This is a genomic window from Nocardioides sp. WS12 (assembly GCF_014108865.1).
Lineage (GTDB): Bacteria > Actinomycetota > Actinomycetes > Propionibacteriales > Nocardioidaceae > Nocardioides.
The window spans coordinates 57,672-173,014 of record NZ_CP053928.1 but is presented as its reverse complement, the minus strand read 5'-3'; the positions used below and the strand labels follow the sequence as shown (position 1 = coordinate 173,014).

The window sequence follows — 115,343 nt, the reverse complement described above, 5'->3', positions numbered from 1 at the left end:
GAGCGGTTCTCCTCGCCCCGAGTGGGGGTGGTCGTGATCACCCTGCTGATGGTGCTCGGCGTGACGCTGTTCCAGAAGACGCAGATCCAGACCTTCCTCAGCCCTGGTGACGACATCAAGGTGACCTTCGCCCGGGACTACCAGCTCCGCAGCCACGTCACCCGCGTCAAGGTCGCCGGCGTGCCGGTCGGCATCGTCACTGAGGTCGAGCACCAGGAGGACGGCACCGCCGTCGCCACCCTGCATCTGGAGAAGGGCGTCACCAAGAAGCTCCGCAAGGATCCGTCGGCTGCCCTGCGACCGACCACTCTCCTGGGTGGCAACTACTACGTGGAGCTCGCGCCCGGCGGCGATCCCGGTGAGGTCGACGCGATCGGCGTCGACCGTACGACGACGCCCGTCGAGCTCGACCGCGTGCTGGAGACCCTGAAGCCCGAGGCACGTGCGAGCACCCAGCGCACGATCCGGCGTCTCGACGAGACGCTGGACAAGGACGGCCAGAGGGCGGTGCACGGCCTCATCGAGGACGCACCCGACACGCTGCGTCCGCTCGGCGTCACCCTCTCCGCCCTGCGTGGGGAGAAGCCGGCGGACCTGCGCGAGCTGGTGGCCTCTCTCGACGACACCGCCCGCACCCTGAACCAGAACCAGGGTCGCCTGGACTCAGCCCTGACCGGTCTGGCCGAGGTCAGCGACACGCTGGCCGCGTCCTCGCCCGACGTCGCCGAAACGGTCGAGGACCTGCCACAGACGCTGCGGTCGACGCGTGCGGGGCTCGGCGCGCTGGACCACAGCCTCGAGGAACTGCGTGACGTGTCCGATGACGCCCTGCCGACGGCGCGGCGCCTCAGCGCCACCCTCCGGGCGCTCCACCCGGCGCTCCGGGAGCTGAAGCCGGTCATGGCGGACCTCCGCCCGGCACTGGCCGACCTTCGCCCGCTCGTCGACGACCTGGTGCCTTCCGCCATCGACGGGACAGCGATTCTCGACGACGTCGACGGCAAGCCCATCGACCGGATCAAGGGCCCGATCGTCGAGGCCCTCAACAGCGACTTCACCGGCACGGGCATGTACAAGGACGGTGGCAACGACACCGTCTTCTACAAGGAGTTCGGCGATCTCATCGCCGGCATGAACAACGCCGGCAAGATGACCGACCGCAACGGCTCGACCATCCACTTCCAGCCCGGGTTCGGGGTCGGCTCCGTGTCGAACCTGCCCATCAGCTTCGAGCAGTTGCTCATGCAGCTCGCCTACCCGCAGGGGGCACCGTGACCACCAGGAACCGCTTCGTCCGTGGATGGGAGCGTGCGCGCACGGTCCCGGGACTCGGGCGCGACCTGACTGCCATCGTCGCGCTGGTCCTCGCCGGCCTGCTCGTCGCTGGGGTGATCCTCGCCAAGCAGCGGGTGCACTGGCCCTGGCAGGACGAGGTCATCCTCAAGGCTGACTTCCGCAGCGTCCCCGCGATCAGCCCCGGCAACGGTCAGGAGGTCCGGATCGCGGGCGTCACGGTGGGCCGGATCACCGAGGCCGAGGTCACTGATGACGGTCGGGCACGACTGACCCTGTCGCTCGACCCGGGCCACCCGGTCTACAAGGACACCCACCTCGTCCTGCGACCGAAGACGCCGCTCAACGACATGTACGTCGAGATGAGCCAGGGCACCGAGCAGGCGGGTGAGCTGAAGGACGGAGCCGTCATCCCGGTCGACCAGACCTCCAACCCGGTGCAGATCGACGAGGTGCTCGGTCACCTCGACGAGAGCACCCGGGCGGCCCTCACCTCGTTGTTGGGCGAGTCCGACGTGGCTCTGGCGAATGCACCGACGGACCTGCCGAACGGCCTCGATGCTGCTGACCAGACGCTCGGCACCTTCCGGCCCGTCGTGAAGGCGATGGCGCAGCGCCGCGAGTCGATCGCGTCCTTGGTCACCGCCCTGCAGCAGATCGCGACGGCGGCTGGCAAGGACGACAAGAGGTTGCAGCGGCTGGTCGCCTCGCTCGCCACCACCGTGACCACGCTCGCCGCGCACGACGACGACGTGCGCGCCGCGCTCAAGGCACTTCCGGGGGCCACCGATGAGCTGCGGGAGGCGACGTCGGCCGTGACCGGTCTCAGCGCTGAGCTGGACCCTGCCCTGGTCAACCTGCGCAAGGCGTCCGGCGAACTGCCGTCCGCACTGGAGTCCCTGGGCGACGTGGCCAAGGAGGTCGAGGACACCGCCGTCCGCGCCCGTCCGGTGGTCGAGCAGTTGCGTCCGGTGATCGCTGACCTGCGGCCCTTCGTCAACGCGTTGCAACCCACGCTCGACGACGTCGTACCGATCGCAGCGCGGCTGGACCGCGGGACCCAGGTGCTGGTGTCACGGATGGTCGACCTCCAGGCCTTCGTCTACAACACCGCGTCCTTCGTCAGCCTGCAGGACGCCAATGGCGGCATCCTGCGTGGCCAAGCGGTGCTCAACACGTCGTCGCTGCCCATCCCGAACGGAAGTGACCGCTGATGCGCATCCCCTATACCGTGATCCCGCGGCTCCGCGCAGTGACCGTCATCGCCTTCATCTCGGCCTGCACCTTGTTGTTCGGCTACCTCTGGATCAACATGGGCGGCCGCCTGCCGCTGGTCTCCAGCGACGGCTACCGCGTGTCGTTCGAGTCGAAGGACGTCGACAACCTGGTCTACGACTCCGACGTCATGGTCGCCGGCGTCCGGGTCGGCAAGGTGCGCCAGCTCGACGCCGCTGGGGGGACGGCCAAGGTCGTCCTCCAGATCGACGAGGCGGCGGCGATGCCGCTGCACGAGGGCGCGCGCCTGCACCTTCGCTCGAAGTCCCTCATCGAGGAGACCTACGTCGAGATCGTCGACGGTTCCGGTGCAGAGCTTCCCGACGGAGCGACCTTGCCGGCGGATGCGCTGGTCCCGAGTGTCCAGCTCGACGACCTGCTCGCGAGTCTCGACAAGGGCACCCGCGCCGACCTGAGCGCCTCGCTCCAGTCGCTCGGCGCCTCCACCGAGCAGACGGGCGACCAGATCGCACAGACCCTGACCGGCCTGGGGAACCTCGGCCGTGAGGGGTACGACGTCCTCGACGCTCTCGAAGCGCAGTCGCAGGACCTGCAGCAGCTGGTCTCGACCTCGAGCCGGGTCATGACAGCGCTGGACTCCGGACAGGGTCGGATCGTCGACCTCGTCGAGCAGGCCGGTCTGCTGACCTCCAGTACCGCGTCACAGAAGAGTGACATCGAGGCGACGGTCCGCGCGTTGCCGGGTGTGCTGTCCACGGCTCGTGAGGCCACGACCCAGCTCTCGGTCCTGGCGAAGGACCTCCGACCGGTGACGAAGGGGATCAACGGCGCAGCGCCGGCCCTGACCCGGGCCCTGGCGTACCTGCCCGCGACGACGCGCGACCTCCGGGGCCTCCTGCCGTCGCTGGACGCCACGCTCGACAAGGCGCCAGCCACGCTCGAGCGTGTTCCGGACGTGGCGAAGCAGCTCGTGCGGATCATTCCGACCACCCGTGCGGTCCTGGCCGACGTGAACCCGATGCTCGCGTTCATGAAGCCCTACGGCCCCGACCTCGGGGCGTTCATTGGCGGCTGGTCGGCCATGCTGGGCAACTCCGACGTCAACGGTCACTACCTGCGGATCATGCCGGTCCTCAACGAGGGCTCGCTCAAGGGCAACCCGCTGCCCCTCAACACGGGGATCCTCGACAAGTCCAACGGATACCCGAAGCCGGGCGAGTCCCGGAACCCCGGTCCGTTCAAGGGCACGTACCCCCATGTGGAGCGGGACGAAGAGTGAATACCCGCCTGCGCTTCCTCGTCGCCGTGGCCCTCGTGGTCGCGGCGGGGGCGTGGGCTGCCATCGGGCTGAGCAGGCTCGAGGTCGACAGTGATCTGGAGTCGCTGCTCCCGGCCAACGATCCGGCCGTCGAGGCGCTCGCGGGCATGGCGCAGCAGTTCGGCGGGGATCCGGTGGTGGTCCTCGTCGAGGGTGGGGGAGACCCGCTCGATAAGGACCGGCTGCCGCGCCTGCTTCAGCTGGAGGGCGAGCTCTCGGCGCTGGACGACGTCGTCGCGACCTTCGGGCCGGCGACGACACTGAACCAGATCGCGCTGCGGGTCAAGCAGCTGTTGGCGGAGTTGAGCGGACAACGTGACGCGCTCAAGCAGGCGGGCCGGACCAAGGAGCTCGCGCAGTTCGAACGTCGCTACGGCACCCTGCTGGTCCAGGCCATGCCTGCCGGCCTGCCCACGTTGAGCAATGCCGACTTCGTGCAGTCGGTCGTGAAGGACCCGAAGACCGGGAAGGTGCGCCCGCTGTGGCGTCAGTACCTGCCCGCGGACGAAACGGTGGCGATCTACCTCCGACCGCGCGAGAACCTCGACGAGAAGGCGGCCGCTGCAATGGCCGCCAGCGTTCGCGAGGTGCTGCAGGAGGACGGTGCCGTCCCCGACGGCGCCGACACCACGGTCACCGGGGCTCCGGTTGTCAGTGTTGGGCTGGCCGATCGCCTGCGTAGTGAGGTCCCGCGGCTGGCGTTGACCGCCTTCGCGGTCGTGGCGCTTGCGCTGCTCCTGGTGCCCTGGACCCGTCGTCGACGCTGGCGCCTGGCGCCGCTGCTGGTGATGGCCGGTGCGACGGCCGGAACGCTGGGGTCCTTCGGGTGGCGGGACGAACCGCTCTCGCTGGGAGCTGCGACCTTCCTCCCGATCATTCTCGGTCTGGGCAGCTACTACCCCGTCTATCTCTCGCGTACCGGGCACCGGCGTGTGGTCCTGGCCGTCGCGGTCTCCTCCGCCCTCGCCTTCGCGGGCCTGCTGTTGTCGCCGCTGCCCTTCGTGGCCGAGCTCGGGTACGCCGTACCGGTCGGCCTTGGGCTGGTGGTTGCCTTCAGCCTGCTGGCCGCCTGGGTGCGCCCGGGGCTGCTCGACGCTGCCGAAGAGCCCGCGCTGGCGCGGAATCCGAAGCTTTCCTGGTCGATGCCTCGCGGGCTGGCGATCGGCGTGGTCCTCGTCGGCGTGCTCGGCGCGGGCGTGGGCTGGGGCGCACTGGCCGTCACCGACCTGAAGACCGACCCGCAGCAGTTGCTGGCCGGGCTGCCTGCCCTCGAGGAAGCAGTCCACGTCGAAGAGGTGGTCGGCTTCAGCGCCGAGGTCGACATCCGGCTGATCGGTGCCAACGTCCTGACGCCTGAAGCCCTGGCCTGGTCCCGAACGGCCGAGCAGGAGGTCGTCACCCAGTTCGGTGACCGGGTCCAGCCGGTCGTCACCGTCAGCGGACTCCTCTCCTTCCTGGGCGAGAAGCCGAGCGCCGAGCAGGTCGAGGCCGGGGTCAATGCCCTGCCGTCGTACGTCTCGTCGGCGGTCGTGTCACTCGACCGCCGCCAGGCGCTGGCGAGCTACGGCGTGGCATGGACGGACCTGGCCGACGACCGCAACCTGATGCGCTCGCTCGAGGACGCGCTCCCGCCGCCGCCGGCCGGCTACCGCGTGGAGGTGTCCGGACTGCCGGCTGCCGCTGAACGCGGCTATGACCTGGTCGATGGAGAGCGCTACCAGGCGAGTGTCATCGCGCTGCTGGCCTCGGCCATCGCCCTGGTCCTGTTGCTGCCCAACCGCCGCGACGCCCTGCTGGCCCTGCTCGCGGCCGCGATCGCGACCGGACTCTCGATCGCCCTGCTGGTGGCCGTCATCGGAGCGCTGAATCCGTTGACCCTCGCCCTCGGCGCGCTCACTGCCGCTGTCGGTTCGGAGTTCACGGTCCTCCTCCTCGCAGCCCGCCGCGCCGAGGACCCGGCGATGCAACGCTCGGTCATGCTGGCCGTCCTGCTCTCCCTCGGTGGGTACGGCGTCCTGCTGACGTCGTCCTTGCCCGTGCTGCGTGAGCTGGGGCTTGCCCTGTCCGGCTCGGTGGCCCTCTCGGTCCTCATCGCCCTGGCGCTGGCGACCCTCCGGGCGGGGCAACCGACGCCGCCCTCCACCGTCCCCCTCTCCTCGAACTCACCGGAGGCGCACCATGAGCCCGTCCACCATTGACACACCCCCGACGGAGGAGTCGACCGTGACGGTCGTCAAGGTCGAGACGACCACGAGCTGGTCCGAGCGCCTGCGCGGGATGGACCGCCGCGTGCTGGCCGCCGTGGTCGTCGTACTGGTCCTTGCCGGTTCCGGGACCTGGTGGTTCCTCCAGCGGGACAACCTGCCCGAGGGTGCGGCCTTCCAGCTCGGTGACGAGGTCGTGATGGCCGACGACGTCGACCGCCGCATCGATGCCCTCGAAGCGCTCTACGGCGTCCAGGCGCCGGAGAAGAAGTCGGAGAAGTCGGACTTCCTCCGCGACGCGGCGAAGTCGATGGCGGTTCAGCTGATGCTCCAGGACGAGGCGAAGGAGCGCGGCATCGTGATCGCCGCCAAGGAGATCGATGACACGCTCCAGACGCTGATCGAGCAGCGCTATCCGGACGGCGGCCGCACCGCGTTCGTGGCGGCTCTCGGCGAGCTCGGGGCCAGCGAGGACCAGGTGCGCGACGAGATCGGTGACCAGCTCCTCGTCTCGCGGCTCTTCGACGACGTCGCCGGCGACGTGTCGATCGATGAGGCCGAGCTCGAGGCGGCCTTCGAGGACCGCAAGGACGAACTGGCCACTCCGGTTCGCCGGAACCTGCGCAATATCGTCGTGGCGGACCGCCCCTCTGCCGAGAAGGTGCTGCGGAGGCTTCGCGCCGGCGAGTCGTTCACAGCCGTTGCGAAGGCCACGAGTCTCGACTCCTCCACCCGTGACAAGGGGGGCGACCTCGGAGCGCTTCCGGCCGACAACCTGGAGGACGCCTACGCCAAGGCGGCGTTCACCGCACCCGTCGGCGCGCTCTTCGGGCCCGTGCAGACCGAGTCGGGGTGGAACGTCGGCCGGGTCGACAAGGAGCTTCCGGCCGCGCCAGCCAAGTTTGCCGAGCTGCGCGAGGCCCTGCGCCGGACCGTTCTTGCCGAGAAGTCGCTGAAGGAATGGCGCACCTGGCTGAAGGACGTCATTGCCGACCACGACGTGACGTACGCCGACGCGTACCTGCCGGACGACCCGGGCGCGGTCCCGGACATCGACCAGGCAGACGTGACCGAAGGGAAATGACCCATGACCGAGCAGGTTCTGCACGCGGTGGTGCTCATGCTGGTGGGCGGCGGCGTCTGGGCGCTCGGGTACTGGGGACGGTCCAACGCGCTGGTGCTCGTTCCTGACCACTACGACGTCTACGAGCGTGAGCGGAAGATCCGATCGCTGCGGCGGGGGGCCTTCGCGTGCTACCTGGCCGGCGTCGTACTGCTCGGGGCAGCAGTCCTGGCCCTCGTCTGATCCGTTCGGGGGACAGGCATCCGCCCCAGGATCGATGCTTTCGGTCGCCGTCCTGCATAGGTTCCGAGCATGAGCCCCAGAGCCCTCGGATACAGCGACGTGATTCGCGGTGCCTTCCGGGGCTTCGGCGTGCTGTTCGTCGGCGGGATCGTGCATCCTCTCGTTGCCCAGGTGTTCGAGCCGCTGGGCTACGTCTGGCTCCTGGTTGTCGCCCTGGCGGCCTTCGTGGTCGCCGCGGTTGCCGCCACGCCTCGGGGGACGCCGGTGGCCGCGTGGCGGCAGGCGCCGATCGCCGCGGTGGGGAGCTACTTCATGATCCTCCCGCTGGTGCGGGCCGGATCCGGTGAGCTGCCGCTGATGCAGCTGCTGCTCACCACGATCGTCGCCGTGCTCGCCGGCGTCGCGGTGGGGCTTGCGCGCACGGGCTTCGATGCCTCGCGCGCGGCGAGTGCGACTGCCTGAGTGCGGGCACCAGCGGCCCGACACCCGTTGCATTAAAGGACTGACCATTATATTCTGCGACACACATCGTGTGATGTGCATCTCGCACCGGGGAAGAGGGCAAGGGAATGGCTGAGCAACTGAAGACGGTTCGCGATCGGTACTCCGAGGAGGACATCGCGTCGTTCTACGAGCAGGGGTACTGGCAGGAGCGGAGCTTCTACGGCCTCGTGACTGATCAGGCCGCGCGCCGCCCCGATGCGCCCTTCCTCGTCGACGTGTCGACGACGATGACCTACGCAGAGTTCGCTGAGCACGCACTGCGGCTCGCCGCGGGCCTCAAGCGCGCCGGACTGAAGCGCGGCGAGCGGATCGCCGTCCAGCTCCCGAACTGGGTCGAGTTCCCGCTGCTCGCGGTGGCGGCTTCGCGGATCGGCGCGATCCTGGTCCCGATCATGACCATCTATCGCGGCGACGAGGTCGGCTACGTCCTCCAGCACTCTGGGGCGTCGCTTGCGGTGACGTCCGGTGAGTTCAAGGGCTTCGACCACGCTGCGATGTTCGCCGAGCTGCGGACCCAGGCTCCCGGCGTACGCGAACTGTTCGTGGCGCGTTCGGACGACTCGCCCCACGGCAGCCCGCTGTCCGGGCTGTTCGCCGAGGGTGACCTCGCTGACCTGGAAGTCGAGCTCGGCCCCGATTCCTCCCCTGATGACGGCTTCCTGATCGTCTACACCTCGGGCACCACGTCGCGCCCCAAGGGATGCTTCCACTCGTTCAACACGGTGCGGTCCAGCGCCGCTGCGATCGCGAAGAGCCTGGAGTACACCGAGGCGGACGTGCAGTTCGGTCCGTCCCCGATCACGCACAGCACAGGTCTGGTGACGAGCGTGCTGCTGCCGCTGCTGGCTGGCGCGAAGTCGTACCTGATGGAGTCGTGGGACCCCGCCCTGGCGCACGACCTGATCAAGGAGCACGGCTGCACCGCGGCCGTGACCGCCACCCCCTTCCTGCAGATGCTGATGGGTGCCTACGACCCGGCGAAGCACGACGCGTCGAGCCTGCGCCTCTGGGTCTGCGCGGGATCGCCCATTCCGGGCTCCGTCGTCGAGGCGTCCAGCAAGCTCTTTGCTGGCTGCCAGACCCTCTCCCTCTATGGTCGCTCGGAGAACTTCCTCACGACCATGTGCACGGTGAACGACGACGCGTCCAGGTCGGCGAGCTCTGACGGCTCGGCGCTCGACGGCGCGACGATCCAGGTCGTCGACTCGGATGGCCACGAAGTGGCGCGCGGCGAGGAGGGCGACATCTCCTACCGCGGCCCCAGTCACATGATCGAGTACTTCCGCAACGACGAGGAGACCGCGGCGCTGTTCACGCCCGACGGCTTCTCGCGCTCCGGTGACCTCGGCCGGATGGACGCCGATGGCTTCGTCCGGGTGACCGGACGCCTCAAGGACATCGTGATCCGCGGGGGCATGAACATCAGCGCCCGTGAGCTCGAGGAGCACCTGCTCGCCCACGACGACATCGCCAATGTCGCCATCGTCGGCATGCCGGACGAGCGACTCGGCGAGAAGGTGTGCGCGTACGTCATTCCTGCTGCCGCTGGCACGGAGATCACTCTCGAGCAGCTGACCAGTTACCTGCGCGAGCACAACGTGGCGACCCCGAAGCTTCCGGAGCGGATCGAGATCGTCGACGCGCTGCCGATGACGGCAACGGGCAAGGTGCAGAAGCACCTGCTGCGCGCCGACATCGCGTCCAAGCTCGCTTCCGTCGACGCCTGATTCGTTCGACATCGCCATGGCTGTCCTGTCATTGCCTCCGACAGGGCTGCCGCAGCGCTTCGTGCCGGAGATCGGTGACCGTGAGGTCGCCGATCTCCGGGCACGACTGGCGCAGACCCGGTGGCCTGAAGAGGCGACCGAGCCCGGCGGGGTGCAGGGGCCTGCGCTGTCCGATCTCCAGGAGCTGGTCACGTACTGGCGCGAGGAGTACGACTGGGATCGTCTCGGGAAGCGGTTGGCCTCGGTGCCGCAGGTCCGGGTCGAGGTCGACGGCCTGGGCATCCACGCGGTGCATGTCCGCTCGAGTCGGCCCGACGCCGTACCCCTGCTGGTGACGCACGGGTGGCCGAGCACCTGCTTCGAGTTCCTCGACTTGCTGCCACTGTTGACTGAACCTGCGCATGGGCCGGCCTTTCACGTCGTCGCTCCGTCGCTCCCCGGCTACGGCTGGAGCGACAAGCCAGCCAGCAGCGGCTGGGGGATCGAGCGGACGGCCGACGCGTGGGCCGCACTGATGGACGCCCTCGATTACCCGACCTTCGTCGCTCATGGCGGCGACTGGGGTGCTGTGGTCAGCACCGCCCTCGCCCGCCGCCATCCCGATCGCCTGCTGGGACTGCACGTCACACTCCCGCTGTCGAGGACGACGGACGCGGACCGCGAGTGGGCGTCTGCGAGCGAGCGGAAAGGTCTCGAGCGGGAGGACCGCTACCGGAGCGACGGCTACGCCTACGCGCAGGTGCAACGCTCGCGCCCGCAGACCATCGGCTATGCCCTCGTCGACTCGCCTGTCGCCCTGTGCGCCTGGGTTGTGGAGAAGCTCTGGGCCTGGTCGGACACCGGCCCTGACGGCGCCTCGTTGCTGTCGGCTGACGACGTCCTCGACACGGTGTCGATCTACTGGCTGACCGCGACTGGTGCCTCGGCGGCTCGCCTGTACCGCGAGGTCGACTGGCGCAGTCAAGGGGCTCCGGTCGATGTGCCGACCGGGTGCTCGATCTTCCCCGGCGAGATCATCCGGCCGCCGCGGTCCGCCGTCGAGCGTCAGTACCGGGACCTGCGCCACTGGCGCGAGCTCGACCGTGGCGGACATTTCGCCGCCGCCGAGGTGCCGGACCTGCTCGCGAGTGAGATCCGGACCTTCGTCGGAGCCCTCGAGGGGTTGGAGAGTTCTCCAGTTTTTGGTCAGACCAATAGTTGTGAAGGCGGATGACAGTGAGCGAGCATCGACAGATGAACCCTGAGATCGAGGTCGGTATCGCCCTCAATGACGACTTCCTCGTACCGGACCCGGCACGCCGCCGCACCCTGCTCGCCCGGATGGAAGAGGTCGGCCTGAACCACCTCACTGTCGGCGACCACATCAGCTTCCACGGCGGCGCCGGCTTCGACGGCTTCGTCGCCGCGACGGCTGCCCTCGTGGCGAGCGAGCGACTCAACGTCCTGATGGGCGTCTACCTCGCCGGCCTGCGCCACCCGATGGCGACTGCCCGCCAGATCGCGACGCTGAGCCAGCTCGCCCCCGGCCGACTGACCCTCGGCGTCGGCGTCGCCGGTGAGGACCGTCGCGAGGTCACCAACATGGGCGTCGACCCGGCTTCCCGCGGTCGTCGGATGGACGAGACGCTCGGCTTGCTGCGTCGGCTCGCCACCGGCGACGTCATCGATCACGACGGCGAGTTCTTCCAGCTCGACGGCGCGAGCATCCTGCCCGCGCCCGAGACCCGGGTCCCGATCGTCATCGGCGGCGGCGGCGACGTCGCCGTACGGCGGACCGTTGAGTACGGCGACGGCTGGCTCGGCATGTGGTGCTCGGCCCGCCGCTACGCGGCCACCCACCAGCAGATCGTCGAAGGCTTCGAGCAGAGCGATCGCACCGGTCCGAGCTTCGCCGGGCTGAACATCTGGGTCGGCCTGGGCGAGGACGCCGATCGGGCGCGCGCGGCGCTCGGCGACGCGATGTCGTCGCTGTACAACCTGCCTCCCGAGAAGTTCCAGCACATCAGCGCTGCCGGCACACCGGACGACGTGGCCGAGTTCATCGCGCCGTACGTCGAGGGTGGCGCTCGAACGATCACCCTGATTCCGATCTCCGACTCGGCCGACGAAGCCGTCGAACTGTCGGGTCAGGTCCGCGATCGGCTTCGTTCGCTTGCGCCCGTGTCATGAAGGCCGTCATCCAGGAGGCCTACGGTGCGCCCGACGTGCTGCGGTTGGGCGACCGGCCCGACCCAGTTGTCCAGCCGGGCTGGACCGTTGTCGAACTGAAGGCTGCCGCGCTGAACTGGCACGACGTGCTGGTCCGCCAGGGCAAGTACTCCTCGCCGCTGCCGCACACACCGGGCGCCGACGGTGCTGGCATCGACCTCGCCACGGGTGAGGAGGTCGTCGTACTGCCGTCGCTGTGGTGGGGCAACGACGAGTCCGCTCCCGGACCCGGCTGGGAGATTCTCGGCGACCACCGGCCCGGCACCTACGCCGAACGCGTGGCCGTGCCGACGGGCTGTGTCGCGCCGAAGCCGGCCGGCCTCAGCTGGGCCGAGGCGGCTGCGCTGCCGCTGGTCGGCGTCACCGTCTTCCGTGCCCTGTTCTCCCGTGCCCGGCTCCAGAAGGGCGACAGCGTGCTGGTTCTCGGCGCCGGCGGTGGCGTCGCCACCATGGCCGTCATGCTGGGCTCGGCCGTGGGTGCTCGGGTCGTCGTCACGTCCTCCGCAGACGCGAAGATCGCGCAGGCCACCTCGCTCGGCGCCTCCGGCGGTGTCCGGTACGACGGCGCCGGGGCGACCTCCTGGCCCGAGGATGCCCGGCTGTTGAACGGCGGCCAGGGCTTCGACGTCGTACTCGACTCCGTCGGGGCGTGGCCCGAAGCCATTCGTGCGCTGCGACCCGGTGGACGCCTGGTGGTGCTCGGCGCCAACCGGTCCGACCAGGCGACGATCGATGTGCGCCCCTTCTACTTCGGCCAGTACGACCTGCTCGGAACGACCATGGGCAGCCCGCACGATTTCGCGGGCCTGCTCCGGTTGATGGACGAGTACGACGTACCGCCGCCGGTCATCGACCGCGTGTTCCCCCTGGACCGCGCGGCCGACGCCCACGCCCACCTCGAGTCCGGTGCCGGTTTCGGCAAGGTCGTTCTCGAGATCTGATGCCTCGTGATCTGCAAGGAGTGCCCATGAGCCTGGTTCGCTACGAGGTCGACGACCACGGGGTCGCCTTCGTGACCCTCGACTCGCCGGCGACCCGCAACGCGCTCAGCGACGAACTGCTCGACGAACTGCTGGCGGCGGTCGAGCAGGCCGGAGCCGACGACGCCGTTCGGGTCGTCGTCCTGGGCTCCTCGCACGACCGGATCTTCTCGGCGGGCGGCGACCTGAAGGCCTTCGCGAGTGACGCGCCGACCATCACGAAGTACGCCGGTCTCGACCGCTTCCCGCGGCTCTACGCCCTGATCGGAGGGCTGGGAAAGCCCGTCATCTGTGCTGCCGGAGGAGACGTCCTGGCGGGCTCCTTCGGCCTTGCGCTGGCGTGCGACCTGGTGATTGCCAGGGAGGGCGTCCGGTTCGGATGTCCCGAGATCAACGTCGGTGTCTTCCCCTTCATGATCTCGGCGCTGATCTACCGCAACGTCCCGCGGATGCGGGCGAACCAGTTGATGATGCTCGGCGAACCGATCGATGCGGCGGAGGCCGAGCGGCTCGACATCGTGAACGTCGTTGTTCCGGCCGACGAGTTCGACGCGACTGTCCAGGACTGGGCCCACCGCCTCGCGGCCAAGTCGCCCCTGCTGATGCGCCTGGGCAAGGACGCCATCGACGCGACCAGGGACATGGACCTGAACGCGGCCTTGTCGGCGCTCCAGGCCCAACTCGCCCTGGCCTTCACGACCGAAGACATCAAGGAGGGCGTCTCTGCCTTCCGCGAGAAGCGAACGCCCGTGTGGCAGATGAGGTGATCCCGTGACCGTGATTGCAGGAGTTGAGATGGCAGCACCGACCCGCCGCTGGCGCGTCGCTGGCGGTCCCTGGTACGTCACAGCGGCCTTCGTCCAGCATCGCGAGGAGGGCGGCATCCTCCAGACCCGTCCGGTGTCACTGGCGCATGCGAAGGAGATGGGCACCATGTCCACCGCCTGCGGCATCTGGGCCTATTCGTGGCGGCGCATTCTCGATCTCCCGTTCCCGATCCCGCCGGGGTCGGCGCGAGGAGTCGACATGTGCAGCAAGTGCATGACCGTGGTGATTGAGGAGTGGTGATGAACGAGCAGATCCTTCTGGTGGACGGCGCGCGGACCCCCGTGGGCAGCTTCGGTGGCGTGTTCAAGGACGTCCCCGGATTCGAACTCGGCGCGACCGCGACCCGGGCTGCGCTCGAGCGTTCCGGCGTTGCCGCCGAGGACGTGCAGGAAGTCGTGATGGGTTGCATCGGCCAGGTCGGCCCGGACGCCTACAACGCGCGCCGGGTCGCGATGGCCGCGGGACTGCCGAAGAGCGTCCCTGCGTTCACCGTCAATCGACTGTGCGGATCCGGGCTGCAGGCGATCTGGTCGGCGGCGATGGAGATGCGCTGGAACGATCTCGACATCGCTGTGGCCGGTGGGGACGAATCGATGACCCGCATGCCGTTCTATGACTTCGGTGCGCGCGCGGGCTACAAGCTCGGCGACCGCTCCCTCGTCGACGGCACGGTGATGATGCTGACCGATCCGTTCCATGGCGTGCACATGGGCATCACGGCCGAGAACGTCGCGGCGAAGTACGGCGTCACGCGGGTCGAGCAGGACGAGTTCGCCCTCGAGTCGCAGCGCCGGGCCGCGACCGCCGAGGCGAAGGCTGTCTTCGCCGAGGAGATCGTGCCGGTCGAGGTCGGTGGCCGGAAGCCGTTCACGGTGACCGAGGACGAGCACCCGAAGCCCACCACCACGATCGAGACCCTGGCCGGGCTACGTCCCGCGTTCCAGAAGGACGGCACGGTCACGGCCGGCAACGCGTCGGGCATCAACGACGGCGCCGCCGCAGTGGTGCTGGCGACCGAGTCGGCCGCCGCCGAGCGAGGCCTGCGTCCGCTCGTGGCGCTGGAAGCCGTGACCACCGCAGCCATGGAGCCGGAGCTGATGGGCTACGCGCCGGTCCTCGCGCTCCAGTCGCTGTTCGAGAAGACCGGCACCACCCCGTCCGACATCGGGATCATCGAACTGAACGAGGCGTTCGCTTCGCAGGCGGTCGCGGTGGCGCGTGACGCCGGGCTCTCCCCGGAGCAAGTGAACCCCTATGGCGGTGCGATCGCCCTCGGCCACGCCGTCGGCGCGACGGGAGCGATCCTGTCGCTCCGAGTCGCCAAGGACCTCGAGCGGCGCGATCTCGAACTCGGCATCGTGACCATGTGCATCGGTGGCGGACAGGCGCTCGCTGCTCTCTTCCGTCGGGTGTGACCACCGCGATGAAGACCCCTCGGGTTGCTGTCCTCGGCGCAGGCTCGTGGGGAACCACGGTTGCGGCCATTGCCTCGCGAAGCTCCCCGACCGTCCTGTGGGCGCGCGATCCGGAAACGGCGCAGTCGGTGGGCGAGCGTCACGTCAACGAGCGCTACCTCCCCGGTCTCGCCCTGCCCAAGGCGCTCGAGGCGACCACGGACCTGCACCGCGCCGTGGAGAGCGCGGACGTGGTGGTGGCCGCCATCCCGGCACAGTCACTCCGGGCCGTCCTGCGCGAGATCGCTCCCACGATCCGTCCCTGGATCCCTGTTGTCAGCCTGTCCAAGGGCCTGGAACGCGGGACACACAAGACCATGACCGAGGTCATCGCCGAGGAGCTGCCCGGGCACCCGGCGGGCGCTCTGTCAGGGCCGAACATCGCCGCCGAGGTGGCGAGCGGGATGGCGACCGCCGCCACGCTGGCGATGCCGGACGAGGCGCTGGCGAGCCAGCTCGCCGAGCTCTTCCGGACCAATCGTTTCCGGATCTACTCGTCCTCCGACGTCAGGGGAGTGGAGATCGCGGGAGCCTGCAAGAACGTCTACGCCATCGCCGTGGGCATGGCGGACGGAGCCGAGGCCGGCTACAACACCAAGGCCATGGTCATGACGCGCGCGGGACACGAGATGGCTCGCCTCGGCGTGGCGATGGGTGGCCGGATGGAGACCTTTGCCGGCCTGGCCGGGATGGGCGACCTCATCGTCACCTGCACCAGTAGTCGCAGCCGCAATCGCCATGTCGGTGAGGAGCTGGGCCGAGGCAAGACCGTGGAGGAGATCCTGGGCCAGATGAGCCAGGTCGCCGAGGGTGTGGCGACGGCACCGGTGCTCGTCGAGCTGGCTGAACAGCTGGGTGTCCAGGTGCCCATCGCCCGTGAGGTGCTGGGGGTCCTGCGAGACGGTCGCACGGTGCGGGACGCCTACCGGGGCTTGCTGCGTTCCACCCCGGGAAACGAGATGGACGGCGACAGTTGGTGAGCCGCGGTCGGGTCTGACGGACCGGTTCCGGACCCCGGAACTGCCGGTTCTCCGGGGCGGGTCAGGACGGCAGCCTGAGGTAGCCCGTCCGGCTGCACTGGGCGGGCCCCGACCCGAGGAGACCGACGTGACCACGACTTCCTTCCGCGCCGAGCACGACGCGGCCCTCTCCGCCGAAGCCGAGCGCTTCCTGTACGAGGAGGCTGACCTCCTCGACGACTGGCGCCTCCCCGAGTGGCTCGAGCTCTTCCTTCCGGAAGGGCAGTACCTCGTGCCCTCGACCGACCTTCCCGACGGCGATCCCGGACGGGACCTGTTCCTCGTCCAGGACGACCGCTTCCTGCTCGAGCAGCGCATCGGCTCGCTGATGAAGCGCTCGGCCCATGCCGAGTACCCGCACTCGCGCACCCGCCGGATGGTCAGCAACGTCGTCGCCGGCGCGGACGACGGGGGGCGGGTCCACATCCGGGCCAACTTCGCGGTCTTCCGGATGCGCAACGGGGCCTTCGACACGTACGTCGGCTACTACCGCCACGTCCTGGAGCGCAACGAGACCGGCGCCTTGCGTTACCTCGTACGACGCTCGGTGCTGGACCTTTCCGCCCTGCGCCCGCACGGCAAGGTCAGCATCATCCTGTGAACCGACTGCAGGGGAAGGTCGCGATCGTCACCGGCGCGAGCCCCAACATCGGAGGCACCCTCGCCGCCGGTCTCGCTGCGGAGGGCGCCGTGGTGCTGTGCGCCGACCTCTCCGAGGACGTGGCGGCCGCAACGGCTCGCCGGATCACCGACGCCGGGGGCGACGCGATTCACCTCTCTGGCGACGTCACCGACCCGGCGCACGCAGAAGCCGCGGTCGCTCTCGCCGTTGAACGCTGGGGCGGGATCGACATCCTCGTCAACAACGCCGTGTTCTTCCAGCAGCAGGGCGTCCTCGACATGGAGTACGACGCCTTCCGCCGCCAGCTCGACGTGATCCTGGGTGGGTCCTTCCTCTTCACCCGGGCCGTGGGGCGCTCGATGATCGAGCAGCAGCGCGAGGGCAGCATCATCAACGTGCTCTCCACCGCCGCCTGGCAGGGGCAGCCCGGCAACGTGGGCTACTCCACGGGAAAGAGCGGGCTGATCAACTTCACCCGCTCCACCGCGATGGAGTTGGCGCAGTACGGCATCCGCGTCAACGGGTTCACGCCCACGGCAACCGCGCCGACCGACCCGGAGGCACGGCAGGCCCTGGAGGCGTTGCTGGCCCGCCCGTCGGCGTACCGCAATGACTTCGTGGCGCAGCTTCCTCTCGGGCGCCTGCCCACTCCCGACGACTACGTCGGTGCCGTCGTCTACCTCGCATCCGACGAGTCAGCGATGGTCACCGGCACCAACATCACCGTGGATGCGGGGGCGACGGCCAAGTACTGGCCGTGGATCCCGCACCCGACCGACTGACCCACCGATTGACCGACCCGGAGGCCGACATGTCCGACGTGATCCTGATCCAGCCCACCCGCACCCCGCTGGCCGATGGCGTCGAGGCGCTCGAGGTCCGGCTCGGAGGGACGCAGCGGGGGTTGATCATCCTGCTGACCGACGAGACCACCCCCGAGGTCGAGGTCTTCGAGGCGATGAACACCTTCGCCATGGAGGGTTTCGAGTCCCTCGCCGTCGCGGTCTCTCCCGACATCGAGGTGCTCGCCGAGGCGCGGGCCCGGATGTGTGGCTGGTCCGCCGAGCAGACGGGCATCGTCGGTATCGGCGCGGGCGGCACCTTGGCGCTCGACCTGGCCCGGCGCCGTACGTTCGGCGCCGCCGTCAGCATCTCGCCCGTCCCTGACGTGGCTGCAGTGGCGGCCGATCCCGTCCTGTGCACCCCGTGGCTCGGCCTGTTCGGGGCTGACGCGGGCGACGTGACGACGTCGGATCTCGTCCGGCTCCAGAACGTGCTCGACGACGGCTCCGACGTCTTCAGCCGGGTCGTCGTCTATCCCGGGGTCGGGGTGGACTTCCACCGGCGCACCGAGGACGGCATCAGCTTCTCGGCGTCGTACGACGGATGGCAGCGCACGGTCGAGTGGCTGCTCGCGCGCGTGGCGGCCCGGCTCACACCGCTGGCGGTCTCCTGGCGCGAACGCCAGGAGACCGCCAGCTGAGCGATCAGGACGTCGGCGACGCCATGGACGCGCGGTCCTGCCGCGGAGCGGTGAAGGTCGCGTCCAGCGGCGACTTCGGCTCCGAGGGGAGTTGCTCGCCGGTGACCAGTTCGTTCCAGCGGCGCCACCACGTGCGCATCTGCAACTCGTCGGTCGTGTTGCAGACCGACTTGTTCATGCCGCGCGACATGTCGGACCAGACCAGCTCGCGGGACGAGCCGAAGCCCACCTGGCAGGTTTCCAGTGCTTCGACGTCGTCGGGCGAGGCCAGGCCGCCGGGACCCCAGAAGGTGAGGAAGTTGTCGAGCCGCTGCTTGCGGAGCTCGTCGCCCTCCTCGGGCGGGGCCAGCTCCCAGGCGGTGACTTCCATGTAGTCGGGGGTGATCGGATCGATCTTGCGCACGACCACACCCATGACGAGGTCCACGATCACGAGGTTCGGGAAGATGATCAGGTTCCGGTTGCCCTTCATCCGGTCGACCCAGCCGGGACCGTAGATCTCGGCGAAGTGCTCGAACCGGGCCTCGCGCTCGGCAGCGCCTGCTTCGGACAGTGGCCGGCCGAAGAGCCCCTCGGTCGCGGGTGCGCCGGCGACGACAGCGTGGCCGTTGCCCAGGTCGATGCCGCGGGAGTCGCCGAGCGCCTTGGGGTCGAGCTTGCCGCGCGCGGCGAGCACCATCTCGAAGTAGCGCTGGTGGGTGGAGACCGCGTGGTAGCCGTCGATGCTGTTCTCGACGAGCAGCTTCCAGTTGGCCTTGACGGAGTACTCGTGGGTGCCCTCGAGCACCTCCATGCCGACCTCGGACTGGTCGCAGACGAGGTCGAGGTACTCCTTCGCCCCGGCCAGGTACGTCGACAGGTCCACGATGTCGGGGTCGAAGCTGATGAAGACGAACCCCCGGTAGGAGTCGACCATCGCCGGCGCCGCGAGACCGGGCCGCTCGAAGTTCTCGCCATAGGACTCGTCGCCCGGCATCGAGACCATCTCGCCCGCCGTACTGAAGCTCCAGCCGTGGTAGAAGCAGGTGAGGAAGCGGGCGTTGCCCTTGTCCTCGCGGCACAGCATGGCGCCGCGGTGGGGGCAGGAGTTGATCCAGACCTTCACCTCGCCCTTCGCGTCCCGGGCGAAGATGAGCGGGCGACCGGCGACCGAGCGGGTCTTGTAGTCGTTCTTCTTCTTCAGCTCGGTCTCGTGGCCGATGTAGAGCCAGGTGTGGTTGAAGATCTTGTCGCGCTCGAGCGCGAAGACCTCGGGGTCGACCATGGCCGCGCGGTTCACCTGGAAGCGCGGCGTCTCACGGTCGTCGTTCACATAGGTGGACACCGGACGACTCCTTTGTCTCTGAGAGTGGATTGCGTTCACCGTGCAGCAACGACTGCGGCGCGGCATCGCGTGGTTCCGGACGCCGGAACGGCCCGTGGTGACCGCCCTTCGCGCTGACGACAGTGAGACCTCAGAGACCTGGGCAGCGAGGGAAGGAATGCCGATGGAGAGTGCACAGACAGTCGAGCGGCGCTTCGCCTGCGATGACGGTGAACTTGCTCCCGGGGAGTCGATGACGGTCCCGCCGGGAGGCGGAGCGAAGATCGCCGTCGCGGTCTACCGCAACGACGAGGGCACCTACTTCGCGACCGCTGACACGTGCACCCACGAGGACTGGTCCCTGGGGGAGGACAGCGACCTGGAGGGCAACGAGGTCGTCTGTCCGCTCCACATGGCGCGCTTCGACATCCGGACCGGTGTGGCCCTGTGCTTCCCGGCGACGGTCGCGCTCGCCACGTTCGAGGTCGTCGTCGACGACGGCAAGGTCTACGTGCTCGGATGACGAACGTTGTCGTGGTGGTCGGCGGTTCGACCGGCGGTGTGCGGTCCGTGCAGGCCTTGCGTCGGGCCGGCTTCGAGGGCCGCCTGGTGCTGGTCTCCGACGAGGAGCACCTGCCCTACGACCGACCGCCGCTGTCGAAGGACCTGCTGGCGGTCGACAGCGTGGGTACGCCCGTCTCCCTGCTCAGCCAGGCCGAGGTCACCGAACTGGACGTGACCCTGCGGCTCGGTTGCCGGGCCGTCGGGCTGGACCCGGACGCGAAGGTCCTCACGATCGAACGCGGCGGCCAGTCCGACGAGGTCCCGTACGACGCGGTGGTCATCGCGACCGGTGTCGAAGCGCGCCGTCTGTCCGGGACCGACGGCATCGCCGGGGTGCACGTGATCCGTCGCCTCGAGGACGCCAGGGAGCTGCGATCCCTGATGGGGCCTGGCCGCAAGGCCGTCGTCGTCGGTGCCGGATTCATCGGCGCGGAGTTCGCCTCCGCGGCGCGTGCCCACGACATGGACGTGACGATCGTCGAGGCCCAGCCCGTCCCGCTCGCGCACATCCTCGGCGCCGAGGTCGGGGCCGAGGTCGCCTCGGTCCACGTCACTCACGGTGCCGAGCTCCGGACCGGCCGCACGGTCGCGGCCGTCGAGTCGGCGGACGGACGGGTGACCTCGATCCGCCTCGACGACGGCAGTGAGCTGCCGGCGGACGTGGTGGTCGTCGGGATCGGCGCCTCTCCTGCCACCGCCTGGCTCGCAGACTCGGGACTCCCCATCGGTGACGGCATCGACTGCGACGAGGACCTCCAGGTGCTCGGTTTCCCCGGCGTCTACGCCGTGGGCGACGTCGCCCGGTGGCCCCATCCGGCCTACGCCGCCCCGATCCGCATCGAGCACTGGACCAGTGCCGGTGACCAGGCGCAGGTCATGGCGGCACATGTCGTCGGCCGTGACCGGCCGGCCATCGCGCTGCCCTACGTCTGGTCGGACCAGTACGGCCAACGGATCCAGATCGTCGGCCGCCCCTCCGAGGGCACGGCCAGCACCATCCACGGCGCCATGGCGACCAGTGACCTCGTGGCTCTGTACGCCGCCCCGGACGGCCGCCTCGTCGGCGCGCTCGTGGTCGACAACCCCCGCCTGTTTATGCAGGTGCGCAAGGCGATCGCCGCCGGCACCCCCGCCCTCGAGGTCGAGCAGTCCCTGCTCGTGACCTCCCTCTGAACCGCCTGAACCACCACCATCGAAGGAGACACGGACGTGGCCGACGTACTTGGTGTGGGGCTGACCCACTACCCCCCGCTCGCCGGAGCCGACGAGCACATGGCGAACCTGCTCAAGAGCGCGCTCAAGGACCCCGACATCCCCGCGGAGTTCAAGGACCGCGCGTCGTGGAGCGAGCTGGCCCGCAAGGAGTGGGGTGACGACGAAGGCACCACCGCTGCCGCTGCGCATCGGGCGCGCCTGCTGGAGAACATGCGGATCTGTCGCGAGGCGATCGACGAGTTCGAGCCGGACGTGCTCCTCGTGTGGGGCGACGACCAGTACGAGAACTTCCGCGAGGAGGTCATCCCGTCCTTCTGCATGCTCGCGTACGACGACACCGTCGTGGAGCCGTTCGGCGTCCTCACCCAGAAGCTCAAGGTGCCCAACGTGTGGGGGCTGTCGGCCGACACGACGTTCACCATGAAGGGCGACCCGCAGTTCGCCAAGCAGGTCACCATCGACGTGCTCAACGACGGAATCGACGTCGCCTACTCCTACGAGCCGCGCCAGGGCATCTACTTCCCCCACGCCTTCGGCAACACCCAACTGTTCCTCGACTACGACGACGTCGGCGCGAAGTTCCCCTACCCGATCGTGCCGATGGCCGTGAACTGCTACGGCGAGCACGTGATCGCCCGCAAGGGCGGCATCGCGAAGTTCGCCGAGATCAACGCTGGCGAGCAGCTCGACCCTCCCGGCCCGAGCCCGAAGCGCTGCTTCGAGTTCGGTCGCGCCGTCGGGCGCTCGGTCGCCGCGAGCGGCAAGCGGGTGGCGCTGGTCGCGTCGTCCAGCTGGTCGCATGCGTTCCTGTACGACGCCGGCTGGCACCTGCGGCCCGACACCGCGTCGGACCAGGCCCTGTGGGACGCGATGATCGCGGGGGACTACGAGACGTGGAACGCCCGCACCAGCCGCCAGGTCGTCGACTCCGGCCAGCACGAGATGTTGAACTGGTTCTGCCTGCTCGGCGCGATGTCCGAGCTGGGCATGGAGCTGTCCTGGTCGGACTGGGTCGTCACCGAGATCTTCAACTCCAACAAGGCCTTCGCCCTGTTCCAGTAGGTCAGATCTCGCGTGGGAACCAGTGCTCGCGACCCTCGGCCAGTCCGTTGTCGACGTCTTCTGCGATGCGACGGACGGTCATGGTCAGGGCGCGCTCGGCCTGCGGGCGCAGCTCGGTGCCGGTCTCGAAGCCGAGGGACACGGCGCCGATGGCGAAGCCGTTGAGCAGGACCGGCGCGGCGATGCAGCTCAGCCCGGGCTGGGCCTCACCTTCCTCGCGGGCGATGCCCGCGTCGCGGACCTTGCGGAGCTCGGCGATCAGGGGGTCCACCGCGGTGATCGACCGGGTGGTCATGCCCGGGAGCGGGTTGGGCAGGAAGTTGGCGAGGTCGTCGAAGTTCTCATGGGCCAGCAGGGCCTTGCCGATCGCCGTGCAGTTGGCGGGAAGCCGGCCGCCGATGCTGGTGATGGACGCCGGGGAGTCACGCGTGGAGAGCTTCTCCAGGTAGACGACGTCGAACTGCCGCAGCACGGCGAAGTGGACCGTCGCCGAGCTCCAGCGGTGCAACTGGCCCAGGTGCGGCATGCCGAGGTCGCGCATGTAGCCGGCGGGGGTGCCGGCACCGAGCTGGAGCAAGCCCAGGCCGATCTTGTAACCGGAGCGGTGGTGTTCGACAGCACCCAGTTCGACCAGTCGTGCGAGCAGGCGGTGGACCGTGGACTTGGGCAGCGCCGCGGCGCGCGCGAGCTCGCTCAGCGTCATCACCCGCTCGTGCGGGTTGAAGGCACGCAGCAGGTCGAAGGCCTTCGTGAGGATGCTCGGTGGCTCGGCGGACGGGGCCGCCTGGCCTGCCTGTGCTTCCTGTTCGGACTCGGACATCAGCTGTTGGGTCACGGGCCCACCCCCTTGGTCCAACCATTTGCCGTGATGCCCGTCACTCTACGTCCGGCCCGGCGATTTCGGGAGCCCGTCGTTCCGGCGGCCGGAAATCCCTCCTGCCGAATCGGTCGCCAACAGGCACCGTGTCCGGATGGACGCGGGCGAGCTCACCGGGGGCGTGGACCTGCACGCCCACTGGATGGGCACCGACGTGTTCGCCGCCTCCGAGGAGCCCGGCGACTGGCCGCGGTTGGTGGTCGACTCCGGTGAACGAGGCCGGATCCTCATCGGAGACCGCCCGTTCCGCGACGTCCGTCCCTCGCTGTGGGATGTCGACGCGCGGCTGCGGGACCTCGACGCTGCGGGCGTTGAGGTCCAGGTGATCTCGCCGGTTCCCGTCACCTTCCCGTACGTCGACGATGCCGGCGCCGCGACGGAGTACGCCGTGGCCACGAATGCCTCCATCGCCCACGCCGTCGCCGCGAGCGGCGGTCGTCTCGCCGGGCTGGGCACGGTGCCGCTGCCGCACGCGGACCGAGCGGTCGCCGTACTGGAGGACGTGATGGGTGGGTCGGCGCCGCTCGTCGGCGTCGAGATCGGCGCTCGGGTTGCGGGCCTCGAGCTCGACGATCCGCAGTTGCTGCCGTTCTTCGAGGCTGCCGAGGCGCTCGGTGCGGTTGTCTTCGTGCACCCCTCCGACGGAGGGTCCGGGACGATCCGGCGTTCCGGCCAGCCCTACGACTTCGGCCTCGGCATGCACACCGACACGGCCCTCGCGGCGGGGGCGCTGGTGTTCGGTGGCGTCCTGGAACGCTTCACCGGACTTCGCGTCGTGCTTGCGCACGGCTGCGGCGGGTTCGCGTGGTCCTATCCCAGGCTGCGTTTGGGCGCCGAGCTGCTCCAGGGTCGTTCGCCCGGCGCGATCGACGAACGCGTCCGGTCGTTGTACGTCGACAGCCTGGTTCTCGACCCCGAGCACCTGCGGCTCCTCGTGCACCGGTTCGGTGCCGATCGCATCGTGCTCGGCACCGACCACCCCTTCTTCCCCGATCTCACCGGGGAAGCGCGGAGCATGCTCGCCGGCGCGGAAGTCGACGGAGCTCTCGGGACCGGTGGCGCCCAGCGGGTGTTCCGCACGAACGGCCTGGACCTGCTCCGCCGGTCCGCGGTGCCGGCGTGACGTCGCGGACGACGGAGGTCGCGGTCGTCGGGGCCAGCCTCGCCGGTCTCGCGACGGCACTCGGGCTCGCCCGTTCCGGGGTGCACGTCACGGTGCTCGACACCGTGCCAGCGCCGCGATTGCCCTGGACTGCCGTGCACCACTGGTCGGTGCTCCCCGTGCTCGAGGGGCTCGGTGTCCTCGACGACGCGCTGCTCGCCGGTGAGGCGACCGCGCACTGGGGACTCCATGTCCTGGCCACCGGTGAGCGTCATGTGTACGACGTCCGCGAGCTCGGCCCCGAGGTGCGGCTGCCGTTCAACCTCCGTCTGGAGCCCGCCACGCTGCGCGGGATCCTGCGGGCAGCGCTGCTCGCCCTGCCGAACACCGCGATCGTCGAGGACGTCCACCTCGAGATCCTGCGTCAGCACGAGGAGACCGTCGACCTCGTCCTGGACGGGGGCGCTGCCGGTCCGCAGTCACTGCGTGCGCGCTGGGTCGTGGGAGCCGACGGTCCGGCCAGTGCCGTACGACGCCATGCCGGCCTCGCGTTCGAAGGGACGACGTGGACCGAGCGCTGCGTCGTCGCGCTGGTGCACCACGACTTCGGTGCCCTGGGCTACCCCGACACCACGTTCCAGGTCGACGGCCACCACGGCGCGGTCGTGGAGCGGGCGGGACGCCACCTCTGGCGCTACCTCTTCCAGGAGTCGCTCTCGCACGACGAGGCCGCTGCCGAGCAGCGCGTCGTGGAGGTGCTGGAGGAAGTGACCGGGGTGCGGCCAGAGGTGCTCGACTGGTTCGCGGCCCGGATGCACCAACGGAGTGCGACGTCGTACCGCTCGGGACGGGTGGTGCTGGTCGGCGACGCCGCCCACGTCACCCATCCGATGACCGGTCACACCTCGCTGTCGGGCTGGTGCGATGCCGCCTCCCTGGCCCCGGTGCTGACGGACGCCGTGCACGGCGACCCTGACGACGCCGTCGGTCGGTGGGCAGAGAGTCGTCGCCGCCACTTCCTCGACGACGCGGCTCCGGCGAGCCTCGGTCGCCGGAACCTGGTCGCCCAGATCCGTGATCCACGGCGCCTCGAGGTCGAATTGGACGCGTTCCGGCAGGCATCCGTCGGGCTGGTAGCGCCGCCTTTCTAGTCGCTGGAACCGCTCGTTGTGACGGCCTCCGGCCGTGCCTAGCGTCGGTCTTGTGACCACGACATCCAGGACATCCTCGACTTCAGCAGCCCCGGCCTCCGACGCGGCGCGCGGCGACTTCATCGACGTCCGCGGGACGTCCACGCACTATCACGACCTCGGAGAGGGCACGCCGGTCCTTTTCCTGCACGGTTCCGGTCCGGGCGTCTCCGCGTGGGCCAACTGGCAGCACGCGTTGCCCGTCGTCGCGGAGCGCGCCCGCGCCCTGGCGCTCGACATCGTCGGGTTCGGCCACACGGAGCGGCCCGCCGATGTGCGGTACTCCCTGCGTACCTGGACAGACCATGTCTGGGGCTTCCTCGACGCGCTCGGGATCGACAAGGTCTCGATCGTCGGCAACTCGCTGGGCGGCCGGATCGCGCTGCAGATGGCCGAGGACGACCAGGAACGTCTGGGCAAGCTGGTCCTGATGGGCTCGCCCGGCGTCGGCATGACGCTCACCGACGGCCTCAAGGCGCTGCGGGCGTACGAGCCGTCGTCCGACAACATGCGCGACCTGCTCCGCGGCCACTTCGCCGTGGACCCGTCGCTGATCAGCGACGAGCTCGTGCAGATCCGGTACGAGGCCAGTGCCGCACCGGGTGCGCACGAGGCGTACCAGCTGATGTTCTTCCACCCGGACCACGCCGGCAGCGAGCTTGCCATCACCGAGGAGCAGGTCCGTGCCGTCACGCGGCCGAGCCTGCTGGTGCACGGTCGCGAGGACAACATCGTCCCCGTCGACATCGCCCTGAACATGCTGCGCCTGCTGCCCGACGCCGACCTGCATGTCTTCGCGCGCTGCGGCCATTGGACGCAGATCGAGCGGGCCGGCGACTTCAACGACGTGATCGGCCAATTCCTCGGTCTGGGGGCGTGAACCGGCGATGACGTCGACCTCCCGCTTCCGCGAGGCCCGCGACCAGCTGCTGGCCTGGCGCGGCGACCACGAAGGGGCCGTGGCCGGCTTCACCTTCCCGGACGTCGGTCCGCAATGGAACTGGGCGCACGACTGGTTCGACATCATCGCCCGTGGAGCGGACCGGGACGCCCTGGTGGTGCTCTCCGAGGACGGCTCGCGCACGTCGGTGTCCTTCGACGACATGGTCACCCGGTCCAACCGGGTGGCCCACTGGCTCGCCTCGTACGGAGTCCGCAAGGGCGATCCGGTGCTGGTGATGCTCGGCAACCAGGTCGAGCTGTGGGAGGTCATGCTGGGCGTCATCAAGCTCGGCGCCGTGGTGGTGCCGACCGCGATGGCGGCAGGGCCGGCCGATCTGTGTGACCGGATGGAACGCACCGCTGCACGGGCAGTGGTCTGCAATCCCGGCGACGCCGCGAAGTTCGACGGGGTCCCCGGCGACTACCTCCGCGTCGTGGTCGGCGAGCGTGCCGGATGGCTGCCGATTTCGGACGCCGCGGTCGGGACGGGCGCCGCCGTGGAGCACCCGGGCACAGCACCGGAGGACGCACTGCTCCTCTACTTCACCAGCGGTACGACGTCACGACCCAAGCTCGTGCAGCACACCCAGGCGTCGTACCCGGTGGGCCACCTGTCGACGATGTACTGGATCGGCCTGCGCCCCGGCGACGTCCACCTCAACATCTCTTCGCCCGGCTGGGCGAAGCACGCCTGGTCCTGCTTCTTCGCCCCGTGGAACGCGGAAGCGACGATCGTCGTCTACGACTACCAGCGCTTCGAGGCCGGCTCCCTGCTCGGGCGACTGGACAGCGAGCGGGTGACATCCTTCTGTGCCCCGCCGACGGTCTGGCGGATGCTCATCAACGCCGAGCTCGGCACCAAGCCGGCTGCGCTGCGCGAGCTGGTCGGGGCGGGCGAGCCGCTCAACCCCGAGGTCATCGCACAGGTCGACAGGCACTGGGGCCTCACCATCCGCGACGGCTTTGGCCAGACCGAGACCACCTGCCAGATCGGCAACACCCCGGGTGCGCTGGTCAAGCCCGGCTCGATGGGGCGCCCATTGCCCGGGATCCCCAGCGTGCTGGTCGATCCCGTCAGCGGTGAGCTCGTGGAGGGTGTGGGCGAGGGCGAGATCTGCCTGGACCTCGCGGCATCACCGCTCGCGCTGATGACCGGCTACCAGGGCGACGAGGAGCGGAACGCCGATGCGATGGCCGGCGGCTTCTATCACACGGGCGACGTCGCGGCCCGCGACGAGGACGGCTACATCACCTACATCGGGCGGACCGACGACGTGTTCAAGGCGTCGGACTACAAGATCTCCCCGTTCGAGCTCGAGAGCGTGTTGATCGAGCACCCCGCGGTCGCCGAGGCGGCCGTCGTACCGGCGCCCGACCCGGTCCGGCTGGCCGTGCCGAAGGCCTACATCGCCCTGGCGCCCGGGCACGAGCCCACCCGTGAGACGGCGTTGGCGATCCTGCGTCACGCCCGTGAGGGCCTGGCGCCCTACCTGCGGGTGCGGCGGGTGGAGTTCTTCGAGTTGCCGAAGACGATCTCCGGCAAGATCCGCCGCGTCGAGCTGCGGGAGCGCGAGGCGGGTCACGCCACCGCGCGGATGGCCCAGGAGTGGCGTGACGAGGACTTCCCCGAGCTCAAGAACGGCGGTGCCAGCGCCTCGTGACCGTTGTCACTCAAATGGTCCGACCATTCTGTCGTAAACTGGGGCCATGACTCCCGAAACCGTTCTCGCTGTCCTCGGAGGCACCGGGCCCCAGGGCCGTAGCCTCGCCCGGCGACTCGCGATCGGTGGTGCGAAGGTCGTGATCGGCAGCCGCGACGCCGGCCGTGCCGAGGTCGTCGCCAAGGAGATGCGCGAGGACGGGGTCGGTGTCGTCGGCATCGACAACCGCGCTGCAGCGAGAGCTGCCGACATCGTGATCGTCGCCGTGCCTTGGGACGGTCACGCCCAGCTGCTCACCGAGCTGCGTCCCGAGCTGGCAGGCAAGATCGTCATCGACTGTGTCAACCCGCTGGGCTTCGACAAGCAGGGTCCGTACGCGTTGCAGGTGCTCGAGGGGTCGGCCGCAGAACAGGCCAAGGCGCTGCTGCCCGACAGCCGTGTGGTCGGCGCCTTCCATCACCTGAGTGCCGCCCTCCTCGAGGACACGACGGTGGAGAGCCTGGACACCGATGTGCTCGTCCTCGGCGACGACCGCGAAGCGGTCGACGTCGTCATCGAGCTGTCGGCCCTGCTGCCCGGCGTTCGCGGCGTGTTCGGTGGCCGTCTGCGCAACGCCCACCAGGTCGAGGCGCTGACCGCGAACCTGATCGCGATCAACAAGCGCTACAAGGCGCACGCCGGGGTCCGCATCACCGACATCTGAACGCTCGTCTGTGCCGAACGGGGGATGGATCTCCCCTCCACGCCGGATGTGGGAGGCCCGTCGTACGACCTAGCGTCGGAGCATGATTCCCCAGCCTGACGTCATCGTCCGTGGTGCGGGCCGCGCCCGCCCCTCGCGGCGCCTCGTCGCGCTGGTCCCTCTGGGCGCGCTGTCCCTGGCCTGGACCCTGAGCGTCGCCGGCGCAGGTGCCGGCGTTGTGCCACTGGCCGCCGAGCGTGACGAAGCACTGCCTGCAGTAGCCGTGCCCGACCAGTCTGTCGACGTACCCGCGAGCCTGAGCTCGGACAGCCGGGTCGTGGAGCGCCCGGTCCGGATCGCGACCGTCGCTGCGACGTCGTCCCAGATCCCTGCCGTGGCGTTGGCGTCGTACCAGCGAGCGGCCACGGTGATGGCCGCTGCGGACGAGTCCTGTGGCATCGCATGGCCGGTCCTCGCCGCGATCGGCAAGGTCGAGTCGGACCACGCCAGCACGGGGAACAGCGTGCTCCAGGACGATGGCGTCGCGAAGCCGGGCATCATCGGCGTCCGGCTCGACGGCTCCCGATCGACCGCACAGATCTCGGACACCGACGGCGGGCGGTACGACGGCGACAAGTCGTTCGACCGAGCCGTCGGCCCCATGCAGTTCATTCCGAGCACCTGGGGGGTGGTCGGGGTGGATGCTGACGGCGATGGGCAGCGCAATCCGCAAGACATCGATGACGCAGCCCTCGCCGCGGCGGTCTACTTGTGCTCGGGCACAGGTGACCTGTCGACGCCCGCTGGACTCCGCCCGGCACTCCTCCGGTACAACAACTCCGGCCTCTACGCCGAGACGGTCCTCGCCATCGCTGACTCCTACGCCAACAGCGGCCCCCTCCCGGTCTCGGCCGGTGTCGCGGTGGTGTCGCACGGTTCGATCGGCGCCCGCGCGCCGCACTCGACGACGTCCAGGAAACAAGCCCGGAAGGCTGCCGCGAAGGCCGCCCCGGCTCCGGTGTCGCCGAGCGGCACGGGTGGGAACACCGGCACGGGCAGCGGTTCTGGTGGAGGCACGGGTGGCGGGAGCAGTACTCCCGAGGCTCCTGTTCCGGGGCCCCCGTTGAAGCCGGTCGATCAACTGCTGGACGCGGCCGAAACTCTCGTTCATTGCACCCTGGACGGGATCGCCGGCCTGTTGAACCCGTCAGCCCCGACCACCTGCAAGGCGCCGTGACGGCACCACCGTGATCAGCCGTTGAACCCGCCATCGGCGTGGATGTCGGCACCGTGCCACACCAGACCGGCGGGAGAGCAGCCGAACGCGATGGTCGCCGCGATCTCGTCAGCAGCCAGCGCCCGGCCGAGCGGCTGGTGCGACACCAGTTCGGCCCGGTCGACGCCGTAGAGCGCGGCGGTGGCGTCGAGCATGGGTGAGTCCGTGGAGCCGGGGGAGACCGCACACGCAGTGACGCCGGTGCCCTGCAGGTCGGCGGCCAGGCCACGGACGAGGCCGACGACGGCGTGCTTGGCGGCGTTGTAACCGGCCAGGTGGAACAGGCCGGTGTGGCCGGCCGCGGAGGCGACCGCGACGAAGCGGCACCCGCTCGGATCAGGCCCGGCGAGCATCGCGGGCACGACGGCAGCGGCGGTGTTCCACACGCCCCGTACGTCGACGTCCCAGAGGTCCGCGAGGTCAGCATCGGTTGTCTCCCACAGGGGAGCGCCGCCGCGGACGACCGCGGCACCCGCCACTGCCACGTCCAGCCGGCCCCAGCGGGCAACGGCGTCCGCGACCGCACTGTCGAGGGCGACACGGTCGCGTACGTCGGCGACCACCGGGACGACGTACTCGCCGAGCTCGTCGGCCAGTGCCTGGAGTTCCTCCGGGCGAGCCAGGGGCGGACCTTCGCACGAGTCGAGGGCGACGACGTGACAGCCGTCGGCCACCAGCCGGCGCACCGTCGCAGCACCGATCCCGCGCGCAGCGCCGGTGACCAGTGCAACTCGTGTCGCACCCGAGCCTGAGGGAGAGGTCATGGGCACAGGTTAGGGGCCGGGACTACCGTGCGGGCATGACCTTCAGTCCTTCCGACCTGCCGGACCTGACGGGCGTCACCGCCGTTGTCACGGGAGCCAACGCCGGCATCGGCGAGGTGACCGCCCGCGAGCTCGCCGGCCACGGCGCGCGTGTGGTGCTCGCCTGCCGCAACCTCGACAAGGGGCGCGAGGCGGCCGCTGGCATGAAGGGCGACGTCCGGGTCGAGCAACTGGACCTGTCGTCGCAGGCTTCCGTGCAGGCCCTTGCCGACCGCTGGGACGGGCCGCTGGACCTGCTCGTCAACAACGCCGGGGTGATGAACCCGCCGAACTATCGGGCCACCGAGGACGGCCACGAGCTGATGTTCGGCACCAACCACCTCGGCCACTTCGCGCTCACCGGTCGCCTGCTGCCCGCCCTCCTCGAGGCGCCGAGCCCGCGCGTCGTCACGGTCGCCTCGGTTGCGCACCACGGCGGCAACGAGTCGGTGCTGAAGGCCAACCCGGAGGCGTCGTACAAGGCCGAGCAGTACTACGGCAACAGCAAGCTCGCCAACGTGCTGTTCATGCGCGAGCTCCACCACCGCGCGACGGCAGCGGGTGGAAAGCTCGTCTCCACCGGCGCCCACCCGGGCGTCTCGGCGACGAACCTCGTGGCGTCCCCCGACGGCATGGGCGCCAACAAGATCGTGGCCCGCCTGGCGCCGTACGTCCTGCCGGTCATCCTGCAGTCCGCGGCGAAGGGCGCCAATCCGTCCTTGTACGCCGCCACGCTGGCCGAGCCCGGTTCGTACACCGGGCCGCAGCGGGTCCGGGAGATCCGCGGTCCGATCGGACCCGCGAAGCTCAGCAAGTACGCCAGCGACGCAGACCTCGGCCGCAAGCTGTGGACACTCAGCGAGGAGCTGACCGGGGTCAGCCCCTCGCTCAGTTGATCAGAAGCCGCCGATCCACTGGGGCTGGGTGACCTCGGTGAAGCCCTTGCCGTTCACGGTCTGGCCGTCGATGGTCGCGGTGATGTTGACCGCGCCCTCCCAGTAGTCGACGTTCGGAATGCTGAGGTTCGCTTCCTGGTCGAGCTGCTTGGGCTGGATGTTGATCGTGCCGCCGGGCACTGCGACGGTCCAGCCGAGTTTGTAGGTCCGGTCGGAGCGCGGGCTGGTCCAGTTGGTGAAGTTGGGCTGGGTCATGGAGACCTGGCTCGACGTCAGCTCGGTCGTGGCGCCGTTGGCGGCGACCCTGGTGCCGAACTTGTTGACGTAGTTCCCGTTGGCGTCCTTGATCAGGAAGATCATGTAGTCGACGTTGTTGTCGAGCTGGATCGAGTACCAGTCCCAGCCGCCGGTGTTGTAACCGTCGTACCACTGGTGGTCCATCCACGCCTCGCCACCGGTGATGGTGACCGGGACGCCGTGGTCGATGATCGTGCCGGAGACGTTCAGGCCGGTCCACGAGTAGTAGCCCGACGAGGTGCCGAACGGCTGGAACGGGACGAACCCGTCGCCACCGTGCAGAGCGCCCGGCTTGTTGGCCGCGAAGTCGAGGTCCAGGACGTAGTCACCCCAGTTCACGTTGCCGAAGATGCTGTGGTTGCCGTTGTCGCCCGAGAGGTCCCAGTCGTCGATGCCGACGTTGTAGCCGCTGCAGCACGCGGTGCTGGTGAAGCCGGTGCCGTTCTTCTGGCCCTGGGTGTAGGTGCCGCGGTTGAGGTCGGTGACGGCCATCATCTGGCTGAAGCCGTCGTAGCCCCACCAGGGGTGGTTCTTGAAGTAGGTGTCCTGGATGCCGTACTTGTACGTCTTGCCTGAGGCGTCGACACCGTTGATGTTGCCGGTGATGTACCACCACTCCATCTGGGTGGTGTGGGCGCGCTCGTTCTGGTCGACGAACTGGGCCGGCGTGAGTGCGGCCGCCGGACCCATCAGGGAAGCGGTGACGGTGACGACAACGCCGGTCACCATCATGGACCGCAGGGACTTACCCGGTCGGCGGCTCGTGGTCGAGCTCGTGCGCCGGAACAACGACATCTTCATTCGGATCCTCCTCGGTGGAACTCGAAACGTAGGCCAGCCCGAAATTCGACTTCAACTCGTCTTTTCGGAGTGAACTCAGGCGTCACGCCGAGGTGGAATTCGCGCTCAGAAGTGGCCTCGGTCACACTTCGGTGGGTCCCGGGGCCTGGTACCTATTCGGGTTTTGGGTGAGTTCGGGACCGCCGTCGTCGGCGCGGGGTTAGGTTGCCCGCATGGCCGCGACCCTCCGGCGCCCCCGGCCGGTGCGCCTGATGCTGGTCCTGCTGCTGGCCAAGCTCCTGCTCTTCCGGCTGCTCGTCTTCGGCGTCCCCTCGCCGGGCATGGTGATCGCCGATATTGCCGCGGCCGCTGTGCTCGTCGGCATCGTGGCGCTGCTCGCGCCGGGCCCTGCCACGTCGCCAGCCCTCTGGTCGCTCAACGCAGCGGTCAGCGTGTTCCTCACGGCCGCCGTCCTCTACTACGGCTACTACCAGACCCTGCCCACCTTCACGGTGCTCGACGAGGTGGACCAGGCCGATGACGTCCGTGCCAGCGTCGCCAGCCTGCTGGACTGGCGGCTGGTCCTCTTCTACGTCGACCTGGCCTTCGCGCCCGCGGTCGGACTGCTGCTCCACGGGGATCGCTGGCTGCCGCCGCACGCTCCGGCGGGGACCGTACGGCTGCGGCGCCTGGGGGCCGTCGTCGTCACGGGAACCCTGGTCACCGCGGTCGTCCTGCGCAGCGGCGTCGACGTACGCAACGAGCAGTACCGCGCCGAACAGTTCGGGGTCCTCGCCTACGAAGCGGACGCGTTGCTCCGGTCGCTCCGGACGAAGCAGACGCTGGACCTCGCGACGGCGTACGACGAGGTGGCCGAACTCAGGGCCACCAACCACTCGACCGTCACCGATCCGGCCAGGGCGCGCGGCTTCGGCGCCGCCGAGGGCAAGAACCTGATCGTCGTCCAGTTGGAATCGCTCCAGCAGTTCGTCGTCGGTCTCGAGGTGGACGGGCAGGAGGTGACGCCGCACCTCAACGACCTCGTCGGCGAGAGCCTCTCCTTCCCCCAGCACTTCCAGCAGATCGGCAAGGGCAACACGGTCGACGCGGAGTTCATCTCCAACACGTCGATCTATCCCGTGGGCGACGTCGCCATGTCGACCGGGTACGGCGACCGCGACCTGCCGAGCCTGCCCAAGCTGTTGCGCCCGCGTGGGTACGTCTCGGAGACCTTCAACGTGAACTGGGCAAAGTTCTGGGACCACGACGACCTGTTCCGCGCGCTGGGGTTCGACCGGTGGCACGAGAAGGACGAGTTCCCCGGCCCCAAGTTCAACTTCTGGGGAGTCTCCGACGAGGAGTTCTACGGGCGCTCGCTGGTGCGCCTCCTGGAACTGGACGCCGCCGACCGGCCGTTCTACACGCAACTCGTCACCGCCTCAGGGCACGGCCCCTTCAAGGTGCCCGCCGACAAGGTGCGGTTGCGCCTGCCCAGCGACCTCGAGGGCACCGAGGTCGGCGCCTACCTCCAGGCGCAGAACTACGCCGACCACGCGCTCGGCCTGTTCATCCGCGGCCTCAAGCAGACCGGCCTGTGGGACAAGTCCCTCTTCGTCGCGTACGGCGACCATGCCGGACTCAACGGCAAGGAAACGGTCGGGGACGTCCGGTCGCTGGGCGTCGACTACGCCTTCGAGCACCGTTTCAAGACGCCGCTGGTGATCCACGTCCCCGGCGGCGAGCCCTCCCGCAGCGACCACGTCGCCTCGCAGGTCGACATCCTGCCGACGATCGCGAACCTGCTCGGCATCTCGCTCGCCGAGGAACGCTTCGTCGCGTTCGGGGTCGACCTGCTCAACACCGGCGGCCACGCGTTCGGTGAGCGCTTCCACGCCCCGACCGGCACCTTCGTCAACGACCAGGCGATCTTTGCGCCGGGGCGCGGCTTCGACGACGGTTCGGCGACGTCGCTGACCGACGGGTCGTCGTACCCGATCACGGGGATGCGGGACGACTACGACTACGTGCTCGACCTGATGGACCTGTCCGATGCCTACGTGCGTTCGCTGCCGAAGCGGTAGGTGATCAGACCAGCTGGTCGAGCGCGATCTCGAGCGCCGTGGCGGCGAGCAGGGTCGGGTGCGGAGAGCGCTCGTGGCACTTCTCGAGCGCGGTCCGGATGGTGCGTGAGACGTCACCGAGGATGGCCTCGTCGGACACCTCCGCAATGCCCTCCATCAGCATCGTGAAGGTGCGTGCCATGCCGCAGTTGGCGATGAAGTCGGGGATCACGGCGACGTGCTGGTCGGCGAACTCGTAGGTCGATCCGTAGAAGATCTCCGGGTCGGCGAACGGAACGTTGGCGCCGGCGGAGATCAGCTCCAGGCCGGCCGACACCATCCGCTTCACGTGCTCGACGGTGACCAGGCGGGAGCCCGCGCAGGGCAGGAAGATCTCGGCACCCATGTCCCAGATCGCGTCGTCCAGCTCATCGAACGGGATCAGGTTGTCGGCGGCCAGTGCGTTGCCCTGCTTGTTGACGAAGAGGGTGTGCACCTCCTCGCGGGTGAAGCCGTCGGGGTTCATCAGGCCGCCGTTGCGGTCGATGATCCCGACGATGCGGGCACCTGCCTCGGAGAGGTAGTAGGCCGCGGCCGAACCGACGTTGCCCCAGCCCTGCACGATGACCCGCTTGCCCTCGAGGGACTGTCCCTGCGCGACGCCGTACGTGGCGTAGTAGTGGACGACCGACTCGGCGACGCCCCAGCCCGTGACGAGGTCGGCGATCGTGTACTTCGCCTTGTGGTCGGGCGTGTAGCGCGGGTCCTCGACGACCTTCGAGACGCCGAGGCGCAGCATGCCGACACGCTGCACGAGCTCGCGCTCGTCGGCGGCGAAGTGGCCGTTGACGATGCCCTGCTGCGGGTGCCACAGGCCGTAGCGCTCGGTCAACGGGATGACGTCGTGCATCTCGTCGACGTTCATGTCGCCGCCGGTGCCGTAGTAGGTCTTGAGCAGCGGAGCCAGGGCCTTGAACCAGCGCGCCAGCACGCCCTCGCGGCGCGGGTCGTTCGGGTCGAAGTCGATGCCGGACTTCGCGCCACCGATGGCCGGACCGGAGACGGTGAACTTGACCTCCATGGTCTTGGCGAGCGACTCGACCTCACGGCGATCCAGTCCGGCCCGCATCCGGGTGCCACCGCCGGCGGCACCTCCGCGCAGGGAGTTGATGACCGCCCAGCCCTTCGCGTCGGTCTCGGCGTCGTGCCACTCGAAGACGATCTCGGGGGCCTTGGCCTCGAAGCGGTCGAGCAGTTCCTTCATGTCAGTTCCTTGGTTCTCGTTGATTGCTGCGGGGGTTTCGAGGCTCGGCGCTGGTGCGCCTCGCACCTCAACCACCGGAGGCCGCCGAAACCCGGCCGCGGGCTTCGCCGAAACCGATGCGGGTGCCGTCAGCGCCGGGGGCGCTGGCGCGGAGGACGACCTCGTCGCCGTCCTCGAGAAAGCCCTTGCCGAGCTCGATGAACGAGCCCACCTGGTCGGGGTCGGGGCCGGAGATGGTGCCCGAGGCGTACAGGTCGCCGGTGCGGGTGGGGGCTCCGTTGACGGTCAGGTGCGCCAGCATCTGCGCGGGCGACCAGTACATCGACGCGTACGGCGGCCGGGTGACCACGTCGCCGTTCCACTCGACCTCCAGGTCGATGTCGAGTCCCCACGTGGCGTCCATCGCGAGGTAGGGCAGGGGTGCTGGGTCCTGGGTGGGCGTGCTGACGCGGGCCGCATCGAGCGCCGCGAGCGGCACGATCCACGAGCCGATCGTCGAGGCGAAGGACTTGCCCAGGTGCGGGCCGAGGGGGACGTACTCCCACGCCTGGATGTCCCGCGCCGACCAGTCGTTGAACAGGGCGACACCGAAGATGTGGTCGACGGCGTCCTCGACGGGGATGGAGGTGCCCATCGGGTTGCCGGTGCCGACGACGAAGCCGAGTTCGGCCTCGATGTCGAGGCGCACCGACGGCCCGAACACCGGCGTCTCGGCGCCGGCCGGCAGTCGCTGACCGCACGGGCGCACGATGTCGGTGCCCGAGGCCACGACCGATCCGGCGCGGCCGGTGTAGCTGACGGGCAGGTGCTTCCAGTTCGGCAGCAGCGGGTTGGGGTTGTCCGGACGGAACAGGCGACCGAGGTTCGACGCGTGGTGCTCGGACGCGTAGAAGTCGACGTAGTCGGCCACCTCGAACGGCAGGTGCATCGTCACGTCATCGACGGAGTGAGCACAGCCGTCGGGAAACGGACCGCGAACCAGGTCGGTCAGGCGGGCGCGGACCTCGTCCCAGCGCTGTTTCCCTTCGCTCATGAACGCGTTGAGCGTCGGGTGTGCGAAGACCGGGTCGTCGAGCAGCAGTGCGAGGTCGAGGACCTGGTCGCCGAACCGGGTCGCGCAGCGAGGAGCCGAGCCCGCGACGGAGTAGACCCCGTAGGGAAGGTTGGTGATGCCGTACAGGTGATTCATCGGGTCAGCTCCAGGAGACCGAGCGCGGTCAGTTCGTCGATCGGTTCGGTGATGCTGCAGGTGCCGATGGAGCGGAGCAGCGAGGACGCCGGGAGTTCCGGCAGTTCACGGGCGTCACGCACGGCGAGCACGGCGGCGTCCGTGGTGCCCGTTGCGGCCAGCAGGTTGAGGAAACCGTGCTGCTCGAAGCCCGTCTCCGGGTCGGTGTTCCGCAGCGCGTGGTGCAGGCCGGCGGTCGCCTTGAACGGCACGCCCGCTTCGACGAGAGCTGCAACGGTGGCGGCCAGTTCGGCCTCGTCGGGATACAGGTCCGCACGCACGCCGCCCGTCCGCAGCTTCGCGAGGTAGGTCGTCCCGACGAGGTCCGCGATCACCGCGTCCCGCCGGTCGTCACGGGGGACCTCGAGGTGGACGGTCACTTCGGCGGGCTCGCCGATCGCAGCCTGCAGCGCGGCAACCGAGGCCTCGGTGACTTCGAGTGCCACGACCCGGATGCCCTCCGGCGCGGCAACGAGCGCGGCCGCCGCCCCCTCCGCATCCGGTACGACGACAGCGACGTCGAGCGGCCCAGCACCCGCAAGAGCGGGCAGTGCGGCAGCGGGCACCACCAACGGACCGACCAGGTCGGCGTACCAACGGGTGCGGTGAAGTCTGTGCGCAGCGACGGCTTCGGAGAGGGGCAGGTTGCCGGGCGGGAAGACGGCGGCGTCATCCAGGATGAGACCCATCATTCGGTCGCTCCCCGCACCCAGGAGGTGACGTACTTGCCGTCGTCGGAGGCGGTGCCGGCCTCGCCGAGCTCGAGCGGCCGGAACGTGTCGACCATGACCGCGAGTTCGTCGAAGTACTCGACGCCGATGGACTTCTCGTAGGCGCCGGGTTGCGGGCCGTGCGGGTGACCGCCCGGGTGCAGGCTGATCGAACCGACGCCGATGCCCGATCCCTTGCGGGCTTCGTAGTCACCGGCGACGTAGAACATGACCTCGTCCGAGTCGACGTTCGAGTGGTAGTAGGGCACCGGGATCGACAGCGGGTGGTAGTCGACCTTGCGGGGCACGAAGTTGCAGATCACGAAGTTGTTGGCCTCGAAGACCTGGTGCACCGGCGGCGGCTGGTGGACGCGGCCGGTGATCGGCTCGAAGTCGGCGACGTTGAAGACGTACGGGTAGAGGCAGCCGTCCCAGCCGACGACGTCGAACGGGTGGTGCGGCAGCACGTGCACGGTGCCGGCGATCCCGCCGGGACCGGAGCCGCGGTGCTTGATGAACACCTCGACGTTCTCGTCGGCGGCGGGGTCGATGAGCAACACCTCGGGGGGCACCCGCAGGTCGCGCTCGCAGTACGGCGCGTGCTCGAGCAACTGCCCGAACTTCGACAGGTAGCGCTTCGGCGGACCGATGTGGCTGTTCGCCTCGATCACGTAGAGGCGAAGCGGCTGTTGTCCATTTTCTGGCGACCCGGTCGGCACCCAGCGGTGCGTCGTGGCGCGGGGCAGGATCACGTAGTCGCCTGCGCCGACCTCGAGCGCACCGAACACGGTTTCCACCACAGCGGTGCCGGACTCGACGAAGACGCACTCGTCGCCGATGCCGTTGCGGTAGAGCGGCGAGGCCGCTCCGCACACGACATAGCTGATCCGGACGTCGGCGTTGCCGAGCACGAGACGGCGCCCGGTCACCGCGTCAGTGGTCTGCCAGGCGTCACCGGTGAAGAGGTCGTGCAGTGTCAGGTGCCGCGGAATCAGCGGGTGGTTGGGCGTCGTGGACTGGTCGGGCAGGTCCCACGTGCGCGCCTCGACGACCGCCGACGGGATGTGTCGGTGGTAGAGCAGCGAGGAATCGGACGAGAAGCCCTCCTCGCCCATCAACTCCTCGAAGTAGAGCGTCCCGTCGGGCGCACGGTGCTGCGTGTGCCGCTTCGGCGGCACGTTCCCGATCCGCTGGTAGTGGGCCATCAGAAGTTGCCCCGTCGCTCCTGCTCGCGCTCGATCGCCTCGAAGAGCGCCTTGAAGTTGCCCTTGCCGAAGCCCAGCGAGCCGTGGCGCTCGATGAACTCGAAGAACACGGTCGGCCGGTCGCCGAGCGGCTTGGTGAAGATCTGCAGCAGGTAGCCGTCCTCGTCGCGGTCGACGAGGATGCCGCGCTTCTTCAACTCCTCGACGGGCACCCGCACCTCGCCGATCCGGGCGCGGAGCTCGGGGTCCTCGTAGTACGAGTCCGGAGTCGCGAGGAACTCGATGCCCTCGGCCCGCAGGCGGTCGACGGTGTCGAGGATGTCGTTGGTGGCCAGCGCCAGGTGCTGGGCGCCGGGGCCGCAGTAGAACTCGAGGTACTCGTCGATCTGCGACTTCTTCTTCGCGATCGCCGGCTCGTTCAGCGGGAACTTCACCCGGTGGTTGCCGTTCGCGACGACCTTCGACATCAGCGCCGAGTAGTCGGTGGCGATGTCGTCACCGATGAACTCGGCCATGTTCGTGAAGCCCATGACCTTGTTGTAGAACTCGACCCAGTCGTCCATCTTGCCGAGCTCGACATTGCCGACGATGTGGTCGAGGGCCTGGAACAGCCGCTTGGGCGCACCTTCCCTCTTGGTGAAGGTAGAGGTGCGGGCGACGTACCCCGGCAGGTAGGGCCCGTTGTACGACGACCGGTCGACGAGGCTGTGCCGGGTGTCGCCGTACGTGGCGATCGCGGCCATCCGGACCGTGCCGTGCTCGTCGGTCAGGTCGTGCGGCTCCTCGAGAATCGTCGCCCCGGCCTTGCGGGCCTGCGCGATGCAGCGGTCGACGTCGGGGACCTCGAGGGCGATGTCGACGATGCCGTCGCCGTGGGTGCGGTGGTGGTCGAGCAGGGTGCTGTTCGGGTCGACGCCACCCTTGAACACGAAGCGCACCGCGCCGCTCTTGAGCACGAAGGCGACGTGGTCGCGGTTGCCCGTCTCGGGGCCGGAGTAGGCGACGAGTTCCATGCCGAACGCGGAGATGAAGAAGTGGGCGGTCTGGGTGGCGTTGCCGACCGACCACACGGCGGCATCCCAGCCGGTGACGGGGAACGGGTCCTCGTGGTCGTCGTACTCGACGAGGCCGACGAGCTGCTTCAAGGTGTCGAGGTCGAGCTCAGCGAGCCGTTCCTCGTTGGTGAGGGTCTCCTGGAGGGACATGTGAGCAGCACAACAGAACGACCACAGCCTCACAACCTGCCTATCCGGCGGTAGGCAATCCGGCCAGTTCTGCCGGTCGGCCGTGCTCCGAACTGTGCAGAACGGCTACCTTGGAGCCATGGCCGCTGGACCGCACCCGCTCGACGAGATCGACCTCGCGCTGCTGACCGCGCTGACCGAGCACCCGCGCGCTGGTGACCTGGAACTGTCCCGGATCACCCAGGTGGCACGCGCGACCGTGCAGAGTCGACTGCGACGGCTGGGCGAGGCCGGCGTGATCGCCGACTGGGACCCCACGATCGACGTCGCCGCCGCCGGTTTCGAGGTGCAGGCCTACGTCACCCTCGAGATCTCCCAGGGAGCGCTCGACGAGGTGTCGGCCGACCTCGCGGCGATCCCGCAGGTGCTGGAGGCTTACGTGACGACCGGGTCCTTCGACGTGCTGTGCCGGGTGGCGACCCGCTCCCATCCCGAGCTCCAGGCGACGCTGGTGCGGATCGACCAGTCGTCATCGGTGGTGCGTTCCACGAGCGTGATGGTGCTGTCGGTGCTCGTGCCGCCGCGGGTGCTGCCGCTGCTCGCGGCCGCGGACACCGCGCCCAGCCGCCGCGCGCCGGCGTACCGCAAGGGCTGAAACGCCACGCAAGCTCGCCGGTGAAAAATGAAGCCACCGCAGGAGTCTCGGGTCTCCTGCGGTGGCGAGTGAAGATTGCCAGATCCGGCCCGGCCTTGTCTCTGGATCGAAAGTAAAATCCTGCAGGCGGTTCGCCGTGCCCCGTTCAGAACTGGTTGAAGGAGAGGGCGAGCTTGTAGTCAGTGGTCATGTAGTTGACCAGCCCCTGCAGCTTCTTCTCGTCGACCTTGGTGTTGGTCGTGCCGACCGTGACGCCGACGACATTGCTGACGACGCCGCTGTTCCACTTGCCCTGCACGAAGTCCGGGAACTGTGCTTCGGGACGCAGGTCGAAGTCCTCATCACTGAGGGCCGCATCGGCGGCCTTGGCGTGGGCCTCGGTGTCGAACACCAGGGCGACGTACGTGACCCGGGCCTTGCCGTTGAGGGCCGAGTAGGTCCACTGCACGGCGTACTCACAGCGCTGCTGGGTCAGGCGCGAACCCTCTTCAACCGGGCCGCAGGTGTCGTACTTCCAGGACTCCAGGTACTTGGCGTTGTGTTCGACGTCGCCGAACTTGAAGTCCCAGTCGTCGGCGAACTCGGAGGCCTCGACGTCGATGCGGGCGGCCGGTTCGTCGGTCTCGTCCTCGGTGGGGGAGTACGGCGTCGCGGGGGTCGTCGTGCTCGACGGGTCGGTGGGCGTCGGGGTGCCGTCGGTGGTCGCGGTGCTCGAGGCGGTGGAGTCGTCCTTGCCCGCCGACGTGTCGTCGTCATCGCCGCCGAGGACGAGCACGGCCGTGACGACGACGCCGACGACGAGCAGCATCGCGAGGGCGACCAGGCCGATGATCAGCCCGGTCCTGCTCTTCTTCGGCGGACCGCCGAACCCGCCGCCGTACGGACCGAAGCCGGGAGGCCCCTGCGGCGGGTAGCCCGGAGGCCCCGACGGCGGATACCCGGGAGGTCCCGACGGCGGGCCGCTGGGCGGGCCGAAGGGGGGCTGCGGCGGGTAACTCATGGGGGCTCCTGTCGTCGTGACATCCACGTCGAGCGGGTACCTACCCAGTGATGTGCGCGTCAACCGCCATGCGCGTCACCGGTGCGTCCCCACGACGCACCGACGACACGAGGAGGTGAGCACGTTCGCGATCGTGGGCCGTGACGAGGGGTCGCGGCAGGGCGTCGCCCGATGATGAGACCACTGTGAGACGGCGTTCCCAAGCCCTGTGGAACCCCGGCAATCGGCGTTATCGTGGGTGCGCCGAACAGGGGGTGCCATGGGAACGGTTCGTCTCCCTGCGCAGTCGCCGGGCCAGGGCCCCACCATCTCGGCGTTCGCGCATGGTCTCGACGCGCAGCGCTACGTCTGTCCGGCCGTCGTGCAGCGCAGGATCGAGCAGTTGCTCGACCCGGCCGGTGCTCTCCTCGTGCTGGCCGTGACCGGCGCCGGTGGCCTCGGCAAGAGCGCTGCCCTGCGGGCGGCTGCCCGGTGCGCGACCGACGACGGGCACACCGTCATCAGCATCGACGGTCGTCGTGCGGACGCGGCCGAACTGATCGGCGAACTCTCGAACCTCCCTGGCGGACGGACCCTCGTCGCCATCGACGAAGCCGACCACTTCGGTGCCGGCCTGCATGCCCTGGGGCGGGCGCTCGGTGACCTGCCAGCGACGACCCGGGTCATCCTCGCCGCGCACCACCTGCCGCCCGGGTGGTTGCCTGAGCACCTCGAACCGCTGACCGGCCGGCTTCGCCTTGCCGCCCTCGCTGCCAAGGACGCCGACGTGCTGCTCCTCTCCTACGGCGTCACCGACGCTGCTGCCCGCGAGGCCATCGCGACGTGGGCCGCCGGTCTGCCGCTCGCGCTGGTCCTCGGCGCCGGCGCCTGGGCCAGTTCGGGAGGCGCTGCCGGCCCGGAGTTCACCCTTCCGCGCGAGACCGAACATGACCTCGTGGACCGGATCGTCGGCCCGGCGCTGGCCCAACTCGACCCGGACCTGCTGGCGGTGGCCGCGCTCGCCGGCGGAGTCGACGTCCGGCTCCTCGCCGACGTACTGCCGGACAGCGATGCGGAGGCCGGCCTGGCTCGCCTCCAGGAGTGCACGTTCGTGGAGCGGATGGGCGCGCGCCTCCTGCTGCACCCGCGTCTCGCCGAGGCCATTGCCGTCCGGTTGCGTGAGGCCGATCCGACGCGCGCTGAGGCGATGACCCTACGGATCGCGGCTCACCTGCGGGACCGGGCCGTCGCGGGCGAGCATCCCGCGCTGCCCTGGCTGGCGGGTCTGGTCCACGACCCAGCGCTGCGCGCCGGCCTCGCGCCGCCCGTCAGCGCGGAGTTGTACGTCGACCGGATCCGCCCCGGCGATGCCGCGGCCATCCGTGAGGTCCTCGACCGGCGGTGGCCGGGGACCTGGTCGCTGGTCGAGCCCTGGCTGCGCACCGATGCCCTGCACGTCGTACGACGTCCGGATGGTGCGCCGGTGGGAGTGGTTGCCACGCTGCCCCTCGCCCGGGCCGCCGACTTCGATCGGGCCTGCCGCACCACGATCGGTCCGCTGCTCGACCACGCGCAGGCCGAGGGACTGACCGACCGGGCCGTGGTCACGCCGTTCCAGATCGCGTTGGAGGACGGCGAGCCCGACCCGGACCTGCTGCGGATCCGCAACGCAGTGGCCCTCCAGCGGTGCGGTGTCGCGAACCCGCGGATCGACCTCGTGGTCGAGGTGACCGGGTCGGAGGCGGAGCGCACGGTGCTGGCGGCCTACGGCTACCAGGAGATCGATGGTGTCCGCACCAGCGTCGCGAGCGCTCGGGGTTGGGTGGCCGACGTGGGGCCGGCCGGCCTCGCCGGGCTGTTGTACGACGCCGTGGCGGCCGAGCAGGGGCGTCCGCCCCTGGCACGGGCGGGCGCCGGGGACGGCCTGCTGCGCGCGCTGGAGGACTTCCACTGCGACGCGGTTCTCGCGCGGTTGCCGCAGGCGCCGTCGGACCTGCCGGTCGAGCGGGCGGCGGAGCGGGTGCGGGTGTGGGCGCGGGACTCGCTGGCGGCCCTCCTGGCCGACGAACCAGGGCTGCTGGGACTGGTGGTGCAGCGCTACCTGGAACCGGGCGCGACCCACGAGTCGGTCATGCGGGACCAGTTCGCCAGTCGGGCGACGTACTTCCGTCGGCTGCGTCGGGCGCGAACGATTCTCGGCGGCGCGGACGACCCCGGGATTCGAACGATCAAAAATTCGTGACCGTGGCGAACGCCTCATCGGGGTGACCGGCGCGGATGTGCGTCAGCGCGCGAGCGGTGTCATGGTGGGCCCCACGCGGACGACGGTGTCCACGGATCACACGATTCGAACCCCGGATTTTTACGGGTGGGCTGTGGGGTAGCGTGCCCACACCTTTAACAGGACCGAAAGGCTGGCGAGAAGCATGGTGGATGTGGAGCGGACGCTCGATGAGGCGGGCCTCACGAACCCCCACGTTCGGGAATACGTCGCACACTGGGCCGGGATCACTGGCGCCGACCGGATCGAGGTCGTTTCTGCGGCCGACGACGCCCGGCTGGTGGCCGAGTCCCTCGAAGCAGGCGAGCTGTTGCCCGCCGGCGACGGCCTCTACTACTCCCGGTCCTACTTCAAGGACACCGCACGCGCCGAAGAGCGCACGATCGTCGCCACCAGCGACGAGGCGGACAAGGGCATCTACAACAACTGGCGCCCGTCCTCGGAGATGAAGCCGAAGCTCGTCGAGCTGATGACCGGCGCGTCGGTCGGCAAGACGATGTACGTCATCCCCTACCTGATGGCGCCGAAGGGCTCCCCGCTGCAGAACTTCGCAGCCGGTGTCGAGCTCACGGACAACCGCAACGTGGTGCTCCAGATGATCCGCATGTCGCGGGTCGGCGTGGAGTACATCAACGACCTGGGCGACTCGTTCGTCAAGGCCGTGCACGTCACCGGTGACCTGGAGAACCTCGGCCAGGGCACCCCCGACGACAAGCGTTACTTCGTGACCGTCGCCGACGAGCGCACGATCCTGCACTTCGGTTCGTCGTACGGCGGCAACGCGCTCCTCGGCAAGATCGCCCACGGCCTGCGCCAGGGTGCCTACGACGGCTGGAAGAACGGCTTCCTCGTGGAGCAGTTCATGCTGCTCGGCATCACGGACAAGGAAACCGGCAAGAAGTACAACATCTGTGGTGGTTTCCCGTCGGCCTCCGGCAAGACGAACCTCGCGATGACGCTGGCCCCCGACGCGCTCGGTGACCGCTACTACGTCGAGTTCTACGGCGACGACATCGCGTGGATCTGGGTCGGCGACGACGGCAAGCTCTACGGCATGAACCCGGAGAACGGTGTCTTCGGTGTCGCCAAGGACACCAACGAGGCCACCAACCCGACCGCGATCGACTCGATCGTTCCCGGCACCGGCGCGATCTTCACCAACGTCGCCTACAACTCCAAGAGCCAGGAGGTCTGGTGGGAGGGCAAGAGCGACAAGCCGACCGACCTCGACGGCTGGGAGGACTGGAAGGGCGACATCATCGCCGACCGGTCCGCTGAGGACGCCGACGCTCCGTGGGCGCACCCGAACAGCCGCTTCACGACCACGCTGGCCAACGTCCCGAACGTTGCCAAGGACTTCGAGGACCCGCAGGGCGTCGAGATCCACGGCATCATCTTCGGTGGCCGTACCCGCGACCGTGAGCCGCTGATCCGTGCGATCAGGGACGTCGCCGAGGGTGTCTACGACGGCCTGACGCTGGGCGCCGAGGCGACCGCAGCTGCGGACGGTCTCGAGGGCGTGCTCCGGTACGACCCGATGTCGATGCGTCCGTTCATGTCGTACTCCGAGGCCGACTACGCCGCGCACTGGCTCGAGGTCATCGGCCGTGCGACGACCAAGCCGATCTTCGCGCACGTCAACTGGTTCCAGCGCGGCGAGGACGGTCGCTTCCTGTGGCCCGGCTACCGCGAGAACCTGCGCCCGCTCAACTGGCTGATGCAGTTCCTCAACGGCGAGGTCGAGGGCGTCCAGACCGCTGTCGGTGTCCTGCCGAAGCGTGAAGAGCTGAACCTCGAGGGCATGGACGAGCAGGCGCTCGCCGACCTCGACACGCTCCTCACCATCGACGTGCCGCGCTGGCAGCAGGAGATGGGCTTCCGCGAGAAGCACCTGGCGCAGTTCGACGGCCTGTCCGAGGAGATCTGGGCCGCGCACCGTCGCGTCGCCGAGGCACTCGAGGCCTGAGTTCCACAGCAACAGCAGCGCCCCGGCTCACCCAAGGTGAGCCGGGGCTCTGTTCGTTTTCGCTCCGGTCAGGAGCCGGCGATCGCACGCCCCGCGGCGCGACCGGAGAAGATGCAGCCGCCGAGGAAGGTGCCCTCGAGCGCGTTGTAGCCGTGCACCCCGCCGCCACCGAACCCGGCGACTTCGCCGGCGGCGTACAGGCCGGGGATGACGGCTCCGGTGCGGTCGACGACGCGTGAGTCGAGGTTCGTGGCGACGCCGCCGAGCGTCTTGCGCGTCAAGATGTTGAGCCGTACGGCGATGAGCGGGCCCTTCTCGGGGTCCAGGATCTTGTGCGGCTTGGCCACTCGGATCAGCTTGTCCGTGCGGGACTGCCGGGCGTTGTTGATGGCCATCAGCTGGAAGTCCTTGCTGAACCCGTTGTCGAGCTCGGCGTCGCGTGCCTCGATCTGGCGACGCAGTACCTCGGCCTCGAGGTGCGGGCCGCGGGCCGGGGAGTCGCCGTCGACGATGCCGTTCATGCCGGCGACGAGTTCCTCGAGGGTGTCGGCCACGACGAAGTCGACACCGTTCTGCTTGAACGCCTCGACCGGACCGGGGGCGCCCTTGGCGACCCGCGACTTCAGCATGAACTTGAGGTCCTTGCTGGTGATGTCGGGGTTCTGCTCGGAGCCGGAGAGGGCGAACTCCTTCTCGATGATCGCCTGGGTGAGCACGAACCACGTGTAGTCGTAGCCCGTCTTGCCGATGGCGCCGAGCGTGCCGAGGCTGTCGAAGCCGGGGAAGTTCGGGGCGGCCAGGCGCTGCCCGGTCGCGTCGAACCAGAGCGACGACGGGCCGGGGATGACGCGGATCGCGTGGTCGGGCCACACGGGGTCCCAGTTGTGGATGCCCTCCGTGTAGTGCCACATCCGGTCGGAGTTCACCAGCCGCGCGCCGGCTTCCTCGGCGATCGTGAGGCCGCGCCCGTCGACGTACGCGGGGACGCCGGAGATCAGGTGGGTCGGCACGGGGCCGAGGCGATCCACGGGCCAGTTGGCGCGGATCATCTCGTGGTTGTGGCCGATGCCGCCGGTGGTGACGACCACGGAGGGGGCACGATGCTCGAACTCGCCGACCTCGACGCGGGACGAGGCGAACCCGCGCTCGGTGTCGGACTCCTCGAGGACGGCGCCGCGGATGCCGACGACCGCCCCCTTCTCGGTGACCAACGCGTCGACGCGGTGCCGGAAGGCGAACTGCACCAGGCCCTGCTCCTCGGCGGCCAGCACGGGCTCGACGAAGATCCGGACCACCTCGGGGCCGGTACCCCAGGTGAGGTGGAAGCGGGGCACCGAGTTGCCGTGGCCGGCCGCGTCACCGCTGCCGCGTTCGGCCCAGCCGACGAACGGCAGTGACTTGAGGCCGAGGGCACGGAGGTAGTCGCGCTTCTCGGTGGCGGCGAACTCGACGTACGCCTGCGCCCACTGGTGGGCCCAGTGGTCCTCGCCCGGGGTGCCGTCCTCCTGCGGTTCGATCCGGTCGAAGCCGGCCGAGCCCTGCCAGTCCTGCCAGGCCAGCGCCTTGGAGTCCTTGATGCCCATCCGGCGCTGCTCGGGGGAGTCGATGAAGAGGAGGCCGCCGAGCGACCACCACGCCTGCCCGCCGAGGTTGGCGCGGTTCTCCTGGTCGATGACCAGGACCCGCTTGCCTGCCTTCGTCGCCTCGTAGGTGGCGACGAGTCCGGCGAGGCCGGCTCCCACCACGATCGCGTCCGGTACGAACCCCTGCTCTGCTGCGCCCTTGGTCACGACGGGAGCCTGCCACATGGTCCGTCACGAGCGGTGAGAGTGGGCCGCGCCACAGTTCCTTGCCACTGGCAAGGAACAGGTTCTAGTTTCAACGAATGGGGACTGAGCACGACCGCGCCGCCGGCTACGCCCGCTTCGTCGTACGACGGGCCGGCTGGGTCGTTCTTGCCTGGCTCGCGATCACGGTCGTGATGAACGTGGCCGTGCCGCAACTCGAGGAGATCGCCGGTCGCGACTCCTCGCCGATGGTTCCGCACGACGCGCCCTCCATCCGGGCGATCACGTCGATGAACAGCGCGTTCAGCAGCGGCGACGCCCAGAGCTTCATCGTGGTGGCGATGGAGCGGACCTCCGGCCTCACCGAGGCGGACCGCAGTTACGCCGAGGCCCTGGTCACCGACCTGGCCACGGACGAGAAGGACGTCACCTTCGTCCAGGACATCCGTCGGCCGGAGTTGCGCAAGGCACTGACGAGCAAGGACCAGCAGGCGCGGTACCTGCTGGTCGGCATCACCGGCGCCACCGGTGCGCCGGCGTCGCTGACCCAGGTGGCCGCCGTACGCGAGATCGTGGGCGAGAAGGCGCCGGACGGGCTGACCGTCGAGGTGACCGGGCCCACGGCCACCGTCGTCGACCTCGCGACGGAGACTGAACACAGCGTCGGCCGGATCACGATCGTGACCATCGTGATGATCGCGTTGATCCTGTTCCTGATCTACCGATCGTTCGCGATCCCGATCATGATCCTCACGGTCGTGGGGATCGGGCTGGGCCTGGGTCGCGCCGTGGTGTCGTTCTGCGGGCTGCACGACCTCTTCGCGATCTCGACGTTCAGCGGGTCGTTCCTGACCGCGATCATCCTCGGCGCCGGTACGGACTACGCGGTGTTCCTGGTCGCCCGCTATCACGAGGAGCGCCGACTCGGCACCGAGCCGACCGCGGCCGCCGCCATCGCCGCGTCGAAGATCGGCGGGGTCATCGCCGGTTCTGCCGTGACGGTCGTGCTGGCCGCGCTGTGCATGGCGATCGCCGACCTCGGGTTCTTCAACACCACCGGCCCGGCGATCGCGGTGAGCATCGCCGTCAACCTGTTCGTCAGCCTCACCCTCACGCCGGCGCTGCTCGCGCTGGCCGGCCAGCGCGGCTGGGCGGAGCCGCGCGACTCGGGCGGTGCCGCCGTGTGGCAGCGGATTGCCGGCCTGGTCGCCGCGCACCCGGTGCGGATGCTGACCGTGTCGCTGGTGCCGTTGCTGTTGCTCGCGGCGTTCTTCCCGCTGGCCAACCTGTCGTACGACGTCCGCGAGCCGCTGGCCGACGACGCGGAGAGCAACCGCGGCTACGCCCTGCTGGACCGGCACTTCCCGATCAACGAGGTGCTTCCCGACTACGTCCTGATCCAGGCCGACCACGACCTGCGCAACACCAAGGACCTCGCCCTCATCGAGCAGGCGTCGTCCTCGCTCGCCCGGCACGACGGCGTCGCGCTGGTCCGCAGCATCACCCGACCGGGCGGCGAGCCGATCACCCAGGCCTCCGTCGCCTTCCAGTCCGGCCTGATCGGCGACGAGCTCGGCAAGGCCCGCGGCGACATCGCGAAGGGCGCCGACGGAGCCGAGCAGCTCGCCGAGGGCGCCGGCCAGCTCGATGACGGGGCCGGCCAGCTCGCGGACGGTGCGGAGAAGGCCGTGGAGGGTGCCGACTCGATCGCCACCGCCACCACCCGGCTGTCACGCGGCATGACGCAGCTCCTCGACGGTGCCGACGCCGCTGTCGCCGGGACGCGCGACCTCAAGGTCGGCGCCGCCGCGCTCGCCGACGGACTCACCACCGCGGCCGACCAGGTCCAGCTCGCGGTGGACGGCCTCGGCCTCGCGTACGACGCCCTGGCCACGAAGAGCCTGACCTGTGGCCTCGATCCGGCGTGCTCGCGGGCCCGGGCCGGGATCAAGCAGATCTGGGAAGCCGAACGCGACCAGCTGTTGCCCGGACTCCGCGAGGCGGCACGCGGCGCCCGCGCCATCGCCACCGGTACGGGCGACCTGCGCACCGGCCTGAGTCAGCTGCGCGGAGGGATCGCGAAGGCCCGCACCGGCACCCAGCAACTCGCCGAGGGCCAGCAGATCTTCGCCGACAAGCTCGGAGACCTCTCCTCCGGCGCCGACCAACTCGCGACCGGCGCGGACCGGATCCGCGGCGGCACCGAGGAGGTGGCCGCGTCCCTGCCCGAGCTCGAGAAGGGCCTCGCCGCTGCGGCGGAGCATCTGCAGGCGACCCGCGACGAGGTCGACGATCCCGCCAGCGGTGGCTTCTACCTGCCGCCGACGGCACTGACCAACCCGGACTTCGAGGCAGCGAGCCGACTCTTCGTCTCCAATGACGGACGCACGGCCCGCATCGTCGTACTGGGGAAGACGGATGCGTTCGAGTCCGAGGCCGCGGACCGGTCGGCCGAAGTGCGCGAGATCGTCGACCACTCCTTCAACGGGACTCGGCTCGCCGACGCCGACGTGGCGGTCACCGGCATGGCGAGCACCAACAACGACCTGCGGAGGTACTCCCAGTCCGACCTCGAGCTGATTGCGATCACCGCGCTGATCGCGGTGTTCCTGGTGCTGCTCCTGCTGTTGCGCAGCCTGGTGGCGGCGTTCGCGCTGATGGCGACCGTGGTGCTGTCCTACGTCGCGGCGATCGGGCTGTCGGTGCTCGTGTGGCAGGTCGGGTTCGGCATCCCGCTCGACTGGACGGTCACGGCCGTCGCGTTCGTGATCCTGGTGGCGGTCGGTGCGGACTACAACCTGCTGCTGACCAAGCGCATGCACGAGGAGGCGCCCGACGGCTCGGCAAGCGGCATCGCCCGGGCGACGGCCGCGACGGGCGGCGTGATCACCTCGGCCGGCGTGATCTTCGCGGCCTCGATGGCGGCGCTGATGGCCGGCCGGGTGACGACGATCGGCCAGGTCGGCTTCACGATCGCGGTCGGCCTGCTGCTGGACACGTTCGTCGTCCGGTCGTTGCTGGTGCCCTCGCTCGCTACCCTGCTGGGTCCACGGCTGTGGTGGCCGCAGCGGCCGCCTGCGGAGGAGGTTCGATGAGGAGCGCCGACCTGCGCCAGCGCCTGCTGCGCGCTGCGGAGCAGGAGATCGCCAACTGTGGTCCGGCCAAGGCCAGTCTGCGCGCGATCGCCCGCCGGGTGGGGGTCTCGCACCAGGCGACTGCCCACCACTTCGACGACCGCGCGGGCCTGTTCACCGCCCTTGCGGTCGAAGGCTTCGACTTGCTGCTCGAGCGCACCCGCGCAGCGATCGCGTCGGCGAACGAGGGCGTCGCCGACGGGGGACCGGACGCCGGCCGGCCCGTCGCTGCGGCCGGAGCCGCCTACGTGGAGTTCGCGTTGCGGCATCCCACGATGTTCGACGTGATGTTTCGGCCCGAGTTGTTGCACGCCGACGACAAGCGACTGCTCGCTGCGCGCGAGGAGCACCGCGCGGTCCTGCTGGCCAACATCGCGGCCGCGCAGGAACGCGGCTGGGGCGTCGGCGTACCGACGGAGGAACTGGCGGTCATCGGCTGGGCGACCGTGCACGGTCTCGCCGTCCTGGAGCGGGACTCGCAACTGGACGGACTGCTGTCCGAGGCGGAGATGCCGCGCGTGCTCGAACGGGTGGCGCGGACCCTCGAGGCCCTGGCCTGACCTGAATCCACCGATGGCTGGCTACGAGCGGGGTACGGCGAGCCGGGTGGTGCCCGAGCGTCCGCGCAATGTCGCCTCGCCGTGCTCGACCCACCGATCCGCCTCGGGTGAGCCGGCGGCCCGGGCGGTCTCGACGGACTCCCACGCCGCGAGGACGCCGCCGGGGATGTCCTTGGACAGGTCGGTGAGCCGGGCAGCGGAGTTCACCGCGTCGCCGATCACGGTGTACTCGAAGCGCTGTTCGTGGCCCACGTTGCCCGCCACCACCTGACCGGTCGCGACGCCGATCCCGGCGCCGACCTCAGGCACCTCGACCGCCAGGCGCGCGGCCATCGCGCGGGCCGCGGACAGTGCCGCACTGGCGTGCTCCTCGAGCTCGACGGGCGCTCCGAAGATGGCGAGCACCGCGTCGCCGATGAACTTGTTGACCAGCCCGTAGTGGCGATCCACCTCGTCCACGACGACTCCGAAGAACCGGTTGAGGACCTCGACCACCTCGGTCGGACCGTGTTGGGTCGCGTACGTCGTCGAGCCGACCAGGTCGACGAACAGCACCGAACACATGCGGGTTTCCCCGCCGAGTTCGATCTGGCCGGCACCGAGCGCAGCGGCCGCGGCTGCCACTTCCTGGCCGACGTGGCGACCGAAGAGGTCGCGGATCTGTTCGCGCTCCTGGAGGCCCGCGACCATCTCGTTGAACCCGCTCTGGAGCTGCCCGAGCTCGGTGCCGTCGTAGACGATCACGTCACTGGCGAGCTCTCCGCCCTCGACGGCGCGCATCGCGTCGCGCACCGACAAGATGGGCGCGACGACCGCACGGGCGTTGAGGTCGGTCAGGAGCAGGCCGAACACCAGCACGATGCCGCAGACGATGATGGTCACCACGGCGAGGTCCTGCAGCGTGACGTCCTTGCCACTGGGGGTGAGGGCAAGGATCGCCACGATCAGAAGACCGATGATCGGAGTGCCCGTTCCGAGGGTCCAGAAGATCGCCATGCGCGGGCCGACGCCGACCCCCCGGAGCTTGCCGGTGACCCGCACGTCCGACAGCGCGCGCGCAGCGATCGGCCGCAGGGAGAACTCGGTCAGCAGGTAGGAGATCCCGGCGACTACCACCGCGCCGATGCCCACGGTGAGCCCGGTGCCGAGGGCCCGCGACGGTTGCAGGATCACCGTCAGCATCGTGAACAGGGCCGTGCCCACGCCCCACATGCCCAGCTGCATGGTGGTCAGCACGAGCGGCACCCGCAGGGCGCGGGCGCGTTGGGTGTGGTCCGGGTCGATCCCCGGTTGGGTCGCCCAGCGCAGGGCGCGCAGCGACGTCGTCGTACCCCAGATGGCGCCGACCAGGGCGGCGGTGAGGACGTAGGTGGGGATCGCGATCGCCAGCGCGATCACCATCTCCTTGTTCGGGTCGGGCGACGGCACCGCCCAGGTGTTCAACACGAAGACGACGACGGCGCCGATCACGTTGGTGGAGATCAGCAGGACGGTCAGCAGCAGCTGGATCCGGATCCGCAACCGTCGGGGAGGCTGGTCGCGCGGACCCAGAAGGCGCGAGCCGAAGGGGCTGCGTCGATGGGCCGATCCGCGTGGCATGGCCGAAGCCTAGGTGCACGCACGGCGTGTCTGGGGTGCACCTGTTTGAATCGACCCATGGAGATCACCGAGGCGTACGACGTCTTCCACCAGAAGGTCGCCGGCTTCGTCGCCAGCGGTGACTGGACCGGCTACGCCGACCTCTTCACTCCTGACGCGGTGTACGTCGAGCACGCGATGGGGACCTTCACCGGGCGCGACGAGATCCGGGCCTGGTCGATGAAGACGATGACGTCGTACCCCGGTCGGGTGATGACCGGCTTCCCGCTCTCCTGGCAGGTGGTCGACGCGGAACAGAACCGACTGGTCTGCGAAGTGCTCAACCCGATGCCCGACCCGGGCGACGGCACCATGCTCACCGAACCCAACATCACGATCATGACGTACGCCGGCGACGGGCTCTTCTCGCGCGAGGAGGACGTCTACAACCCGCTGCGCTTCCACACCATGGCGGTGACGTGGGCGCGGATCGCGGCCGCGCACGGCAACGCGGACGACGACGTACTGGCCTGGCTCGAGAAGTTTGGTGGCGGACGATGACCGGTACGGCGAAGCGCCTCCTGCTCGAGGCCCTCGGCTGGATCCTGCTGCTCGCGGGCGTCGCAGCGATGGTGCTGCCGGGGCCCGGTCTGCTGCTGATGGCCGCTGGCCTTGCTGTGCTGTCGCAGCAGTACACGTGGGCCGAGCGGTTGCTCGATCCCGTGATGCTGCGCGCGTTGCGCGGTGCCGCGGAGGGCGTCGAGACCTGGCCGCGCGTCATTGCGTCCACGATCGCCGGCCTCGGGCTCGGCGCGTTCGGTGTCCTGTGGATCATCGGCCCGGACGTCCCGTCCTGGTGGCCGATCGGCGACAAGTGGTGGCTGTTCGGTGGGGTCTGGACCGGCGTCACGCTGCTGTTCTCGTGCGTCCTCGCGCTGGCCCTGCTCGTCTACGCCTTCCGTCGCTTCCACGGGAAGCCCGAAGCGGTCGCGGCGCTCGAGGGCAAGATCGGCGAGGCCGACGTGGAGGCCCACGAGGAACGGGAGCGGTTGCGTCAGAAGGTCGAGGAACGACGCCACCACGACAAGGACGAGCGATGACGCTGGACCCGCGGGATCCCGACGACCCGCGCAGCATGCACCAGCGGATGGTCGACGGTGACTTCTACCTGGCCGACGATCCCGAGATCGTGGGGGCCTATCACCGCGCGAACGACCTCACGACGGAGTTCAACACGACCTCGGCGCGCGAGGTCGATCGGCGCCGCGCACTGTTGGTGGACTTGCTGGGCGAGATCGGTGAGGACACGGAGATCCGCCCGCCGTTGCAGGTCGACTACGGAACCCAGATCGAGATCGGTGCGCGCTCGTTCGTGAACTTCGGCCTGATCGCGCTCGACGTCGTGCCGATCACGATCGGCGACGACGTCCAGATCGGTCCGAACTGCCAGCTGCTGACGCCGATCCACCCCTTGGGTGCGGACCTGCGCCGGGCCAAGTGGGAGGCCGCGAAGCCGATCACGATCGGCGACAACGTGTGGCTCGGCGGCGGCGTCATCGTCTGCCCGGGCGTGACCATCGGCGCGAACACCGTGGTCGGTGCGGGGTCCGTGGTCGTGAAGGACCTGCCAGCCGGTGTGCTGGCCGTCGGCAATCCCGCACGGGTGATTCGTCAGCTCGACTGAAGCTGCGTTGACAGCGCCGCGACACTGAGGGGCATGGGTGACCTCGGCCTGCTCCGCACGCCCCCGTCGGGGTGGCTGGACGCTGTCGCGGTGACCATCCGCTCCATCGGCGCCGCGACCTGGACGCAGGAGGGGGAGGGCGGCGCGCCGGGCGTCGAGACCAGCAGCCGGCTCGCGATCACCTGGGAGGTCCGGGTCCCCGGGCAGGCGTCGTACGTCGTCGAGGACGACGAGCGCAAGGTGCCCACCTGGACGATCGGGACGCAGGTGGGCGGCACCGGGAAGCGTTGGTACAAGGTCCGCCTCAAGCGGACGTACGGCCTGATGCCGGGCGTCGAGGTGCCGTGCCGGGTCAACCCGAAGGATCACCGGGACCTGTGGATCGACTGGGACGCGGCGTACCGCAACCACGAGATCGCCTGGGACCGGAAGGCGGCGCTGGATCGCGCGGTCGCCGACCAGCGCGGCGGGTTCGACAAGGTGGTCGGGCGCCTCGCCAACCCGTTCGGTGCGGCGCCCACCGACGCGGACCGTGCCGAGGCCGCCGCAGTGCTCGCCGCCGAGGAGGCAGAGCTCGCTCGTCAGTGGGCCGATGCGACGGAGGCGGCCGCGGGTGCGACCTGGGCCGGCGTCGACGCGGACGAGAAGGCAGTCTTCGACGCCATGGCGGCCGACCTGCAGCGGATCCACGCGACCGGCCGCCGCCACGACGGCCGGGTCGTGGCCGTCGTACCGACGGGGCGAAAGCTGGTCGGTGTCGAGGTGAAGCGGATCGAGGTCGAGATCCGGGACGGCGCCGAGCCGCGGGTTGTGGCGCTGGAACTGCCGCTTCAGAAGGAGCCGGCGAAGCGCGTCGCGGTCGGCAAGGACGTCTCCGTGTGGGTGGACCTCGAGGACCCAGACCGGATCGCGATCGCCTGATCCGTCAGGCGTCCTGGAGTTCCTGGCTGGTCGGGTTGTCCACGTGATGAACTTCCCGTTGTGAACGTCGCCGCGGTGCTGGAGGAACTGGTTCGTCGCGCCGTTGCCAATCAGCCCGACTGGCACGTCGCGTCCGCCCATCTTCGGGGTGACGGGAACTTCTCCACAGGGGTCTCGCGAGCCTTGTCGTTCGAACGAATGTTCGGTATCATCTATGTATGATCTCGGGTCTCGGGGAGATGTCGCCGGAGCAGTTGCTCCAGGCGGCTGAGGAGGGCCTGCTCGAGGGCCGTCGGGTCGAGGTCGAGAAGCTCGAAGTCCTGCTCGCGTGGGCCGATGCGTTTTCTGGTGACCCGCAGGACGAGCCGAACGCGGTCCCGATCCGGCACGGCGGTCCGCGGCTCATTGCGCTTGGCGGTGAGGGCACCCCGAAGGTGTCCGACCTCGCGGTGGCCGAGATGGCGATCGCTCGACAGGAGTCGGTGTTCACCACCCGCCGGCGAACCGCGGATGCGTTCGACCTGCGGCACCGACTGCCCCTGTTGTGGGCCGGGTTGCAGGCATTGCGGTGCGAACCGTGGGTGGGGACCAAGGTCGCCTCGATGTCCCGGAAACTGACTCTCGAACAGGTCGCCCTCGTGGATGTCGCTGTTGCGGAGGCGCTCGATGAGGCGCCGGCGCGGATCCTGCAGATCGCCGAAGCCAAGATCATCGAAGCCGACTCCGTCGCGCATCAGGAACGCATCAACCGGAACCGCACCCGCAAGGGCGCCTGGTGCTCACGGAAGAAGCCCGGCGAGTCCGTCGAAGGCGAAGCGGCCGGCGTCGGCTCCGTGTTCGCCCGCATCGACGACGCCGACGTGGAGGCCCACCGCCAGATCATCGAGGATCTCGCGACCGCCCTGGCCGCGAACGCCCCGGCACCGGCCGAGGGTGAAGAGCCATTGCCGATGGACCACTGGCGTGCTGAGGCGTTCGCGATGCTGGCTGATCCGGCCGCGGTGTTGGCGTTCCTGCGCGGCGAAACCACCGCCGATGCACCCGACACGGCCGAGGTGCCCGAGGCACCTGCAACCAGCCCGGCCACAGCCCCGACGGCTGCTCAGGTTGTCGTGCACGTGTCTGCCAACGCCGAGACCGGTGCCCTTGGCCCGGTGGCTCGGGTCGAGGGTCTTGGCCCGATGCTGTTGTCCCAGGTCCGCGACCTGCTCCGCCGCCACGCCAACGTGACCGTGACCCCGGTGATCGATCTGCACACCGGCCGGTCGGTAAACGGCTACGAGCACCCCACCGACGTGAAGCTCCGCACCGAGCTACGCACCATCGGCGACGTCTTCCCCCACGCCACCGGCTCCTTCACCCGCACGGGCAGGGCGCCGGATCACGACCACACCGTCGCCTACGACAAACACGGCCCACCCGGCCAGACCGGTGACCACAACGACACCCCACTACGGCGACATCATCACCGCGCCAAGACCCACGCCGGCTACACGGTGTTCCAACTCGGGCCCGACCGCTGGATCTGGGGCACACCCCACGGCCTGCACCGCCTCGTCACGACCAGCGGCACCACCGCCATCACCCGGGGCGAGTACTACGCGCTCAAAGCCCTCGCCATCAACCTCGCAGGGGACCTCGTCGCCTGATGGCGCGCTGCGCCTATGGTCGAGAACGCCGTCGATCGAGGATGCCGAAGACCAGCAGTACGGCGACGTTCCAGACGGCGACAATCGCCAATGCGCTCCAGAACGAATGTGCGGCGACCTTGGCGCTGACGAAGAAGCCCACGCTCAGTGCCAGGGCGAACGCGCCCGCTCGCCACCAACTCCACGGGCCAGCTGTCTGCACCCGAAGATCCATGCGCCACAACCTACCGATGATCGACCTGATCGTCAGGGGAAAGCCCGTCGTGCGGCCGTTACGCTCCGACCATGTCTGACTGGGCTGTCGACGACCTGCCCGAGAACCTCCGCCGCTTTCAGCACGGCGTTGCGGAGATGCTGCTTGCCGATCGACGCGTCGCCTACCTGTCCATGAAGGTCATCGGCGAGGGCCACACCGACGGCGACGTGTGGGTTCAGGACGGCACCTGGACCATCCAGATGCGCTACGTCCGTACCGACTCGACATGTGCGCTCGATGAGGCCGAGTTCATCTCTGTCTCGACATCCGGGGGAGCGGTCTTTGGCTGCGCGGTGACGGACCTTCGGGCCGATGAAATGGTGTTGGCGTTGCAGGCAGGATGGATGAGCTTCCTGGATGAGCCGGAGCGGCAGAATCCAACCCGGTACGACCTTCAATGGCTCGAGGGTGCGGATCGCGAAGCGGCGTGGGCGACGTACGGCTGGGATGGATTGGTGCCTTGGTGATGGGCGTCGTCGTGTCGCTAACCTGAGGATCCGCGTTCCCACCGGCATGAGGAATCGAGATGACGAGCGAGGCACCGCCCACCTCAGTCTTCGACGTCCTCCGCGACCGTCGTACGACGGCCAGCCGGGCGGGCGCGCGCGACGACTCGTTCCGCGTGGCACTGGCCATCGAGGGCGGCGGCAACCGGGCGGCGTACTCCGCCGGCATGGCGCTCGCGCTCGACGAGGCCGGACTGACCGACTCCTTCGACGACGTCTACGGAACCTCGGGCGGTGCGCTCAACGGGGCGTGGTTGCTGACGGGTGAAGCGCAGCGGTGGATGCGCAGCTGGGCATGGCCCGAGGTCGCTGCCGCCCGCATCACCGACCCGCGGAGGGTTCTGCGGGGCGGGCCGCTCATCGACCTCGGGCGCCTGGTCCACCACGTCTACGAGGCGATCACCCCGATGGACTTCGAGGGGATCCTCGCCAACCCGATCGGCTTCCATCCGATGGCGACCGATGCCCGCACCGGTGACGGGGTCGACCTGGCGCCGTACGTCACCGACCGGCGGAGCCTGCAGACCGCCCTGCGGGCGACGTCCTGCCTGCCGCTGCTTGCCGGGCGCCCGGTCCGCCTGGGTGGGCGCACGTACGTCGACGGCGGGCTCTCCGAGGGGGTGCCCTACCGCAGCGCGCTGGCGGATGGTGCGACCCACGTGCTCGTGCTGCGTACGCGCCGCGCCGACCAGAAGGCCGTCCCACCGTCGCGGTTCGAGCGAGCCCTGCTCGCGCCGTACTTCCTCCGGCACGGCTGGCAGGCGGGCCGCGCCCACGTTGCGCGGCACCAGACGTACGCCGCCGACGACCTCCACCTCGCGGAGACGACGGCTGCGCCGGTCGCCATCCTGGTCGAGGTCCGCCCGCCCGTCGGCTCGCATGACGTGGGCCGACTGAGCAGCGACCTGCCGTCCATCGAGGCGGCCATCGAGGTCGGGCGGGCCACGATGGCGGCGGTCCTCGGCGACATGCCGTCACCACAGGTCGGACCCGCGCACTAACCTCGGGCCACGATGGCCCTCCACCTGCACCGCGCCGCGCGGACCGACCTGCTCGCCGATGAACTCGGCGCGCTGTTGGCGACGCCGCTGGCGGATCCGTTCGCGAGCGAGGTCGTCGTCGTGCCCGCGAAGGGTGTCGAGCGCTGGCTCACGCAGCGGCTGTCCCACCACCTCGGCGTCGGGCCCCGTGGCGGCGACGGCGTGTGCGCGGGCGTGCAGTTCCTGCAGCCGGCATCGCTGGTCGGACTGCTGCTCGGCCGCGACCGCGACGACGCCTGGCACCCGGACCGCCTCGTGTGGCCGCTGCTCGCGACCATCGACGACCACCTCGGCGATGCGTGGTGCGCGACCCTGGCCACGCACCTCGGCCACGGCCTCGACGGCGAGGAGGGCGAGTTGCGGCGCAGTCGCCGGTGGTCGGTTGCGCGTCGGCTTGCGGAGCGGTTCTCGTCGTACGCCGTCCAGAGGCCGGCGCTCGTCACCGACTGGCGCGAGGGGCGCGACACCGACGGCATCGGTGGCGAACTGGTGGCCGACCTGAGCTGGGAAGCCGAGTTGTGGCGGCGGCTGCTGACGCGGATGGCCGAGGCCGGTCAGACCGAGCCGCCGGACGTCCGGCACGCCCGCGTCTGCGCGGCGTTGCGGGCCGGGGAGATGACCGGACTGGACCTGCCCGACCGGCTGTCGCTGTTCGGGCACACCCGACTCCCCGAGACCGAGATCGACCTGCTGGCGGCGCTCGGCCAGCACCGCGACGTCCACCTGTGGCTGGCCCAGCCGTCGGCCGCGTTGTGGGACGCGGTGACTTCGGCGCAGGCGGAGGTGACGCCACGCGACGCGTCCCGCTCCGCGGATCTGGTGGAGCACCCGTTGCTCGCCTCGCTCGGCCGTGACGCCCGCGAACTCGCCACCGTCCTCGGCGCCCGAGTGCGGGTGGGGGACGCCGTCGATGCTGGCGCTGCCGCTGACCCCGTGGCTCCGGATCACCTGCTCGGCTGGCTGCAGTCCGACCTGCGGGCGAACCAGGCGCCCGACGCTGCGTCCCGCGCGACGCGCATGTTCGATTCGAAGGACCGCACCGTTCAGGTGCACGCCTGCCACGGCGCGGCCCGCCAGATCGACGTCCTGCGCGAAGTCCTCGTCGGCCTGCTCGAGGACGACCCGACCCTCGAACCCCGCGACATCGTCGTGATGTGTCCCGACATCGAGACCTTCGCGCCGTTGATCTCCGCCGGCTTCGGGCTCGGTGAACTGATCACCGACGAGTCCGCCAAGGGCGTCGGCGACGCGCTCCACCCCGCCCACCGGTTGCGGGTCCGCCTCGCCGACCGGGCAGTCAGCAGCACCAACCCGCTGCTCGGCGTCGCGGTCGCGCTCGTCGAGATGGCCGGTGGCCGGGCCACCGCATCGCAGGTGATCGACCTGCTCTCGCGCGAGGTCTGTCGCCGCCGGTTCGGGTTCAGCGACGACGACCTCGCCCGGATCACCCGGTGGGTCGCGGAAGCGGGCATCCGGTGGGGGATCGACGGCACCCAGCGGGCGTCGTACGCGATGGAAGGGTTCGAGCACAACACGTGGCGCGCCGGCATCGACCGGTTGCTGTTGGGGGTCGCGATGAGCGACGACGAACACCAGCACCTCGGCCGCGGGCTGCCCGTCGATGACATCGCGAGCGGCGAGATCGAATTGGTCGGCCGGCTCAGCGAGGCCGTCGCTCGCCTCGGTGCCTGTCTGGAGGCGCTGGGGAAGGCGGCCGCGGCCGACGACTGGTTCGACGCGATCACCGGCGGCGTGCGCGACCTGTGCGAGGTCGACCCCGATGCCGCGTGGCAGTTGCCGCAGTTCGAACGTGAACTGGCGCGGGCGCGCGCCAGCGCCGACGAGACCAGCCCCGACGTACCCCTCCGGCTGGCCGACGTCCGCGCACTGCTGCAGGCCCGACTGGCCGGCCGCCCGACCCGCGCCAACTTCCGGACCGGCACCCTCACCGTCTGCACGATGGTCCCGATGCGTTCGGTGCCGCACCGCGTGGTCTGCCTGGTCGGCCTCGACGACGGCGTCTTCCCGCGGGCCACCGGCATCGACGGTGACGACGTACTCGCCCGCCGTCCCGTCGTCGGCGAGCGCGACCTGCGTGCCGAGGACCGGCAGCTGCTGCTCGACGCGGTCCTCGCCGCCGGCGAGCGACTCGTCATCACCTACACCGGCGCGGCCGAACACACCGGACAGGAGCGGCCGCCCGCCGTACCGCTCGGCGAACTGCTCGACGCCCTCGACCGCACGGCCGCTGCGCCGGTGCGGTCCGAGGTCGTCGTACGCCACCCCTTGCAGCCGTACGACGTCCGCAACCATGTGCCGGGATCGCTGACCACGGACGGCCCTTTCAGCTTCGACCGTTCGTCCCTGGCGGGTGCGCGGGCATCGGTCGCCGAGCGCGTGCCGGTGCCGGCGTTCCTTCCCGATGCGCTCCCGGCTGCGCCAGCGGGAGACGTGTCGCTCGCCGACCTGCGCGCGTTCGTGCACCATCCGGCGCGGTACTTCCTGCGTCGGCGCCTCGAGGTCGCGACGCCGTTCGAGCCCGACCAGGTGGCCGATGCGATCCCGGTGACCCTCAACGGTCTCGAGGTGTGGCAGATCGGCGACCGCTTGCTGCGTGAGGTCCTCGCCGCCGAGGACCCGGGCGCGACGGCGACAGCCGTGATGCATGCCGAGCAGTTGCGGGGCACGCTGCCGCCGTTCGAACTGGGCCGTGGCGAGCTGACCAAGGTCGTGGCCGAATGCCAGGACCTGTTCACCCGCAGCGCTCCGGTGCGCACCGGCAAGGCGCGCAGCCTCGATGTCGACATCGATCTGGGTGGCGGGCGCCGCCTGACCGGCACCGTCCCGCAGGTCTACGGCAACCAGGTCGTGTCGCTGTCCTATTCGCGGTTGAAGCCGAAGCAGCGGCTCTCCTCGTGGCTGGACGTGCTGGCGCTGAGCGCCTCCGACCCGAACCAGAACTGGACCGCCCACGCGATCGCCCGGTCCAAGGCCGGGCCGCAGCGGGCGTTGGTCGGACCGCTGGACCACCGCGCTCTCGAATGGCTGATCAGCATCGTCGACCTCCACGACCAGGGCCTCACCCGGCCGTTGGCGATGCCGCTCGCGACGGCCAACACGTGGGCCGAGGCGCACGCGAAGTCGTTGCGCGGCATGGACATCGAGCCGATCGAGGTCGCCGCCGGAGCGTGGGTCACCGACCCCTACAACGACTGGGGGATCAAGGGCGAGGACGACGACCCGTCACACCGCCGGATCTACGGCCCCGACGCCCCGATCGACGCGCTCGTCGACGCGGGCCTGACCACCTGGGCGTGGCAGTTGTGGGAGCCGTTGCTCGCCGGTGCCGAGAGGGTCGGAGTTCTCTGATGGCCGACATGCACGCCTTCGACATCCGCGGCGACCTGCCGACGGGCACCACCCTGCTCGAGGCTAGCGCCGGCACGGGCAAGACGTGGACCATCGGCGCCCTCGTCACCCGGTACGTCGCCGAGGAGGGCATCCCGCTCGAGCAGTTGCTCGTGGTGACCTTCGGTCGTGCCGCCAGCCAGGAGCTGCGCGAGCAGGTGCGCCGCCAGCTCGTCGAGGCCGAGCAGGCGTTGTCCGGTGACCTTCCTGCTGGTGCGGAGCAGACCGAGTTGATCGCCCAGATCCTCGACTGTTCTGACGCCGATCGAGCCGAGCGGCACACCCGCGTCGTGCAGGCGCTGGCCGACTTCGACGCCGCGACGATCGCCACCATCCACCAGTTCTGCTCGCTGGTCCTGGACTCGCTCGGCGTCGCCGGCGACACCGATGCCCGCGCCCGTCTGGTCGAGAACCTCGACGACCGCCTGGTCGAGGTGGTCGACGACCTCTACCTCCGGGCCTTCGCGCAGGCGTCCGACGGCACGAGTAGTGGAGGGCCCGCCTTCACGCACAAGGAGGCGCTGGCCATCGCCCGCGCCGTGGTGGCCGACCCGCAGTCGCAACTCGAGCCCGCCGGGTTGCCCCGTGAACAACCGGCCGGTCGGCGGGTGGCCTTCGCGACCGCCGTACGAACGGAGCTGGAACGGCGCAAGCGCCGCCTCGGCGTCCTGTCGTACGACGACCTGCTGAGCCAGCTCGCGGAGGCACTCGCGCACCCCGACTCCCCGGCCCGGGCGCGGATGCGGGCGCGCTGGAAGATCGTGCTGGTCGACGAGTTCCAGGACACCGACCCGGTGCAGTGGCAGGTGTTCGACCGGGCCTTCTCCGGTCACGCCACCATGGTGCTGATCGGCGACCCGAAGCAGGCGATCTACGCCTTCCGCGGTGGCGACGTGACGACGTACCTCACCGCTGCGGCGACCGCCACGACCCAGCAGACGCTCGGCATCAACCGGCGCAGTGACGCCGGCCTGCTCGACGGTTTCCAGCAGTTGCTGCGCGGCGCCGAGCTGGGCGATCCGCGGATCGTGGTGCACGACGTGACCGCACACCACCAGGAGTCGCGGCTGGCTGGCGCTCCCAATCCCGCACCGTTCCGGCTGCGCGTCGTGCGGCGCGAGACATTCCGCCGCGGTCCGCAGACGATGCTGCCCGTGGCGAAGGTGCGCCCCCACATCGCCGACGACCTCGCCCGCGACGTCCGCGCCCTCATCACCAGCGACGCGACCTTCGAGGGCCGTGCGCTGCGGCCCAGCGACATCGCGGTCATCTGTTACCGCCACGCGGACCTTTCCGCCGCCCGCACGGCACTCCAGGACGTCGGTGTCCCGGCCGTGATCGCCGGCGGCGGCAGTGTCTTCGCGACGCCGGCCGCGACCGAATGGCTGTCCCTGCTGGAGGCCCTCGAGCAGCCGCACCGGATGGCCCGGGTCCGCGCAGCGGCGCTGACCTGTTTCCTCGGGTACGACGCCGCGCAGCTCGCCAGCGGTGGCGACGACCTCGCCGACGACCTCGGCGACCGGCTGCGCTCCTGGTCGGAGGCACTGGCCCGCCGTGGCGTGGCCGCGGTGCTCGAGGCCGCGACGTCCGGCGGGATGCCCGCGCGGATGCTCGGCCGGATCGGTGGCGAACGCACCCTCACCGACGTCCGCCACATCGGCGAAGTGCTCCACGAAGTCGCGCAGCGCGAGCAGATGGGCGCGGTGGCTCTGCTCGCCTGGTTGCGCCAGCAGGTGCTCGAAGCGCGCGAGGGTCGTGGTGCCGAGCGCACTCGCCGACTCGACTCCGATGCCGCCGCGGTGCAGCTCGTCACGATCCACGCGAGCAAGGGCCTGCAGTACCCGATCGTCTACCTCCCCGCGCTCGGCGACCGGTTCGTCGGCAAGCCGAAGCGGCCGCTGTTCCACGACGCCGACGGTCGTCGTTGCCTCGACATCGGCGGCTCCGGTCCCGACTGGGGCGACCACGTCCGGCGCTGGGCCGACGAGGAGGCCGGCGAGTGGCTGCGCCTCCTGTACGTCGCCGTCACTCGTGCCCAGAGCCAGGTCGTCGCCTGGTGGGCACCGACCAAGAACGCCGAGGCGTCCCCGCTGCACCGTCTGCTGATGCGGCAGTCCGCCGCTGACGGATCGTTGCGCGCCGACGTCCCTGTCGCGCCGTCGGTGCCCGACGAGGACGCGATCACCGCGCTGTTCGCCGCCTGGCGCGACCGAGGCGGACCGAGCCCCGAGGTGTCGAACCCGGCCGCCATCACGGCCCCGCTCGTCGCCGAGTCGCCGGGTGAGTTGTCGGCGCGCGCGTTCACACGGTCTGTTGACACCGGCTGGCGACGGACGTCGTACTCCTCCCTGAGCAACGTGGACCTCGCCGCCGAGATCGGGCAGCCGGGGGTGGACAGCGAGCCCGAGGTCGAGGCCAAGGACGACGAGGACGGCTCGGTGGTTGAGGTGCGAGGAGCGCAAGCGACGAGCCTCGAAACCTCCGGGACGAGCCTCGACACCCCCTCCCCCATGGCCGACCTCCCCGTCGGCGCGACCTTCGGCTCCCTCGTCCACGCCGTCCTGGAGCACGCCGACCCGACCGCCAAGGACCTGCGCGCCGAACTGCTGACCCACATCGACGAACAGCTGACCTGGTGGCCGGTCCCGGTCGAACCCGGCGAGTTGGCCGATGCCTTGGTCGCCGTTCTGGACACGCCTCTCGGCCCGTTGATGGACGGTACGACGCTGCGCCGGATCGGCGTCCGTGACCGGCTCTGCGAGCTCGACTTCGAGTTGCCGCTGGCCGGTGGCGATGCCGCCGAGGCGCCGGGGGAGTCGACCGTCCTGCTCGGCGACATCGCCGGTCTCCTGCGCCGTCACCTGCGCGAGGGCGACCCCGTGCGTGCGTACGCCGAGTCCCTCGACAACCCGCTGCTCGGCGGCCAGACCCTGCGCGGCTACCTCACCGGATCGGTCGACGTGGTGCTGCGGCTCGGGACGCCCGAGGCCCCCCGCTACGTGATCGTCGACTACAAGACCAACTGGCTCGGTCCGCGCGAGGACCCGCTCACCGCGGCGTCGTACCGACCCTCGGAACTGGTCGACGCGATGGGCCACTCGGACTATCCGCTCCAGGCCCTGTTGTACGCCGTCGTGCTCCACCGGTTCCTGCGCTGGCGCCAGCCGGGCTATGACCCGGAGGTGCACTTCGGCGGCGTCGCGTACCTCTATCTCCGCGGCATGTGCGGACCCGAGAACCCGTCCGTCGACGGTGCTCCGTGCGGCATCTTCACCTGGCAGCCGCCGGCGGCGCTGGTGACCGACCTGTCCGATCTGCTCGACGGCTCGCTCGAAGGGGTGCACCGATGACCGGCCTGTTCGAGGCGACGTCGCCCCACGACCCGCGCGTGGCGCGTCGGGTCACTGGTTCGCTCGGCGCCTTCAATGCCGCGGGCGTCATCGACGCGGCCGACGTCCGCGTCGCCGAACGGGTCGCCGCCCTGGGCGGGGAGACCGACGAGCGGGTCAAGCTCGCCGTCGCGCTCGCGGTCCGGTCGGTGCGCGCCGGGTCGGTCGGGCTCGACCTCGAGGGCCTGCCCGACCTCGTCGAACTGGGTGTCGACGGCTCGTGGCCGGACCTCGCTGAGTGGGCGGCCGCGATCGACGCATCGCCCCTCGTGAGCCAGGGCGTCATCCACCACGAACTCGGCCTCGTCTACCTCGACCGCTACCACCGGCTCGAGCGCCAGGTCGCCGACGACCTGGCGGCCCGGATCGCCCTGCCCCCGCCCGTGTCAGACCTGGACGTGCTCGGCGCCACGATCAACCGGGTCAAGGGCGAGCACCTGAGCGACGAGCAGACCGAGGCGCTCATCCACGCGGTGCGGCACCACACCACCGTGCTGACCGGCGGACCCGGTACGGGCAAGACGACGACCGTGGCGCGCCTCGTGCTGGCGCTGGCCGACCAGTTCCGGATCGACCACACCCGGCGGATGTCGGTGGCTCTCGCCGCGCCGACCGGCAAGGCCGCGACGCGGCTGCAGGAAGCGGTCAGCGCCGAACTCGGCGCCCTCGGTGCGCTCGGCGATGGTCCCGACCAGATCCCGGTGCCGGAAGCGATGACGCTGCACCGGCTGCTCGGCTGGCGCCCCGGCAACACGACCCGGTTCCGCCACGATCGCGGAAACCGCCTGAAGTACGACCTCGTCGTGGTCGACGAGGCGTCGATGGTCGACCTCACGATGATGGCCCGTCTCCTCGACGCCGTGCGCCCCGAGACCCGCCTCGTGCTGGTCGGCGACCCGCGCCAGCTCACCTCGGTCGGCGCCGGCGCCGTGCTGTCGGACCTCGTCGCTGGCTTCGCCAACCACCACGACTCACCGGTCGTCGCTCTCACCCGGAACCACCGGTCGACCGAGGAGATCAAGGGCCTCGCCGCCGCGTTGCGCGACGACGGCCCCGACGCCGCTGACCGGGTGCTGGAGGTGCTCCGTGCCGGCACCGGCGAGGTCGAGTACGTCGAGACCGACGACCCCGTCACCGCCCTGCGCGCTGAGTGCACCGCCTCCGCACTGGCCGTCCGGCGCGCGGCAGACGACGACGGCCCTGCGGCCGCGATCGCCGCCCTCGACGGGTTCCGGCTGCTCTGCGCGCACCGCGAGGGCCCGCACGGTGTCCGGGTCTGGAACCACCACGTCGAGCAGTGGCTGGCCGCCGAACTGGGCGCGCCCCTGGGCTCCGCTTGGTACGCCGGCCGCCCGCTGCTGGTGACCAGCAACGACTACGCCCTCGACATCTACAACGGCGAGACCGGCGTGGTGGTCGCCGACGACCAGGGTCGTCCGCGGGCGTGGATCGCCGGTGCCGACGCCCCGCGTTCCTTCGCGCCCGCCCGGCTGGATGCGATCGACACGATGCACGCGATGACGATCCACAAGAGCCAGGGCAGCCAGGCGCGGCGGATCGCGGTGCTGCTGCCCGAGGCCGACTCGCGACTCCTGACCCGCGAGCTCTTCTACACGGCGGTCACCCGCGCCCAGGAGAGCGTCGTCGTGGTCGGTTCCGAGGCCGCCGTACGCGCTGCGGTGGACACCACGGCCCAGCGGGCGACCGGGTTGCGCCAGCGCCTGTGACGCCCAACGCGTGGCCCTGCAATCGCGCCGAAACGCGAGCGGGTTAGTGTCGATTCATGCCGTTCCTGTTGCGCGTACTGCTGCCCGACGTCCCCGGTTCGCTGGGTCGCGTCGCGACGGCGATCGGTATGGCCGGGGGCGACATCGAGGCGATCGAGATCGTCGAGAAGCGTGACGACGGCACCGCAGTCGACGATGTGCTACTCGAGTTGCAGCAGGGCATGATGCCCGATTCGGTGGTGTCGGCGTGCACCTCGATCGAGGGTGTCGAGGTGTTGTGGATCAGTCGCTATCCCGCCGGCGGCAGTCTCGTGATGGACCTCGAAGCGGTCGAGGAACTCACCGCCTCGCCCGAGTCGGCGTACGAGAAACTGATCGATCTGCTCCCCGCGACCTTTCGGGTCGACTGGGGCGCACGCGTCCATCGCGCCAAGGGCGTCGTCTATGGCACGGGTGCCGCGCCGGACGAGTTCGAGTTCATCGAGATCGAGACCCCGCAGCGCCTGGAGTCCCCCGAGGACGAGGTCACCCTCTTCGCGGCTGCCCGCCTCGACGGCAACGAGATCGTCGTCGTCGGCCGCCGGGGCGGTCCCGAGTTCGCGGACTCCGAGATCGCCCGACTCGGCCACCTGTGTGGCCTCGCCGTGACGATCGCGAACGCCTGACCGGCGTCGATCAGTTGCTGACGGGTTCCAGCACGAAGACCGGGATCTGCCGGTCGGTCTTCTCCTGGTACGACGCGTACGTCGGCCAGGTGGCCACCGCGTGGTCCCACCACTGCGCGCGCTCGTCACCCTCGACGATCCTGGCGCGATAGGACTTCGCCTCCGGCCCGTCCTGGAGATCGATGTCCGGGTGAGCGACGAAGTTGTCGTACCAGGCCGGGTTCTCGGGCGCTCCGCCCTTCGACGCGACGGCGACGTAGACGCCATCCTTCTCGACCCGCATCACCGGGTTCTTGCGCAGGTTGCCGGACTTCGCCCCGACGGACGTGATCACGACGATCGGGTCCTTGGAGCCGCGCAACGTGTTGGCCTTCGCGCCGCCGGACGCCTCGTACTCCGCGACCTGATCGCGAACCCAATCCCAGCTGCTCGGAACGTACGTGCCTTGAAGTGTCATACCTCCACAAGACCACGTGGCCGGTCGGTATTCCAGACCCATTAGCGTTCGGTCCATGAGTGCCATCGACGGTGTCAGCGAGATCTTCGACGCGAGCCAGTGGGACGTCGTGCCCGGCTTCGAGGACCTGACCGACCTCACGTACCACCGCGCCAAGGAACACGGCACGGTCCGGATCGCCTTCGACCGGCCCGACGTGCTCAACGCGTTCCGCCCCAACACGGTCGACGAACTGCTGCGCACGCTGGACCACGCTCGGATGAGCGCCGACGTCGGTTGCGTGATCCTCACCGGCAACGGCCCGAGCGCCAAGAACGGCAAGTGGGCGTTCTGCACCGGCGGCGACCAGCGGATCCGCGGCAAGGCGGGTTACCAGTACGAGGACAAGGCGATCGGCGCTGCCGACACGGGGGCCGAGGAGCCCAGCGTCATCGACAAGGCCAAGCTGGCGCGGCTGCACATCCTGGAGTGCCAGCGGCTGATCCGGTTCATGCCGAAGATCGTCATCTGCGTGGTTCCCGGCTGGGCGGCCGGTGGCGGCCACTCGCTGCACGTCGTGTGCGACCTGACGCTCGCTTCGAAGGAGCACGCACGGTTCAAGCAGACCGATGCCGACGTCGGTTCCTTCGACGGTGGCTACGGCTCGGCGTACCTCGCCAAGATGGTCGGCCAGAAGTTCGCCCGCGAGATCTTCTTCCTCGCCGAGGAGTACACCGCCGACGAGATGCACACGATGGGCGCCGTCAACAGGGTCGTCGAGCACGCGCAGCTCGAGACCGTCGCCCTCGACTGGGGTCGCAAGATCAACGGCAAGAGCCCCACCGCGCAGCGGATGCTCAAGTACTCGTTCAACCTCCTCGACGACGGGCTCGTCGGCCAACAACTGTTCGCCGGCGAGACCACCCGCCTCGCGTACATGACCGACGAGGCCCAGGAGGGACGGGACCAGTTCCTCGAGAAGCGCGAGCCCGACTGGTCGCCGTACCCCTGGTACTACTGATTCGGCTGCAGTCGCTGAGCCGCTAGGTGGGCGGTCAGAAAGAAAACTGGAAGTTCTTGCAAGGTCAGGCAGAGCCGGCGCTCTTACCCCTACAAGCCCGGCAAACGTCCGGAGCGACCAACTCACCTCCAAGGACACGCCATGACCACCAGCACCGCCTTCCGCTTCGCCGCCAAGTTCGCTCTCGTCGGCGCCACCGCCGTCGTCGGCCTCACCGCCACCGGCACCGCAGCCCAGGCAGCCCCCTGCAGTGACGGCAACATCATCGTCGCGAAGGCCGGCGTCACCACGTACGGCACCGCGTGCGCCGACAAGATCTACGGCACCTCGGGCAACGACACGATCTTCGCCTCCGGTGGCGACGACGAGGTCCTCTCCGGCACCGGCGCGGACACCGTGTACGGCGGCAGCGGCGCTGACGAGATCTACACCGGCAGCGGCATGGACCGGGTCGAGGGCGAAGCCGGCAACGACTTCATCATGGGCGGCACCGAGAACGACGTCATCAACGGTGGCGCCGGCGACGACATCATCCGCGGCGAAGAGGGCAACGACACCCTCTACAGCTGGGCCGGCGTCAATGTGAACGACGGCTCCGACGACCTCTACGGCGGCGACGGCAACGACTACCTCAACGGGTACGAGGGCAGCGACTGGGTCGAGGGCCAGTTTGGCGACGACACCATCGAGTCGCACGAGGTCACCCCGGCCTACGACCACCTGGTCGGTGGTCAGGGCAAGGACAAGTTCGCCGTGAAGGACGCCATCGAGCACGACCAGGCTCACCGCGACAACGTGGACGTCGACAACTTCGACCCCGCGGTCACCAACAAGAACGCCGCGGACACCTTCCACTGATCCAGCGCACGTCCTTTCCGGACGCTTACCCGCGCTCGGCACGCACCAGGTGCGTGCTGAGCGCGGGTAAGAGCCGTTTGGGGCGCGTGTCATGGACAGCCAGCCACCACGATTCTTAATCCCTGTTAGTCTCCTGAGTTAGTTCACTTAACGACGCGCTGGAGATGACCGTGGACAAGACCCGCACCCGCCGAGCCGACCTCCCGGCTCAAGCGCGAGGCCGTCGCGCAACGGACATCACCGCCGACGTACTGCGTGCGGTCCTCGATCACGGTCCCGTCGCACGGAGTACGGCGGCGAAGGTGGCCGGCTATTCGGCGGCCTCGATGACCGGCGTCGCGAACCTCCTCATCGACAAGGGCCTGCTGCGCGAGGCGCCCGAGGCGGCTGGACCGCCCGGCGTCGGTCGCCCGCACGTTCCACTCACGATCGACACCAAGTCGACGGCTGTCGTCGGTGTCCACCTCGCCGTTCCCCGTTTCACGCTGGCCCTGCTGGACCTGCGGGGCCGGGTCCTCCTCGAGCACAAGCACGAGTACGACGACCTCGACCCGGATGTCGCCCTCACGCAGGTCGCGCGGTCGGTCCGCGGGTTGCTCGCCGACGTGGAGGACCGCCGCATCCTGGGGATCGGCGTCGCGACCGGCGGCTGGGTGGATGCCGCGCGCGGCGTGGTCGTCGAGCACCCGCTCCTCGGCTGGGCCGACGTGCCGGTGCGGGACCGGCTTGTTGCGGAGATCGGACTGCCTGTCGCGATCGACGGCCACTCGCGGGCACTGGTCCGGGCCGAGCAGCTCTTCGGCGCGCACGTGGACCGGGCGCGCTCCAGCATCGTCCAGCTCTTCGTCGGCAATGTCGTCGATGTCGCCTTCGCGACCGCGGGCAGCGTCCAGCAGGGTCCGCGGTCCGCGGCGGGTGCGGTGGCCCACCTCAAGATCGATGACAGCACCGAACCGTGCGCGTGCGGGAAGGTCGGCTGCTTCGAGGCGGCCGTCTCCGAGCGCACCCTCGTCCGCCGGGCGCTCGACAACGGCGCCATCGACCGGCCGGTGTTCCGCGACCTGCTGGCGGCCGCGTCCGCCGGTGACCCGAGGGCCGTCGCGCTCCTCGAGGAGCGGGCCCGCCTGGTCGGTCGCGCTGCCGCGATCCTCCTGGACCTCTTCGACCCCGACCTGCTCACCGTGGTGGAGGCGGGGGAGCGGTTGTTGCCGCACTGCCGCGCCGTGTTGCGAGCCGAAGTGGCCGCCGGATCCACGGCGGGTGCGGGTTCCGGGCAGGTTGTCGCCGGCACCAGTTTCCCTGACCACGTCCTCGCGACGGCGGGTGGTGCGGTGATCCTGGACCGCATCTATGCGTCGCCGACCGCCGTTCCTGGTCGCTTCTCGCGGGCGTCCTGAACGGTCTGTGACGGGCGTCTCGTGAACTTTCTTATTTCATTCCCGCGCATTGTTGCGCTTAAAGTCTAGTGAACTAGTCTATTTACATGACCACGACAACTCGGGCACTGAGCAGTGGGGCCGCGACCGCGGCTCCCGCACTCATCGGCGCCCCGTCGTGTTGTCGTCCCTGTCGCGGGGTCGACCGTCGCTGTCGCTGTTACTGACCGACGCTCGACCCATCTGACGCCGAACCGGCGTCGTACGACCTCGTGGCGCTGTCCCGCCGCGGCCGGCGCAGTTCTCGTGCGCCCCGGCGTCCTGCCGCCCTGCCCTTCTCGTGCACAACAGCCCAGGGAGTGACGACATGTCCATCCTTTCCACCGACCCGATCGGCTCCGGCCTGATCGACGTCCCCACCTTCCGGCGGACCTTCCGCAACCATCCCGCCGGCGTCGTGGTGATCACCCTCGACGCCGGCAACGGACCGGCCGGCTTCACCGCGACGTCCCTGACCTCGCTCTCCGCAGACCCGCCGCTGGTCAGCTTCGGCATCAACACCCGCTCGTCGAGCTGGCCACACGTCCGTGACGGCAGTACGGCGGTCGTCCATTTCCTGGGTGCCGAACACGAGGCCGTCGCCCGGACCTTCGCGACGAGCGGCATCGACCGCTTCGCCGGGTCCGATTGGAACCGGCTGCCGACGGGCGAGCCGGTCCTGGCGGAGAACGCCGGCTGGCTCCGCGTCCGGTTCCAGCGCCAGCTCCCGACCGGCGACTCCCGCCTCGTCGTCGCGCTCGTGGAGGAGGCACGGATCCCGGACGGCGACACGACCGCCGACGGATCCCGCCTGCTCTACCGCGACGGCGCCTACCACTCCCTCTGATCACTCGAAAGAAGCAAACGATCCTCATGACCACCCAGTCCCCGCTCAACCAGCTCAACCAGCTCACCCAGACCGCCCGTCCGGGCCTCCAGCGCCGCGGCTTCCTCAGCCTCGCCGGCGGTGCCCTCCTCGGCATGACCGCGCTGAGCGCCTGCGCCACCGCAGATGCCGGCGATGTCGCCAAGGCGCTGAAGGAGCCGCTGGCGACCGGCGCTCCCAAGGCCGGCACCAGCCTGAAGATCGCCGGGCGCACCACCCAGCTCCAGCTGGAGGCGGCGGGGTCCGCGATTGACCCGCTCAGCTTCAAGGTGGAGGAGTGGATCAACGCCACGGGTGGCCCGGAGGTCATCCAGGCGTTCCGCGCGAAGGCGGCCGACGTCGCCAGCAACGCCTTGATCCCGCCGATCCAGGCCCACGACATCAAGCTGGACACGAAGGTCGTGGCGGTGCTCGAGAAGCCCAAGCCGACGTACGTCTTCGCGACCGCCCCGGGCACCGACATCAAGAGCTTCGCCGACTTCAAGGGCAAGAAGCTCGCGTTCTCCCAGGGCCAGGCCCAGGGTGTCGTGCTGCTCCGCACCCTCGACACCGCCGGAATCTCGTACGACGACGTCGAGCTCGTCGCGCTGCCGAGCAGTGACTTCCTCACCGCGCTGCAGGGCAAGCAGGTCGACGTGGCGGTTCTCGGCGGCCTCGACTCAGCCAAGTACATCGACGATTACGGACGTGACGGGGCGCGGGCGATCAAGTCGGAGGAGGTCGACCTCCTCACGATCCTGTGGGCGCCGACCGCGGTGCTGGCCGACGACAACAACGAGCGGGCCATCCAGGACTACATCCGGGTCTGGGCGCAGGGCCAGGTCTGGGCGTGGGAGAACTCCGAGAAGTGGAAGAAGCACTACTACGTCGACACCGAGGGCCTCTCGCCCGAGGACGCGGACAAGATCTGGGAGTCCACCAACGAGCCGTTGTTCCCGAAGAAGTGGGACGACGCCGCGGCGTGGGGACAGCAGACGATCGACCTGATCGCCAAGGGCGGGTTCGTCAAGAAGTTCGACGCGGACGAGCTCTTCGACCGTCGTTTCGAGGGCCTCGCCGCCACCTTCGTCGACGCCAAGTACACGAAGTGAGGTGACCCATGACTGACACGATTCTTGCCCGTCACCCGCGGTCCGCCGAGGTCGTCACGCCGGCCCGGCAGACCCGCACGCACCGCGCGGCCGCCACCGAACACGACCTCGTCCAGGTCAAGGACCGCGCCCGCAAGGCCCGGCTGGGTCGCAAGCGGTCCATCCCCGGCGCCCGGCTGCTGGGTCCGCTGCTGATCATCGTGGTCTGGCAGTTGGCGGCCTCTGGTGGTCTCCTCGATCCGCGGCTGCTCACCGGCCCGGACGTCGCCGCGCGAACCGGCTGGACGCTGATCGAGAACGGCCGGCTGCAGGAGAACGTCCTCGCGTCCTTGCACCGGGCGATGCTCGGTCTGGCGCTCGGCGTCAGCGCGGGCGTCGTCCTCGCCATCGTCGGCGGCCTGACCCGCATCGGTGAGGCGTTCGTCGACGGCACGCTGCAGGTCAAGCGCGCGATCCCCAACCTGGCGCTGATTCCGCTGCTCATCCTGTGGCTGGGCATCGGCGAGGAGTTCAAGGTCGCGGTGGTTGCGCTCGGCGTCCTCATCCCGATCTACATCAACACCTACGGCGCCCTGGTCAGCATCGACAACCGGTACGTCGAACTCGCCGAGACGCTGCGGCTGACCAAGCTGCAGTACATCCGCAAGGTGCTGATCCCCGGCGCCCTGCCCGGGTTCTTCCTCGGGTTCCGGCTCGCCGTGGTCGGTTCGTGGATGGCGTTGATCGTCGTGGAGACGATCAACGCGACCTCCGGAGTCGGCTACATGATGGCCCAGGCGCAGCTCTATGCGCAGTCCGACATCATCCTGGTCGGCCTCGTCGTCTACGGCATCTTCGGCTTCACGTCCGACTCCCTCGTCCGCCTTCTCGAGAGGAGGGTGCTGTCGTGGCGACGTACCCTGGCCAGCTGACCCATCCCACGCTCCCGACGGACACCGATGTGGCCGTCCGGGCCACCGATCTCGTCCGTTCCTTCGGTGAGCGCACCATCCTCGACAGCATCGACCTCACCATCAACCGGGGCGAGTTCGTCGCCTTGATCGGCCGCAGCGGGTCGGGCAAGTCCACGCTGTTGCGGGCGGTTGCCGGCCTCGACTACGACGTCGCCGGCTCCGGTGAGCTCTGGGCTCCGCAGCGGGTCTCCCTGGTCTTCCAGGACTCCAGACTCCTGCCCTGGCTGCGAATTCTCGACAACGTGGTCCTCGGTCAGCGCGGTGCAGCGCGCCAGCGCGGGCGTGAGGTGCTGGCCGAGGTCGGCCTCGCCGGTCGCGAGAAGGCCTGGCCGCACGAGCTGTCCGGTGGCGAGCAGCAGCGTGCTGCGCTGGCCCGTTCGCTGGTCAGCGAGCCGCAACTCCTGCTGGCCGACGAGCCGTTCGGTGCCCTCGACGCACTGACCCGGATCAAGATGCACGGGCTGCTGCGCGACCTGTTGAGCCGGCACGACCCCGCCGTCCTTCTCGTCACCCACGACGTCGACGAGGCCATCCACCTGGCCGATCGCGTCCTCGTGATTGACGAAGGCCGCTTCACGCTCGACCTCCGGATCGACCTCCCCGAGGGCCATCCGCCGAGCCACCCGGGCTTCCAGGCCTACCGCTCCCAGTTGCTGGCCGCCCTCGGCGTCATCGAGGACCTTCCGGCCACTGCATCCGAATCCAGCCAGGAGAACCACGCATGACCGCCACGAACCGCGAGGGCCAGCCCCGCAAGCACCTGCACCTGAACGCGTTCATCATGGACGTCGGCCACCACGAGGCGGCCTGGCGGCTGCCCGAGTCCGACCCCTACGCCATCTGGGACGTCGAGTACTACAAGAACGTCGCCCGGATTGCCGAGCGCGGCAAGCTCGACTCGATCTTCTTCGCCGACAGCCCGGTGCAGGGCAACGACCCGGCACGCCGGCCTCCGGGAAAGCTCGAGCCGACCGTGCTGCTGACCGCCATCGCCGGTGCAACCGAGCACATCGGCCTGATCGCGACGGCCTCGACGTCGTACAACGAGCCGTTCAACCTGGCGCGGCGGTTCGCCTCCGTCGACATCGCGTCCGGCGGCCGCGTCGGGTGGAATATCGTCACCACCGCTGGTGCCGAGGCCGCGCGGAACTTCGGTCTCGACGACGTACCGCTGCACAAGGACCGCTACGACCGCGCAGACGAGTTCGTCGACGTGGTCACGAAGCTGTGGGACAGCTGGGACGACCACGCCACCATCGCCGACAAGGAAGGTGCCGTCCACACCCGCAAGGACAAGGTCCGGGCGATCAACCACCGTGGCCGGTTCTTCCGAGTCGACGGTCCGCTCAACTCGCCGCGGCCGCCGCAGGGCTGGCCGCTCCTGGTGCAGGCCGGGTCGAGCGAGGACGGCAAGGAACTCGCCGCCACCTGGGCGGAGGCGGTCTTCACGGCGCAGCAGACCCTGGAGGACTCGCAGGCCTTCTACGCCGACCTCAAGCAGCGCACCGCCGGACACGGCCGCAGTCCCGACAGCATCAAGATCCTGCCCGGCATCGTCCCGGTCATCGGGGACACCGAGGCCGAGGCCCGCGAACTCGAGGACCAGCTGGAACGGCTGATCAACCCCGAGCACCAGAAGCGCAACCTGGCCAAGCGCTTCAACATCGACCCGGAACTCCTCGAACTCGACAAGCCCCTGCCGCTCGACCTCCTCCCGATGGAGGACGAGATCGAGACCGCGAAGAGTCGGTACACCCTCATCGTGGACCTCGCCCGCCGCGACAACCTGACGCTGCGCCAGCTGATCGCCCGCCTCGGCGGCGGTCGCGGGCACCGCACCTTCACCGGGACCCCGGTCCAGGTGGCCGACACCATCCAGCACTACTTCGAGAACGGTGCGGCCGACGGGTTCAACATCATGCCCGCCGTGCTGCCCTCCGGCCTCGAGGTGTTCGTCGACAAGGTGGTGCCGATCCTCCAGGAGCGTGGCCTGTTCCGCACCGAGTACGAAGGCAGCACGCTGCGCGACCGGTACGGCCTCGAGCGGCCCGCCAACCGGGTCCACCAGGTGTCCGAGGAGAGCGCCTGATGAGCAAGGGCGAAACCTACGGCTCGCAGCGCCAACTGCACTTCAACCTGTTCATCCACGACACCGGACACCACGAGGCATCGTGGCGGCTGCCGGAGTCCGACCCCCACGCGAACCTGGACCTGGCCTACTTCCAGAACCTCGCGCGGATCGCGGAGGACGCGAAGTTCGACTCGCTCTTCCTCGCGGACGGCCCGGTGCTGTTCGGCGACCCCGGGCGGCGTCCGTCCGGTCGGCTCGAACCGACGGTGCTGCTGACGGCGCTCGGTGTCAGCACCAGCCGGATCGGTCTGATCGCGACCGCCTCGACGTCGTACAACGAGCCCTACAACCTGGCCCGGCGTTTCGCCTCGGTCGACCACCTCTCGGGTGGTCGAGCGGGCTGGAACATCGTGACCACCGCTGGTGACGCGGCGGCCCGCAACTTCGGGTTGGAGGGGCAGCCGCTGCACAAGGATCGGTATGCGCGGGCGGCCGAGTTCCTGGAGGTGTCCACCAAGCTCTGGGACTCCTGGGCCGACGACGCGATCGTCGCCGACAAGGAGCGCGGCGTGCACGCCGAGGCCGAGAAGGTCCGGGCGATCGGTCACCGCGGCCGGTACTTCGAGGTCGAGGGTGCGCTCAACGTGCCGCGCAGCCCGCAGGGCTACCCGCTGCTCGTCCAGGCCGGCTCCAGTGAGGACGGCAAGGACTTCGCGGCCCGCTGGGCCGAGGCGGTCTTCACCGCGCAACCGACGATCGAGGAGGGCCAGGCCTTCTATGCCGACGTGAAGAAGCGGGCGGTCGACTTCGGGCGAGACCCCGACCACGTCAAGATCCTGCCGGGCATCGTCCCCGTCATCGGATCGACCGACCGCGAGGCCCGCGAGCTCGAGGAGGAGTTGGACCGGCTGATCGCGCCGGAGTACGCCCGCAAGCAGCTCGCCACCCTGCTTCGCGTCGAACCCGAGCAGCTGGCGTTCGACCAGCAGTTGCCTGCCGACCTCCCGCCGGAGGACGAGATCGAGGGCTCGAAGAGCCGTTACACGCTGATCGTCGAGCTCGCTCGCCGCGAGCAGCTGACGGTGCGCCAGTTGATCGGCCGCCTGGGTGGTGGCCGCGGCCACCGCACCTTCACCGGTACGCCGGCCCGGGTGGCCGACACGATCGAGCACTGGTTCAAGAGCGGCGCGGCCGACGGCTTCAACATCATGCCGGCGGTGCTGCCCTCGGGCCTCGAGGTGTTCGTCGCGGAGGTGGTCCCGATCCTTCAGGAGCGTGGGCTCTTCCGGACCGACTACACCGGTACGACGCTGCGGGAGCACTACGGACTGCCGCGACCGTCGAACCAGTTCCTGACCGCCGGCATCGCGGAGGCCGCCTCGTGACAGCGGTTCCGCCCGCGCAGGATGAGAACGCCTGGCTCCGCCGGCTCGTGGGTTACTGCCTGCGTCACCGGCGGGCCGTGGTGTTGGCGTACGGCGCTGCGCTCGTCGCCGCGGTGGCGGCAGCGGCCCTGCCGCTGTTGCTGCGCCACGTCGTCGACCGGGTGTCGCTGCCCGACTCGCTCGTTCTCGCGCCCTGGATCGCCCTGCTGGCCGGCGTCGGAGCGATCCGCTTCGGTGCCAGCTACCTGCGGCGGATCAGTTCGGGCAAGGTGTCGCTCGGCGTCCAGTACGACCTGCGCAATGACGTCCTGTCCTCCCTGCTGCGCCTGGGTGGACGGAGTCAGGACGACCTGCACACCGGCGAGGTGGTGTCGCGATCGATCTCGGACGTGACGCTGCTCCAGCAACTGCTGCAGTTCCTGCCGAACATGGTCGGGAACCTGCTGCTCTTCATCGTCTCGCTGGTCGTGATGGCCTTCCTCAGCCCGCTGCTGACGATCGTCGCGCTCCTCGTCGGACCCGCGCTGTGGATCATCGCGCTCGCCAGCCGACGCGACCTGTTCCCGGCGAACTGGCACGCCCAGCAGGAGGCGGCCTCCGTCGCCTCCGGCGTCGAGGCCGCGGTGACCGGCGTCCGCGTCGTGAAGGGCTTCGGCCAGGAACAGCGTGAACTCGAGGACCTCGAGGACCGCGCGCGCAGGTTGTTCTCCTCACGGGTGCGCGTGGCGCGGCTGACCAGCCGCTACAACCCAGCCCTGCAGGCGGTGCCCGCGCTCGGCCAGGTCGGTGTGCTCGCGCTCGGTGGCTGGCTGGCCCTGCGCGGCGACATCACGCTCGGCACCTTCGTCGCCTTCACCGCCTACCTCGGCTCGTTCGTCACGCCCGTGCGTCAGGTCGCCACCCTGCTCACCGTCTGGCAACAGGCGCGGGCCGGTGTGGTGCGGGTCTTCGAACTCATCGACGCCGACCCGGGGATCCTCGATGCCCCGGACGCTCGCGCCGTCCCGGAGGGACCGATCGCGCTCGAATGGCGCGGCGTCACCTTCGGCCACGGCGACAACGTCCTGCTCGACGACTTCTCGCTGCGCGTGGAACCGGGGGAGACCGTCGCCATCGTCGGCTCCGCCGGATCGGGCAAGTCGACCGCAGCCTCGTTGCTGCCGCGGTTCTACGACCCGACCGCCGGAACGGTCCTCGTCGGGGACACCGACATCCGTGGCCTCCAACTGGCCTCGTTGCGGTCGGCCATCGGTTTCGTCTTCGAGGAGAGCCACCTGCTCTCCGACACCGTGCGCGCCAACATCGCGTACGGCGACCCGGACGCCTCGTTCGAAGCAGTGCAGGCCGCGGCGCGGATCGCCCAGGCGGACGAGTTCATCGGACGGCTCCCCAAGGGCTACGACTCGGTGATCGGCGAACAGGGGCTGACCCTCTCGGGTGGACAGCGCCAGCGGATCGCCCTCGCCCGGGCGATCCTGCGGGACCCGGCGGTGCTCGTCCTGGATGACGCCACGTCGGCGATCGATGCCCAGGTCGAGGCGGCCATTCACGAGGGGCTGCACGCCACCATCGGGGGCGCCACGGCACGGACCACGCTGATCATCGCGCACCGGGCTTCCACGCTGGATCTGGCCGACCGCATCGTCGTACTCGAACACGGGCGGATCGTCGACAGCGGCACTGCTGCCGAACTCGAGGAGCGCAACGCCCACTTCCGGTCGCTGCTCTCCAGCGAGGAACAGCCCGATGAGGTCGGCCTCGATGCCAAGGTCGCGGCCGAACCGCACCGTCCGCGTGGAGTCACCGACCACCTGTGGCGCCCTCGTCAGGACACCCATCCGAACGCCGAGGTCGGTGCGCGGGTTGCTGCTGCCTATGCGACGGCGGCCGCGACCTCCGGTCCGGGACGTGCGCAGGCACCCGGCGGCGGGATCCTCGGGTCGGCTCCGCCGACCGCCGAGATGATCGCCCAACTCGAGGCCCTGCCCGTGGTCGACGCCGACCCGGACATCCCCGACGAGCAGGCCCGCGCTGCGGATCGGGACTTCGGGCTCCGGTCGCTGATCGGCCCATTGCGACGCCCGTTGATCCTGGGTCTGCTGCTCGTCGCCGTCGACGCGCTCGCCCAGATCGCGGTCCCCGTGCTCGTCCGGCACGGGGTCGACGACGGTGTCGCAACCGGATCGCTGGGAGCGCTCCTCGTCATCGCCGCGCTCGCGGGCGCGGTCGTCGTGGGCAACTGGGGCGTCAACGTCGCGCAGGTCCGGGTCACCGGACGCACCGGCGAACGCCTGCTCTACACGTTGCGGGTCAAGACCTACGCGCAGTTGCAGCGCCTCGGACTCGACTACTACGAGCGCGAGCTCGGCGGCCGGATCATGACCCGGATGACCACGGACGTGGACGCTCTCTCGAGCTTCCTGCAGACCGGACTGGTCACGTTCGTCGTCAGCATCCTGACCATCCTCGGCGTGCTCGTCGCGCTGCTGGTGATCGACGCCGGGCTGGCCGTGGTGTTGCTCGCGGTGCTCCCGATCCTCGTGCTGTCGACGGCCCTGTTCCGGGCACGGTCGGTGCCGGCGTACCTCGACGCCCGCGAGCGGGTGTCGGCCGTCAACGCCTACCTGCAGGAGAACGTCAGCCTGATCCGGGTCACCCAGGCGTTCGGCCGCGAGGCCCACAACGAGGAGCAGTTCGCCCGGCTGGCCTGGGCGTTCCGGGACTCCCGGCTCCATGCCCAGCGGCTGATGGCGATCTTCTTCCCGTTCGTCGAGTTCCTCGGAACGCTCTCCACCGCGGCAGTGCTGGTGATCGGCGCGAAGCAGGTCCAGGCGGGCGAGCTCAGCGCCGGAACGCTGATCGCGTTCCTGCTGTACGTCGAGCTCTTCTTCGCTCCCGTCCAGCAGCTCTCCCAGGTCTTCGACGGCTACCAGCAGGCCGTCGTCGGCATGGCCCGGCTCCGCACCCTGATGCGTACGGACACCGGCACGCCCCAGGCAGTCGACGCCCTTCCGGTCCGGGAGTTGCGGGGCGAGATCGAGTTCGCCGACGTCGGATTCGCCTACGGTGCGGGCGATCGGGATGTCCTGGACGGGATCTCGTTGCGGATCCCCGCCGGGGAGACCGTTGCTCTCGTGGGCACCACCGGCGCCGGGAAGTCGACGGTCCTCAAGCTGCTCGCCCGGTTCTACGACCCCACCAGGGGTTCGGTGCGGATCGACGGGCACGACCTGCGTTCGCTCGACCTGGCCGGCTTCCGGGCACGGCTCGGTGTCGTCCCGCAGGAGGCGTATCTGTTCAGCGGGACGGTGCGCGACGCCATTGCCTACGGGCGGCCTGACGCCACCGACGCGGAGGTCGAAGCCGCCTCCCGGGCCGTGGGTGCGCACGAGATGGTGGCTGGTCTGGCGCACGGCTATCGCACCGAGGTCGGCGAGCGCGGACGCTCGTTGTCGGCCGGGCAACGGCAGTTGCTCGCGCTGGCGCGCGCTGAACTGGTCGACCCCGACATCCTGCTGCTCGACGAGGCGACTGCCTCGCTGGACCTGGCGACCGAGCGGCGCGTGACGGCCGCCACCGAGGCGCTCACCCGTCGTCGTACGACGTTGGTGGTGGCGCACCGGCTCACGACCGCCGCTCGGGCGGACCGAGTCGTCGTGATGAGCAACGGCGGCATTGCCGAGGTCGGCACCCACGACGAGCTGCTCGGTGTCGACGGCACCTATCGCCGCCTGTGGGACGCGTTCACCTCGACCGGCAACGCGGCCAGCATCGATGACCTCGCTGACAGCACCGTCCGTTCCTGATGAAAACCAGGCCTGAAAGACCAGGCCTGAGAACCAAGAGAGAAGGAAGTCCTGTGACCATCCCCTACCGCGCCTTCGGGCGCACCGGCGTCAAGGTCAGCTCGCTGGCCCTCGGCACGATGATGTTCGGCGAGCGCGGCAACCGCGACCACGACGACAGCATCCGGGTGATTCACCGCGCGCTCGACGCCGGCATCAACCTGGTCGACACCGCCGACGTCTACAGCCAGGGCGAGTCCGAGGAGATCGTCGGCAAGGCGCTCGTCGGCCGTCGTGACGACGTCGTCCTCGCGACCAAGTTCCACGGCCAGATCGGCACGGAGGTGAACCAGTTCGGCAACTCGCGGCGCTGGATCATCCGCGCGGTCGAGAACAGCCTGCGCCGGCTCCAGACCGACCACATCGACCTCTACCAGGTGCACCGCCCCGAGGACGACACCGACATCGACGAGACCCTCGGCGCACTGTCCGACCTCGTCCACCAGGGCAAGATCCGGTACGTCGGAACGTCGACCTTCAAGCCATCCCAGATCGTCGAGTCGCAGTGGGTCGCGGAGAAGCGCGGTCGCGAGCGTCCGGTGAGCGAGCAGCCGCCGTACTCCCTGCTGGCGCGTGGCGTGGAGCGGGAAGTGCTGCCCGTGGCGGAGAAGTACGACCTCGCCGTCATCCCGTGGAGCCCGCTCGCGGGTGGATGGCTGACCGGCAAGTACCGCCTCGACGGCGGGCAGCCGGAGTCGAGTCGTGCCGGCCGCCAGCCGGGTCGCTTCGAGATCGACAATCCCGACAACCGGGCCAAGCTGGAAGCCGTCGAGGCCCTGACCGTGCTGGCCGATCAGGCCGGGATCCCGCTCATCCACCTGGCCCTGGCGTTCGTGCTCGAACACCCGGCGATCACGTCGGCGATCATCGGTCCGCGCACCCTCGAGCAGCTCGAGGGACAGTTGGGCGCGGCCGAAGTGCGGCTGAGCCGCGACATCCTCGACGAGATCGACAAGATCGTGCCGCCCGGCTCGAACCTCTCCAGCCGCGACGCGGGGTACTCCTCGCCCGCGCTCGACGACTCCTCCCTGCGCCGCCGCAACCCGGCGGGCTGACAGCGAGGACGGTCGTGGACCCGGAGGACAGGCCGGGTCCACGACCAGTTGGGTGTGATCCACCGAACCGCCGCACCAGTGCTGGATCCTGGCCGTTGGGAACGTAGGCTCGCGCCTGTCATGAGAGCGGACTCGACGCCCGACACCGGGGCCAGGGAGCGCAACCACCTCCTCGATGCCCTGCGGGGGATCGCGGTTGCCGGGGTTGTCGGCTATCACATCTGGCCGGGCGCCTTGCCGGGCGGATTCCTCGGCGTCGACGTCTTCTTCGTGATCTCGGGCTACCTGATCACCGTGGGGCTGTCGGCCGACCTCGGGGCGTCACGCGCGCGGACGTTCCAGCGGTTCTGGATCCGCCGGGCCCGCCGGATCCTGCCGGCCCTGTTCGTGATGATGACGGTCACCTGTGCTGCTGCGGGCGTCCTCGGCGCGATGAGCGCGGTGCGCCTGCGGGAGCAGGTGGTCAGCGGACTCACCTTCACGACCAACTGGCACCAGATCAGCACCGGAGAATCCTATTTCGCCAGCCTGAACCCGCCGATCTTCCAGCACCTGTGGTCCCTGGCCATCGAGGAGCAGTTCTACCTGCTCTGGCCACTGCTCCTGCTGGTGCTGGTGCGGCTGGTCCGTTCAGACCGTCACCGCTGGATGGTGGTGGCGGCCCTGGCCGTGGCGAGCATCGTCGCGATGGCCGTCGGATACTCGGGCGCGGCCGACCCGAGCCGTCTGTACTTCGGGACCGACACCCACGGCTTCTCCCTGATGCTCGGTGCACTGACTGCCCTCGTGCGTGTCCCCGTCGCGCAGTTCGCGTCGATCCAGCTCACGTCGATCCAGCTCCTGTCGATCCAGCACCCGTCGAACCGGTTCACGGTCAGTCGGCCAGCGGCGGTGAAGTCGTCGGTCGCCCTGGCACTTGCGGCGCTGCTGGTCGCCTTCGCGTCGATGAGCGACACGGGCGCCTTCGCCTACCGCGGCGGCATCGCGGCCATTGCTGCGGTGACCGGCTTGCTGATCGTCGTGCTGGAGACCGTGGACCACCAGCGGGTGGCGAGGGCCCTTCCGCTGGCACCCCTCGTGTGGCTCGGCGAACGCAGCTACGGGCTCTACCTGTGGCACTGGCCGGTCGTCGTACTCGTCGCCGAGCGTTGGGCGGCGACCTCGGGCTCGGGTCTGGCGATGCGCGGCCTGGTGATCCTGGCGATCTCCCTGCTTCTCGCCAGCCTGAGCTGGAAGTACGTCGAGAAGCCGTTCCTGCGCGGGATCCGGCTGGCCTGGCCGGAGCGTCCCGATCGGTGGTTGGTGCCGGCGATGATGGTCACGGTCGTCATGGCGATCGGCCTCCACGCGGTGGTGGACTCGCCCAGCAAGACCGTCGCGGAGCACAGCATCGAGGCTGGCGAGGAGGCCATTCTCCTCAGCCAACAGGCGGAGGTGGCCAGCAACGACCCCGGCAACGACCCCGGCCCCGTGCCTGGCAGCCAGGTGCCGGCACCGGTCAAGGACGTCCCCCTGGGGCAACAGATCACCCTGTTCGGCGACTCGGTCGCGGTCGCCAGCGCGCCCGCCCTGGTCAAGGACATGGCCGGGATCGCGATTCGGGCCAAGGTGGGTGCTCAGGTCTGGGACGTCGTGGACCAGGTGAAGCGTCTGCGCAAGGCAGGCCGGCTGCGCAAGTACGTCGTGATCGCGCTCGGTGCCAATGGCGCCGCTCCGCGTGGCACCTTCCCCAGCATCGTCAATGCTGCTGGCCCGGGCCACCGCTTCGTCTTCGTCACTGCGCATGCGCCGCGGTCGTGGGTGCGGCCGTACAACCAGAGCGTCCGTGCCTTCGTGGCCGCCCACCCCGGGTGTGCCCTGGCGGACTGGCGTTCGGCGTCGCGTCGGGTCTCTGACCTCTCCGACGGCATTCACCCAGGACCGCGGGGCGGGGGAATCTACGCCGCGGTGATCCGTCAGGCCGTGCGGAACCTCGCTGCTCAACCCTGAGGTGGCGCTGGCCGGGGCATCCGCGGACGGGTGACGACGGTCACCGCGTAGACGGGTAGCCTCCCGTGCGTGCCCCAGATCGTCGTCCTCACCGGTGCCGGGATCTCCGCCGAGAGCGGAGTGCCGACGTTCCGTGACGCCGACGGGCTCTGGGAGGGCCACCGGGTCGAGGACGTGGCGACGCCCGAAGGCTTCGAAGCCGACCGGGCCACCGTCCAGCGTTTCTACGACGACCGGCGGGCGTCGCTCACGAGCGTCGACCCCAATCCCGCGCACGTCGCGCTGGCCGAGCTCGAGGCCTCGGTCGGTGACGCGCTGCTCGTCGTCACGCAGAACATCGACAACCTGCACGAGCGTGCCGGCTCCCGCAACGTGATCCACATGCATGGAGAACTGCTCAAGGCGCTCTGCCGTGCGTGTCAGGTGGTGTCGCCCTGGGAAGGCACGCTGCTCGACGAGCCCGCGTGTCCGGGCTGCGGTGCGCACGACCTGCGTCCGGACGTCGTCTGGTTCGGCGAGATGCCCTACGAGATGGACCGGATCACCGACGCCCTCGCCGAGGCCACGCACTTCGTGTCGATCGGCACCTCGGGTGCGGTCTATCCCGCCGCCGGCTTCGTCCAGCACGCCCGACGCCACGGAGCGCACACGCTCGAGCTGAACCTCGACCCGAGCGAGGGCAGCCACTTCTTCCACGAATCGCGCCAGGGTCGCGCCGGAGACCTCGTCCCGGTGTGGGTGCGCGAGATGCTCTGGTCCTGACCGGTCCGAACCGGTCAGCGCGCGGTGGCGAGTTCCTCGTCGAGGATCTTCGTCAGCCGGTCGCGCTCGGCGTCGAGCCCGAGGGGCTCGAGCCAGTCGAGCACCGTGGCGCGGAACAGCTGACCGGACGCGATGACCCGGGGGTCGCAGTGACCGGTCGACTCGAGCGTGACGACGCCGTACAGCGCTGACCACGCGCGCATGTAGATCCACATCAGGCCGCGGTCCTCGATCGGGATGTGCTCGGTCTTCGCGGGGATCAGTGGGTCGAGCACGGCTTCGCGAACGGCCGGATCGAGGTCGTCCAGGGCCGGGAACGGGAACTGGTAGAGCTCCCAGACCTGCCAGATCAGGTCGGTGAAGAAGTGGCCGGACGTGGAGACGGTCAATAGTTCGCGGCGGTCGGTGTCACCTGCGGCGATGGGGTTGGCGAAGATGAGCGCGAACTGGCGCGGCTTGCTCAGCGCCCAGTTCCGGAAGCACGCGCAACCGGCCGTGAGGCGCGCTGCCGGGTCGTCGGCGGGGTAGCGCTCGGTCGCCTCGGACCACTCGGCGGTGGCGGACTTGTCGAGCTCGAACGCGACCAGGTCGATGAGTTCCTGGTAGTTCGCGACGTACCGGTAGAGCGCCGGGGCGGTCAGGCCCATCTTCGTTGCCACGGCGCGCAGCGACAGGTCGGCGCCCTCGTCCAGGAGTTCCTCGGCGGCGGCCACGATCTCGTCGTACGTCGCCTCGCGTTGGCGTTCACGGCGCGTGACGGGGACGCGGATGTGCGGCACGGGGCTCCTCGAGAGGTGGGGCGTCGAACACTTGACGAGATTAGTTTACACCGTTTACCGTGAATGGTGTTAACGAAACTGACTGGCTGTCACAGAAGGTTTCCCGGGCGTGGTGCGAAGGAGTCGGAATGATCGAGCGATGGGGCGCCCTGGTCGTACGGCGCGCGGTGGTGATCCTGCTGGTCGGACTCGGCATCACGGCGGCGGCCGCGATCGCGGGCATCGGGCTCGAGGACAAGCTCGGCGCCGGCGGCTTCGACGACCCGTCCACTGAGTCCTACAAGGAGCTCGAGCTCGAGCGGGAGACCTTCGGCAACCGGTCGATCGACACCGTCGTGATCTTCTCCAGCGACGACGAAGAGGTGACCGACGCGGCCTTCCAGGCCGAGGTCGAGCGCACCATGGCCGCTGTCCCCGACGGCGTCGTCGTGTCCGACCTGACCTGGTACGACACACAGGACCCGGGCATGCTCAGCAAGGACGGCCACGCGACCGCTGTCTACGTGTCACTGGCCGGTGAGACCCAGAACGACTTCATCGACTCCTTCGAGGAGCTGCGCCCGAGCGTTGAGAAGAGCTCACTGGACACCGCCTTCGCAGGCTCGTACGCGGTCTACGCCGACGTCAACGAGGAGACGAAGAAGGATCTCCTGATGGCGGAGATCGTCTCGATGCCCATCGTGCTGATCCTCTCCCTCATCATCTTCCGCAGCGTGATCGCTGCCCTCATGCCGGTCCTGGTGGGCCTCGCTGCGGTCCTCGGCGCCCGGGCAACGATGGCCGGCCTGAACGAGTTCGTCGAGGTCTCGATCTTCGCGCCCAACATCATCACCCTGCTCGGGCTCGGACTCGCGATCGACTACGCCCTCTTCATCGTGTCCCGCTTCCGTGAGGAGATAGCGCGTACGCCCGACGACACCCGTCGTGCACTGATCCGCACCATGGCAACGGCGGGACGCACGGTCACCTTCTCCGCGCTGACCGTTGCAGCCGCCATGAGCTCGTTGCTGGTCTTTCCGCAGACCTTCCTCAAGTCCATCGGGTACGGCGGTATCGCGGCCGTGCTGATCGCGCTGCTGGCCGCGCTGACGCTCCTGCCGGCCACCCTCGCGCTGCTCGGCACCCGCATCGACTCGTGGCGGATCCCGTTCCTCCAGCGGTCCACCCCGGTGGAGAGCGACCACGGCGCGTGGGCGCGCCTGGCTCGGGCCGTGATGCGCCGTCCGGTGCTGATCGGTACGACCGTCGTCATCCTTCTCCTGGTCGTGGCCTCGCCGTTCCTCGGCGTGAAGTGGGGCAGCGTCGACTACCGGGTGCTCCCGGCCGACACCCCCTCCCACCTGGCGTCCGAGCGTCTCAACGACGAGTTCCTCTCCGAGCGGTCCAACGCCGCAGTGCTGGTCACCGGTGCCGACGAGGCCGCCCTCGCGGCGTACACGAGTGCACTCAACAAGGTCGACGGCGTCGTCGACGTGCAGCCGGTCGCCGCCGAGGGCGACGCGACCCTGCTGCGTGCGACATGGGAGGGCAACAGCCAGACCGAGGCGTCCCAGCAGGTCGTGCGTGACCTGCGCGAGGTGGCCAGCCCGGCCGGCTCTGAGGCCCTCGTCGGCGGTCTGACCGCCGAGACGGTGGACCTCGCCGAGTCGGTGGGTGACCACCTGCCGCTCATGGGCGCCATCGTCATCGGCGTCATGCTCCTACTGCTCTTCCTGGCCTTCGGCTCGGTGGTGCTGCCGATCAAGGCAGTGCTGATGAACGCCCTGTCGATCACCGCTTCCTTCGGTGTGGTGACCTGGATCTTCAGTGACGGACACCTGTCGGGGCTGCTCGGCTTCGAGCCGCAGGGCTTCCTCGACCTGACCAACCCGATCGTGATGCTGGCCGTGCTGTTCGGCCTGTCGATGGACTACGAGGTGTTCCTGCTCTCGCGGGTCCGCGAGCAGTGGGACGCGACCGGCGACAACGACCTCGCCGTGGAGACCGGCGTGCAGAAGACGGGCCGGATCATCACGAGCGCCGCACTGTTGCTCGCGGTCGTGATCGGTGCCTTCAGCCTCAGTGGCGTGGTGTTCATGAAGATGCTGGGCATCGGCATGCTGGTGGCGATCCTCGTCGACGCCACCGTCGTACGGGCCCTGCTGGTCCCGGCGACGATGAAACTGCTCGGTCGCTGGAACTGGTGGGCGCCCGCGCCGATGGCCCGCTGGTGGAAGCGCTACGGCTTCCGTGAGGGGTACGACGACCTCCCGCACCCCGACGGCGGAACCGCTGCTGCCGACAAGGAACCTGTAGGGGTCTGACCGTTTTGGCACGGAGCACCGGGGGTGCTCGACATACTGGCGTGGTGTCTGCAGTGATCAGGGTCGGAGCGATCGACAACCACCCGGTGGTGCTCGCCGGTGTGGGTGCCGCGCTCGCGAAGCATGCTCCCGACATGGCGCTCGTCTCGATCGCCGGTTCGGTGGACGAACTCCTCGAGAACACCCCCGAGGGGCTCGACGTGGTTCTCCTGGACCTGCACATCCCCGGCCAGCCGGTCGCCGAGGAGTCGGTGGCCGCCCTCGTGGCCCGCAACATCGTGGTCCTGCTGTTCACCGCCGAGGAGCGGCCGATGCCCGTGCGCCGGGCCATCCAGGCCGGCGCAGCGGGGCTGGTGCTCAAGGTGGACCCGATCCAGACCATCGCCCAGGCCATCCGCGACGGCGTCGCCGGCGAGCTCGCGTGCTCGGGCCAGCTCGCGGCGATGTTGCTGACCGACGACGGCCTCGGGGCTCGCCTGTCCCAGCGACAGATCGAGATCCTCCGGGCGGTGAGCACCGGCCTGCCGTACCGGCTGGTGGCCCGCGACCTCGGGATCAGTGAGGTGACGGTGCGCGAGCACCTGTTCCGTGCAGCCCGGGCCTACCGCTCCGGCGGTGTCGACCCGGGCAACGTGCACGGCCTGATCAGTCGCGCACGAGCCGACGGCCACCTCGACGAATGACCGACGCGAGGTCCGGTGGTCCCGTGAGGACCATGGCCTCCGGTTCGGCTCGCGCCTGCCAGGAAATGGGCAGCGAGCGCGTGACCCGGGCTGCGGCATCGATGCCGAGGCCGGGCACCACGACGACCGATGATTCGTCGACGTTGCCGGAGATCGTGACCTGAACGGCGTGGGTGCCGACCAGTGCGCGCAGGGCTGAGGCCAGGGTGCGGGTCGCGGCGGGGTATTCGGTCATCCGGTTCTCGACCTGGGCGCCGGCGGCCCGCAGCGCCGTGAGCTCGGCGCGCAGGTCGGCGTGCTCCGCCCCGGGCAGGTAGAGGCAGTCCCGCGCCGCGTGCGCCAACAGCGCGGCCCGCGTCGACTCGGAAGTGGTCAACTGGCCCAGCGCGCCGCGGAGCAGGATTTCCTGCACGGGCGCGAGGAAGTTCCCGAGCAGGCGCTCGAGGGCGACCCGGCGATCGGATGCCTGTGCGACGGCCCGGTTCGTCACCATGTTTCCGGCGCGGCGGCAGACCGACACGATCAGTCCGACGAACAGGGCGTTGAGCGGCTGCACGAACAGCAGGTGGGCGAGGTCGCTGGCGGGCCGGTCCAGTTGCAGGGCGACTCCGGTGATCACGAGGGCGTTCGGCACCAGGACCAGCAGGGTCGTCCGCAGCGACACGACCCAGGCGACCGCGAGCGCCGGCAGCGCGCTGAACTCGATCAGCCACGACTGCGCGCCACCGAGACCCGCGGAAGGAAGCACGGGCAGGGCGGCGGCGAGTACCGCGGGCGGGATCATTGCCGCCAGGAAGAGGTGCGCCGGCGTGAGCGGTCCGCGGGTCATCGCCATGGTGAGGAGCACGACCAGCGCAGCGATGGCGGTGGCGCCCAGGTAGGACTCCGGTTGCAGCGGGTTGTCCAGGGTCAGCAGTGCCGCGGTCGCGAGGTACCCGACGGCCAGCACCACGCAGGCCTGCAGGGCCACCCGGCCCGGGTCGCGGACCACCGCGCGGATCACCCGATCGTGGTCGGGCGACATCCCGAACAGGCGCGCGAACCGGCGGTAGCGCCACATCAGGGACACCGTGGTTCCCGAACCGGGAACACTGTCCACACGCGTCGTGCCACCCACCGCCGACACCCGGCCGGCGACAGCGACGCGCAGGCCGACTCCGTGCTCGGCAATGAACCCCTCGCCCTGGTCGGCGACCTCGATGCGGATCGAGCCGAGTCGTCGTACGACGGTGACCAGCACGCGGCGTTGTCCGCTGTGCCGGGCCACATTGCGCAGCGCCTCGGTCGCCGCGCCCAGGAGCGCGTCCTGTACGACGTCCGGCAGTCGTTGCCGCCGCCCCCGCACCACGATCTGGGCGTCGAGCTGCTCGCGTCCGGCCGCCGTACGGATGTCCGCAACGAGGTCGCCGAGCCCCTGCTCGCCGGCCGGGACCTCGATCTCCTCCAGCGCGATCGCCGCGGCGGACCACGTGTCCGGGTCCCCGGGCAACCCGGCGACCGCCAGCAGGGTCGGGATCAGTTCGTCGTGGAGGAACGAGGTCGCCTCCACCTCCGCCGATGACATCCGCTCGGCCTCGACGACCCGACGGGTGGCGAGCGTCCGTTCGGCGCGCACCGAGGCGCCCCGCATCTGCGAGACCAGGAACAGGGCACCGAACACCGTGCCACCGATGAGCGCCGCCTCCTGCAGCCCGTACAGGAGGCCGTCCTCGCCCCCGGTCACCCAGCGCAGCGTGACGAAGAGCGCGGCGATCAGTGCCATCGACACCACCGGGCCGCGGCGACGGGCTGCGATCACCATCAGCATCGGCTCGGCCAGATGGATGATCGGGGAGTCTGCCGAGCCGGACAAGGGCACCGAATCGCGGTGCATCAACGATCCGGCGACCATGGCGATCGTGCACAGCACGACGTCCACCGAGGACGCGCGCCCGCGGAGACAGTTGATCGCGGCGAGACCGACCGAGCAGACCAGTACCGCCGCGAACGTCAGGTCCTCGCCGTCGTACGACGGCCGCAGGGCGAACTGGCCGGCCCAGACGACGGTCTTCACCACGATGACCAGCCCGATGGCCAGATGCAGGCCACGTTCCACGGACGCGGCGAAGGAACGTCCTTCGGACCGCCCGCGCCTCATGGCCGGATGCTAGGCCCATCGGAGGGGCTCCGACTCGCGATTCAGACCCTGTCCACGGAATCGCGGGTATCGGCGCGGTGTGGGAGGCGAGACAATTCCCACGGGTCGCACCGTGGGGGAGCGGCCCAAGCAATACGGGCGTGCCGCGCTCCCTGACCACACCGTCGGTGGTTCTGGGGACAACCCTGGGGGGATTTCCAGAACAAGTCGGAGCGCGGCACTCACCGCCGCGTCACGCCCGCGTCATGTTCTGGGCACGGCCGTCAGGTAGAACAGACGCTGTGTCCTCCACCTCCGGCTCCGGTCCTGGCTCCGGCGACCCGGTTGCCGGGTCGCGCATCGGGCGCTTCCGGATCCTCGAGCAACTGGGGCAGGGCGGGATGGGCGTGGTCTACCGCGCCATGGAGGAGAACCTCGGTCGCGAAGTCGCACTGAAGGTCATCGCGCCGCTCTTCGCGCACGACCCGGAGTTCCGCGAACGCTTCACGCGCGAGGCGCGCTCCCAGGCGTCCCTGGAGTCGGCGCACGTCGTGGCGGTCTACGCCCACGGCGAGGAGGACGGCTACCTCTACATCGCGAGCCAACTCATCCCGGGCGGCGACCTCGGGCACCTGATCCGCACCCACGGGACGCCCAGTCTCGTCGAGGCGCTCGAGATCATCGAACAGGTCACCAGCGGCCTCTCCGACGCCCACGACGCAGGCCTCGTGCACCGTGACATCAAGCCCGGCAACGTGCTGGTCCGGCGTCGACCCGGTTCGGTGCGGGCCTATCTCGCCGACTTCGGCATCGCCCGCAAGATGGGTGCCGACGCCACCCGGTTCAGCGCCACGGCCGTGGGCACCCCGTCCTACATGGCCCCCGAGCTCCACGGCGGCGCCAAGGCCAGCGCCTCCACCGACATCTACGCGCTGGGCTGCCTGCTCTGGGTCGCCCTGACCGGGACCCCGCCCTTCCAGGGCACCTCCGAGTACCAGCTCGTCGCCGCCCACGTGAGCCACCCCGTGCCGCAGCTCTCCGGCGACAGCCCGATGGTCAACGCCACCAACCGGATCCTGCGCACCGCCATGGCCAAGGACGCCGCCGACCGCTACCAGGCGGCCAGTGAGATGAGCGCCGACCTGCACGCCGCGCTCCGGCTCCCCGTCACCCCGGGTGCCGCGGTGCCCGAGACCAAGGGCAGTACGGCGATGCGGCCGATCCGGCCCACGCCGACGCCGACTCCCACGCCGACACCCACGCCGACACCCACGCCGACTCCGGCGCCGACGACTCCGCCGCGCACCGAGCGGCCGGTGCCGGTGACCGCCTACGTACCCGTCGCCGCGAATCCGCCGCCGCCGGCGTTCCTTGCTGCCACGCCCACCGGACGTCGTACTTCTTCGAAGAAGTGGTGGGTACTGGGCGGGGCAGCCGCGGCGGTTGCGCTCGGCACCGGCATCGGCGCGGCCCTGATCACCGGCGGTGACGGCGGGGACGATCCGTCGCCCACCGAAGCGTCGTTCCTCGCGCTCGAACCGAAGGAGATCCTGCGGGCCTCGGAGAGGGACATGGTCGTCCTCGAGAGCGCGCGGATCCGCGGCCAGTTCGACGATGACGGCTCGTCCGTCGAGGTGGACGTGACGGCGACCAGTCGTGGCGACTGCAAGGGCACGATGACCGAGACGTCGTCGGGCGGCGTGGCCGAGATCCTGCGCGTGGGCGAGAACCTCTACCTTCGCGCCGACGAGAAGTTCTGGAACTCGGCGAGTGGCGACGGTACGGCGGCCCTGGTGCTGCCCGTCATCGGCGACCGCTGGGTGCTCGAGAACAGCCTGCTCGAGACGACCGACGCGTTCTGCGACCTCGACGAGTTCCTGGAGCGCGACGGCCGCGAGGGGGCGACCCAGACCTCCCTCGGCGAGGAGAAGGTCGGTGACGACGATGCCGTCAAGATCGAGCAGGCCGAGGGCGAGGAGCGCGAGGTGCTCTACGTCCGGCTCGCCGAACCGCACTACCTGCTGCGGATCGAGGAGAGCGACGTCGACTTCTTCGAGTTCTCCGACTTCGACAAGGAAGCCGAGATCAAGGCGCCAGCGGCGAGCGACGTCTTCGACCTCCAGGCCTTCCTCGACAAGGCCGAAGAGAGCCTCAACTAGATGACCGCGTCCCGCGCCAGCGTGGGGCTGCGCAGCCAGCGGGGTCCAATCCTCGGCGCGGTGATGCTGAGCACCGCGCTGGTCGCGATCGACACCACGATCCTGGCCACCGCCGTACCCGCCATCGTCGAGGACCTCGGCGGCTTCACGCAGTTCCCGTGGCTGTTCTCGGCGTACCTCCTCGCGCAGGCCGTCACCACGCCGATCTACGGCAAACTGGCCGACGTCTTCGGCCGCAAGCCGCTGATGCTGTTCGGCATCGGGCTGTTCGTCCTCGGCTCGGTGCTGTGCGCCCTGTCGTGGAGCATGACGGCGCTCATCGTGTTCCGCGGGATCCAGGGGCTCGGCGCCGGCGCGATCCAACCGGCCGCCGTCACGATCATGGGCGACATCTACTCCGTCGCCGAGCGCGCCATCGCGCAGGGCTACGTGGCGGGCGTGTGGGCGATGTCGGCCGTGGTCGGCCCGACCCTGGGCGGCCTGCTCTCCGAGCACGCGTCGTGGCGCTGGATCTTCTGGGTCAACGTCCCGCTCGGTGCGCTGGCGGCCATCGTGCTCTACCGCCGCTTCGACGAACCGGCCCGCGAACCGGGGGCGGAGCGGCGATCCATCGACGTCGGGGGCGCCGTCCTGCTGGCCGGCGCTGCGCTCCTGTTGCTGCTCGGCCTGCTCGAGGGCGGCCTCCGCTGGCCCTGGTGGTCGCCGGCCGGCGTGGGCATCTTCGTCGCATCCGCCGTCCTCCTCGCCGCTTTCGTCGCGGTCGAACGGCGGGTGCCCGACCCGGTGCTGCCCCTGTGGGTGTTCAGCAACCGCGTCCTGAATGCCGCGACCATCGGCGCCTTCGTGGTCGGCATGGTGATGCTCGGCGTGACGTCGTACGTCCCGGTCTATGCCCAACGCGTCCTGGGCGCCGGCGCGGTCGTGGCCGGTCTCGCCGTCGCGGCGCTCGCCATCGGCTGGCCGATCGCTGCGAGTACCGCGGGCCGGGTCTACCTGCGCTGGGGCTACCGGCCGTGCCTGCTCGCCGGGGCCGCGTTCGGTCTCGTGGGCACCAGCATCGTCGCCAGCGTCGGCCCGGGCAGTCCCGTGGGGGTCCTCGCGCTCGGCTGCCTGATCCTCGGCCTGGGCCTCGGGTACGTCGCCAGCCCCAGCATCATCGCGGCCCAGTCGGCCGTCCGGTGGCGCGATCGTGGCGTGGCCACGGGCGCCAACGTGTTCGCCCGGTCGGTCGGCAGCGCCGTGGGTGTCGCCGCCTTCGGTGCCGTCGCGAACGGCGTGGTGGCCGCCAGGCTCGGCGGAGGCCACCACGCCGGCGACGTCGACCTCGATGCCCTGCCGATCAGCATCCTCGACCCGGCCCTGCACACGGTCTTCGTCGTTGTGGCGTTCACGTCGATCGCCCTGGTGGTGGCCGGACTGGTGATGCCGTCGCGCGTCTCGGCGGTGGAGGAGTAGCCCAACCGGATGGCCCGAATGTTGTGCATCGGGACAAGGACGAGCCATGTGACTCACCAGTAGGGTTGGGTCCATGAAGCGCGAGATCTATGACGAGGACCACGAGGCGTTCCGGTCGTCCGTGAAGGAGTTCATCGACCGGTCGGTCCTGCCGCACACCGAGGAGCACATCGCCGCGAAGGCGCTGCCGCGCGAGTTCTGGCTCGAAGCCGGCAAGCAGGGCCTGCTCGGCCTCGAGGTCCCGGAGCAGTACGGCGGCGCCGAAGCCGGCGACTTCCGGTTCAACGCCGTCCTGCAGGAGGAGCTCGCCAAGGTCGGCGCGGCGTACCCCACCTGCCACGGCATCCACGCCGACATCACGGCGCCGTACATCGTCGAACTGGGCACCGAGGAGCAGAAGGAACGCTGGCTCCCGGGTGTCGTCTCCGGTGAGATCCTGCTCGGCATCGGCATGACCGAGCCGTCTGGCGGCTCCGACCTCGCCAACCTGAAGTCCACCGCGGTCCGCGACGGCGACGAGTGGATCATCAACGGCTCGAAGACCTTCATCACCAACGGCTACTCCGGCGACCTGTTCGTCACCGCCGTCCGTACCGACCCGGAGCGGGGCCCGAAGGGCATCACGCTGTTCGGCATCGAGGCGACCAAGGAGGGATTCTCCCGCGGCCGCAAGCTCGACAAGGTCGGCATGGAGGAGTCCGACACCGCCGAGCTCTTCTTCGAGAACGTCCGCGTCACCGACGCCGAGATCATCGGCGAGCTCAACATGGGCTTCATCCACATGATGCAGAAGCTCCCGCAGGAGCGCCTCGGCTGCGCCGTCGCCAACGTCGCGCAGGCCAAGCAGATCCTCATCGAGACGCTGCAGTACACCAAGGACCGCCAGGCGTTCGGCCAGTCGATCGGCAAGTTCCAGAGCAACAAGTTCCTGCTCGCCGAACTCTTCACGCAGATCGAGGTCGCCGAGGCGTACATCGACAAGTGCGTCCTCGCGCACAGCAAGGGCGAGCTCACCGCCATCGACGCCTCCAAGGCGAAGTGGTGGTCCAGCCAGGCCCAGAGCGAGGTCCTCGACGCCTGCGTCCAGCTGCACGGTGGCTACGGCTTCATGAACGAGTACCGGGTCGCCCGCGCCTGGCGCGACGCCCGCGTCACCAAGATCTGGGCAGGCTCCAACGAGATCATGAAGGAACTGATCGGGCGCGACCTCGGGCTCTGATCTGCGGTGCAGGAATCCCCGCTGAGGCGGGGATTCCTGCGCTTCCGGGCCGTTGCAACGGCCAAGGAGTGCAGGAAAGGGGCAGGGAGTACGGCGAGCCCAGGCCCATTCCGTTCGCGCCCGAACCCCGACTCGGGGATCATGGGCGCGTGAGCGAATCGAGTGGGATGCCCGCGCCGGCTGTGGACGACATCGGTCCCCACGAGGACGAGCCGCACCAGGAGGGCTTCAACAACCGTCTGAACTGGCTGCGAGCGGGGGTACTGGGGGCGAACGACGGCATCGTCTCGGTCGCCGGCATCGTCCTCGGTGTCGCCGGCGCGACGACCGACCGCACTGCGATCGTCATCGCCGGCATCGCGGGCCTGGTCGCCGGCGCGATGAGCATGGCGGCGGGTGAGTACGTCTCGGTGAGCACCCAGCGCGACTCCGAGGAGGCGCTGCTCGCCAAGGAGCGCCGCGAGCTGCGTGAAGACCCGGAGGACGAGCTCGCCGAACTGGCCGGCATCTACGTCGACAAGGGACTCGAGTCGGACCTCGCGCTCGAGGTCGCTCGCCAGCTGACCGCGAAGGACGCCCTCGGTGCGCACGCGGAGGCCGAGCTCGGCATCGACCCCGACGACCTCACCAGTCCGTGGAAGGCCGCTGTCGTGTCGATGGTGGCGTTCACCCTCGGCGCCCTGCTGCCCCTGCTGACGATCCTGCTGGTCACCGCAGACCTGCGCGTCGCCGTCACCGTCGTGGCGGTCGTTCTCGCCCTGGTCCTGACCGGATGGCTCAGCGCGCGCTTCGGCTACGGCTCACCGAGTCGGGCGGTGCTGCGCAATGTCGTCGGCGGACTCATCGCGATGGCGGTCACCTACGGCATCGGCCAGCTGGTCGGCGCGCAGGTATGAGGCTCTTCGCGGCCGCCGTGCCGTCCCTCGACGCCGTCGAGCACCTCGACACCTTCCTCGACCCACGTCGCGACGCCGGCGAGTTCCGCTGGACCCGTCCCGAGCAGTTCCACATCACGCTGGCGTTCATGGGGGATGCCTCCCACCTCCGTGTGGAGGAGTACGTCGAAAGGCTGGCCACGTCACTTGACGGGCTCGCCGTAGCCGAGCTCCACCTGGCCGGCGCCGTCGCTTTCCCGAACGTCGCCGAGGCGCGGGTCCTGGCCACCGGCGTCGCGCCGAACGACTCCCTGGAGACCGCCGCCGTCCGGGCCCGGAGCGCTGCCGTGGTCAGTGGCATCGAGGTCGACGGGCAGCGTTTCCGGCCGCACGTGACGGTGGCCCGGACCGGCGGCAGGTTCGTCGAGATGAGCAACTGGGTGCGGCTCCTGGACACCTATGAGGGCCCGTCCTGGAGTTTCGACTCGGTCGCGGTGATCGCCTCCCACCTCGGTGAGGGTCCGCGCCGCTCGCCGCGCTACGAGACGATTGCCGCGATCGAGTTCTGAGCCGGGGTCAGACCAGCCGCTGGGCCAGGGCTTCGTCGATCCGTGCCGCGATCTCCGCGACCGTGCCGGTTCCGTCAATCTCCCGGACCAGCCCGCGCGCGGCGTACAACTCGACGAGCGGAGCGGTCTGCTCGGCGTACACCTCCAGGCGGCGACGAACGACCGTTTCGGTGTCGTCGGCGCGACCTTCCAGTTCGGCGCGCCGTCGCAATCGTCCGACGAGCTCCTCGGGATCCACCGTCAGCACGACGACTGCGTCGAGCGTGGCTTCGGCCACGGCCAGCATCGCGTCGAGCTCGACGGCTTGCTCAACGGTGCGCGGATAGCCGTCCAGCAGGAAGCCGTCCGTGCAGTCGGGCTCGGCGAGCCGCACCGCGACCATCGCGTTGGTCACCTCGTCCGGCACGTACTCGCCGCGATCCATGTAGGCCTGAGCCGTCGTGCCGAGCGACGTACGGTCCTTGACCTGCGCGCGGAAGATGTCGCCGGTGGCGATCGCCGGGATGCGATGGTGAGCGGCGAGTGCGGCCGACTGGGTGCCCTTGCCGGCTCCGGGCGGGCCCATCAGGAGAAGTCGCATGTGGTGGTTCCTTCACGTTTGGTTCGGATGTCTGGACCGTAGGGGAGGCGACGCTGCAGGGACGTTGCCCGCTGCCGGCCGTCCGACGACGAAGGGCCCGGATCCGTGAGGATCCGGGCCCTTCGTACGGCTTGGTCAGTCGCCGAGGTGGCGGACGATGTCCTCGACCCGGTCCTTCGCGTCACCGAACAGCATCTGGCTGTTCTCGCGGAAGAAGAGCGGGTTCTGGACACCGGCGTAGCCGGCGGCCATGGAGCGCTTGAATACGATGACGTCCTTGGCGTTCCAGACCTCGAGCACCGGCATGCCGGCGATCGGGGAGGTCGGGTCCTCCGCGGCGGACGGGTTCACGGTGTCGTTGGCGCCAATGACCAGCACGACGTCGGTCTCCGGGAAGTCGTCGTTGATCTCGTCCATCTCGAGCACGATGTCGTAGGGCACCTTGGCCTCGGCCAGCAGCACGTTCATGTGGCCCGGCAGGCGACCCGCGACGGGGTGGATGCCGAAGCGGACGGTGATGCCCTTGGCCCGCAGCTTCGCGGTGAGGTCGGCGACCGGGTACTGCGCCTGCGCCACGGCCATGCCGTAACCGGGCGTGATGACCACGGACGAGGCGTTCGACAGCAACTCGGCTGCGGCCTCGGCCTGGATTTCGCGGTGCTCGCCGTAGTCCTTGTCCTCGCCCGCGGGGGCGGCGATGCCGAAGCCACCAGCGATGACGGAGATGAACGAGCGGTTCATCGCCTTGCACATGATGTAGGACAGGTAGGCACCGGAGGACCCGACCAGCGCACCGGTCACGATCAGCAGGTCGTTGCCGAGCAGGAAGCCCGACGCGGCTGCGGCCCAACCGGAGTACGAGTTGAGCATCGAGACCACGACCGGCATGTCGCCGCCGCCGATGGAGGCGACGAGGTGCCAGCCGAGCGCGAGGGCCAGGACGGTCAGCACGCCGAGGAGGATGTCGGCCGACGTGTTGTCGTGGGTCTCGAGCGACACGTAGATCGCCGTGAGGATCGCGAACAGCACGAGCGAGCCAACGTTGATCAGGTTCTTGCCGGGCAGCATCAGCGGGGCCGAGGAGATCTTCGCCGACAGCTTCAGGTTGGCGACGATCGAGCCGGTGAAGGTGACGGCACCGATGAAGATGCCGATCGCGACCTCGGCCTCGTGGATGTTGATCAGGCTCGCCATGGAGTCGTGCGAGCCGAGGATGTGACCGTTCCAGCCGATCAGTACGGCCGCGAGACCGACGAACGAGTGGAGGGCGGCGATGAGCTCGGGCATGCCGGTCATCTCGACGATCTTCGCGCGCCACAGGCCGATCGCGGCACCGATGGCGATCGCGGCGAGCATGAGGATGATGACGAGCGCGCGGTTGTCGAGGAACTCGCTGACGTCGACGACGGCAGCCACCGTGGCGATGAGTGCGACAGCCATGCCGACGATGCCGTAGGTCAGGCCGTTCTTGGCCGACTGGTGCGTCGAGAGGCCTGCCAGCGACAGAATGAACAGCAGCGCAGCAATGATGTACGCCGCACCGGTGATGGAGGTGATGTCCATGGATCAGGCTCCCTTGCTGAACATCGCGAGCATGCGGCGGGTGACCGCGAACCCACCGAAGACATTGATCGACGCGAGCAGGACGGCAACGGCGGACATGCCGAGCACCAACTTGTCGTCGGTGGCGATCTGCACCAGGGCGCCGACCACGACCACGCCGGAGATGGCGTTGGTGACCGACATCAGCGGTGTGTGCAGCGCGTGCGCGACCTTGCCGATGACGTAGTAGCCGATCACGATCGAGAGCATCAGCACGGTGAAGTGACGACGCAGTTCATCGGTCGGGGCGAGCGCGTTGACCAGCCAGAACAAGCCGATCGCACCGAGCACCAGGCCGACCTTGGCGCCTGCCGAGAGCGGCTTCTTCGGCTCGGCCACGGCCACCGGTGCGGCAGCCGCGGCCGCCGGAGCGGCCGAGACCTGCACGGCCGGCGGCGGCCACGTGGACTCGCCTTCCTTCACGACCGTGATGCCGCGCTGGACGACGTCGTCGAAGTCGAGCGCCAGGGCGCCGTCCTTCTCCGGGGTCAGCAGCTTGAGCAGGTTGACGATGTTGGTGCCGTACAGCTGCGAGGTCTGGGCAGCCAGGCGACCAGCGAGGTCGGTGTAGCCGAGGATCGTGACGCCGTTGTCGGTCACGATCTTCTCGTCGGTCACGGTGCCGGTGGCGTTACCGCCGTTGGCAGCCGCCATGTCGACGATGACCGAGCCGTTCTTCATGCCGGCGACGGTCTCGGCGGACAGCAGCTTGGGCGCGGGCCGTCCGGGGATCAGCGCCGTGGTGATGACGATGTCGGCCTCGCGGGCCTCCTCGTCGTACATCGCTGCGGTCGCGGCGACCTGTGCCTCGGACATCTCCTTGGCGTAGCCGTCGGAGGAGACTTCCTGCTCCATCTCGACGTGGACGAACTGGGCGCCCATCGACTCGACCTGCTCGGCGACCTCGGGACGCACGTCGAAGGCACGCACGATGGCGCCCATCGCCGATGCGGCACCGATCGCGGCCAGACCGGCAACACCGGCGCCGACGACGAAGACGCGGGCCGGCGGGATCTTGCCCGCGGCCGTCACCTGGCCGGTGAACATCCGGCCGAACTCGTGGGCCGACTCGACGACGGCGCGGTAGCCGGCGACGTTCGCCATCGAGGACAGCACGTCCATCGACTGGGCGCGCGAGATCCGCGGCACCGCGTCCATGGCGAGCGCCGTGACGCCGGCGGCCTGGAGCTGCTCGAGCAGTTCGGGGCTGCGCGCAGGAGCCATCATCGAGATGATCGTGGCGCCGCGACGGAGCCGACCGATCTCCTCGGCCGAGGGCGCGTTGACCTTGACGACGACGTCAGCGGCCCACACCTCCTCCGAGGTCCCGACGCGCACTCCTGCGTCGACGAACGCGGAGTCGGGCTGGTCGGCAGCGTTGCCGGCGCCTGACTCGACGACGACGTCGTAGCCGAGGTTGGTCAGTTGGGTTACGGTCTTCGCGGTTGCCGCAACAAGGGTTTCGCCCTGTTTCGACTCGCGGGGGATGCCGATGAGCATCGAGCCTCCAGCTATTCGTGGATACAGCGCCGCTCAACCTACACAGCCGTTGGCCTGTGAGGTCCTCGTCTTACGTGTGACATCCGTCTAACGGTGTCGCTGCCACGGAGCGGGATGCCCGCTAGCCCCCAGCGATCCCGTACAGCCGGTCGCCGGCGTCGCCGAGACCCGGGACGATGTAGCCCTTCTCGTTCAGCCGCTCATCGAGCGCTGCGGTGACCACGGTGACCGGGATGGAGAGGTCGGCGAGCTCCTCTTCGAGCCGGGCGACGCCCTCGGGGGCGACGAGGAGGCAGACCGCGGTGATGTGATCTGCCCCACGGTCGACGAGGAAGCGGATGGCCGCGGCGAGCGTTCCGCCGGTCGCGAGCATCGGATCGAGCACGTAGCACTGCCGCCCGGACAGGTCGTCGGGCAGCCGTTCGGCGTACGTCGCGGCCTCGAGGGTCTCCTCGTTGCGGACCATGCCGAGGAAGCCGACCTCGGCCGTCGGCAGCAGCCGCATCATGCCGTCGAGCATGCCGAGCCCCGCCCTCAGGATGGGTACGACGAGCGGCCGGGGCGTCGCGAGCCGCGTTCCCGTTGCGGGGGAGACGGGCGTGACGATCTCGCACGGTTCGACGCGGACGTCCCGGGTGGCCTCGTAGGCGAGCAGGGTGACCAGTTCGTCGGTGAGGGACCGGAAGGTCGGTGAGTCCGTCTCCTGGTCCCGCAGCACGGTCAGCTTGTGGGCGACGAGTGGGTGGTCCACCACCTGAGTGCGCATGAGCGGCAGCCTAGTCCTCGCCCGGAATCCCCTAGCCCTGTCGGGGTTCGCGTGTCACCCTGATGCCATGTCCGCAAGCGACGCGATTGACTTCGCGCTGGCCGCCTACCGCGAGGATGGTGTCTGGCAGGTTGCCGAGCTGACCCCTGACCACGCGGTGGATGTCGAGACCCTGGCCTTGGCACTGCGCCGGTTCCCGGGTGACGGGGGAGCGGTCGGACTGGTGGCGGTGGACGAGGACTTCTTCGTCGTGGTCCGTGTCGCCGGTCCCCGGACCCGGGTGATGTTGTCCGACGTCAGCGCCGCGACCGAGTGGGAGTTGGCGGCCACGGTCGTCGAGCACCTCGGCCTGCCGCTGGTCGATGACGAGGACGAGGCCGAGCCCGCGGGCGACCTGGAGTTGCTCAGCGACCTCGGCGTCGACGCAATGGACCTCGCCGAGATCCTCGACGACGACGAGTTGTACCCCGACGAGATGCTGTCCGAGGTGGCCCGTGCCCTCGGCTTCGGTGACCTGTTCGACGACGTCGTCGGACTCACTTCGGCGTGAGCCGCTGGCTCGAGCCGATGCGCGCCGCACTCGCGGAGGCAACGGCCGCGGTCGCCTCGGGTGACGTGCCCATTGGCGCCGTCGTCCTCGACCCCGAGGGTCAGATCATCGGTACCGGCCGCAACGTCCGCGAGCAGGACGCCGACCCCACCGGCCACGCCGAGGTGGTCGCCCTGCGGGAGGCCGCCCGCGCCCGCGGTGAGTGGCGGCTGACCGGCTGCACGCTGGTGGTCACCCTCGAGCCGTGCACCATGTGCGCCGGAGCCGTGGTGCTGTCCCGGGTCGACCGCCTCGTCTTCGGTGCGTACGACGACAAGGCCGGTGCCGTGGGTTCGCTGTGGGACGTCGTACGCGATCGACGACTGAACCACCGTCCCGAGGTCGTCGCCGGGGTGCTGGCCGACGAGTCGGCCGCTCTGCTCGACAAGTTCTTCGCCGAACAGCGCCGATGAATCCGGTCACCGGGGTCGGTCTGTCCCTGGCATGACCACTCTCGATCTCGGACCGGCCACGACAACGATGCGTGCTCTGGTGGCCTCGGTGACTGACGAACAACTCAGCCTCCCGACGCCGTGCACGGCGTACACCGTTGGCGATCTCGTCGAACACGTCGGTGGACTGGCGGTCGCCTTCACCGGCGCTGCCCGCAAGCAGCCGGTTCCGGGCGCCGACCAGGGCGGCAGCGGCGACGCGTCGCGGCTGGAGGCCGGCTGGCGTGACCGCATCGATGCCGACCTCGTGGAGTTGGCCGTCGCGTGGCGCGACCCGTCGGCCTACGACGGCATGACGGCCGCCGGCGGCATCGACCTGCCCGGAGAGATCGCGGCGTCGGTGGCACTCAACGAGGTGGTCGTCCACGGATGGGACCTCGCGACCGCGCTGGGTCAGCCGTTCACCGCGACCGACGTCGACGTCGCCGGGTGCATGGCGTTCGCGGAGCCCTTCTCGACGCCGGAGACTGCCGACCAGCGCGGCGACGCCTTCGGGCCGGTGCTCCCGGTGGCCGACGACGCGGCGCCGCTCACCCGGCTGCTCGCGATGATGGGCCGCCAGGGCTGACCGGGCGTCAGCCGAGCGAGGCGGCTTTCGCGGCGAGCTTGCTGATCCGCTCCCAGTCGCCCGCCGCGATCGCGTCGGCGGGCGTGATCCAGCTGCCACCGACACACCCGACGTTCGACAGCCCGAGGTAGGACGACGCCGAGTCGACGGTGATCCCGCCCGTTGGGCAGAAGCGAGCCTGGGGCAGCGGGCCGGCCACTGATTTCAGGTACGGCGCACCGCCGGCCGCCTCAGCGGGGAAGAACTTCATCTCGGTGAGTCCGGCGTCGAGGACCCGCATCACCTCGGAGACGGTCGACGTGCCGGGCAGGAACGGCACCCCCGTCTCCTGCATCGCGGTCAGCAGGTCCGGGGTGAGACCGGGGGAGACGAGGAATCGCGCGCCTGCCTCGACCGCCGCGGCAGCCTGCGCGGGCGTCGTGATGGTGCCGGCGCCGAGCAGGATCTCGGGCACTTCGGCGGCGATCGCCCGGAGCGCTTCGAGGGCCACCGGGGTGCGCAGGGTGAGTTCGATCGCAGGTAGCCCGCCGGCGACCAGGGCCTTCGCCACCGGCACGGCCGTGGCGAGGTCGCTGATCACGACGACGGGCATCACGGGGACGGCGTCGAGGATGCCCTCACGAGTGGACAAGGCGGACCTCCAGGTCGGTGGCAGTGGGTGCGGGGAAGATCGAAGCGCCCTCGTCGGCGGGGCCGACGGTGGCGCGGAAGGCGGCGAACAGTTCGCGGCCGGTACCGGCCCACTGCTCGCCCGAGGGTGCGTGCCCGGTCGGTGCGCGATGGGCGAGGTCGGCATCGATGGTGAGCGTCCCGGCATCGGAGTCGAGCGTGATCAGGTCGCCGTCCTGCACCCGGGAGAGCGGTCCGCCGAGTGCGGCTTCGGGAGTCACGTGGATGGCGGCCGGAACCTTCCCGGAGGCGCCGGACATCCGACCGTCGGTGACGATCGCGACCTTCTGCCCGCGGTCCTGGAGTACGCCCAGGGCCGGGGTCAGCTTGTGCAACTCGGGCATCCCGTTGGCTGCAGGCCCCTGGTAGCGAATGACTGCGACGAAGTCGTGCCCGTCCAGGTCACCGTCGGCGAAGGCGAGCAGGAAGTCGTGCTGGTCGTCGAAGACCTTGGCCGGCGCGCTGACGAAGCGGTGCTCGGGAGCCACCGCCGACGTCTTCACGACGCCGGTCCCCAGTGGGCCCTTGACGACCTTGACGCCGCCGTCGGGGGCGAACGGGTCCGTGGCCGGCCGCAACACGTCGAGGTCGAGGCTTTCGACCGGGCCGGGACGCCACGAGAGTTCGCCGTCGATCAGGACCGGCTCCTCGGTGTAACGACGCAGGCCAGGGCCAGCGATGGTCTCGACGTCCTCGTGCATCAGGCCGGTGTCGAGCAGGGTGCGGATGAGGTAGCCGATGCCGCCGGCGGCGTGGAAGTGGTTCACGTCGGCCGCGCCGTTGGGGTAGATCCGGGCCAGCGAGGGGACCACGGCGGACAGTTCCGCCAGGTCGTCCCAGGTGAGCAGGATGCCTGCAGCGCGGGCGATCGCGACCAGGTGCAGGGTGTGGTTCGTGGAGCCGCCGCTGGCCAGCAGCGCCACGCACGCGTTGACGATCGCCTTCTCGTCGACCATCTCGCCGAGCGCCGGGGCGGCGTCGTACTGCGCCGTGCGGGTGACTGCCCGGGCCGCCGCGGCCCGGGTGAGGGCGTCCCGCAGCGGGGTCCCGGGATTGACGAAGGACGAACCCGGGAGGTGCAGGCCGAGCACCTCCATCAGCAGCTGGTTGGAGTTGGCGGTGCCGTAGAAGGTGCACGTCCCGCGCGAGTGGTACGACGCCGCCTCGGCCTCGAGCAGTTCCTCACGCCCGACCTTGCCCTCGGCGAACAGCTGTCGCACGGCGGCCTTCTCCTTGTTCGGAAGACCCGATTCCATCGGGCCGGCGGGCACCCACACGGCGGGCAGGTGACCGAAGGACAGCGCGCCGATCAACAGGCCGGGCACGATCTTGTCGCAGACGCCGAGCAGCAGGGCGCCGTCGAACATGTCATGCGAGAGCGCGATGGCCGTCGACATGGCGATCAGGTCCCGGCTGTAGAGCGAGAGCTGCATGCCATCGCGACCCTGGGTCACGCCGTCGCACATCGCGGGCACGCCGCCGGCGACCTGGGCGAGCCCGCCGGCACGGATCACGGCGGACTTCAGCACGGGCGGATAGTCGCCGTACGGCTGGTGGGCCGAGAGCATGTCGTTGTAGCTGGTGATGATCGCGACGTTCGGCTTCTGGCCGCGGGCCAGCTCGGTCTTCTCCGAGCCTTCGGCGGCCGCGAAGCCGTGGGCGAGGTTGGCGCAGGCGAGCCGGCCCCGGGCCGGGCCGCGCACGGCCGCAGCGCGGACCCGTGCGAGGTAGGTCGCCCGGGTCGGTGCGCTGCGCTCGGTCAGTCGGCGGGTGACGTCGTCCAGGACGGGGTGCAGGGGGACGGGGTGGAGGGGTGCGGTCATGCGGTGGGCTCCTGCCAGGTGTGGCCGGTGCGCGCGAGCAACCGTGCTGCTGCGGCCGGGCCGTTGGTTCCGGGGTGGTAGCGGACTGGTTCGACGCCGTCGCGGTCCCACTGGTCGAGGATCGGTTCCACCCACGACCACGCGGCCTCGACCTCGTCGCGGCGCATGAAGAGGGTGGGGATGCCCCGCATGACGTCCATCAGCAGGCGCTCGTACGGGTCGGGGCACCGCTCGTCGAACGTGTCGGCGTAGCTGAGGTCCAGCGACGCGGGATGCAACCGGATGCCACCGGGGCCGGGGTGCTTGGCGGTCAGGTGGAGTTGCATGCCCTCGTCGGGCTGCATCCGCACGGTCAGCCGGTTGGGGGTCGTGGCGCCCTCGCTGTGGGGGAACATCGCGTGCGGCGGCTCCTTGAAGACGACCTCGATCGTCGACTCCTGCCGCGCCATCCGCTTGCCGGTGCGCAGGTAGAAGGGGACGCCCGCCCAGCGCCAGTTCTGGACCTCGGCCCGCAGGGCGACGTACGTCTCGCTGGTGCTGGGGTGCCCGAGTTCCTCGCCGTACGTCGTGTACTGCCCCCGCACCGTGTTGCGATCCACGTCGCTTCCGGTGAGCGGCACGAGGGCACGCAGCACCTTGAGCTTCTCGTCGCGCACCGGGTCGCCGCCGACGTACGTCGGGGGCTCCATGGCGACCAGGCAGAGCAGCTGGAGCAGGTGGTTCTGGACCATGTCGCGCATCGCGCCGGCCCGGTCGTAGTACTCGCCGCGACCTGCGACGCCGAGGGTCTCGGACACGGTGATCTGTACGTGGTCCACCCACCGTGAGTTCCACACGGGCTCGAGGAACGTGTTCGCGAAGCGGGTGACCAGGAGGTTCTGCACGCTCTCCTTGCCGAGGTAGTGGTCGATGCGGAAGATCTGCCGCTCCTCGAAGACCCGCCCCACGGCGTCGTTGACGACGCGTGAGGAAGCCAGGTCCCAGCCGATCGGCTTCTCCAGGACCACCCGGCACTGTGGCGTCACCAGCCCGAGGTCGTCGAGGCGGTCGCAGATCGGCCCGAAGAGATCGGACGCGACGGCCAGGTAGTAGACGCGGACCGGCTCGTCCTCGGTCGGTCCCTCGGTGGTTGAGGTGCGAGCGCCAGCGAGCCTCGAAACCCCCGGGCGCTCCTTCAGCAGCCCGTGCAACAGGTCCCAGCCCTCCGCCGTGGTGGCGTCGAGCGAGAGGTGGTGCAGACGGCTGATCAATCGGTGCACGGCGCCGGCCTCGAGGTGGTCCTCGGGGACATGCTCGAAGAGAGCCTGGGTCACCAGGTCGCGGTAGCCGTCGTCGTCCAGGTGGTGGCGTGAGACGCCGACGATCCGGGTTTCGGGGTGCAGGTGTCGCTGGCGTTCGCGTTCGTAGAGCCCCGGGAGCAACTTGCGCAGCGCCAGATCGCCCGTTCCGCCGAAGACGGTGAAGTCGCAGGCCGGGAGGTCGAGATCGGGGAGGGGCGCGGTCACTGGCACAACGGTAGTGCGTAACCCTGTCCTTTAGAAGCCCTACTTAGGACTTTCTGAGATCAAAGTACGCCGATCTGGTGGATCCGTGCCCTAGGATCGGCTCTCGTGACCGACGAGACGACGCCGCCGGCGGCCCGGGAGTCGGCGTCGGCCGGCGATCTGCTCACCCTTCTCCGCAGCGGCCGGGCGTCCACGCGCTCCGACCTGCGCACCGTCACCGGGCTGTCTCGGACGGCCGTCGTCGCCCGGGTCAACGCCCTCGCGGAGGCGGGGCTGCTGCGCCTCGGCGCCGAGTTGGCCTCCACCGGCGGCCGCCCGCCGGGCAGCCTGGTCTTCAACACGGAGGCGGGCGTGGTGCTCGCCGCGGCGGTCGGCCGCTCCCGCTCCCAGGTCGCCGTCTTCGACCTCGGTGGCACCGAGTTGGCGGCCTCGGCCGTCGACCACGTGGTCGGCGCCGGTCCTGACGAGGTGATGCCCGTCGTCGCCGACCAGCTCGCGCAGCTGCTCACCGCGGACCGGCCGCCGGTGCTCGGCATCGGCTGCTCGCTCCCCGGTGTGGTCGACTCTGCACGGGGCGTCAGCGTCGACACACCCGTGATGGGCGGCTGGGACGGCGTCCCCCTGGCGCCGTACCTCGCCGGGGTGGCGGAGGCCCCCCTCTTCCTCGCTAACGACGCCGACACCCTGGCCCGCTCGGAGTACCTCGGCCACGCCCGCGAGATCCGGGACCTGCTGGTCCTCAAGGCGTCGACGGGCATCGGCCTGGGCGTGCTCGCCGACGGACGGATCGTCACCGGGGCCCGTGGGGGAGCTGGGGACATCGGCCACACGAAGGTGCCGGAGGCCGCCGGTCGGCCGTGCCGTTGCGGTGACGTCGGGTGCCTCGAGACGCTCGCCGCCGGCTGGGCGCTGGTTGCCCGGCTGCAGGAGGAGGGGCGCGACGTCGGCCACGTGCGCGACCTCGTTGCCCATGCGCTGTCCGGCGATCCGGAGGCCAAGCAACTACTGCGCGAGAGCGGCCGCCAGGTCGGTGAACTGCTCGCCGTCGCCATCAATCTGCTCAACCCGCAGGCGGTGGTGCTGGGTGGCGACATGGCCGCGGCCTACGACGTCTACGCCGCGGGCGTGCGCGAGTCGGTCTACGCCCGGTCCTCCGCGCACGCGACCCGTGAGCTCCAGTTCCTGCCGTCGACGTACGGCGACCGGGCCGGCCTCGTCGGCTGCGCGGCCCTGGCGCTGGACGCCGTGCTCAGTCCCCGCGCCGTCGACGCCCGGCTCGCCCGGGCCCGCAACTGACCTGCCGATCGACCAAGGAGGCTCTCCTGATTGATCCGTGGGTCATTCGCGTCCGGGGAGCGTCGGGCGGTGGCCGCCGAGGTTCAACATCGCGAGGGCAATGAGGGCATCGGGTGTGGCGAACCCGAAGGCCATTCGAGTGATGAGTCGGATCTTGGTGTTGACCGATTCGACCAGGGCGTTGGACATGGCGTTCTCGATCGCGGCCAGAATCTCGGTGCGGTGGCGACGGATTCGTTCCTGAAGCTTTACGAATGAGGGAAGGCGTGAGCGTCGTGCCCAAGCGATCCAGCGATCGATGGCTTCTTCGGCTTGATCGGGTGGCAGTTTGAAGATGGTGCGCAGGCCCTCCTTGAGCAGGTAGGCGCGATAGAGCCGTGGGTCGGTCTTGGCGATCCAGGCCAGCTTCGTCTGCTCTGCGGTGGTGAGGTTCTCGGGGTTCTTCCACAACGCGTATCTGGACTTCCTCAGGGCCCGCGCGGGCCCGGTCGCCTTCGTCATGGGGCGCCCGTGTTGCCACCCGGCAGGGCGGGTGTGGCCGGCTTGGCGAGCTGCACTCCACGCGTCGCGGCGAACGACGTCGAGTGCTTGGCTGGCCCAGCCGACGACATGGAACGGGTCAGCGCATCGCACCGCGTTCGGGCAGTGGCCCTCGATGGCGCCGACCATCCAGGGCGCTGCATCCGCGGTGACGTGGGTGATCTGAGCGCACCTCCCGGCACCCGAAAGTTCCAGCGCCTCGAAGAACGCGTGCACAGTCGCGCCTTTGGGTCCCGCCGCGACCCACACGAGTCGGCCGGTGTCGTGGTCAACCACGACGGTCAGGTACTTGTGGTGGCGTTTGTAGGAGATCTCGTCGATCCCGATCCGGCGCAGGCCGGCGAACTGATCGACTGCGCCGCCGGTGTCGGCCCAGACTCTGGTGATGATGGCGCCCACCGTGCGCCACGCGATCCGCATGAGTGTCGTGACTGCGGTCCTGGAGCACTGCGTGGCCAACCAGGCGACCTGTTGGTCGAAGGCGAGTGTGTGCCCGGCGCTATGACGCGCCCAGGGAACCTGACGCACTGTCGGACCATGTTGGCGGCAGTTCACGCGTGGTGCGTCGGCCTCAAGGAAGACCTGGACAGCGCCAAGGTCCAATGCCCGCCACCGTCGGCGGCCCTCGCCACGGTCGTACCAAGAAGCCCTGCGTCCGCAGGCCCCGCAGCGACCATGGCTCTCTCGCCGCGGCCGTACCCGGGCGACCACCAACTCCGCACCTTCATCGAACTCGACGCTTTCGATGACGGTGTTCTCGACGCCCAAAAGGGCACGCCATAGTCTGACGTTCCGCACGCCGTTCTCCGCTCTGCAGTTTCCGGTCCTAGACACCCAGAAACCTAGAGCGGGAGCGGCGTGCGGCCCTTCAAACGCGACTGACGACCCACGGAAGCGTCAGGAGAGCCACCAAGGAGAACCCATGGAACAGCGCAGTCTCGGGCGCACGGGACGTGACGCCTCGATGGTCGGGCTCGGCACCTGGCAGCTCGGTGCGGACTGGGGCGACGTGAGCGAGGCCGATGCCCGGGCCGTGCTCGAGGCGTCGGCCGCGGCCGGCGTCACCTTCTTCGACACTGCCGACGTCTACGGCGACGGCCGCAGTGAGCAGGTCGTCGGGCGGTTCCTGGCTGCGCATCCCGACGCCGGCCTCATGGTCGCCACCAAGATGGGCCGCCGGGCCGAGCAGGTGCCCTCGAACTACACGCTGGCGAACTTCCGTGCCTGGCTCGACCGCTCCCGCGCCAACCTCGGTGTCGACCGGATCGACCTGGTCCAGCTGCACTGCCCGCCGTCGAAGGTCATCGACGACGACGCGACGTACGACGCACTGGACGCACTCGCTGCAGACGGCGTGATCGCGGCGTACGGCGTCAGCGTCGAGACCTGCGCCCAGGCGCTCTCTGCGATCGCACGACCGGGCGTCGCGTCGGTGCAGATCATCCTCAACGCGTTCCGGTTGAAGCCGCTCGACGAGGTCCTCCCGGCCGCGTCCGATGCCGGGGTCGCGATCATCGCTCGCGTACCCCTGGCCTCCGGCCTGCTGTCCGGGCGGTACGACGACACGACCGTCTTCGCCGCCGACGACCACCGCACCTACAACCGTGACGGGAGCGCCTTCGACGTCGGCGAGACGTTCTCGGGTGTCGACTACGGGCAGGGCGTCCGCGCCGCGGCGGCGTTCACGACCCTGGTCCGGAGCACGCTCTCTCCCGAGGTGACGCCGGCCCAGGCCGCGGTCGCGTGGTGCGCGCAGCAACCGGGCGTCAGCACGGTGATCCCGGGGGCACGCAACGTGGCCCAGGCCCACGCCAATGCGGCGGCCGGTGACCTCGGTCCGCTCCCGACGGAGTTCCTCGACGGGGTGCGGAGCATCTACGACACGAACCTGCGGGGCGCGATTCATCCGCGTTGGTGATCGGGTCAGCGCCGTGCTGTTGACCGGCTGATTGCCCACGAGGCGAGGTCGCGCACCAGGAGAACGACCTCGCGGGCGATCACCCTGCCTCCGTGGGCGTGAGCGACGTCGACTCCTCGTCGGTGAACAACCGCGAGCGGATCAGAAACCGGACGCCGTACGGCGCCTCGAGGGAGAAGCCCGCACCCCGGCCGGGAACGACGTCGATGGTCAGGTGGGTGTGCGACCAGTACTCGAACTGCGCCTTCGACATCCACACCGGCACCTGGCGTTCGAGCTCGATGTCGAGATCGCCGAGGTGGACGTCCGCATCGCTCAGGATGAAGTCGCCGTCGGGAAAGCACATCGGCGACGACCCGTCGCAGCAGCCGCCGGACTGGTGGAACATGACCGGCCCGTTGGCCTCGGTGAGGCGGCGGAGCAACTCCGCCGCCTCACCGGTGACAGCCACACGATCCATCAGAAGAAGCCGAGTGCGTCCGGGCTGTAGGACACGAGCAGGTTCTTGGTCTGCTGGTAGTGGTCGAGCATCATCTTGTGGTTCTCGCGACCGATGCCGGACTGCTTGTAGCCGCCGAAGGCCGCGTGCGCCGGGTACGCGTGGTAGTTGTTCGTCCACACGCGGCCGGCCTGGATCTCCTTGCCGGCGCGGAATGCCTGGGACCCGTCGCGCGACCAGACGCCGGCACCGAGGCCGTAGAGCGTGTCGTTGGCGATCTTGAGGGCATCGGCCTCGTCGTCGAAGCTGGTGAGCGAGACGACCGGTCCGAAGATCTCCTCCTGGAAGATCCGCATCGAGTTGTCGCCCTCGAACACGGTGGGCTGCACGTAATAGCCGCCAGCGAGGTCGCCCTCGAGGACGGCGCGCTCGCCACCGATGAGGACCTTGGCGCCTTCCTGCTTGCCGATGTCGATGTAGGACAGGATCTTCTCGAGCTGGTCGTTGGAGGCCTGCGCACCCATCATGGTGGTGTCGTCGAGCGGGTTACCCAGCTTGATGGCGCGGACCCGTTCGATGGCGTCCGGCACGAACGTGTCGTACATGCTGCGCTGCACGAGCGCACGGGACGGGCAGGTGCAGACCTCGCCCTGGTTGAGGGCGAACATCGTGAAGCCTTCGAGCGCCTTGTTGTAGAAGGCGTCCTTCTCAGCGTTCACGGAGTCGAAGAAGACGTTCGGGCTCTTGCCGCCAAGTTCCAGCGTCACCGGAATGATGTTCTGGCTGGCGTACTGCATGATCAGCCGGCCCGTGGTGGTCTCGCCGGTGAAGGCGATCTTCGCGATGCGCGGGCTCGATGCCAGCGGCTTGCCGGCCTCGACGCCGAAGCCGTTGACGATGTTGAGGACGCCGGCCGGCAGCAGGTCGCCGATGACCTCCATCAACTTGAGGATCGACCACGGGGTCTGCTCGGCAGGCTTGAGTACGACGGCGTTGCCCGCGGCGAGCGCGGGGGCGAGCTTCCACACGGCCATCAGGATCGGGAAGTTCCACGGGATGATCTGGCCGACGACGCCGAGCGGCTCGTGGAAGTGGTACGCGTAGGTGTCGGCGTCGATCTCGGAGATGCCGCCCTCCTGCGCCCGGATGCACCCGGCGAAGTAGCGGAAGTGGTCCACGGCCAGGGGCAGGTCGGCGTTGATGGTCTCGCGGACCGCCTTGCCGTTGTCCCAGGTCTCCGCGACGGCGAGCTGGAGGAGGTTCTCCTCGATGCGGTCGGCGATCTTGTTGAGGACGTTCGCCCGCTCGGCCGGGGACGTGGCGCCCCAGGCGGGAGCAGCGGCGTGGGCGGCGTCGAGCGCCGCGTCGATGTCCTCGGCCGTGCCGCGGGCGATCTCGGTGAACGGCTTGCCGTTGACCGGGGAGATGTTCTCGAAGTAGTCGCCCTTGATCGGGTCGACCCACTCGCCACCGATGAAGTGGCCGTAGCGGGACTCGACAGTGACGAGCGAGTCGGGTTGTCCGGGTGCTGCATAGACGGTCATGGCGTCCTCCAGGGTGTCGTCGGTGGGCCGTTGTGTGACGGTGGTCACGACGTTACGAAGAGGAACGTTGCAGGCTGGTTGCGCTTACGCGAGGTCGCGGTCGAGGCGGGCGAGCTGCCCCTCGACAAGGGCGAACATCGGCGACGTCGGCGCCACGACGGCCCGCTGCGCGAGCCACATGTCGTAGTCATCGCGACCCCAGCCCGAGCGGGTCCAGGCCGACATCAGTTCTGCTGCGCGCGATCGGAGCAACCCCTGGCGCAGCGACGCGGCGAGCCCGTCGCGCAGTCGTACGACGCCGGGTGCCGTCGAGCGCGGCAGGATCGGGCCGCCGTACCCGCGCATCGCGGAGCGGAGGTCGCCGGCCGCGAGTTGGGCCTCGACGGCGAGCCAGTCTCCGGCGAGGGGAGCGGTGAGCCGATACGGACGGGAGGCGAGGAGGTCCTCGCCCAGCAGACCACGGAGTCGGTTGAGCTCGGCGCGCAGCGTCGACGTACCGCCGTCCTCCTCGTAGAGCATGACCGCGAGCTCATCGCCGGTGAGGCCGCCGGGATAAGCCGCCAGCAAGGCGACGATCTCGCTGTGGCGGCGCGACAACCGGAGCCGGCTGACCTTGCCCTGGCCGTTGTCGATGGTGATCAGCGCTTCGTTGTGGCCGAGCAGTTCGAGCACCAGGCGCAGGCCGGTCGCGCGGTCCGGGGTCGGAGGCGGGGGAAGGAGGCGGGCGAGTTCGGCCTCGGCCATGCGCGCTGCGGCGCGGACCATGGCCATGGTCTGGGGTACGACGATCGCGTCGCCCCCGGTCACGTCGAGGACACCCAGGATCTGGCTGGTGAACGGGTCGTGGATCGGTGTCGCGGCACAGCTCCACGAGCGCACCGAGGAGCGGAAGTGCTCGTCGCGGGTGATGAACGCGTCGCGGCCGGTGGCCAGCGCGAGGCCGGGGGCGTTGGTGCCGG

The 115,343-nt window shown here is 69.6% G+C and carries 97 protein-coding genes (2 of these 97 cut by a window edge); 70 read left to right on the top strand and 27 right to left on the bottom strand.

What is annotated here, in order from left to right:
* From HRC28_RS00760 to HRC28_RS00675, 18 genes are all read left to right on the top strand, one after another.
* On the top strand, positions 1–1,275 hold the 3' portion of the coding sequence (locus HRC28_RS00760) for an MlaD family protein (RefSeq protein WP_182378192.1). Its footprint begins 27 nt before the window's first position; 1,275 of the gene's 1,302 nt are visible here — the last part of the coding sequence; the start codon falls outside the window, past its left edge; its stop codon occupies positions 1,273–1,275.
* Positions 1,272–2,507, top strand: a complete 1,236-nt coding sequence (locus HRC28_RS00755; protein ID WP_182378191.1) for an MlaD family protein — start codon at positions 1,272–1,274, stop codon at positions 2,505–2,507. Before HRC28_RS00760 ends, HRC28_RS00755 begins: the two co-directional genes overlap by 4 nt.
* Positions 2,507–3,808 (top strand): MlaD family protein, encoded by a 1,302-nt coding sequence (locus HRC28_RS00750; RefSeq protein WP_182378190.1) that lies wholly within the window; start codon positions 2,507–2,509, stop codon positions 3,806–3,808. The genes HRC28_RS00755 and HRC28_RS00750 overlap by 1 nt, the downstream gene beginning before the upstream one ends.
* Positions 3,805–6,045, top strand: coding sequence for an MMPL family transporter (locus tag HRC28_RS00745; protein WP_182378189.1), 2,241 nt, complete (start codon positions 3,805–3,807; stop codon positions 6,043–6,045). The genes HRC28_RS00750 and HRC28_RS00745 overlap by 4 nt, the downstream gene beginning before the upstream one ends.
* Before the next feature lie 25 nt (positions 6,046–6,070).
* Complete coding sequence (locus HRC28_RS00740; RefSeq protein WP_182378188.1) at positions 6,071–7,135, top strand: peptidyl-prolyl cis-trans isomerase; 1,065 nt, start codon at positions 6,071–6,073, stop codon at positions 7,133–7,135.
* A 3-nt stretch (positions 7,136–7,138) separates the two neighbouring features.
* Positions 7,139–7,357, top strand: a complete 219-nt coding sequence (locus HRC28_RS00735) for a hypothetical protein (protein ID WP_182378187.1) — start codon at positions 7,139–7,141, stop codon at positions 7,355–7,357.
* Between the two features lie 69 nt (positions 7,358–7,426).
* The gene (locus HRC28_RS00730) at positions 7,427–7,819 is read left to right on the top strand and encodes a hypothetical protein (RefSeq protein ID WP_182378186.1); all 393 of its coding nucleotides are present in this window, start codon (positions 7,427–7,429) and stop codon (positions 7,817–7,819) included.
* A 107-nt stretch (positions 7,820–7,926) separates the two neighbouring features.
* The gene (locus tag HRC28_RS00725) at positions 7,927–9,588 is read left to right on the top strand and encodes an AMP-binding protein (RefSeq protein WP_182378185.1); all 1,662 of its coding nucleotides are present in this window, start codon (positions 7,927–7,929) and stop codon (positions 9,586–9,588) included.
* Positions 9,589–9,604: 16 nt separating this feature from the next.
* Positions 9,605–10,801, top strand: a complete 1,197-nt coding sequence (locus HRC28_RS00720; protein ID WP_182378184.1) for an epoxide hydrolase family protein — start codon at positions 9,605–9,607, stop codon at positions 10,799–10,801.
* Positions 10,802–10,821: 20 nt separating this feature from the next.
* Entirely contained in the window at positions 10,822–11,757 is a 936-nt protein-coding gene (locus tag HRC28_RS00715) for an LLM class flavin-dependent oxidoreductase (RefSeq protein ID WP_182378183.1), read from the top strand.
* Positions 11,754–12,737, top strand: coding sequence for a zinc-binding dehydrogenase (locus HRC28_RS00710; protein WP_182378182.1), 984 nt, complete (start codon positions 11,754–11,756; stop codon positions 12,735–12,737). The genes HRC28_RS00715 and HRC28_RS00710 overlap by 4 nt, the downstream gene beginning before the upstream one ends.
* A gap of 26 nt (positions 12,738–12,763) precedes the next feature.
* Positions 12,764–13,543, top strand: coding sequence for an enoyl-CoA hydratase/isomerase family protein (locus HRC28_RS00705; RefSeq protein ID WP_182378181.1), 780 nt, complete (start codon positions 12,764–12,766; stop codon positions 13,541–13,543).
* Between the two features lie 28 nt (positions 13,544–13,571).
* Positions 13,572–13,844 (top strand): hypothetical protein, encoded by a 273-nt coding sequence (locus HRC28_RS00700; RefSeq protein ID WP_182378180.1) that lies wholly within the window; start codon positions 13,572–13,574, stop codon positions 13,842–13,844.
* Positions 13,844–15,019: a thiolase family protein gene (locus tag HRC28_RS00695; RefSeq protein WP_182378179.1), complete on the top strand. Its 1,176-nt coding sequence runs from the start codon at positions 13,844–13,846 to the stop codon at positions 15,017–15,019. The genes HRC28_RS00700 and HRC28_RS00695 overlap by 1 nt, the downstream gene beginning before the upstream one ends.
* An 8-nt stretch (positions 15,020–15,027) precedes the next feature.
* Complete coding sequence (locus tag HRC28_RS00690) at positions 15,028–16,038, top strand: NAD(P)H-dependent glycerol-3-phosphate dehydrogenase (RefSeq protein ID WP_182378178.1); 1,011 nt, start codon at positions 15,028–15,030, stop codon at positions 16,036–16,038.
* A gap of 127 nt (positions 16,039–16,165) precedes the next feature.
* On the top strand, positions 16,166–16,678 hold the full coding sequence (locus HRC28_RS00685; protein WP_182378177.1) for an aromatic-ring-hydroxylating dioxygenase subunit beta: 513 nt from the start codon (positions 16,166–16,168) through the stop codon (positions 16,676–16,678).
* The gene (locus HRC28_RS00680; RefSeq protein WP_182378176.1) at positions 16,675–17,481 is read left to right on the top strand and encodes an SDR family oxidoreductase; all 807 of its coding nucleotides are present in this window, start codon (positions 16,675–16,677) and stop codon (positions 17,479–17,481) included. The genes HRC28_RS00685 and HRC28_RS00680 overlap by 4 nt, the downstream gene beginning before the upstream one ends.
* Positions 17,457–18,182, top strand: coding sequence for a dienelactone hydrolase family protein (locus HRC28_RS00675; RefSeq protein WP_182378175.1), 726 nt, complete (start codon positions 17,457–17,459; stop codon positions 18,180–18,182). The genes HRC28_RS00680 and HRC28_RS00675 overlap by 25 nt, the downstream gene beginning before the upstream one ends.
* Positions 18,183–18,186: 4 nt before the next feature.
* Here the strand turns inward: HRC28_RS00675 and HRC28_RS00670 are convergent, their stop codons facing one another.
* Entirely contained in the window at positions 18,187–19,506 is a 1,320-nt protein-coding gene (locus tag HRC28_RS00670) for an aromatic ring-hydroxylating dioxygenase subunit alpha (RefSeq protein WP_182378174.1), read from the bottom strand.
* A gap of 163 nt (positions 19,507–19,669) precedes the next feature.
* Between HRC28_RS00670 and HRC28_RS00665 the strand changes: the two genes are divergently transcribed.
* Genes HRC28_RS00665 through HRC28_RS00655 form a run of 3 tightly spaced genes read left to right on the top strand, consistent with a single transcriptional unit; the run spans position 19,670 to position 22,326 of the window.
* On the top strand, positions 19,670–20,008 hold the full coding sequence (locus HRC28_RS00665; protein WP_182378173.1) for a non-heme iron oxygenase ferredoxin subunit: 339 nt from the start codon (positions 19,670–19,672) through the stop codon (positions 20,006–20,008).
* On the top strand, positions 20,005–21,222 hold the full coding sequence (locus tag HRC28_RS00660) for an FAD-dependent oxidoreductase (protein ID WP_182378172.1): 1,218 nt from the start codon (positions 20,005–20,007) through the stop codon (positions 21,220–21,222). The genes HRC28_RS00665 and HRC28_RS00660 overlap by 4 nt, the downstream gene beginning before the upstream one ends.
* A 36-nt stretch (positions 21,223–21,258) precedes the next feature.
* Positions 21,259–22,326, top strand: coding sequence for an extradiol ring-cleavage dioxygenase (locus HRC28_RS00655; RefSeq protein WP_182378171.1), 1,068 nt, complete (start codon positions 21,259–21,261; stop codon positions 22,324–22,326).
* A 1-nt stretch (position 22,327) separates the two neighbouring features.
* Here HRC28_RS00655 and HRC28_RS00650 read toward each other — a convergent pair whose 3' ends face one another.
* Positions 22,328–23,161, bottom strand: coding sequence for an IclR family transcriptional regulator (locus HRC28_RS00650; protein WP_202033181.1), 834 nt, complete (start codon positions 23,159–23,161; stop codon positions 22,328–22,330).
* A gap of 136 nt (positions 23,162–23,297) precedes the next feature.
* Between HRC28_RS00650 and HRC28_RS00645 the strand changes: the two genes are divergently transcribed.
* From HRC28_RS00645 to HRC28_RS25525, 6 genes are all read left to right on the top strand, one after another.
* Positions 23,298–24,326: an amidohydrolase family protein gene (locus HRC28_RS00645; RefSeq protein ID WP_182378170.1), complete on the top strand. Its 1,029-nt coding sequence runs from the start codon at positions 23,298–23,300 to the stop codon at positions 24,324–24,326.
* Positions 24,323–25,456 carry an NAD(P)/FAD-dependent oxidoreductase gene (locus HRC28_RS00640; RefSeq protein WP_182378169.1) on the top strand — a complete coding sequence of 378 codons (1,134 nt, stop codon included), beginning with the start codon at positions 24,323–24,325 and terminating at the stop codon, positions 25,454–25,456. Before HRC28_RS00645 ends, HRC28_RS00640 begins: the two co-directional genes overlap by 4 nt.
* A 52-nt stretch (positions 25,457–25,508) precedes the next feature.
* Positions 25,509–26,375, top strand: coding sequence for an alpha/beta fold hydrolase (locus HRC28_RS00635; protein ID WP_182378168.1), 867 nt, complete (start codon positions 25,509–25,511; stop codon positions 26,373–26,375).
* Positions 26,376–26,382: 7 nt separating this feature from the next.
* Positions 26,383–28,098 carry an AMP-binding protein gene (locus HRC28_RS00630; RefSeq protein ID WP_182378167.1) on the top strand — a complete coding sequence of 572 codons (1,716 nt, stop codon included), beginning with the start codon at positions 26,383–26,385 and terminating at the stop codon, positions 28,096–28,098.
* Between the two features lie 46 nt (positions 28,099–28,144).
* The gene (gene npdG / locus HRC28_RS00625; protein ID WP_182378166.1) at positions 28,145–28,801 is read left to right on the top strand and encodes an NADPH-dependent F420 reductase; all 657 of its coding nucleotides are present in this window, start codon (positions 28,145–28,147) and stop codon (positions 28,799–28,801) included.
* Between the two features lie 82 nt (positions 28,802–28,883).
* Complete coding sequence (locus HRC28_RS25525; protein WP_272902654.1) at positions 28,884–30,017, top strand: lytic murein transglycosylase; 1,134 nt, start codon at positions 28,884–28,886, stop codon at positions 30,015–30,017.
* 14 nt (positions 30,018–30,031) lie between these two features.
* Here HRC28_RS25525 and HRC28_RS00615 read toward each other — a convergent pair whose 3' ends face one another.
* Positions 30,032–30,820 (bottom strand): mycofactocin-coupled SDR family oxidoreductase, encoded by a 789-nt coding sequence (locus tag HRC28_RS00615; protein ID WP_182378165.1) that lies wholly within the window; start codon positions 30,818–30,820, stop codon positions 30,032–30,034.
* A 35-nt stretch (positions 30,821–30,855) separates the two neighbouring features.
* Here HRC28_RS00615 and HRC28_RS00610 point away from each other — a divergent pair, with 35 nt between their 5' ends.
* Positions 30,856–31,755: an SDR family NAD(P)-dependent oxidoreductase gene (locus HRC28_RS00610; protein WP_182378164.1), complete on the top strand. Its 900-nt coding sequence runs from the start codon at positions 30,856–30,858 to the stop codon at positions 31,753–31,755.
* Here the strand turns inward: HRC28_RS00610 and HRC28_RS00605 are convergent, their stop codons facing one another.
* Entirely contained in the window at positions 31,756–32,853 is a 1,098-nt protein-coding gene (locus HRC28_RS00605; protein ID WP_182378163.1) for a lipocalin family protein, read from the bottom strand.
* A gap of 212 nt (positions 32,854–33,065) precedes the next feature.
* On the opposite strand from HRC28_RS00605, the gene HRC28_RS00600 reads away from it, so the two are divergent.
* Entirely contained in the window at positions 33,066–34,913 is a 1,848-nt protein-coding gene (locus HRC28_RS00600; RefSeq protein WP_182378162.1) for an LTA synthase family protein, read from the top strand.
* 4 nt (positions 34,914–34,917) lie between these two features.
* Here HRC28_RS00600 and HRC28_RS00595 read toward each other — a convergent pair whose 3' ends face one another.
* The 5 genes from HRC28_RS00595 to hppD form a co-directional block, all read right to left on the bottom strand.
* A complete protein-coding gene (locus HRC28_RS00595) occupies positions 34,918–36,156 on the bottom strand; it encodes a Glu/Leu/Phe/Val dehydrogenase dimerization domain-containing protein (RefSeq protein WP_182378161.1) in 1,239 nt (412 codons plus the stop codon).
* A gap of 67 nt (positions 36,157–36,223) precedes the next feature.
* A complete protein-coding gene (gene fahA / locus HRC28_RS00590) occupies positions 36,224–37,345 on the bottom strand; it encodes a fumarylacetoacetase (protein ID WP_182378160.1) in 1,122 nt (373 codons plus the stop codon).
* Positions 37,342–38,076, bottom strand: coding sequence for a hypothetical protein (locus HRC28_RS00585; protein ID WP_182378159.1), 735 nt, complete (start codon positions 38,074–38,076; stop codon positions 37,342–37,344). The genes fahA and HRC28_RS00585 overlap by 4 nt, the downstream gene beginning before the upstream one ends.
* Positions 38,073–39,299: a homogentisate 1,2-dioxygenase domain-containing protein gene (locus HRC28_RS00580; protein ID WP_182378158.1), complete on the bottom strand. Its 1,227-nt coding sequence runs from the start codon at positions 39,297–39,299 to the stop codon at positions 38,073–38,075. Before HRC28_RS00580 ends, HRC28_RS00585 begins: the two co-directional genes overlap by 4 nt.
* Complete coding sequence (gene hppD, locus HRC28_RS00575; protein WP_182378157.1) at positions 39,299–40,504, bottom strand: 4-hydroxyphenylpyruvate dioxygenase; 1,206 nt, start codon at positions 40,502–40,504, stop codon at positions 39,299–39,301. Before hppD ends, HRC28_RS00580 begins: the two co-directional genes overlap by 1 nt.
* A 118-nt stretch (positions 40,505–40,622) precedes the next feature.
* Between hppD and HRC28_RS00570 the strand changes: the two genes are divergently transcribed.
* Positions 40,623–41,138 (top strand): Lrp/AsnC ligand binding domain-containing protein, encoded by a 516-nt coding sequence (locus HRC28_RS00570; protein WP_182378156.1) that lies wholly within the window; start codon positions 40,623–40,625, stop codon positions 41,136–41,138.
* A gap of 145 nt (positions 41,139–41,283) precedes the next feature.
* Here the strand turns inward: HRC28_RS00570 and HRC28_RS00565 are convergent, their stop codons facing one another.
* Positions 41,284–42,138: a hypothetical protein gene (locus HRC28_RS00565; protein ID WP_182378155.1), complete on the bottom strand. Its 855-nt coding sequence runs from the start codon at positions 42,136–42,138 to the stop codon at positions 41,284–41,286.
* A gap of 259 nt (positions 42,139–42,397) precedes the next feature.
* Between HRC28_RS00565 and HRC28_RS00560 the strand changes: the two genes are divergently transcribed.
* Together HRC28_RS00560 and HRC28_RS00555 are read left to right on the top strand one after the other, a co-directional pair.
* Positions 42,398–44,359, top strand: a complete 1,962-nt coding sequence (locus tag HRC28_RS00560) for a hypothetical protein (RefSeq protein WP_182378154.1) — start codon at positions 42,398–42,400, stop codon at positions 44,357–44,359.
* A gap of 184 nt (positions 44,360–44,543) precedes the next feature.
* Complete coding sequence (locus HRC28_RS00555; protein ID WP_182378153.1) at positions 44,544–46,364, top strand: phosphoenolpyruvate carboxykinase (GTP); 1,821 nt, start codon at positions 44,544–44,546, stop codon at positions 46,362–46,364.
* 68 nt (positions 46,365–46,432) lie between these two features.
* Here HRC28_RS00555 and HRC28_RS00550 read toward each other — a convergent pair whose 3' ends face one another.
* Positions 46,433–48,154 carry an FAD-binding dehydrogenase gene (locus HRC28_RS00550; protein ID WP_237111650.1) on the bottom strand — a complete coding sequence of 574 codons (1,722 nt, stop codon included), beginning with the start codon at positions 48,152–48,154 and terminating at the stop codon, positions 46,433–46,435.
* Positions 48,155–48,249: 95 nt separating this feature from the next.
* Here HRC28_RS00550 and HRC28_RS00545 point away from each other — a divergent pair, with 95 nt between their 5' ends.
* Both HRC28_RS00545 and HRC28_RS00540 read left to right on the top strand, forming a co-directional pair.
* Complete coding sequence (locus HRC28_RS00545; protein ID WP_182378151.1) at positions 48,250–51,246, top strand: MMPL family transporter; 2,997 nt, start codon at positions 48,250–48,252, stop codon at positions 51,244–51,246.
* Positions 51,243–51,845: a TetR/AcrR family transcriptional regulator gene (locus tag HRC28_RS00540; RefSeq protein ID WP_182378150.1), complete on the top strand. Its 603-nt coding sequence runs from the start codon at positions 51,243–51,245 to the stop codon at positions 51,843–51,845. Before HRC28_RS00545 ends, HRC28_RS00540 begins: the two co-directional genes overlap by 4 nt.
* Before the next feature lie 21 nt (positions 51,846–51,866).
* Here the strand turns inward: HRC28_RS00540 and HRC28_RS00535 are convergent, their stop codons facing one another.
* Positions 51,867–53,444 carry an adenylate/guanylate cyclase domain-containing protein gene (locus HRC28_RS00535; protein ID WP_182378149.1) on the bottom strand — a complete coding sequence of 526 codons (1,578 nt, stop codon included), beginning with the start codon at positions 53,442–53,444 and terminating at the stop codon, positions 51,867–51,869.
* Between the two features lie 57 nt (positions 53,445–53,501).
* Between HRC28_RS00535 and HRC28_RS00530 the strand changes: the two genes are divergently transcribed.
* The 5 genes from HRC28_RS00530 (at position 53,502) to HRC28_RS00510 (ending at position 57,677) form a co-directional block, all read left to right on the top strand.
* On the top strand, positions 53,502–53,984 hold the full coding sequence (locus HRC28_RS00530; RefSeq protein ID WP_182378148.1) for a nuclear transport factor 2 family protein: 483 nt from the start codon (positions 53,502–53,504) through the stop codon (positions 53,982–53,984).
* Entirely contained in the window at positions 53,981–54,523 is a 543-nt protein-coding gene (locus tag HRC28_RS00525; protein WP_182378147.1) for a PGPGW domain-containing protein, read from the top strand. Before HRC28_RS00530 ends, HRC28_RS00525 begins: the two co-directional genes overlap by 4 nt.
* The gene (locus HRC28_RS00520) at positions 54,520–55,107 is read left to right on the top strand and encodes a sugar O-acetyltransferase (RefSeq protein ID WP_202033180.1); all 588 of its coding nucleotides are present in this window, start codon (positions 54,520–54,522) and stop codon (positions 55,105–55,107) included. Before HRC28_RS00525 ends, HRC28_RS00520 begins: the two co-directional genes overlap by 4 nt.
* Before the next feature lie 33 nt (positions 55,108–55,140).
* Positions 55,141–56,028: a hypothetical protein gene (locus tag HRC28_RS00515; RefSeq protein ID WP_182378146.1), complete on the top strand. Its 888-nt coding sequence runs from the start codon at positions 55,141–55,143 to the stop codon at positions 56,026–56,028.
* A 218-nt stretch (positions 56,029–56,246) separates the two neighbouring features.
* Positions 56,247–57,677: a hypothetical protein gene (locus HRC28_RS00510; protein WP_182378145.1), complete on the top strand. Its 1,431-nt coding sequence runs from the start codon at positions 56,247–56,249 to the stop codon at positions 57,675–57,677.
* Between the two features lie 13 nt (positions 57,678–57,690).
* Here HRC28_RS00510 and HRC28_RS00505 read toward each other — a convergent pair whose 3' ends face one another.
* A complete protein-coding gene (locus tag HRC28_RS00505; RefSeq protein WP_182378144.1) occupies positions 57,691–57,891 on the bottom strand; it encodes a hypothetical protein in 201 nt (66 codons plus the stop codon).
* A 71-nt stretch (positions 57,892–57,962) separates the two neighbouring features.
* Between HRC28_RS00505 and HRC28_RS00500 the strand changes: the two genes are divergently transcribed.
* From HRC28_RS00500 to HRC28_RS00475, 6 genes are read left to right on the top strand one after another with little or no spacing between them, the layout of a single operon-like run.
* Positions 57,963–58,400, top strand: coding sequence for a hypothetical protein (locus HRC28_RS00500; protein ID WP_182378143.1), 438 nt, complete (start codon positions 57,963–57,965; stop codon positions 58,398–58,400).
* A 59-nt stretch (positions 58,401–58,459) separates the two neighbouring features.
* Positions 58,460–59,440, top strand: a complete 981-nt coding sequence (locus HRC28_RS00495; protein WP_182378142.1) for a patatin family protein — start codon at positions 58,460–58,462, stop codon at positions 59,438–59,440.
* A gap of 12 nt (positions 59,441–59,452) precedes the next feature.
* Positions 59,453–62,848, top strand: a complete 3,396-nt coding sequence (gene recC / locus HRC28_RS00490; protein ID WP_182378141.1) for an exodeoxyribonuclease V subunit gamma — start codon at positions 59,453–59,455, stop codon at positions 62,846–62,848.
* Positions 62,848–66,237: a UvrD-helicase domain-containing protein gene (locus HRC28_RS00485; protein ID WP_237111649.1), complete on the top strand. Its 3,390-nt coding sequence runs from the start codon at positions 62,848–62,850 to the stop codon at positions 66,235–66,237. Before recC ends, HRC28_RS00485 begins: the two co-directional genes overlap by 1 nt.
* Positions 66,234–68,003 (top strand): exodeoxyribonuclease V subunit alpha, encoded by a 1,770-nt coding sequence (gene recD / locus HRC28_RS00480; protein WP_182378140.1) that lies wholly within the window; start codon positions 66,234–66,236, stop codon positions 68,001–68,003. Before HRC28_RS00485 ends, recD begins: the two co-directional genes overlap by 4 nt.
* A gap of 56 nt (positions 68,004–68,059) precedes the next feature.
* On the top strand, positions 68,060–68,668 hold the full coding sequence (locus tag HRC28_RS00475) for an ACT domain-containing protein (RefSeq protein ID WP_182378139.1): 609 nt from the start codon (positions 68,060–68,062) through the stop codon (positions 68,666–68,668).
* A gap of 10 nt (positions 68,669–68,678) precedes the next feature.
* Here HRC28_RS00475 and HRC28_RS00470 read toward each other — a convergent pair whose 3' ends face one another.
* Positions 68,679–69,125 carry a nitroreductase family deazaflavin-dependent oxidoreductase gene (locus HRC28_RS00470; protein WP_182378138.1) on the bottom strand — a complete coding sequence of 149 codons (447 nt, stop codon included), beginning with the start codon at positions 69,123–69,125 and terminating at the stop codon, positions 68,679–68,681.
* A gap of 55 nt (positions 69,126–69,180) precedes the next feature.
* Here HRC28_RS00470 and HRC28_RS00465 point away from each other — a divergent pair, with 55 nt between their 5' ends.
* The 13 genes from HRC28_RS00465 (at position 69,181) to HRC28_RS00405 (ending at position 86,435) form a co-directional block, all read left to right on the top strand.
* The gene (locus HRC28_RS00465) at positions 69,181–70,125 is read left to right on the top strand and encodes a 1,4-dihydroxy-2-naphthoyl-CoA synthase (RefSeq protein WP_182378137.1); all 945 of its coding nucleotides are present in this window, start codon (positions 69,181–69,183) and stop codon (positions 70,123–70,125) included.
* Between the two features lie 141 nt (positions 70,126–70,266).
* Entirely contained in the window at positions 70,267–70,983 is a 717-nt protein-coding gene (locus tag HRC28_RS00460; protein ID WP_182378136.1) for a calcium-binding protein, read from the top strand.
* A 164-nt stretch (positions 70,984–71,147) separates the two neighbouring features.
* The gene (locus HRC28_RS00455; protein WP_182378135.1) at positions 71,148–72,380 is read left to right on the top strand and encodes an ROK family protein; all 1,233 of its coding nucleotides are present in this window, start codon (positions 71,148–71,150) and stop codon (positions 72,378–72,380) included.
* 346 nt (positions 72,381–72,726) lie between these two features.
* Positions 72,727–73,245: a flavin reductase family protein gene (locus HRC28_RS00450; RefSeq protein ID WP_182378134.1), complete on the top strand. Its 519-nt coding sequence runs from the start codon at positions 72,727–72,729 to the stop codon at positions 73,243–73,245.
* Positions 73,246–73,271: 26 nt separating this feature from the next.
* Positions 73,272–74,375, top strand: coding sequence for an ABC transporter substrate-binding protein (locus HRC28_RS00445; protein WP_182378133.1), 1,104 nt, complete (start codon positions 73,272–73,274; stop codon positions 74,373–74,375).
* Between the two features lie 8 nt (positions 74,376–74,383).
* Complete coding sequence (locus tag HRC28_RS00440) at positions 74,384–75,286, top strand: ABC transporter permease (protein ID WP_182378132.1); 903 nt, start codon at positions 74,384–74,386, stop codon at positions 75,284–75,286.
* The gene (locus tag HRC28_RS00435; protein WP_182378131.1) at positions 75,262–76,053 is read left to right on the top strand and encodes an ABC transporter ATP-binding protein; all 792 of its coding nucleotides are present in this window, start codon (positions 75,262–75,264) and stop codon (positions 76,051–76,053) included. The genes HRC28_RS00440 and HRC28_RS00435 overlap by 25 nt, the downstream gene beginning before the upstream one ends.
* Positions 76,050–77,417 carry an LLM class flavin-dependent oxidoreductase gene (locus HRC28_RS00430; protein ID WP_182378130.1) on the top strand — a complete coding sequence of 456 codons (1,368 nt, stop codon included), beginning with the start codon at positions 76,050–76,052 and terminating at the stop codon, positions 77,415–77,417. Before HRC28_RS00435 ends, HRC28_RS00430 begins: the two co-directional genes overlap by 4 nt.
* A complete protein-coding gene (locus HRC28_RS00425) occupies positions 77,417–78,784 on the top strand; it encodes an LLM class flavin-dependent oxidoreductase (protein WP_182378129.1) in 1,368 nt (455 codons plus the stop codon). Before HRC28_RS00430 ends, HRC28_RS00425 begins: the two co-directional genes overlap by 1 nt.
* Complete coding sequence (locus HRC28_RS00420) at positions 78,781–82,590, top strand: ABC transporter ATP-binding protein (protein ID WP_182378128.1); 3,810 nt, start codon at positions 78,781–78,783, stop codon at positions 82,588–82,590. Before HRC28_RS00425 ends, HRC28_RS00420 begins: the two co-directional genes overlap by 4 nt.
* Before the next feature lie 53 nt (positions 82,591–82,643).
* Complete coding sequence (locus HRC28_RS00415) at positions 82,644–83,684, top strand: aldo/keto reductase (protein WP_346010500.1); 1,041 nt, start codon at positions 82,644–82,646, stop codon at positions 83,682–83,684.
* A gap of 120 nt (positions 83,685–83,804) precedes the next feature.
* On the top strand, positions 83,805–85,673 hold the full coding sequence (locus HRC28_RS00410; RefSeq protein WP_182378126.1) for an acyltransferase family protein: 1,869 nt from the start codon (positions 83,805–83,807) through the stop codon (positions 85,671–85,673).
* Positions 85,674–85,742: 69 nt separating this feature from the next.
* Positions 85,743–86,435 carry an NAD-dependent deacylase gene (locus tag HRC28_RS00405; protein WP_182378125.1) on the top strand — a complete coding sequence of 231 codons (693 nt, stop codon included), beginning with the start codon at positions 85,743–85,745 and terminating at the stop codon, positions 86,433–86,435.
* Positions 86,436–86,449: 14 nt separating this feature from the next.
* Here HRC28_RS00405 and HRC28_RS00400 read toward each other — a convergent pair whose 3' ends face one another.
* Positions 86,450–87,214: a WHG domain-containing protein gene (locus tag HRC28_RS00400; RefSeq protein WP_182378124.1), complete on the bottom strand. Its 765-nt coding sequence runs from the start codon at positions 87,212–87,214 to the stop codon at positions 86,450–86,452.
* A gap of 128 nt (positions 87,215–87,342) precedes the next feature.
* Here HRC28_RS00400 and HRC28_RS00395 point away from each other — a divergent pair, with 128 nt between their 5' ends.
* Both HRC28_RS00395 and HRC28_RS00390 read left to right on the top strand, forming a co-directional pair.
* Entirely contained in the window at positions 87,343–89,517 is a 2,175-nt protein-coding gene (locus HRC28_RS00395; protein WP_182378123.1) for an MMPL family transporter, read from the top strand.
* A gap of 44 nt (positions 89,518–89,561) precedes the next feature.
* Entirely contained in the window at positions 89,562–90,200 is a 639-nt protein-coding gene (locus HRC28_RS00390; RefSeq protein ID WP_182378122.1) for a response regulator transcription factor, read from the top strand.
* On the opposite strand, the gene HRC28_RS00385 is transcribed toward HRC28_RS00390, so the two are convergent.
* Positions 90,163–92,337 carry an ATP-binding protein gene (locus HRC28_RS00385; protein WP_182378121.1) on the bottom strand — a complete coding sequence of 725 codons (2,175 nt, stop codon included), beginning with the start codon at positions 92,335–92,337 and terminating at the stop codon, positions 90,163–90,165. The two genes, HRC28_RS00390 and HRC28_RS00385, sit on opposite strands and share 38 nt — an antisense overlap.
* A gap of 281 nt (positions 92,338–92,618) precedes the next feature.
* Here HRC28_RS00385 and HRC28_RS00380 point away from each other — a divergent pair, with 281 nt between their 5' ends.
* The 5 genes from HRC28_RS00380 (at position 92,619) to thpR (ending at position 98,593) form a co-directional block, all read left to right on the top strand.
* The gene (locus HRC28_RS00380) at positions 92,619–94,475 is read left to right on the top strand and encodes a serine/threonine-protein kinase (protein WP_182378120.1); all 1,857 of its coding nucleotides are present in this window, start codon (positions 92,619–92,621) and stop codon (positions 94,473–94,475) included.
* On the top strand, positions 94,476–95,930 hold the full coding sequence (locus tag HRC28_RS00375) for an MFS transporter (protein WP_182378119.1): 1,455 nt from the start codon (positions 94,476–94,478) through the stop codon (positions 95,928–95,930).
* Positions 95,931–96,003: 73 nt separating this feature from the next.
* Positions 96,004–97,149, top strand: coding sequence for an acyl-CoA dehydrogenase family protein (locus tag HRC28_RS00370; RefSeq protein ID WP_182378118.1), 1,146 nt, complete (start codon positions 96,004–96,006; stop codon positions 97,147–97,149).
* A 149-nt stretch (positions 97,150–97,298) separates the two neighbouring features.
* On the top strand, positions 97,299–98,045 hold the full coding sequence (locus tag HRC28_RS00365; RefSeq protein ID WP_346010499.1) for a VIT family protein: 747 nt from the start codon (positions 97,299–97,301) through the stop codon (positions 98,043–98,045).
* Entirely contained in the window at positions 98,042–98,593 is a 552-nt protein-coding gene (gene thpR / locus HRC28_RS00360; RefSeq protein WP_182378117.1) for an RNA 2',3'-cyclic phosphodiesterase, read from the top strand. Before HRC28_RS00365 ends, thpR begins: the two co-directional genes overlap by 4 nt.
* A gap of 7 nt (positions 98,594–98,600) precedes the next feature.
* Here the strand turns inward: thpR and HRC28_RS00355 are convergent, their stop codons facing one another.
* From HRC28_RS00355 to upp, 4 genes are all read right to left on the bottom strand, one after another.
* Positions 98,601–99,173, bottom strand: coding sequence for an adenylate kinase (locus HRC28_RS00355; RefSeq protein ID WP_182378116.1), 573 nt, complete (start codon positions 99,171–99,173; stop codon positions 98,601–98,603).
* A 135-nt stretch (positions 99,174–99,308) separates the two neighbouring features.
* The gene (gene pntB, locus HRC28_RS00350; RefSeq protein ID WP_182378115.1) at positions 99,309–100,736 is read right to left on the bottom strand and encodes a Re/Si-specific NAD(P)(+) transhydrogenase subunit beta; all 1,428 of its coding nucleotides are present in this window, start codon (positions 100,734–100,736) and stop codon (positions 99,309–99,311) included.
* 3 nt (positions 100,737–100,739) lie between these two features.
* Complete coding sequence (locus HRC28_RS00345) at positions 100,740–102,275, bottom strand: Re/Si-specific NAD(P)(+) transhydrogenase subunit alpha (RefSeq protein ID WP_182378114.1); 1,536 nt, start codon at positions 102,273–102,275, stop codon at positions 100,740–100,742.
* 121 nt (positions 102,276–102,396) lie between these two features.
* On the bottom strand, positions 102,397–103,041 hold the full coding sequence (gene upp, locus HRC28_RS00340) for a uracil phosphoribosyltransferase (protein WP_182378113.1): 645 nt from the start codon (positions 103,039–103,041) through the stop codon (positions 102,397–102,399).
* Positions 103,042–103,108: 67 nt separating this feature from the next.
* On the opposite strand from upp, the gene HRC28_RS00335 reads away from it, so the two are divergent.
* The 3 genes from HRC28_RS00335 to HRC28_RS00325 are packed head-to-tail and all read left to right on the top strand — an operon-like array spanning position 103,109 to position 104,650.
* The gene (locus tag HRC28_RS00335) at positions 103,109–103,591 is read left to right on the top strand and encodes a tRNA adenosine deaminase-associated protein (protein WP_182378112.1); all 483 of its coding nucleotides are present in this window, start codon (positions 103,109–103,111) and stop codon (positions 103,589–103,591) included.
* Positions 103,592–103,608: 17 nt separating this feature from the next.
* Positions 103,609–104,043 carry a tRNA adenosine(34) deaminase TadA gene (gene tadA / locus HRC28_RS00330; RefSeq protein ID WP_182380384.1) on the top strand — a complete coding sequence of 145 codons (435 nt, stop codon included), beginning with the start codon at positions 103,609–103,611 and terminating at the stop codon, positions 104,041–104,043.
* 31 nt (positions 104,044–104,074) lie between these two features.
* Positions 104,075–104,650: a TIGR03086 family metal-binding protein gene (locus tag HRC28_RS00325; protein ID WP_182378111.1), complete on the top strand. Its 576-nt coding sequence runs from the start codon at positions 104,075–104,077 to the stop codon at positions 104,648–104,650.
* 7 nt (positions 104,651–104,657) lie between these two features.
* On the opposite strand, the gene eda is transcribed toward HRC28_RS00325, so the two are convergent.
* From eda to zwf, 3 genes are read right to left on the bottom strand one after another with little or no spacing between them, the layout of a single operon-like run.
* Positions 104,658–105,281 (bottom strand): bifunctional 4-hydroxy-2-oxoglutarate aldolase/2-dehydro-3-deoxy-phosphogluconate aldolase, encoded by a 624-nt coding sequence (gene eda, locus HRC28_RS00320; protein WP_182378110.1) that lies wholly within the window; start codon positions 105,279–105,281, stop codon positions 104,658–104,660.
* Positions 105,268–107,115 (bottom strand): phosphogluconate dehydratase, encoded by a 1,848-nt coding sequence (gene edd, locus HRC28_RS00315; RefSeq protein ID WP_346010507.1) that lies wholly within the window; start codon positions 107,113–107,115, stop codon positions 105,268–105,270. Before edd ends, eda begins: the two co-directional genes overlap by 14 nt.
* Positions 107,116–107,138: 23 nt before the next feature.
* A complete protein-coding gene (gene zwf, locus HRC28_RS00310) occupies positions 107,139–108,647 on the bottom strand; it encodes a glucose-6-phosphate dehydrogenase (RefSeq protein ID WP_182378108.1) in 1,509 nt (502 codons plus the stop codon).
* Positions 108,648–108,752: 105 nt separating this feature from the next.
* Between zwf and HRC28_RS00305 the strand changes: the two genes are divergently transcribed.
* Positions 108,753–109,943, top strand: a complete 1,191-nt coding sequence (locus HRC28_RS00305) for an ROK family protein (protein WP_182378107.1) — start codon at positions 108,753–108,755, stop codon at positions 109,941–109,943.
* Between the two features lie 42 nt (positions 109,944–109,985).
* On the opposite strand, the gene HRC28_RS00300 is transcribed toward HRC28_RS00305, so the two are convergent.
* Positions 109,986–111,281, bottom strand: coding sequence for an ISL3 family transposase (locus HRC28_RS00300; RefSeq protein WP_182378106.1), 1,296 nt, complete (start codon positions 111,279–111,281; stop codon positions 109,986–109,988).
* 124 nt (positions 111,282–111,405) lie between these two features.
* Here HRC28_RS00300 and HRC28_RS00295 point away from each other — a divergent pair, with 124 nt between their 5' ends.
* Complete coding sequence (locus tag HRC28_RS00295; RefSeq protein ID WP_182378105.1) at positions 111,406–112,401, top strand: aldo/keto reductase; 996 nt, start codon at positions 111,406–111,408, stop codon at positions 112,399–112,401.
* A 79-nt stretch (positions 112,402–112,480) separates the two neighbouring features.
* Here the strand turns inward: HRC28_RS00295 and HRC28_RS00290 are convergent, their stop codons facing one another.
* The 3 genes from HRC28_RS00290 to HRC28_RS00280 form a co-directional block, all read right to left on the bottom strand.
* Positions 112,481–112,861: a DUF779 domain-containing protein gene (locus tag HRC28_RS00290; RefSeq protein ID WP_182378104.1), complete on the bottom strand. Its 381-nt coding sequence runs from the start codon at positions 112,859–112,861 to the stop codon at positions 112,481–112,483.
* Entirely contained in the window at positions 112,861–114,384 is a 1,524-nt protein-coding gene (locus HRC28_RS00285) for an aldehyde dehydrogenase family protein (protein WP_182380383.1), read from the bottom strand. The genes HRC28_RS00290 and HRC28_RS00285 overlap by 1 nt, the downstream gene beginning before the upstream one ends.
* Before the next feature lie 84 nt (positions 114,385–114,468).
* On the bottom strand, positions 114,469–115,343 hold the 3' portion of the coding sequence (locus HRC28_RS00280) for a GAF domain-containing protein (protein WP_182378103.1). It continues 328 nt past the right edge of the window; 875 of the gene's 1,203 nt are visible here — the last part of the coding sequence; its start codon lies beyond the right edge, outside the window; its stop codon occupies positions 114,469–114,471.

Bases quoted from the DNA above. Each gene is read 5' to 3' on its own strand.
- HRC28_RS00470 (WP_182378138.1), bottom strand. From the start codon at position 69,125: ATGACACTTCAAGGCACGTACGTTCCGAGCAGCTGGGATTGGGTTCGC.
- npdG (WP_182378166.1), top strand. From the start codon at position 28,145: ATGACTCCCGAAACCGTTCTCGCTGTCCTCGGAGGCACCGGGCCCCAG.
- HRC28_RS00580 (WP_182378158.1), bottom strand. From the start codon at position 39,299: ATGGCCCACTACCAGCGGATCGGGAACGTGCCGCCGAAGCGGCACACG.
- HRC28_RS00515 (WP_182378146.1), top strand. From the start codon at position 55,141: ATGGGTGACCTCGGCCTGCTCCGCACGCCCCCGTCGGGGTGGCTGGAC.
- HRC28_RS00535 (WP_182378149.1), bottom strand. From the start codon at position 53,444: ATGCCACGCGGATCGGCCCATCGACGCAGCCCCTTCGGCTCGCGCCTT.
- HRC28_RS00545 (WP_182378151.1), top strand. From the start codon at position 48,250: ATGGGGACTGAGCACGACCGCGCCGCCGGCTACGCCCGCTTCGTCGTA.
- HRC28_RS00610 (WP_182378164.1), top strand. From the start codon at position 30,856: ATGACCTTCAGTCCTTCCGACCTGCCGGACCTGACGGGCGTCACCGCC.
- HRC28_RS00690 (WP_182378178.1), top strand. From the start codon at position 15,028: ATGAAGACCCCTCGGGTTGCTGTCCTCGGCGCAGGCTCGTGGGGAACC.
- HRC28_RS25525 (WP_272902654.1), top strand. From the start codon at position 28,884: ATGATTCCCCAGCCTGACGTCATCGTCCGTGGTGCGGGCCGCGCCCGC.
- HRC28_RS00660 (WP_182378172.1), top strand. From the start codon at position 20,005: ATGACGAACGTTGTCGTGGTGGTCGGCGGTTCGACCGGCGGTGTGCGG.
- HRC28_RS00645 (WP_182378170.1), top strand. From the start codon at position 23,298: ATGGACGCGGGCGAGCTCACCGGGGGCGTGGACCTGCACGCCCACTGG.
- HRC28_RS00295 (WP_182378105.1), top strand. From the start codon at position 111,406: ATGGAACAGCGCAGTCTCGGGCGCACGGGACGTGACGCCTCGATGGTC.
- HRC28_RS00475 (WP_182378139.1), top strand. From the start codon at position 68,060: ATGCCGTTCCTGTTGCGCGTACTGCTGCCCGACGTCCCCGGTTCGCTG.
- HRC28_RS00600 (WP_182378162.1), top strand. From the start codon at position 33,066: ATGGCCGCGACCCTCCGGCGCCCCCGGCCGGTGCGCCTGATGCTGGTC.
- HRC28_RS00540 (WP_182378150.1), top strand. From the start codon at position 51,243: ATGAGGAGCGCCGACCTGCGCCAGCGCCTGCTGCGCGCTGCGGAGCAG.
- HRC28_RS00460 (WP_182378136.1), top strand. From the start codon at position 70,267: ATGACCACCAGCACCGCCTTCCGCTTCGCCGCCAAGTTCGCTCTCGTC.
- tadA (WP_182380384.1), top strand. From the start codon at position 103,609: ATGCGCGCCGCACTCGCGGAGGCAACGGCCGCGGTCGCCTCGGGTGAC.
- HRC28_RS00370 (WP_182378118.1), top strand. From the start codon at position 96,004: ATGAAGCGCGAGATCTATGACGAGGACCACGAGGCGTTCCGGTCGTCC.
- recC (WP_182378141.1), top strand. From the start codon at position 59,453: ATGGCCCTCCACCTGCACCGCGCCGCGCGGACCGACCTGCTCGCCGAT.
- HRC28_RS00725 (WP_182378185.1), top strand. From the start codon at position 7,927: ATGGCTGAGCAACTGAAGACGGTTCGCGATCGGTACTCCGAGGAGGAC.
- HRC28_RS00500 (WP_182378143.1), top strand. From the start codon at position 57,963: ATGTCTGACTGGGCTGTCGACGACCTGCCCGAGAACCTCCGCCGCTTT.
- HRC28_RS00555 (WP_182378153.1), top strand. From the start codon at position 44,544: ATGGTGGATGTGGAGCGGACGCTCGATGAGGCGGGCCTCACGAACCCC.
- hppD (WP_182378157.1), bottom strand. From the start codon at position 40,504: ATGTCCCTCCAGGAGACCCTCACCAACGAGGAACGGCTCGCTGAGCTC.
- HRC28_RS00355 (WP_182378116.1), bottom strand. From the start codon at position 99,173: ATGCGACTTCTCCTGATGGGCCCGCCCGGAGCCGGCAAGGGCACCCAG.
- HRC28_RS00700 (WP_182378180.1), top strand. From the start codon at position 13,572: ATGGCAGCACCGACCCGCCGCTGGCGCGTCGCTGGCGGTCCCTGGTAC.
- upp (WP_182378113.1), bottom strand. From the start codon at position 103,041: ATGCGCACTCAGGTGGTGGACCACCCACTCGTCGCCCACAAGCTGACC.
- HRC28_RS00595 (WP_182378161.1), bottom strand. From the start codon at position 36,156: ATGAAGGAACTGCTCGACCGCTTCGAGGCCAAGGCCCCCGAGATCGTC.
- HRC28_RS00440 (WP_182378132.1), top strand. From the start codon at position 74,384: ATGACTGACACGATTCTTGCCCGTCACCCGCGGTCCGCCGAGGTCGTC.
- thpR (WP_182378117.1), top strand. From the start codon at position 98,042: ATGAGGCTCTTCGCGGCCGCCGTGCCGTCCCTCGACGCCGTCGAGCAC.
- HRC28_RS00285 (WP_182380383.1), bottom strand. From the start codon at position 114,384: ATGACCGTCTATGCAGCACCCGGACAACCCGACTCGCTCGTCACTGTC.
- HRC28_RS00735 (WP_182378187.1), top strand. From the start codon at position 7,139: ATGACCGAGCAGGTTCTGCACGCGGTGGTGCTCATGCTGGTGGGCGGC.
- HRC28_RS00510 (WP_182378145.1), top strand. From the start codon at position 56,247: ATGATCTCGGGTCTCGGGGAGATGTCGCCGGAGCAGTTGCTCCAGGCG.
- HRC28_RS00705 (WP_182378181.1), top strand. From the start codon at position 12,764: ATGAGCCTGGTTCGCTACGAGGTCGACGACCACGGGGTCGCCTTCGTG.
- HRC28_RS00325 (WP_182378111.1), top strand. From the start codon at position 104,075: ATGACCACTCTCGATCTCGGACCGGCCACGACAACGATGCGTGCTCTG.
- HRC28_RS00715 (WP_182378183.1), top strand. From the start codon at position 10,822: ATGAACCCTGAGATCGAGGTCGGTATCGCCCTCAATGACGACTTCCTC.
- HRC28_RS00445 (WP_182378133.1), top strand. From the start codon at position 73,272: ATGACCACCCAGTCCCCGCTCAACCAGCTCAACCAGCTCACCCAGACC.
- HRC28_RS00520 (WP_202033180.1), top strand. From the start codon at position 54,520: ATGACGCTGGACCCGCGGGATCCCGACGACCCGCGCAGCATGCACCAG.
- HRC28_RS00730 (WP_182378186.1), top strand. From the start codon at position 7,427: ATGAGCCCCAGAGCCCTCGGATACAGCGACGTGATTCGCGGTGCCTTC.
- HRC28_RS00450 (WP_182378134.1), top strand. From the start codon at position 72,727: ATGTCCATCCTTTCCACCGACCCGATCGGCTCCGGCCTGATCGACGTC.
- HRC28_RS00290 (WP_182378104.1), bottom strand. From the start codon at position 112,861: ATGGATCGTGTGGCTGTCACCGGTGAGGCGGCGGAGTTGCTCCGCCGC.
- HRC28_RS00710 (WP_182378182.1), top strand. From the start codon at position 11,754: ATGAAGGCCGTCATCCAGGAGGCCTACGGTGCGCCCGACGTGCTGCGG.
- HRC28_RS00335 (WP_182378112.1), top strand. From the start codon at position 103,109: ATGTCCGCAAGCGACGCGATTGACTTCGCGCTGGCCGCCTACCGCGAG.
- HRC28_RS00695 (WP_182378179.1), top strand. From the start codon at position 13,844: ATGAACGAGCAGATCCTTCTGGTGGACGGCGCGCGGACCCCCGTGGGC.
- HRC28_RS00525 (WP_182378147.1), top strand. From the start codon at position 53,981: ATGACCGGTACGGCGAAGCGCCTCCTGCTCGAGGCCCTCGGCTGGATC.
- HRC28_RS00455 (WP_182378135.1), top strand. From the start codon at position 71,148: ATGACCGTGGACAAGACCCGCACCCGCCGAGCCGACCTCCCGGCTCAA.
- fahA (WP_182378160.1), bottom strand. From the start codon at position 37,345: ATGAATCACCTGTACGGCATCACCAACCTTCCCTACGGGGTCTACTCC.
- HRC28_RS00560 (WP_182378154.1), top strand. From the start codon at position 42,398: ATGGGAACGGTTCGTCTCCCTGCGCAGTCGCCGGGCCAGGGCCCCACC.
- HRC28_RS00385 (WP_182378121.1), bottom strand. From the start codon at position 92,337: ATGAGGCGCGGGCGGTCCGAAGGACGTTCCTTCGCCGCGTCCGTGGAA.
- HRC28_RS00570 (WP_182378156.1), top strand. From the start codon at position 40,623: ATGGCCGCTGGACCGCACCCGCTCGACGAGATCGACCTCGCGCTGCTG.
- HRC28_RS00410 (WP_182378126.1), top strand. From the start codon at position 83,805: ATGAGAGCGGACTCGACGCCCGACACCGGGGCCAGGGAGCGCAACCAC.
- HRC28_RS00505 (WP_182378144.1), bottom strand. From the start codon at position 57,891: ATGGATCTTCGGGTGCAGACAGCTGGCCCGTGGAGTTGGTGGCGAGCG.
- HRC28_RS00665 (WP_182378173.1), top strand. From the start codon at position 19,670: ATGGAGAGTGCACAGACAGTCGAGCGGCGCTTCGCCTGCGATGACGGT.
- HRC28_RS00485 (WP_237111649.1), top strand. From the start codon at position 62,848: ATGGCCGACATGCACGCCTTCGACATCCGCGGCGACCTGCCGACGGGC.
- HRC28_RS00430 (WP_182378130.1), top strand. From the start codon at position 76,050: ATGACCGCCACGAACCGCGAGGGCCAGCCCCGCAAGCACCTGCACCTG.
- HRC28_RS00465 (WP_182378137.1), top strand. From the start codon at position 69,181: ATGAGTGCCATCGACGGTGTCAGCGAGATCTTCGACGCGAGCCAGTGG.
- HRC28_RS00630 (WP_182378167.1), top strand. From the start codon at position 26,383: ATGACGTCGACCTCCCGCTTCCGCGAGGCCCGCGACCAGCTGCTGGCC.
- HRC28_RS00605 (WP_182378163.1), bottom strand. From the start codon at position 32,853: ATGAAGATGTCGTTGTTCCGGCGCACGAGCTCGACCACGAGCCGCCGA.
- HRC28_RS00345 (WP_182378114.1), bottom strand. From the start codon at position 102,275: ATGCTCATCGGCATCCCCCGCGAGTCGAAACAGGGCGAAACCCTTGTT.
- pntB (WP_182378115.1), bottom strand. From the start codon at position 100,736: ATGGACATCACCTCCATCACCGGTGCGGCGTACATCATTGCTGCGCTG.
- HRC28_RS00720 (WP_182378184.1), top strand. From the start codon at position 9,605: ATGGCTGTCCTGTCATTGCCTCCGACAGGGCTGCCGCAGCGCTTCGTG.
- recD (WP_182378140.1), top strand. From the start codon at position 66,234: ATGACCGGCCTGTTCGAGGCGACGTCGCCCCACGACCCGCGCGTGGCG.
- HRC28_RS00565 (WP_182378155.1), bottom strand. From the start codon at position 42,138: ATGAGTTACCCGCCGCAGCCCCCCTTCGGCCCGCCCAGCGGCCCGCCG.
- HRC28_RS00395 (WP_182378123.1), top strand. From the start codon at position 87,343: ATGATCGAGCGATGGGGCGCCCTGGTCGTACGGCGCGCGGTGGTGATC.
- HRC28_RS00585 (WP_182378159.1), bottom strand. From the start codon at position 38,076: ATGATGGGTCTCATCCTGGATGACGCCGCCGTCTTCCCGCCCGGCAAC.
- HRC28_RS00750 (WP_182378190.1), top strand. From the start codon at position 2,507: ATGCGCATCCCCTATACCGTGATCCCGCGGCTCCGCGCAGTGACCGTC.
- HRC28_RS00495 (WP_182378142.1), top strand. From the start codon at position 58,460: ATGACGAGCGAGGCACCGCCCACCTCAGTCTTCGACGTCCTCCGCGAC.
- HRC28_RS00375 (WP_182378119.1), top strand. From the start codon at position 94,476: ATGACCGCGTCCCGCGCCAGCGTGGGGCTGCGCAGCCAGCGGGGTCCA.
- HRC28_RS00425 (WP_182378129.1), top strand. From the start codon at position 77,417: ATGAGCAAGGGCGAAACCTACGGCTCGCAGCGCCAACTGCACTTCAAC.
- HRC28_RS00615 (WP_182378165.1), bottom strand. From the start codon at position 30,820: ATGACCTCTCCCTCAGGCTCGGGTGCGACACGAGTTGCACTGGTCACC.
- HRC28_RS00530 (WP_182378148.1), top strand. From the start codon at position 53,502: ATGGAGATCACCGAGGCGTACGACGTCTTCCACCAGAAGGTCGCCGGC.